The sequence below is a fragment of the Streptomyces sp. NPDC087901 genome (assembly GCF_044742205.1).
Lineage (GTDB): Bacteria > Actinomycetota > Actinomycetes > Streptomycetales > Streptomycetaceae > Streptomyces.
This window is the reverse complement of the sequence record NZ_JBIUUC010000004.1, coordinates 262664-376682: the sequence shown is the minus strand read 5'-3', so window position 1 is coordinate 376682 and position 114019 is coordinate 262664. Positions and strand designations below refer to the sequence as shown.

The following is a 114019-nucleotide window of genomic DNA, read 5'->3' as shown; positions in this document are numbered from 1 at the left end:
GTCCTGGACGCGGGCGGCCTCCACGACAGCGCCCGCCTCGCCGGCTCCTCCCGTGCGTACTCCTGGCCCGCCGACCGCACCACACCGTTGCGCGCCCAGATCGACCATGTGCTGGTCAGCGAGGAGTTCTCGGTCCGCTCGGCCCGCTTCCTGCGACTCGCCAACACCGATCACCGAGCGCTGCTCGTCGCCCTTGAACTGCACGGGGACGACTGAGATCCCGGCTCGCCCGCGCCGAGGTGCGGGCACCGGCGGGCCGGGGAAGAGTGGAGAGGGTGACTGCCGGGGCTACTGGGAGGTCTTCCGTATGCGAGCCATCGCCGTCAGCACGTTCCGGTCCGATCCCACCCTGGTCGTGGTTCCCAAGCCGGATCCGGGACCGGGCGAGGTCCGGGTCAGGGTCGAGTACGCCTCGGTCAACCCGCACGACTGGCAGCTCGCGGACAGCACCCTGGACGGCCTCGCCCCGCAGGTCTTCCCCCTGGTCGTCGGCGTGGACTACGCGGGCCGGGTGGACATGATCGGCAGCGGCGACAACCGCTTCCGGGTCGGCGACCACGTCTTCGGCCGGTCCGGCGGTCCGGTGGCCGGCGCGGGTACGTACTGCGACTACGTCTGCGTGCCGCAGGACTCCGCCATCGCCCTCGTCCCTCGCGGCCTCGACTCCCGGATCGCTGCCGCCCTGCCGTCCGCCGGGATGGCCGCCGCCCAGATCCTGGAGGCGGTGGCGCTGCGCGGCCACGAGAGCCTGCTGGTCGTCGGGGCGGCGGGCGGCGTGGGCAGCTGTCTGACCCAGCTCGCCAAGGCCCGGGACGTGCGCGTGATCGCGGCGGTGCGCGGTGACGAGCGTTCCAGGATGGGGTCGTTGGGCGCCGCCACCACGATCGACACCACGCGGAACGAAACGGCTGACGCGATACGGGCCGCCTGCCCGGACGGCGTCGACGCGCTGGCCGACCTGGCCTCCGCGACCCCCGAGGCGTTCGCCGCACACGCCGCGGTGCTCCGGCCGGGCGGCATCGCGCTCTCCACCCGCGGCGTCGCGGCCAAGGCGCCGCTCCCCGACGGGGTGCGGGGCGTCGACTTCCGCCTCGACCCGAGCCCGGTCCTGCTCGACGTGCTGGCCGCAGGCGCCGCCGAAGGCGTCCTGCGCGTCCCCATCGACATCGAACTCCCCCTGGAGAAGGCCCCGCAGGCCCTGGACCGCAACCGGACCGGCGGAGCGCGCGGCAAGACCGTCATCGTGCTGCGGGACCACGGACACCGGTGAGAGGAAGCCGCCGTGGACGACCGGGAGCGGGAGCGAGCGCCCGAGCAGGAGCGGGAGCGGGAGCGGGACATCATCGACGCACTCGACGGACTGGACGCACTCGTCGCACTCGTCGCCGAGGAACGCGCCTTGCGCGGCCGCGCCGGCCGGGAACCCGGCCTCGCCGCCGACGACGAGGCGCGACTGCGTACCGTGGAGGTCAGGACCAGTGCTGGGACCTGCCACGGCAGCACCGGGCGTTGAGCGAGTCCGGTGAGGAACCCTCACAGGCACGGGTCCGCCCGGCCGACGAGGCCGGGGGATATCGAAGCTGACCGCCGAACGGTGAGGGGGGCGCGTTGACAGGCACCGGAGCCGACGCGGGCGCGAAGGGCAACAGTGCGGGCGGCGGCGACGGCACCGAAGCCGTGGCGGCCACCGGCTCGACCGTCCGCCCCACCCCGGCCCAGCGGCGGGCCATGCCGCCCGTCTGGCTCCGCTACGGCCTGCGCCCCCAGCCCACCCCCATCCCGTGGGCCGCCGTCGCCCGCGCCTCCGTGGCGCTCGCCGCACCGCTCGCCGTCGGATTCGCCGCCGACCGGCCGGTGTACGGGGCGCTGGCCTCCATGGGCGCGCTCTCCGGCGTCATCGGCGACACCGCCGACGCCTACCGGATGCGCATCCTCAACATCGCCGTGCCGCAACTGTTCGGCGCCCTCGGCATCATGATCGGCACGTTCGTCTACGGGACCGGCTGGGCGGCCGTCGCCGTGCTCACCCTCATCGGCCTCGTCTCCGGGATGATGTCGACGATCGGCGCCGTCGCCTCCGTCTCGGGGCTGCTGCTCCTGCTCAACTCCGTGGTGGGCGCCGGGCTTCCGATGCCGGATCCGTGGTGGGTGGCGCCGCTGCTGCTGACGCTGGGCGGGCTGTTCGTCCTCGCCCTGACGCTGCTGGCCTGGCCGTTGCGGCGGAAACTGCCGGAACGGGTCGCGGTCACGGGCACCTATCTCGCGGTCGCCGACCTGCTCGCCGCTGCGGGCACCGATGCGTACGAGGAGAGGCGACAGGCCGTCACGGACTCCCTCAACACCTCCTACGACCTGATCCTCGCCCGCCGCGCCCGCTACCACGGCCGCAGCGGCGCGATGGTGCGGCTGCTGTCCCAGCTGAACGTCGTCATCCCCCTGGTCGAGGCCGCGCCCGCGGTCCACGTACGGCGGCGTCCGCTGCCCGACGCGATCCCGGCGGCGGTGCGGGACCTGGCCGCGGACGTGGCGGGGGGCCGCACCGGCGGCGCCGAACCCGCCCTGCCCGCCCCGGACTCGCCCGCCACCCGGGCGGTCGACGCCGCGCTGCGCCATGCCTTCGCGGTCGTTCACAAGGCCGAGCCCGATCCGTACAACGTCGACGACCGGCTGGGCCGGCCGGCCGCACTCGGCGTGCGCGTCCGGCGCGCCACCCGCAACGTCCTGCTGTCCGGACCCTCGTGGCGGTACGGGCTGCGCCTCGCGCTCTGCATCGGACTGGCCCAGGCGCTGACCTCGCTGGTCGACGTACCGCGCTCCTACTGGGTGGCCCTGACCGTCACGTTCGTCCTCAAGCCCGACTTCGGCTCGGTGTTCTCCCGCGCCGTGCTGCGTTCCGTGGGTACGGCCGCGGGACTCGTCATCGCGGCCCCGGTGCTGGCGGAGGTGCCGGTCGGCTGGTGGGACGTGCCGGTCATGGTGCTGCTCGCCGCCCTGATCCCGGCACTCACGGCGAAGGGCTACGCCTTCCAGACCGCGGCCGTCACCCCGGTCATCCTGCTGCTGTCCGATCTGCTGAACCACCAGGGGGTACACCTGGTCTGGCCGCGCTTCCTGGACAGCCTGATCGGCTGCGCCATCGTGCTGGTGGCCGGCTATCTGCTGTGGCCGGAGAGCTGGCACACCCGGATCGGGCACCGTCTGGCCGACGCGGTCACGGACATCGCGGACTATGTGGAGTGCGCGTTCGAGCCGGGCGGCGACGGCGACCGGGCGGAACGGGTCCGCGTCCGCCGCCGCATCTACCGGGATCTGTCGTCCGTACGCTCCGAGTTCCAGCGCGCCCTGACCGAACCGCCCCCCACCGGCACCCGTGCCGCCGCGTGGTGGCCGCTGGTCGTGGCCGTGGAACGCATCGTGGACGCCACGACGGCGGCCCGGGTCCGCGTCAACCACGGGGCCCCGGAACCGGAACCGGCGGAGGTGGCCGTGGTGCGGCGCCAGCTCGTCGAACTGGCGGAGGGGCTGCGGGCCAGCGAGGTCCTGGTGGAAGTACGCGCCGAACTCCCGGGCGACGACGAGGGCGTACTCGCCCCGCTGCGCCAGGAGGTGGCAGCGGCCAGGGCCATCGCCTCACCCACGCCGTAGAAGGGGTCCGGCCCTGCTCCGCGCGCCGCGCCCCGTCACTCCGAGGGCCCGGGACCCGCACCCCGCAGCCGGTTCATCTCCCGCCGGTCCCGCTTCGTCGGCCGGCCGGTGCCCCGGTCCCGTACCGGAACCTGGATCGCGGTCTCGCGCGGCGGCGGGGGCGGGCTGTTGTCGACGAAGCACTCCGCGGCCACCGGTGCCCCGACCCGCTTCTTCACGATCTTCGACACGACGACGACCCGGTCCCGGCCGTCGTGCCGCAGCCGCACCTCGTCGCCGACGCGCAACGCCTGGGCGGGCTTGGCGCGCTCACCGGCGACCTTCACATGACCCGCGCGGCAGGCGGCGGCCGCCTGCGCACGGGTCTTCGTGAGCCGGACCGACCAGATCCAGACATCGACCCGAACGCTGCCTGCCGCCTGCGGCGCCTCACCGGAAACCATGGGTCCGACTCTAGTGCGGTGGACGCGCGCGGGATCCGCCGAAGCCGCCGGCCGTCTCATTCCCGGGGTGGTCGTGCCCCTTCCACCTGCACGACCGGGCCGGCGTCACCCCGCTTGTCGCATCTGCCGATAACCGGCAACGGGACTCGGTCCGGGATCGGTTGCGGCTCCGGTCGGTCTCAGTTGTCCCACGGGCGGGCCGCACCGCCGAAGGGCCGGATCCGGCCGCTAACCTTACGTATCCGCCCTGGCCAGGGATCAATTCCCGCAGTACGGACATTCATCGCACCCAACTCACGCGAAAGGCCTCGCCCATGGGCATTCGGAGCTTGCTGCGCAAGGTGTTCGGCCGTGACCGCACGGAGCAGGACGAGCCGACGACGGCCACGGTCCCGCCCCAGGGCGAACGCACCCGGGCCACGGCGTCGGAGTCGGTGACGGTGGACGAGCCGGCGACCGAACCCGCCCCGGCCGTCAAGGCGTCGGTACCGGCCCCGGCCTCCTCGGAGCCGGCCCTGACCACCGCGTCCCGGTCAACGAGGGACGACGGCGGGCTGGCGGCCGACCTCGTGGCCGAGGCCTTCGACAAGGCCGCCGCGCCCGCCCCCAGGACCACGCCCACCGTTCCGTCACAGGGTTCCGGGTCCCGGACGAAGTCCGCCGAGCCCGTTTCATCGCCTGCGGCGGACACGGCAGCAGACACGGCAGCGGAAGCCGAAGCGGAGCCGGAAGCCGAGGTCACGGTCGTGGCTCCGGAGCCCGTGGAGGCGCCGGCCGAGACCCCTGCCCCTGCCGCCGTGGCCGAGCCGGAGCCGGTCGCCGCCTCGGAGCCGGAGGCCCCTGCCGCCGCGGAGCCGAAGGCTGAGCCCGAGCCCGAGCCGGTCGCCGCCGAGGCCGCCCCCGAGCTCCTCACCATCGACATGGACCCGGAGCCCGAACCGGAACCGATCGCCGCCGCCGAGTCGGAGCCCGAGCCCGCACCGGAACCGATCGCCATCGCCGTCGAGCCCGAACCGGTCGCCGTCGCGGTCGAACCCGAACCGGAACCGGTCGCCATCGCGGTCGAGCCCGAACCGGAACCTGTCGCCGTCGCCGTCGAGCCCGAACCGGCACCCGAGCCCGTGGCCGCAGCCGTCCCGGCCGGCGCAGCCACCCCGGCCGCCTCGGTCCAGGACCCGGCCGCCCCCGCCGGAAAGCCCGCGCTCACCCTGGCCAAGGTCAAGGCTCTCGCGCCCGAGCTCGTGGGGCCGTACAAGGCCGCCCAGGCCGGGCTGAAGGCGCACGGGCTCACCGGTCTGCGCGCCACCGTCTACCTGGTGCTCGACCGCTCCGGATCCATGCGGCCGTTCTACAAGGACGGCAGCGCCCAGCACCTGGGCGACCGCACGCTCGCTCTCGCCGCGCACCTCGACGAGAGCGCCACCGTCCAGGTCGTCTTCTTCTCGACCGACATCGACGGCACCGGCACGGTGGAGCTGGACGGTCACGAGGGCCGGATCGACGAGCTGAACGCGGGCCTCGGCCGGCTCGGCCGGACGAACTACCACCGCGCTGTCGAGGAGGTCGTCGCGCACTACGAGAAGTCCGATGCGACCGGACCCGCGCTGGTGGTCTTCCAGACGGACGGCCCGCCGGACGTCAAGCAGGCCGCCCGCCAGGCGCTGACGGACGCGGCACGGCTGCCGCTGTTCTTCCAGTTCGTCGCGTTCGGCGACGAGGACGCGAAGGGCTTCGACTTCCTGCGGAAGCTGGACGCCCCGAACGCCGGCTTCTTCCACGCCGGCCCCGCTCCCCGCGAGGTCGCGGACGCCGCGTTCTACCGCGAGGTCCTCGCCGCTCCGGCCGCCTGGGCCGCTGCCCGCGAAACGGCCGCCGGCGCCTGATCGGCCGGCAGGCGTACGGTCACGGCGAGCCCGCCCTCCGGGCGCGGCACCGCCGTGACCGTACCGCCGTGCGCCACCGCAATAGAACGTACGATCGAAAGCCCGAGCCCCGAGCCCCGCCCCATCCGGTCCTTGCCCTCACCGCGCCGGAACGGCTCGAACAGACCGGGAATGTCCGCCGCGTCCACCACCGGACCGGTGTTGCGCACCTCCAGCAGCACCCCGCCGCCCGCCGGCACCAGGGACACCTCCACGCTCCCGCCGGGAACGTTGTACGTCACCGCGTTGGCCAGCAGATTGGCCACCAGCTGGGCCAGCAGCAGCCGGTTCCCGCGCACCGCGCAGCGTCCGGCGTCGACCGCCACCCCCGGATACCGGCCCGCCTCCTCGGCCACCACATGGGCCAGGTCCACGGTCTCCCGCTCGCTCTTCGCCAGCCCTCGCTCGCTGCGCGCCAGCACCAGCAGCCCCTCGATGAGCCGCTCGCTGCGCCGGTTGTTGTCCAGCAGCGTCTGCCGGGTCCGTACGAGATCGTCCGGCGTCGGGTCGTCCAGGCCCACCTGGATCGCCGCCCGCTGGGTGGCCAACGGGGTGCGCAGCTCGTGCGAGGCGTTGGCGATGAACCGGCGCTGGCTGTCGAACGCCTTCTCCAGCCGGGCCAGCAGCGCGTCCAGCGTGTCGCCCAGCTCCTTGAGCTCGTCGTCGGGACCGCTGGAGGCGATCCGTTCGTGCAGGGTGTGCTCGGAGAGCCGGCGCGCCTTCGCGGTCATCGCGTGCACGGGCCGCAGGACCCGCCCCGCCGTCCACCATCCGACGCCGACCGCGCACGCCGTCATCACGAGCACGGCTGCGGCGGACCAGATGAGCAGTTGGTGCCCGGCCGCGGTGCTGACGTCGTCGGTGAGGTCGTAGACGGTCAGCGGCCCGACGCCGGCCCGGGAGACGGGCGGGCCGTTGACCGCGTAGCCCGGCTGGACGACCACGGCCGTCTGGGCGATGTCGCGGGCCTGCGAGTCCGTGCCGGCCCGGAAGGCCAGGTTGACCGTGGCGAGCAGGCCGGTGGCGAGGACCAGGAACACCCCGCCGTACACGAACGCGATCCGGGTCCTGATCGTGGAGTGAGGCACCCGGGCCGGGTGCCTCACAGGGCGTACCCCACGCCCTGCACGGTGCGGATGACGGCGGGCTCGCCGAGCTTGCCGCGCAGCTTGCTCATGCAGACGCGTACGGCACCGGTGAAGGGGTCGGCGTTGGCGTCCCAGGCCCGCTCCAGCAGCTCCTCCGCGCTGACGGTCCCGCCGTCGGCCTCCAGCAGCAACTGGAGCACGGTGAACTCCTTCGGCGAGAGGTCCAGCTCGCGGCCGTCCCGGGTCGCGGTGCGGCGCACGGTGTCGAGCCGGATGCCGTACCGCACCAGCTGCGGCGGTACGGGGCGGGCGCTGCGCCGGCGCAGGGCGCGGACCCGCGACACGAGCTCGGGAAACTCGAACGGCTTGCCCAGGTAGTCGTCGGCACCCAGGTCCAGCCCGGCGACGCGGTCCTCCATGGAGCCGGCGGCCGTCAGCATCAGGATCCTGGTCCGGGAGCCGGAGGCCACCAGTCCGCGGGCCACGTCGTCGCCGTGCACCCGGGGCAGATCGCGGTCCAGGACGACGACGTCGTAGTCGTGCAGCCCCAGGTAGGCCTGGGCGGCATCACCGCTGTACACCGTGTCGACGGCGAACCCGGCCCGTCGCAGCCCGGTGGCGACGAGCTCGGCCAGGATCTCCTCGTCCTCGGCGACCAGTACCCGCATCGTGATGTCCCCTGCCTCGTGCACGCGTGTCCACTCCCTCCCAGGATGCGTCTTTGCTACCGGAAGGGATGTTTCGCAAAGCTCTCCGCACCCGCGCCAGGATTTATGGGTGTGAGGGGATCTCCCACGGACCGTTAGGATTTCGACCATGGCGGCCACTGGATCCGAGAAGCAAGGGGGCGACGGCGTGAAGAGTTTCTACGTATCGACCCCCATTTACTACGTCAACGACGCTCCTCACCTGGGCCACGCCTACACGACCGTCGCAGGCGACGTGCTCACCCGCTGGCACCGCCAGCGCGGCGAGAAGGTGTGGTACCTCACCGGCACGGACGAGCACGGTCAGAAGATCATGCGCACGGCCGAGGCGAACAACGTCACGCCCCAGGCGTGGTGCGACAAGCTCGTCGAGGAGGCCTGGAAGCCCCTCTGGGAGCACCTCAACATCGCGAACGACGACTTCATCCGTACGACGGAGGAGCGGCACACCGACCGTGTGCAGGAGTTCGTGCAGGACCTGTACGACAAGGACGAGATCTACAAGGGCGGGTACGAGGGCCCGTACTGCGTGGGCTGCGAGGAGTACAAGCTCCCCGGCGACCTCATCGAGGACGAGGCCGGCGTCAAGCTGTGCCCGATCCACAAGAAGCCGGTGGAGATCCTCAAGGAGGAGAACTACTTCTTCAAGCTCAGCGAGTACGGCCCGAAGCTGCTGGAGTTCTACGCGGCCAACCCCGGCTTCATCCAGCCGGAGTCCGCGCGCAACGAGGTCGTGAACTTCGTCAAGCAGGGTCTCCAGGACCTGTCGATCTCGCGCTCGACCTTCGACTGGGGCGTCCCGGTCCCGTGGGACGACAAGCACGTCATCTACGTGTGGGTCGACGCCCTGCTGAACTACGCCACGGCGGTCGGCTACGGCGCCAACCAGGAGAAGTTCGACGGCACCTTCCCGGCCGACGTGCACCTGGTCGGCAAGGACATCCTGCGCTTCCACGCGGTGATCTGGCCGGCGATGCTGATGGCGCAGGGTCTGCCGCTGCCGGGCCGGGTCGCGGCCAACGGCTGGCTGATGGTCGGCGGCGAGAAGATGTCGAAGTCGAACCTGACGGGCATCAAGCCGCAGGACCTGACCTCGCACTTCGGTGTGGACGCCTACCGCTGGTACTTCCTGCGGGCCATCGCGTTCGGAAGTGACGGCTCGTTCTCCTGGGAGGACTTCACCGCCCGCTACACTTCCGAGCTCGCCAACGACTACGGCAACCTGGCCTCGCGCCTCGCGGCCATGGTCGGCAAGTACTACGGCGGCACGCTCCCCGGGGCCACGGCCGCGGGCGAGGCAGAGCAGGCGGTCCAGCAGGGCCTGGCCAAGGCCGTCGCCACAGCTGACCTGAAGATCGGCGAGGAGCTGGACTTCCAGGCCGGCATCCTGGCGATCTTCGACTTCGTGAAGCAGGTCAACGGCTACATCACGGAGCAGGAGCCGTGGAAGGTCGCCAAGGACGAGTCGCCGGAGGGCAAGGCCCGCCTCGCGACCATCCTGTACACGGCCTCCGAGGCACTGCGCGGTGTCGCGGTCCTGCTGAACTCCGTCATGCCGGAGACCTCGCAGCAGCTGTGGGAGTCGCTGGGTGCCGAGGAGTCCCTGGGCGCGCTGTCCGACCAGCGGGTGCAGGACGCGGGCACGTGGGGTCTGCTGCAGCCGGGCGCCACGGTGACGAAGGGCGCGGTGCTGTTCCCGCGCCTGGAGGAGAAGCCCGCGTAACGGGTGTACGTACGAAGGAGGGGCGGGACCGCACTGCCGGTCCCGCCCCTCCCTTGTGTCCCGGGTCAGCGGACCCGGTTCTTGAGCGGCTCGGTGTCCAGCTCCACGTAAGGGAACACCTCGACGGCCATCAGGACGCCGTCAGGGTTGGCCCGTTCACCCTGGCCGGGGAAGGTGCCACTGCGGGCGAAAGCCCCATCGGGGTCGTGCGTTTCCCTTGCGATACGTCTCGGTCCGCAGCCGGTCTGCCGCCCCGGCGCGCGGTCGCTTTCAGCGGCTCAGCGCCGCCGCGTCCCCCATCACGATGACCGGCTCCTTCACCGGGTCGAGGACGCCCAGCAGCTCCTTCATCCGCTCCTCGGTGACCGAGACGCAGCCCTGGGTGGGGCCGCCGTGGTCGACGTGGATCCAGATGCCGCCGCCGCGTTCGTCGCCCAGGGGGCGGGTCTGGTCGAGGGGCGAGGCGCCGGGGACGCGGTTGTAGTCGATGGCGATGACGTAGTCGAACGACCCCTCCAGCGGCTCCCCGTGGAAGCCCTCGCCCTCCACCTTGAAGTCCGGGTTCAGGTCGTACGGGAAGGCTGTCGCCGGAGGGTCGAGGCGGCCGCCCGCCGCGGTCAGGGTGAAGACGCCGACGGGTGAGCGCAGATCGCCCTCCCAGTGCTCCGCCGTCCAGCCGTTCAGGGCGTTGTGGGCGGGCCAGGGAGCGAGGGCCGCCCGCCAGCCCCTGGCGAGGTCGTCCCGGGTGTAGAGCACGGCCGTGGAGCGATTGGAGTCCGGTGACTCGCCGGTCACGACGAACGCCTGACGGGCACCTGCCGGAATCTGCGCCCGTGTCCGCGGCCCGAGCCCGGGGATCTCCCGTGGCGGGGCCGGCGGCAGTGACGGTGCGGGCGCTGCGGCGGCGGCCCCGGGCGGTCCCGGTACGCCGGTGGCACCCGCGGTCTTCGTGGTGGCACCACCCCCGTCCATACCGGCGAGCGAGACCGACCCGCACCCGGCCAGCAGCAGCAGGAGGGCGGCGCAGACGACGTACGGGAGGCGCAGCGGAACGCGCGAACGGGGCACGGGCACGGAGGGCTCCTCTGCGGTAAGTGGCCGGGTGCGGGCTCTGCGGACACGGGCCGGGGGTCCGCTGTGCCGAGGTCGGCCCAGGCAGTCTTTGCCGCAGCCGGAGCCCGTCAATCCGGCGCTGGGGCCATCCGGGTCTCACCGTTCGGGTGATTCATGTACTTGTATGTGCGCAGCCATGTGTCACCGGGCAGCACGAAGGGCCCGGAACCGGGTGCTTCGGTTCCGGGCCCTTCGTCTCCGCGGGGGAACGGAGGCCTCAGGAGGCTGCGGCGGTGCGTGCGGATCAGTGCGGATCAGTGCGGGGTGATCACATCCCCGTTCCGTCGTGCGTCTCGTCCTGGTCCACGCCCATGGTGATCGAGCCGACGACGCCGCGCTCGATGTTCTTCTTCCGGTACGAGAGCTTCAGCAGCCCGCCCGTGACACCGCTCTGGTCGTAGATGGTGTCCTCGGTCAGGGTCGTACGGGTGGTGGTGCTGGTGGAGTACGGTGCGGCCTTCGCCGAATCGAGGACCGCGGACTCCGCGAAGAAGAACTGGCCGGTGTGGCAGGTGTGCCCGCCCTCGTAGCCGGCGTCGGTCATCTTCCCGCCGACGTGCACCTTGGTGTGAATGTGCACGGCGCGGCCCTGGTACCAGCCCGGGAAGATCGTCTTGAACTCCACGTAGCCGTGCTTGTCGGTGAGCCGGGTGCCACGCAGGTAGCGCTCGTCGTCGGTCGGTTCGCTGTGTCCGCCACCGCCACCGCCGGGGCCGCCGGACGGGGGCGTACCGGTGGGGGTGCCCGTCGGGGTACCGGTCGGGGCGTCCGTGGGGGCGCCACTCGGCGGGGTGCCACCGCCGCCGGGGCCGCCCTGGCTCATGCTCTCGTAGCCGGAGTAGACGCCCAGGGCGTCGCAGTGCCAGATGTCAACGGCCGCCTGCCTGACGGGCTCGCAGGTGTCGGTGTCGATCACCTTGAGCCGGAGGGTCATCGGGATGCCCTCCTTGTCCTCGGTGATGTCCTTGCGGATCTTGTCGGCGTCGATGTAGTACGGGCCCTCGGTGGTCTCCGAGGTGAGCCGGTAACACGCCTCGCCCTGTCCGGCGGCCTCCTTCCCGCTGCCGCCACCGCCCTCGCCCGTCGAGGCGTTCGCGACGGCGCCGGCCCCTATCCCGGCCGCGGCGACGACCGCGCCGCCGGCGATCATCATCCGGCGCCGGGTCAAGTTCTTCTTGTGTGCGGGTCCCTGATTCTCTGTCATGACGGGGAGGCTAGGCAGCCCAGCTGGCAGGGGCGTGAGCGCGGGCTGTGCGTTCCTGTGCGTACACCGTGCACACGAGAACAGTCCCCGGCCGGGCGGCCGAGGACTGTTTCACGTGGAACCGAAGCGGAACTGCTGACGCCTACTTCGCGCCGGTGTCCCTCGCCACGGAGTCCTTGGCCTCCGCCTTCTCCTTGGCCGGTGCCACCGGCTTGCGGAGCTGGATGTTCAGCTCGCGCAGCCGGGTCTCGTCCAGCTCGCTCGGGGCGCCCATCATCAGGTCCTGGGCGTTGCCGTTGAGCGGGAAGGCGATCGTCTCCCGGATGTTGGGCTCGTCGGCCAGCAGCATCACGATGCGGTCGACGCCCGGGGCGATGCCACCGTGCGGCGGGGCGCCGAGGCGGAACGCGCGCAGCATGCCCGCGAACTCCCTCTCGACGGTCTCCGCCTCGTAACCGGCGATCGCGAAGGCCTTCAGCATGACCTCGGGCTCGTGGTTACGGATGGCGCCGGAGGACAGCTCGATGCCGTTGCAGACGATGTCGTACTGCCACGCCAGGATGTCGAGCGGGTCCTTCTCCTCCAGGTCCTTCATGCCGCCCTGAGGCATGGAGAACGGGTTGTGCGAGAAGTCGATCTTGCCGGTGTCCTCGTCCTTCTCGTACATCGGGAAGTCGACGATCCAGCAGAAGCGGAAGACGCCCTCCTCGAAGTGGCCGGCGCGCTTGGCGGCCTCGACGCGGACGACGGACATGATCTTGGAGACCTCGTCGAACTCGCCCGCGCCGAAGAAGACGGCGTGGCCGGGAACGAGGGACAGACGCTCGGTGAGGGTCTTGATGTCCGTCTCGGTGAGGAACTTGGCGATCGGGCCCGCCAGCGTGCCGTCCTCGCCGACGCGGACCCAGGCCAGGCCCTTGGCGCCGTGCTCGACCGCGTACGCACCGAGGCCGTCGAAGAACTTCCGGGACTGGCCCGCGGTGTCCGGCACCGGGAGCGCACGGACGTGCTTGCCGGCGAAGGCCTTGAACTCCGAGTCCGCGAAGATGTCGGAGATGTCGACGAGCTCCAGCTTGGCCCGCAGGTCCGGCTTGTCGTTGCCGTACTTCAGCATCGACTCGCGGAACGGGATGCGCGGGAACGGCGAGGTGACGTGGCGCCCGTTGCCGTACTCCTCGAAGAGCTCGGTCATGAGCTTCTCGATCGGCTGGAAGACGTCCTCCTGCTCGACGAACGACATCTCGACGTCGAGCTGGTAGAACTCGCCGGGCGAACGGTCGGCGCGTGCGTCCTCGTCGCGGAAGCACGGCGCGATCTGGAAGTAGCGGTCGAAGCCGGAGATCATCAGCAGCTGCTTGAACTGCTGCGGCGCCTGCGGAAGGGCGTAGAACTTGCCCGGGTTCAGGCGGGACGGGACCACGAAGTCACGTGCGCCCTCGGGGGACGTCGCGGCGAGGATCGGGGTCGCCATCTCGTTGAAGCCGAGGGCCACCATCTTGGAGCGGATGGAGGCGATGACGGACGAGCGCAGCATGATGTTGCGGTGCATGCGCTCGCGGCGCAGGTCGAGGAAGCGGTACTCCAGGCGCCGCTCCTCGTTGACCCCGTCCTCGGCGTTGATCGTGAAGGGCAGCGGGGCGGCCTCGCCCAGCACCTCGACCTCGGTGACCTCGATCTCGATCTCGCCGGTCGAGAGCTCCGGGTTGACGTTGTCGGCGCCGCGGGCGGAGACCTTGCCGTCGATCCGTACGACGGTCTCCTTGGTCAGCTTCGCCAGGGCGTCGTTGCCGGGGGTGCCGGGGCGGGCGACGAGCTGCACCAGACCGTAGTGGTCGCGCAGATCGATGAAGAGGATGCCACCCAGGTCTCGGCGATTGTGCAGCCAGCCGCTCAGCCGGACGTCGGTGCCGACGTCAGAGGCGCGGAGCTCGCCGCAGGTGTGGGACCTGTACCGATGCATCGTCGTTCATCCAGTCTTCGCGGTTGGGGGATGATTCAGCCACCCCAGGCTACCGCCCGCGACCGGACCGTTTCATTGTCATTGTCCGTATCAAGATCGCCGAAGGACCCGCGGCGCTGCCCCGAGGGCACAGGCCGGTTTAAAGTGGGGCAATGCGCACCGAGGATGTCCTGGCCGCGACCGCGACCGGACTTTGGCGCTGGGACAACGGAGCCGGGACGGTCACGCTGGACGCGGAAGCGGCCCGGATGCTCGAGCTGCCCGCCGAGGCCGGTGTCTTCCGTGAGTCGGAAGTACGCTCCCGCTTCCATCCCGTCGACTGGAACGAGATCTACGGGGTGGTGAACCTAGCGGTCGCCGAGGGCACGCTCGCCGAGGCCCGGCTGCGGATCGTGGACGAGCGCGGCCGGGTGCTGCGTACCGTACGCAGCCGCTCCAAGCCCCTGCCGTCCGAGGGCAACGAGACGGACTACGTGCTGGTCGGCACCCTCCAGGAGGTCGCCGAGCCGCAGCCCGGCACCACCGGGGCACACACCCCGATCACCGGCGACTGGCGGCGTTCGCGCGAGGCGTTCCTGCTCGACGCGGGACGGGCACTGGCCGAGGCCCGGTCGACGGCGGAGGTGCTGCGGGTGGCCTACTCGCTCTCCATGCCCGGCTTCTCACCGGACGGGCTGGCGGTCTTCGGGGTCGAGGGCGAACGGCTGACGATCGTCGGGCACCACGGGCACAACATGGGCGACGAGGGCCCGTTCAGCGACATGCCGCTGGAGACCGACTACCCGGCCGCCGAGGTCGTACGGACCGGGCGGGCGGTCTATCTGCCGACGGTCGACGACTACCGCGACCGCTATCCGGCCACGTGGCCGCTGGCCCGGCGGTTCGGACGCCGCTCCTGGGCCTTTCTGCCGCTGATCACGGCGGGGCGCACGATGGGCACCTGGATGGCCGGGTTCCGGCATCCGGTGTCGTTCTCGCCGGACGAGCGCTCGGTGCTGACGACCGTGGCCCGGATGCTCGCCCAGGCCCTCGCCAGGGCCGGGGTCGCCGAGACGGAGCGGGAGCTGTCGCTGGGGCTCCAGCGCTCGATGATGCCGTCCCTGGGGCCCGCCATCCCGGGGATGACGGTGGCCGCCCGCTACATCCCGACCGGGGGCGGCCTCCAGGTCGGCGGCGACTGGTACGACATGATCCCGCTCCCCAACGGCCGCATCGCCCTCGTCATCGGCGACGTCCAGGGGCATGACGTGCGCGCCGCGGGGCTGATGGGGCAGTTGCGGATCGCCCTGCGCGCGTACGCCTCCGAGGGGCACCGCCCGGACGCGGTGCTCTCCCGCGCCTCGCGCTTCCTGTCCGGGCTCACCGACGCGTACGAGGACGGCGAGCAGACGGGGGCCCGCTTCGCGACCTGTCTGTACGCGGAGGCGGACCCGGACACAGGCACCCTCGACATCGCGCGGGCCGGCCATCCCGACCCCGTGGTCATGACCGGCGACGGGACCGCCGTCATCCGCCAGACCGAGGGCGGGCTGCCGCTCGGCATCGAGGCCGACGCGAACTATCCCACGACCCGGATCACGCTGGAGGCCGGAGAAACGATCATGCTGTGCACGGACGGGCTGATCGAGACCGGCGGGCACGACCTGGCCACCGGCTGGGTCCGGCTCCGGCCGATCCTGGAGCGGCACAACGGCGATCTGGAGAAGCTCGCGGACGAGCTGGTGCAAGCCGTGCACGGGCCGGCCTCGCACTACACGACGGGGCCGCTCGCCGACCGGCGCGAGGACGACATAGCGGTCCTGCTGCTGCGGCGCGAGATCTCCACCGCGCACCCGACGGCGCCCCGGCGGACCGCGCTGACCATCGCCCAGGCCGAACCGGAGCGGATCGCCGCGGCCCGGCAGCTGCTGCGCGAGATGCTGCACGACTGGGCGGACCCGGAGCAGGTCGACTCGGCCGTGCTGATGGTGTCCGAGATGGCCACCAACGTGCTGGTCCACACGGACGGCGACGCGCTGATGGTCGCGCAGGCGACCGGGGAGCACGGGGAGCGGCGGCTGCGGGTCGAGATGTCCGACGGCAGTGACGAGCTGCCGCACAAGCGGCGGCCCGGCGAGATGGCGTCCAGCGGCCGGGGCCTGTTGCTGATGGAGATGCTCGCCGACGCCTGGGGGGTGGATCCGCGGGGCGCGGGGAAGTCGATCTGGTTCGAGCTGTACGAGTCGGTGGAGCCGTGGCAGGAGCCGTAGGAGCCGTGGAAGCCGCGGCGGACGGGCCTTTACGGCGATGGCTCCCCGGACGGTCCGGCGGCTGCCTCCGGGGCCTCGGTGCGGCCGTTGCGCAGTTCGCCGATGATCCCGAAGGCCGCGGCGCACACCGGAACCGCGAGCAGCATTCCCAGCAGACCCGCCACGCTCGCCCCCGCCGTCAGCGCGATCATGATCATCGCGGGGTGCATCTGAACCGTCCGGCTCTGGATCATCGGCTGCAGCACATGTCCTTCCAGCACCTGGACGGCCACGACGACCCCGAGAGCCCAGAGCGCGATCACCACCCCCCGGTCCGCCAGTGCCACCAGGACCGCGACGGCCCCGGAGATGAACGCACCGAGGTACGGGATGTAGGCCCCGACCAGGACCAGCGCACCGAGCCCCACCGCGCCGGGCACGCGCAGGATCAGCAGGCCGACCGTGATGCACAAGGCGTCGATCAGGGCGATGAGCGTCGTCCCGCGCATGAAGCCCTCGACGGCCTCGAAGGCCCGTCGGCCCATCGCCTCGACCAGGTCACCGGTGCCGCGCGGGGCGATGGTGTGCGCGAGTTTCACGGCCCGGTCGGAGTCGCGCAGGAAGAAGAAGGTCAGCAGCAGGGCAAGGACACTGGTGGCGATGAGCGAGCCGACCAGGGTGAGCCCGCTGAGGAGCCCGCCCGCGGCGCTCGCGCCGAACTTCTCGACGAGGTTCCTGGCACTGGCCGCGAGATCGGCGACGTTGACGCCGTCAGCGACCCCGAAGTGGTCGACGACCCACTGTCCGGCGTCCTTCAGCGAGTCCACGATCTGGGAGCCGGTCTCGATGAGCGCCGAGACGACGATGTACCCCGCTCCGCCGACCACGGCGACGAGCAGGGCGCAGGTGACCCCGGCGGCCACCGAGCGGTTCACCCCGTGGGTGGTCATCCGCCGGTGGACCGGGCCGAGCAGCGCCGTACCGAGCAGCGCGAGGAGGACCGGTGTGACGGCGGTCTTGAGGCTGATGCACAGGAAAATGGCGACGCCCGCGACACCGGCGACCAGCAGGACGACACCGCACCAGGCAGCCGTGCGCCGGGCCGCGTCGGGCAGGAGGGGCTTCTGGGTCTGCACCCTCTCACCCGATCACAGCAAGGGTGCGGTGTCCCGTCCGAGCCGCCGTACGAGTGATGGACCGTCATACGGCGGCTGCGGGGCTCACATTCCGTGGACTGCGGGAACCGTGCCGAGGCGGCCGGCCTGGAAGTCCTCGAAGGCCTGCTTCAGTTCGGCCTGGCTGTTCATCACGAACGGCCCGTAGTGCGCCATCGGCTCCCGGATGGGACGCCCGCCGAGCAGCACGACCTCCAGGTCCGGGGTGTGGCCGTCCTGCTGCTCGTCCGCGCGGACGGTCAGCGAGGAGCCCGTACCGAAGACCGCGGTCTGGCCCATGTGGACGGGACGGCGCTCCTCGCCGACGGTGCCGCGGCCGGCCAGCACGTACGCGAGGCCGTTGAAGTCCTCGCGCCACGGCAGCGTCACCTCGGCGCCGGGGCGCACGGTGGCGTGGATCATCGTGATGGGGGTGTGGGTGACGCCCGGGCCCTCATGGCCGTCGAGCTCGCCCGCGATCACCCGGAGCAGCGCACCGCCGTCGGGCGAGGCGAGCAGCTGGACCTGGCCGCCGCGGATGTCCTGGTAGCGCGGGGCCATCATCTTGTCGGCCTTGGGCAGGTTCACCCAGAGCTGGAGGCCGTGGAAGAGGCCGCCCGACGTGACGAGGGACTCCGGCGGCGCCTCGATGTGCAGGAGCCCGGATCCCGCCGTCATCCACTGGGTGTCGCCGTTCTGGATGGTGCCGCCGCCCCCGTTGGAGTCCTGGTGGACGAAGGTTCCGTCGATCAGGTACGTCACGGTCTCGAAGCCGCGGTGGGGGTGCCACGGGGTGCCCTTCGGCTCCCCGGCGGCGTACTCCACCTCACCCATCTGGTCCATCATGATGAACGGGTCGAGGTGCTTGTAGTTGATCCCCGCGAAGGCGCGGCGGACCGGGAAGCCCTCGCCCTCGAACCCGCTCGGGGCCGTGGTCACGGCGAGCACGGGACGGGCCACGGCGTCGCCGGCGGCGGCGACCTTGGGCAGGGTCAGCGGGTTTTCGACGGTCACTGCGGGCATGGGAGCCACCTCCGGGGGACTGTTCTGAAACCAATTTAGTTGAATGGTGAACATCCTGCAAGGTGTCATCCATTCCCGCACCCGCCGGAGCAGCAGAAAGGGGCCCGCGCCGCCGGACGGCACGGACCCCTGCTGCTCGAAAAGTCGTCGATCAGCCGTACATACGGCGCATCGCGAAGTCGACCATCTGCTCCACGGCCTTGGCGTCGAAGACCATGCGATGCTCACCCTCCATGTCCAGGACGAAGCCGTAGCCGGTGGGCAGCAGGTCGATCACCTCGGCCCCGGTGATCACGAAGTACTTGGACTCCTTGCCCGCGTACAGCCTCAGCTCCTTGAGCGTGGTGAACATCGGGATCACGGGCTGCTGGGTGTTGTGCAGCGCGAGAAAGCCCGGATTGTCGCCGCGCGGGCAGTACACCTTCGACGTCGCGAAGATCTGCTGGAAGTCCTCGGCGGACAGCGAGCCGGTCGTGAAGGCCCGTACCGCGTCGCCCAGCGAGGGCGGCGAGGGTTCGGGATACAGCGGCTGCTCGCCGTAGCCGCCACCCATCGGCTGCTGTGCGCCCTGGTTCTGGTCGTAGCCGTACATGAAGCAAAGAGTAATCGGACACATCTGCCCCTTGAGGGGTTGCGTCTTATTACTGACGGGTAGCATCATCGTAGAGGTCGGCTGATACGTCTGGGCCCAGCCAGGTCCCCGGCAGTGCGGCAGACCGGTATCCCGCCAGCCCGTCGCCCGATCCTCACCCCTCCACGGGGCGCTGCGCGCCACTGCTATTGATTACGGAGCCTTCCCATGGGGCACTACAAGTCGAATCTCCGCGACATCGAGTTCAACCTCTTCGAGGTCCTCGGGCGCGACAAGCTGTACGGCACCGGTCCGTTCGCGGAGATGGACGTCGAGACCGCGAAGAGCATCCTCGACGAGGTCGCCCGCCTCGCGGAGAACGAGCTCGCCGACTCCTACGCCGACGCCGACCGCAACCCCCCGGTCTTCGACCCGGAGACCAACACCGCTCCGGTCCCGGACACCTTCAAGAAGTCCTACCAGGCCTTCATGGACTCGGAGTACTGGCGCCTGGGCCTGCCCGAGGAGATCGGCGGCACCACCTCGCCGCGCTCCCTGATCTGGGGCTACGCGGAGCTGCTGCTCGGCGCCAACCCGGCCGTGTGGATGTACTCCTCCGGCCCGGCCTTCGCCGGCATCCTCTTCGAGGAGGGCAACGAGGCGCAGAAGAAGATCGCCGAGATCGCCGTCGAGAAGCAGTGGGGCTCGACGATGGTGCTGACCGAGCCGGACGCCGGATCCGACGTCGGCGCGGGCCGGACGAAGGCCGTCGAGCAGGAGGACGGCTCCTGGCACATCGAGGGCGTGAAGCGCTTCATCACCTCGGGCGAGCACGACATGTCCGAGAACATCATTCACTACGTGCTGGCCCGCCCCGAGGGTGCGGGACCGGGCACCAAGGGCCTTTCGCTCTTCATGGTCCCGAAGTTCCACTTCGACTGGACCACCGGCGAGCTGGCCGAGCGCAACGGCGTGTACGCGACGAACGTCGAGCACAAGATGGGCCTCAAGGCGTCCAACACCTGCGAGATGACGTTCGGCGACCGGCACCCCGCCAAGGGCTGGCTGATCGGTGACAAGCACGACGGCATCCGCCAGATGTTCCGCATCATCGAGTTCGCCCGCATGATGGTCGGCACGAAGGCCATCGCCACGCTCTCCACGGGCTACCTCAACGCGCTGGAGTACGCCAAGGAGCGCGTCCAGGGCACCGACCTGTCGCAGTTCATGGACAAGGCGGCCCCCAAGGTCACCATCACGCACCACCCCGACGTGCGCCGCTCGCTGATGACGCAGAAGGCGTACGCCGAGGGCATGCGCTCCCTCGTCCTGTACACCGCCTCCGTCCAGGACGCGATCCAGGAGAAGGAAGCCGCGGGCGAGGACGCGAAGGCGCTGCACGGTCTCAACGACCTGCTGCTCCCGATCGTGAAGGGCTACGGCTCCGAGAAGTCGTACGAGCAGCTGGCGCAGTCGCTCCAGACGTTCGGCGGCTCCGGGTACCTCCAGGAGTACCCGATCGAGCAGTACATCCGTGACGCCAAGATCGACACGCTGTACGAGGGCACGACGGCCATCCAGGGCCAGGACTTCTTCTTCCGGAAGATCGTCCGGGACCAGGGTGCCGCGCTCAACACGCTCTCCGAGGAGATCAAGAAGTTCCTCGCGGGCGCCCAGGGCAACGAGGAGCTGTCCGGCTCGCTGGACCACCTCGCGAAGGCGGCCGTGGACCTGGAGGCGATCGTCGGCACGATGATCACCGACCTCACCGCGACCGGCGAGGACGTCAAGAACATCTACAAGGTCGGCCTCAACTCGACCCGCCTGCTGCTGGCTTCCGGCGATGTCGTCGTCGGTTACCTGCTGCTCAGGAGCGCGGCCGTGGCCGCCGAGAAGCTGCCGACCGCCTCCCCGAAGGACGTCGCCTTCTACCAGGGCAAGATCGCCGCCGCGAAGTTCTTCGCCGCGAACATCCTGCCGGGCGTCGGCGCCGAGCGCGCGCTGGCCGAGGCCGTGGACAACTCCCTGATGGAGCTGGACGAGGCCGCGTTCTGAGGGTCCGTCCTTCTGCGTCACCCCAAGCACCGCCATCCGGGACCGTCCCCGGGTGGCGGTGCTGTTGTGTGCCCACCGGGCACCGGACACCGCCGGTGCGGCCTTCTCTATGATCGGACCCGGGTCCGGCAGGGCTCCGTTGCAAAGGGGAGGCTGACGCGTGAGCGGTCTGCGAAAGCGGTGGTACGTACGGGGCGCGGCGGCCGGAGCGGCCGCGCTGCTGCTGGCCGGATGCGGGGCCTCGGACACCGGTTCCGGCAGCGGCTCCGGCACCGGCACCGGTGAGGACGCCAAGGCGGCCTGGATCGACCAGAGCAGCATGCGGACGGTCCTGCCCGACGTGCGGGCGATGCCCGGCTGGAAGACGACCGAAGCGCCGTCGACCGCACCGCTGACAGAGCGGCTGCGGAAGAGCCTCATCTGCCCGAACAAGAGCAACACCGGCTGTGAACGGGCCCGGTTCCTCGGCTCCGTCTCCTTCCGGCGCGACGACGACCGGGCCGAGACCCGGTTCTGGATGGTCACCTACCAGGACGAGCGGGACGCCGACCTCGCGTACGACATCCTGTGGAAGGACACCTGGGGCAAGAACGGCACCGAGAACGTCGACATCGGCACGGTGGGCGCGGAGCGCGGTGCCACCGGGGGCACCGCCGGCCGGAACGCGGACGGGTTCACCGCCCAGATCCGCGTCGGCACCGTGATCCTCTGGGTCGGCAGCTCCGCCGCGACGGGCTCGGCCGACAAGGACTTCGCCAAGGACGTCACGGCGATGTTCGCCGAACGGGCCCAGCAGGCGCAGAACGGCGAGGAACCCTCGTCGGCACTCGACGCCGCCTAGAACACATCCCGGCGGCGCGCGCACAGGGCCGCCGGCGGCTGCCAACCGAACGGGGAGCGGATCATGACGAAGCAGCAGTGGTACATACGCGGCGCGGCCGCCGGGGCGGCGGCGCTGCTGCTCGCGGGCTGCGGCGGCGGGGACGGCGGCAGCGGCGGCGGCAGTTCGAAGGCGCTCGGCAAGGCGGAGGTCTCCTCGGTGCTGCCGGACGCGAAGGCGGTACCGGGCTGGCGGAGCGTGATGCCGCCGGAGGCCCAGGAGCCGATCCCGGAGTTCCCGCCGTCGGTATGCCTGTCGGTGAACAAGAAGAAGCGCGCGACGGCCTGCGACCACATCACCTTCTGGGGCGCCTCGGCCTACGCACGGAAGCCCGACGGCACCTCACTCAACTTCTGGACGCTCGCCTACAAGGACGAGAAGGCCGCCGACGCCGCCTATGACGCACTGGCCGAGTACTACGGCGGGGACCGGGTCGGCGTGGGCGCGGTGCCGGTCGACGTCGGTGATCCGGGCGAGGAGCACGTGGCCAACCGCGCCGGGATGGGCACGATGGGCGGGCCCGCCACCATCGCGCAGATCCGGGTCGGCACGACCGTGCTCGGCATCAGCACCGGCACCCAGGGCGAGAAGGCCGTCTCCGACCAGGAGGTGACGGACTTCGCCGCGATGTTCGCCGAGCGGGCCCAGCAGGCACAGAACGGCGAGAAGCCGTCCTCGGCACTGCCCGGACGATAGCTGCACGGGAAGCGGGGGGACGACGGTGAATCCTCCCGGCCGGGTCTGGTTACAGTGAAGAACATGAGTTCCTCCCCCCGGTTCGACCGCGGCCACACCGACGATCTGATGGCCTTCCTGATGTCCGCCCCCTCCCCGTACCACGCCGTGGCGAGCGCCGCGGCGAGGCTGGAGAAGGCCGGTTTCCGACAGGTCGAGGAGACCGCGGCCTGGGACGGAACCACCGGCGGGAAGTACGTCCTGCGCGGCGGCGCGATCGTGGCCTGGTACGTGCCGGAGGGCGCCGGGGCGCACACCCCGTTCCGGATCGTCGGCGCGCACACCGATTCGCCGAACCTGCGGGTGAAGCCGCTGCCCGACACCGGCGCGTACGGCTGGCGGCAGATCGCCGTGGAGATCTACGGGGGCACGCTCCTCAACACCTGGCTGGACCGCGACCTCGGTCTCGCCGGGCGGATCTCGCTGCGCGACGGCACGCACCGGCTGGTCGACATCGACCGGCCGCTGCTGCGCGTACCGCAGCTGGCCGTGCACCTGGACCGGTCGGCCAACACCGACGGACTCAAGCTGGACCGCCAGAAGCACATGCAGCCCATCTGGGGACTCGGCGACGTCGAGGAGGGTGACCTCATCCGCTTCGTCGCCGAGGAGGCGGGCGTCGACGCCGAGGACATCACCGGCTGGGACCTGATGCCGCACCCCGTCGAGGCACCGTCCTACCTGGGCCGTGACCGCGAGCTGGTGGCCGGTCCGCGCATGGACAACCTGCTCTCCGTACACGCGGCGACCGCGGCGCTCGCCGCCGTCGCCGGGCAGCCCGACTCCGAGATCCCGTACATCCCGGTGCTGGCCGCCTTCGACCACGAGGAGAACGGCTCGCAGTCCGACACCGGCGCGGACGGACCGCTGCTCGGGACGGTCCTGGAGCGCTCGGTGTTCGCCCGCGGCGGTACGTACGAGGACCGTGCGCGCGCCTTCGCCGGCACGGTCTGCCTCTCCTCGGACACCGGCCACGCGATCCACCCCAACTACGCGGAGCGCCACGACCCGACGCACCACCCGGTCGTCAACGGCGGACCGATCCTCAAGGTCAACGTCAACATGCGGTACGCGACCGACGGCAGCGGCCGGGCCGTGTTCGCCGAGGCGTGCGAGAAGGCGGGCGTGCCGTGGCAGACGTTCGTCTCCAACAACGCGATGCCGTGCGGCACGACGATCGGCCCGATCACCGCCGCCCGGCACGGCATTCAGACGGTCGACATCGGCGTGGCCATCCTGTCCATGCACAGCGCCCGTGAACTGTGCGGCGCCGACGACCCGTACCACCTGGCGAACGCGCTGGTTTCGTTCCTGGCCGGCTGACGACACACATCCGGTGGCTCCCCTGTCGACGTGCGGCAGGGGAGCCACTGTCATTCCGGGCCGGTCCGGAACCGCCGCCGGTACTCGGTCGGTGTGGTGTCGAGCCGGCGGCGGAACGCCCTGACCAGAGTGTCGACGGTGCCGAACCCGCAGGCGGACGCGATCCGTTCAAGGGTGGCGTCGGTGCATTCGAGCTGGTTGCGTGCCCTCTCGACGCGGACCGACTCGATGTAGGCGTGGGGAGTCGTGCCGAGTTCGGTCTTGAAGATCCGGGTGAGCTGACGGTCGCCGATCCGGCCGTACGCAGCGAGGGCCGCGACGGTGAGCGGTTCGCCGATGTTGCGCATGATGTAGTGCCGCAGATCCTCGATGCGCCGGGTCGTGGAGACTTGTTCCAGCGGAACGCTGAACTGGCTCTGCCCGCCGGGCCGCTTCAGGTACATCACGAGCTGCCTGGCGACCCGCAGCGCGACGGCCTCGCCCAGGTCCTCGGCGATCAGGGCGAGCGACAGATCGAGGCAGGCGCTGATCCCCGCACCGGTCCACACGTCCCCCGCGCGGATGAAGATCGGATCGGCGTCGACCTCGACCAGCGGGTGGTCGGCGGCGAGCCGCTGCGCGGTCGACCAGTGCGTGGTGGCCCGCTTGCCGTCCAGGAGGCCGGCGGCGGCGAGAATATGCGCGCCGACGCAGACGGACGTCACCCTGCGCGTGCGCCCGGCCAGCTGTTCCACCCGGCGCACCACGGCCGGGTCGGTGAGCGGGTGCACGCGCCCCCGGCCGTCGACCTCCACCGCTCCGGGCACGAGGAGGGTGTCGATGCTCCTCGCCGCCAGGTCGTCGAACGTGAGGTCGGGGAGGATCCGGACCCCGGCGGCGGTGGTGACCGGGTCCATCGTCTCGGCGGCGAGGACCACCTCGTAGCCCGCCGCTTCGTCCGTCTCGCGGCGCGCGAGGGAGAACACCTCGGGCGGTCCGGTGACGTCGAGCAGGTCGACGCCTCCGAAGAGGACGATGACGACCAGTCGTTCGACGGTGCTCACGAGGCCCCCTCTGTCTTGGCGCAGCTGCGGTCAGCCGACCCAACACGGTGTCGGTTTCTGCATGTTAGACGACATTGCCGACACGCCGAGGTGGGTCATAACGTCGTAGGCGCAGCTCACCGGACCGGTGGGCCCGCGCTCCCCGACCCGGAACCCAGGTGCCACAGCCATGCCTCGAACGACTCTCCGCCGGCTCAACGGCTTCGACGACACCCCCGCGAAGCTCGCCGACTCGACCCTCGTCCTCGTCGACTACCAGAACACCTACACGACCGGCGTGATGGAGCTGGACGGCTGGCAGTCCGCACTCGACGCCGCCGCCCGGCTCCTGGCAGATGCCCGCCGTGCGGGCGCCACAGTCATCCACGTCATCAACGACGGCGGTGAAGGCACCCCGTACGACATCCGGGCCGAGATCGGCCGGATCCACCCGAGCGTCGCACCGGCCGACGGCGAGACCGTCGTCGTCAAACGGGCACCGGACGCGTTCTTCGGCACCGACCTCGGCGAGCACGTCGAAGCCGCGGGCAGGAACGACCTCGTCATCGCCGGCTTCATGACCCACATGTGCGTCGCGTTCACCGCTCAGGGCGCGTTCCTGCGCGGCAACCGGCCCACCGTCGTGGCCGATGCCTGCGCCACCCGTTCCCTGCCGGTCGCCGGCACCGAACTGGACGCCGGCCAGGTGCACTACAGCGCCCTCGCCACGATCGCCGACCTGTACGGGGTCGTCGTCCCCACGCGGAAGTCCCTCGCCTGAGACGTGTCGCGGAAGGCCGTGGGGCGAGCACCGGCACACGACGGCAGCGCCCGCGCCTCCGGGCCGAGGAGCATGGGCGCGGGCGGACCGGGTACCCGCTGCGTACAGGGCCCGGATCTTCCGGCCGTCGAGGAGGCAGAACTCATGGGACTCGGAGGATGCATCATCCTCATCGGTGCAGGGGCGATACTCGCCTTCGCGACCGACTGGGAACTGGACACCGTCAACGTCGACATGGTCGGCTGGATCATGATGATCGTCGGCATCATCGGCGTCTTCGTCTACGCGAGCGTCATGCGCCGGCGCCGCATGGTCGTGCCGCCCACCACCACGGTCGTGTCCGAGGACGAACGCCGCCTGTGACCTGGAAGGGGTGCGCCCCGCCGCCGGGCGCACCCCTGAACCACAGCCCCACGATCCCCGATATTCTGGGCGCTTGTCCGTGACCCGGAACCGGGCGCGTCACACCCGGAAGGGAAGCCGCTCGTGGAGTTCCGGTTGCTCGGCACGGTCTGCGTCGAAACGCTGACCGGGCCGCTGCCACTCGGCCCCGCCAAGCGCCGCAGCCTGCTCGCCGCACTGCTGCTGCGCGCCAACACACCCGTGTCGATGGCGTGGCTGACGGACTGCCTTTGGGACGACGACCCACCGATGCACGCCCGCACCGTCATCCAGGGCCATGTCTCGCGGCTGCGCGCCCTGCTGATGGGAGCGGACGCGGAGGCGTACGGCGTCGAACTGGCCACGCTCGGGGACGCGTACGTGCTGCGGGCGCCGGAGACCCTGCTGGACTCCCAGCGGTTCGAGGAACTGCTGATGCTGGCCCGGGAACAGCGCAGCCCTGCCGACACCGTGCTCATGCTGAAGGAGGCCCTGTCGCTGTGGCAGGGGCCCGCACTGACCGGTACGTACGCGAGCGGGCCGCTCCAGGCTGCCGCGCACGCGCTGGAGGAGTCACGGCTGGCGACGGTCGAGCAACTGGCGCGGTCCTACGCCGTGCTGGGGGAGCACCACCGGGCGGCGGCGGTGCTGCGGGCCGAGGCCGTCGCCCATCCGATGCGGGAGTCCCTCGCCGCGGCCCTGATGACGGCGCTGTACCGGTCGGGGCGGCAGTCGGAGGCGCTGGACCGGTTCCACCGCACCCGACGGCTGCTCGCCGACGAGCTGGGCATCGACCCGGGGCGCGAGCTTGCCGACGCGTACGCGCAGATCCTGCGCGGCGATCCGGACCCGGCGGACGACCGGTCCCCCGGTGGGCCGGGCCCGACGGGCACCGGGAACGGTGGGCAGTCCCGGGTCGAGCGGCGGCCGGGCCCCGGGCCGGTGTCCGTGGACCGCCGCGAACCCGGGACGCACGAGGGTGCCGTAACCACCCGGGCACTCGCCGAGGCGGCCGTCACCGCCGCGCCGTCCCGCGCCCCGCGCGTCCCGGTGGCGCTCCCCGGCAGCCCGCCGCACCCCACCGATCTGCTGCCCCGCGCTCCCCGCGGTTTCCACGGGCGCGGCGCCGAACTCACCGCGATCTCCCGGGCCGCGGCGGGCGAGGCACCCGTCTGTCTGGTCACCGGGCCCGCCGGGGTGGGCAAGACCGCGCTGGCCCTGCACTGGGCGCGCCGGTCCCCCGCGGCCTTCCCGGACGGACGGCTCTACGCCGACCTGCGCGGGTTCAGCGACACCGGTGAGCCGACGCCCCTCGAAGTCCTGCGCGAGTTCCTGCTCGCGCTCGGCGTCGCGCCCCGCCGGGTCCCGGAGTCAGTCTCCGGCTCCGCGGCGCTGTTCCGCTCGCTGACGGACCGGCTCGGCCTGCTCGTCGTCCTCGACAACGTCCGCGACTCCGCCCAGGTCAGGCAGTTGCTGCCGGGCGGCGCCGACTGCGTCACGCTGATCACCAGCAGGCACCGGCTGGAGGGGCTCATCGCCTCGGACGCCGCCGTCCCGGTGCCGCTGGACGTGCTCGAACCCCCGGACGGCACCGCGCTCCTGGCCGGGGTGCTGGGCGAGGAGCGAGTCGCCGCCGAACCGGTGGCGGCCCAACGGCTCGCCGAGCTCTGCGGCGGACTGCCCCTCGCCCTGCGGGTCACGGCGGCCCGGCTGGCGGGCCGCCCGCAGTGGACGCTCGCCGACATGGCCGATGAACTGGCCGACGAACGCAGCCGGCTGACGTATCTCGCGGTGGAGGACACCGGGGTCTCCGCCGCACTGCGGCTGACCGTGCAGCAGCTGCCGCCGGACGCCGTTCACCACTTCACCCGGCTCGGTCACCATCCGGGCAGCCACTTCGGCCCGTACACGGCCGCCGCCCTCGCCGGCAGCGACCCGGTCGTCGCCGCGGCCGCGCTGGAGCGGCTCGCCGCCGCCCATCTGGTCACCGAGGCCGGACCCGGGCGCTGGATACTGCACGATCTGGTGCGGCTCTACGCCCGCGGGCTCGACCCCGCGGCCGGGCCCGACGCACTGGCCGGTGTGCTCGACCACTACATCGCCACCGCGCTCGCCGCCGCGGACACGGCCGAACCCGGCGGTGAGCCGTGCTTCGTGCTGCCGGACGGATTCCACCGGCCCGCTGCCGTACGGGACTTCACCGACCGGGCCGCGGCCATGGACTGGCTCACGGCCGAGCGCGAGGACCTTGCTCTGGCCGCCGCCGCCGCCCGCGCCGCCGGGCTGGAGGACCGGGCCTGGCGGATCATCCTGCTCCAGTGGCCGCACGTGGTGTGGCGGGCACGGGACGGCTGGGCCCCGATTCTGGAACTGGCCCTGGCCGCGGCTGCCGCGCGCAGCGATCCGTACGCCGAGTCCCGGGTGCGCAATCTGCTGGGCTGGGTGCTGTCGGAAGAGGGCAGGACCGCCGAGGCCGTGGCCCTGCTGGAGCCCTCGCCCGGACTCGCCCGGCAGGCCGGTGACCGGCTCGGCGAGGCGACGGCCCTGATCAACCTGGCCATCGTCCAGGCCGAACAGGGTGGCCTCGACGTGGCACTGGAGGGTTGCGAACGGGCCCTGGAACTGGCCAGGAAGGAACCCGACGCGCACACCGAGATGCTCGCCCTCCAGCACCTCGCACGCATGCAGCTCACCGCGGGACGCCCGCAGGACGCCCTGGACTCCGCCCGCGCCGCCTTCGCGCTCGGACCCGAGCACGAGGAGGTGGCCCGCCGGGTGCTGCTGACGACCGTCAGCGGCGAGGCGCAGCTCGCCCTCGGCGCGGAGGACGAGGGGGTCCTGCTGCTGGACGCGGCGGCCGCGGAGGCCGAACGCGCCGGGTACGACGAGGGCGCGGTGCGGGCCCTGGAGGCGCTGCTGCGCGTGGCAGCGGCGCCGGAGTACGTGCGGCGGCACGAGGAAGCGGTCCGCCGCCTCGCCGACGACAGGTGAGGGCGGCCGGGACGGGCGGTGACGCTCACCGCCCGTCCCGGCCGGCGTTCAGCCCTGCTCGTCCATGCCCGCGAGCACCAGCGGCAGCCGCGAGGTCCCCTCGGCGGTCACGCTGACGGGGACGCCCCAGTCCTGCTGGTGGACGTGGCAGGCCGGGTACTCGTTCGCCGGGTCGTCGTCGCAGGACGCGGCCATCGCCGAGACGTGCAGGACGCCCTCGGTGACGCCGTCGGCGAGGACGAGGTCGCGGAAGAGATCGGTGCCCGCCCCTTCGCCCCCGGCCAGCAGTTCCGGCGGGGTCGAGGAGACCAGCAGCCGGGTCGAGGGCCCGTAGCGGGTGTCCAGCTTCTGACCGGCCGGCGCCTGGAAGACGACGTCGAGCCGGAGGGTGCCCGGGGCGATCGCGGTCGCCGCGCGCTGGGTGCGGTGCGCCTGGTCCGCGACGCGTACCGCTTCCTCGGGCAGCCGCAGTCGGGTCAGCCGGTGCCGGGCGGACTCGACGACCACGAGATCGCCGTCGGCCAGCACGGCGTCGCTGGGCTCGCGCAGGTCCGTGGCCAGCGTGGTGACCTCACCGCTCGCCGGGTCGTAGCGGCGCAGAGCGTGGTTGTACGTGTCGCAGACGGCGACGGATCCGTCCGGCAGCGCGGTGACGCCCAGCGGGTGCTGGAGCAGGGCCTGCGCGGCGGCCCCGTCGCGGTGGCCGAAGTCGAAGAGCCCGGTGCCGACGGCGGTGTGCACGGCGCCCTCCCGGTCGACGTAGCGCAGTGCGGACGTCTCCGAGTCGGCGACCCACAGCCGGTCCTCCGTCGCCGCGAGCCCGGACGGCTGGGCGAACCAGGCCTCCGCACCCGGACCGTCGACCAGGCCTTCGTTCGTGGTGCCGGCCGCGACCCGTACGGTGCCGCCCTCGGGGTCGTACGTCCACAGCTGGTGCACGCCCGCCATGGCGATCCACAGCCGGCCGTCGAACCAGGCGACGTCCCACGGCGAGGAGAGGTCGACCTCATGGCCCGCACCGCTGGTGGGCGCCCCCTGCCACCACTGGCGGCCGGTACCGGCGAGGGTGGTCGTCAGTCCGGTCGTGAGGTCGAGGGCACGGATCGCGTGGTTGACCGTGTCGGCGACGGCGATCCGCCCGTCGGGCAGCAGCGCCAGCCCCTGCGGCTCGCTGAACCTGACGTCGTCGGGCCCGCCGTCCACGAGCCCCCGCTCACCGGACCCGAAGTGGCGGCGGACGGTCTCGCCGTCCGCGTCCAGCTCGACCAGGCGGTGGCGGGTGGTGTCGGAGACCAGGAAGCCGCCGTCGGCGAGCAGCAGGGCCTTTCCGGGGAACCGCAGATGCGTGGCCACCGGCTCGGGCGCCACATAGGGCCCGTCGCCGCGGCGCAGGGTGCCCTTCGCCGCGTGCTCGGCCTCCAGCTCCTCGACCAGCTTCTCGATGGCGTGGGCGTGCCCCTCGCCCGCGTGCTGGGCGACGATGTATCCCTCGGGGTCGACGACGACGAGCGTCGGCCAGGCGCGCACGGCGTACTGCTTCCAGGTGGCGAGCTCCGGGTCGTCGAGCACCGGGTGGTGGACCTCGTACCGCTCGACGGCGTCGACGACGGCCTGGTGCTCCGCCTCGTGGACGAACTTCGGCGAGTGCACGCCGATGATCACCACGGTGTCCCGGTGCTTCTCCTCCAGCTCGCGCAGCTCATCGAGGACATGCAGACAGTTCACACAGCAGAACGTCCAAAAGTCCAAGATCACAATTCGTCCTCGCAGGTCAGCGAGGGTGTACTGCCGGTCGCCTGTATTGAGCCAGCCGCCCTTGCCGATCAGTTCGGGGGCCCTGACGCGCGCTCGTGTTGCCATGAGAACAGTCAACATCACCGTGGCGTCCACGCATTCCGCGGAGGGCGGGGGGAACCTGTGAGTCATGAGACTTCTCGTACGTGAGCGACTGTTCGGCATCGGCGACGACTACTGGATCGAGGACGCGGACGGCCGCAAGGCCTTCCTCGTCGACGGCAAGGCCATGCGGGTGCGCGACACCTTCGAGCTGAAGGACGCGCAGGGCCGGATCATCGTCGAGATCAAGCAGAAGCTGCTCAGCCTGCGCGACACGATGCTCATCGAGCGGGACGGCGAGCAGCTCGCCAAGGTCAAGCGGAAACGGCTGTCACTGCTGCGCAACCACTACCGGGTGACGCTGGCGGACGGGACCGAGCTCGATGTCAGCGGCAAGATCCTGGACCGCGAGTTCGCGGTGGACTACGACGGGGAGCTGCTGGCCCAGATCTCGCGCCGCTGGCTCACCGTCCGGGACACGTACGGGATCGACATCGTGCGCGAGGACGCCGACGCGGGGCTGCTGATCGCGGTGGCGGTGTGCGTGATCGTGCTCGCGGAGAAGGAGCACGAGGACTGAGGGGGCGGCCCCTGTTTCACGTGAAACAGGGGCCGGTGCGACGCGCGGCCTGGCCTGCGCAGCTCGCGCTCGGACCGGACGGACGCGGCCTACACCAGGCCCGTCGGCGGGGCGAGCCCCAGCCGGCGGTCCTTGAGCACGGGGAACTGCTCCCGGGTGGTGGCGACCTTGGCCGGATCGAACTCCACGGTCAGCACCTCCTCGTCCGCGCCCGCCTCGGCGAGCACCTCACCCCAGGGATCGATGACGATGCTGTGCCCGGCCTGCTGGATCCCCGCGTGGGTGCCGACGGAGCCGACGGCCAGGACGTAGGCCTGGTTCTCGACGGCCCGGGCCTGGGTGAGCAGCGTCCAGTGGGCGCGGCGGCGCTCGGGCCAGCCGGCCACGACGACGAGGGTCTCGGCGCCGGCGTCGACGAGACCGCGGAACATCTCGGGGAAGCGCAGGTCGTAGCAGGTGGCGAGGCCGAGCGTGGTCTGCGGCAGGGCGAGCGTCACCAGCTCGTCGCCGGCGCCCATCATGACCGCCTCGCCCTTGTCGAAGCCGAAACGGTGGACCTTGCGGTAGGCGGCCGCCCGCTCGCCCTCGGGCGTGAAGACGAGCGTGGTGTTGTAGAGCGTGCCGTCGTCGGCCCGTTCGACGAAGGAGCCCGCGTGCAGCCAGACCCCGGCGTCGGCGGCGGCCTTGGCCATCACCTCGTGCGTGGGGCCGCGCAGCGGTTCGGCCTCGTCCTCGAACGCCGTGTAGGCGAAGGCCCCGACCGGCCAGAGCTCGGGCAGCACCACCAGATCCGCGCCCTGCTGGGCCGCGACGAGTGAAGCCGCGCGTTCCCTGCGGGAATTGACGGATTCGTCCGGGTCTACTGAGATCTGGATGAGGGAGGCGCGCACACTACCACCGTCCTGGCATTCGAGCCGTCAACACGGGCCTACGATCGTCACACGAAAGCACTGCCGGGGTGCCTGCTCGCAGCGTAGCTTGGACCGACCGGGAATCGGGGCGCGGGAGAAGGAGCGAGGCTGGGTGCGTGCAGCTGCAAGGCGGAGGATTGAGGCATGGCGGAGCCATGGTGATTGACGACACCGCCGCAGATGCGCGCACCCAGCCCCGCGACGCCGCCCCCCGATTTCCGGTCGGTCCAAACGACCGAACCTCACCGCCCGGCAGCCCGCAGCCCGCCTTCCGAGCCCAGTTCTCCAGCCCATGCACCGCAGAACCGCACGAGGGGTCCCGTGACCGTCCATCCCAGCCTCCAGACCTACGCCGACGCCTGGACCCACTCCATCGAGTCGATAGCCGAGCTGGTGAGCCCGCTCACCGAGGGGGAGTGGAACGGCCGTACGCCATGCCCCAACTGGTCGGTGCGCGACATCGTCTCCCACATCATCGGCATGGAGTCCGAGCAGCTCGGCGATCCGCGCCCCATCCACACACTTCCGCGTGATCTCTTCCATGTGCAGAGCGACTTCGCCCGCTACATGGAGATGCAGGTCGACGTGCGGCGCCACCACACCGCACCGGAGATGACCTCCGAGCTGGAGTACACCATCATCCGCCGGTCCCGTCAGCTGCGCAACGAGACGCGTGACCCGGAGACCATGACACGGGCGCCCCTCGGCACCGAGCAGACCCTCGAACTGGCGCTGCGGATGCGCGCCTTCGACGTCTGGGTGCACGAGCAGGACCTGCGCACGACGCTGGGCAAGCCCGGCAACCTGGATTCCCCCGGCGCCGCGATCGTCCGGGACACGCTGCTCCTGGCGCTGCCGAAGGTCGTGGCCAAGGACGCGGGCGCACCGCCCAATTCCGCGATCGTGCTGGACGTGCACGGGCCGGTGGAGTTCCTGCGCACGGTCAGGGTCGACGCGGAGGGCCGCGGTTCGGTGGACGGCGCACCGTCGCTGGGCCCCGCGGTGACGCTGGCGATGGACTGGGAGACGTACGTCCGGCTGGCCTGCGGGCGGGTGCGGGCGAGCGCGGTGGCGGACCGGATCAAGGCCGAGGGCGATCAGGACCTGGCTGCCGCCATCCTGCAGAACTTCGCCGTCACCCCGTAGCCACGGCAGTCGGTGCGCCCGCCCCGCTGGGGGGACGGGCGCACCGCCGTTTCCGGAGTCACACGGGCACGTGCACGGCCTCCACGCGGCTGATCACATGGTGTTCCCGCTCCCGGTGCGCGGCCTTCAGCCGCAGCCGCAGGATCTGCACGACACCGAGCGTCTCCAGGACGAAGACCGAGGCGAACGCGATGCGGTAGTTGTCACCGGTCGCGTCGAGCAGCACACCGACGGCGAACAGCGTGGTCATGGAGGCGACGAAGCCGCCCATGTTGACGATGCCGGACGCGGTGCCCTGGCGCTCCGGCGGGTTGGCCGGGCGGGCGAAGTCGAAGCCGATCATCGAGGCGGGCCCGCAGGCGCCGAGCACCACGCACAGGGTAATCAGCAGCCACATCGGCGCGTGGTCCCCGGGGTGGAGGATGGCCGACGCCCACAGCAGGGCCGTCATCGCGACCGTCCCCAGTGCGAGCGGAATCCGGGCCGCGTGGTGGCGGGCGATGACCTGCCCGTAGACGAGGCCGACGGCCATGTTGGAGAGCACCACCAGGGTGAGCAGCTCCCCCGCGGTCCCCCGGCTCAGCCCCTGGTCCTCCACCAGGAACGGCATGCCCCACAGCAGCAGGAACACCATGGCCGGGAACTGCGTCGTGAAGTGCACCCACATCCCGAGCCGGGTGCCGGGCTCCCGCCAGGCGGCGGCGATCTGCTTGCGCACGTACGTCGCGCCGGCGTGTTCCGTGGGCGGCGGCTCGAAGCCCTCGGGGTGGTCCTTGAGGAAGAGCAGAAGCAGCACCAGCACCACGACTCCGGCCAGCGAGCTGCCGACGAACGTGGTGGTCCAGCCCAGACCGTGCAGGGACCGGGCGATGACCAGCGTGGAGACGAGGTTGCCCGCCATGCCGAAGAGGGCTGCGACCTGCCCGATCAGCGGACCGCGCCGGGCCGGGAACCAGCGCGCCCCCAGCCGCAGCACGCTGATGAACGTCATCGCGTCGCCGCAGCCGAGCAGGGCGCGGGAGGCCAGCGCGGTGCCGTACGAGGGGGAGAGCGCGAAGCCGAGCTGCCCGAGGGTGAACAGGACGGCCCCGAGGGCGAGGACCTTCTTGGTGCCGAGCCGGTCGACCATCAGGCCGACGGGTATCTGCATGCCCGCGTAGACGAGCAGCTGGAGGATGGAGAAGGTGGAGAGCGCCGAGGCGTTGACGTCGAAGCGGTCGGCGGCGTCGAGGCCGGCGACGCCCAGGCTGGTGCGGAAGATGATCGCGACGAAGTAGACGGCGACACCGATGCCCCAGACCCGGGCGGCACGCCGGCCGCCGGGCGGGTCACCGGGCAGGGACAGGGTGGGGGCGGCGGCGGAGCTCACCGGTCCTCACCCCGGACCAGCACCTTGACCCGGCTGACATGGCGGCGGACGACCTGCGCGGCACCGTCCGCGTCACCGGCTCTGATCGCCTCAAGCAGCTCACCGTGCTCGGCGATGTTGGCGGCGATCCTGCCCGGGTGGGCCTCCATGACGGCGACGCCCATCCGCAGCTGACGGTCCCGCAGCTGGTCGTAGAGGCGGGACAGGATCTCGTTGCCCGCGTGGCGGACGATCTCGGCGTGGAAGCAGCGGTCCTTCACGGAGACGGCGGCCAGATCGCCGGCATCGGACATCTGCCGCTGCTCCTCCAGGAGCTCCTCCAGGCGGGCGATCAGCTTCGCCGACGCGGGCACGGCCCTGCGCACGGCGAACTCCTCCACCAGCAGCCGGGTCTCCACGACGTCGGCGATCTCCTGGGCGGAGACGGCGAGCACCAGGGCGCCCTTCTTCGGGTAGAGCTTGATGAGCCCCTCGACCTCCAGCCGCAGCAGCGCCTCGCGCACGGGCGTACGGGAAACCCCCACGGCCTCAGCGAGATCACCCTCGGTCAGCAGCGTCCCGCCCTCGTAACGGCGGTCCAGAACCGCGTCCTTGATGTGGGTGTAGACGCGCTCGGCGGCGGGGGGCTGCTTCACGGGCGGGCGGACGGGGGACGGGGCTGGGGCAGGCATGGACACAGCATAGATACAACATGCACGCATCGAGGGACTCATTCCACGATGCGGACGCTCGCACCCCTGTGCGCATCCGGAATTCGAGCCCCCGGAAGTCGTAAGAAATCACCCCTCAGGCGCCACAACCATTTATCGGCCCCATAAGTCTCATCAGCGCGCGGCACCTCTATGTGGCCGCATTCCAGGGGCATTTGGAGCATTTAACTTGAAACTCGGCATTCAGCGCATAAGGCACGCATCCGCCACCGCGACGGTGGCCCTCACCGCAGGTGCCGTCATCGCGGGCGGCGCGTTCGCCTCCACGGCACAGGCCGCCACTCCGCCGACTCCCACGCTCGTCGCCAAGGGCGGCTACGTGATGAACAACGGCACCGGGAAGTCCCTGTTCAGCAAGGCCGCGGACACCCGTCGCTCCACCGGCTCCACCACGAAGATCATGACCGCCCGGGTGGTGCTGGCCACGAAGGGCCTCAACCTGGACTCCAAGGTCACGATCCAGAAGGCGTACAGCGACTACATCGTCTCGAAGGGCGCGTCCTCGGCCCGCCTCATCGTGGGCGACAAGGTCACGGTCCGTCAGCTGCTGTACGGCCTGATGCTGCCGTCCGGCTGCGACGCCGCGTACGCCCTGGCCGACAAGTTCGGCTCGGGCACCACGCGCGCGGCCCGGGTGAAGTCGTTCATCGGCAAGATGAACAGCACGGCCAAGACCCTCGGCCTGAAGAACACGCACTTCGACTCCTTCGACGGCATAGGGAACGGGTCCAACTACTCGACCCCGAAGGACCTGACGAAGATCGCAAGCAGCGCGATGAAGTACTCCACGTTCCGCACGGTCGTGAAGACGAAGTCGACGAAGCAGAAGGTCACGACGAAGACCGGCGGCTACCGCTACATGTCGTGGACCAACACGAACAAGCTGCTGGGCACCTACAGCGGCGCGATCGGCGTGAAGACCGGCTCGGGCGCCGTGGCCAAGTACTGCCTGGTCTTCGCCGCGACCCGTAACGGCAAGACCGTCATCGGTACGGTCCTGACCTCCACCTCGGAGGCGACCCGCACGTCGGACGCGAAGAAGCTCATGGACTACGGCTTCAAGAAGTAGCCCTACGGTACGAAGGTGCCCGGCGCGTGCGGCCTCGCATGCGCCGGGCACTTCGCGTTCACCCGCCGCCGGGCCGTCCCGCGAAGACCCCCGGCCGCCCACCTCGCTTGCCCGGCTCCGGCCGGTGAACACCGGGTTCAGGCGCGCGGCCCCGCACCGTGCAGCAAGGTGTCGATGATGCGGGCGGCGAGCACGTCCGGGTCCGCGCCATCCGCGTCCGAGCCGTCCGCTTTGCCGTGCAGGGACTCCCCGATGAGCGCGTAGTAGACCCGGCGCACCCACTCCAGGTCGGCCGCCGCGTCGATGACCTTCTCCGCCTGGGCCCGCCGCAGCACCGCGACGCAGCGGCGGTCGATCTCCTGCTGGAGGACGGCGGCCTCGCTGTCCGGATCCGCCGGCAGCCCCAGGGCGAACGCCCAAGCGCCCTTGACCTGAAGCACATTGGCCGTGATCCGGTGCATCGCCACCAGTGGCGGCGCGGTGTCCGGCCTGCCGTCGTCCACCGCCTGGGCGAGCTGGCGGGCCGCGGACAACGCCAGCGCCTCGATCAGCGACTGCCGATTGGCGAACCGCCGGTGGATCGTCGTCCGGGCCACTCCCGCGGCCGCGGCGATCTGCTCCATGGACGCGCCCGGGTCTTCTGCGAGCACCCGCTCCGCCGCCTCCAGGACCGCGCGCACACTGCGCTCCGCGTCCGCCCGCAACGGTCGTGCCGGCATCTCGCCCATTACGCCTCCCACTCGGCCACTTGTCCTGAAACACAGTACAGCGTGGATGCAATCACGATCTTATTTGCATCATCACTGTTGCAGTTCTGCGGATTGCTAGTACTGTCACGTCCCAGTTGCCATCGATCGAAGGAGGAACTCATGCACAGCACCGCCCTCATCACCGGAGCATCGTCCGGACTCGGCGCGGAGTTCGCCGAGCAGCTCGCCGCCCAGGGGCGCGACGTGATCCTGGTGGCGCGGTCCGGCGACCGGCTCGCCGCGCTCGCCGAGCGGCTCACCGCCGAGCACGGCATCCGCGCCCATGTACTGGTCCGGGACCTCGCCGAGCCGGACGCGGCCCATCGCATCGCCGACGAGCTGACGGAACGCGGCCTGAGCGTCGATCTGCTGGTCAACAACGCCGGCTTCGGCACCTGCGGCCACTTCGAGGACATCGCCTGGACCCGCGACCACGACCAGCTCATGGTCAACGTCGTCGCCCTCGTCGACCTCACCCACCTGCTGCTGCCCGGCATGCTGGAGCGCGGCAGCGGCGCGGTCGTCAACGTCGCGTCCAACGCCGCCTTCCAGCCGTCCCCGTACTTCGCCGTCTACGGCGCGTCCAAGGCCTTCGTCCTCAACTTCGGCCTCGCCCTGCGTCAGGAGTACCGCCGGCGCGGCATCCGCGTGCTGACCTTGTGCCCCGGTCCCGTCGAGACCGCCTTCTTCGAGACCATCGGCACCCGCAAGGCGGCCGTCACCGGCTCCATGACCACCCCGGAGCCTGTCGTACGCGCCGCCCTGCGCGCGCTGGACCGCGACCGCGGTTATGTCGCCCCCGGATTCGGCAACGCCCTCGGAGCCCATCTGACGCCCCGCCGCCCTCGGACCCTGGTCGCCGCCATCGCCGAACGCGTCACCCGCAAGGTCCTTGCCGCCCCGCCGGCCGCCGCCCCGGCGCAGCGGAAGCACGCCGCATGAGATCCGCCTCCGCCGGCGCTGCCTCGGCCATGCTGCTCGTCGGTACCTCGACAGCCGTCTCCGCCACCATCGCCGGATATCCGGTCTTAGCAGGACAGGCCCTGCGCTACGCGCTCGCCGCGACGATCCTGCTCGCCGTCGTACGCCACCAGCGCCTGCCCCGCGTCCGTCTGACGGCACGTGACCTCGTACTCCTGGCCGCACTGGCCGCCACCGGCCTGGCCGGGTTCAATCTCTTCCTCGTCGCAGCCACCCGGCATGCCGGCCCCGCGATGATCGGCACCGTGGTCGGAGCCGTGCCCCTCGTCCTCGCCCTCGTCGGACCCTTGACGGAACGCCGCCGCCCGGCCCCGCGCACCGTCGGCGCCGCGCTCGTGGTCGCGTTCGGCGCGGCCGTCGCCGCCGGACTCGGCTCGGGCAGCCCGCAGGGTCTCCTGCTGTCCCTGGGCGCGCTCGTCTGCGAGGTGGCCTTCTCCCTGCTCGCCATCCCGCTGCTGCCCAGAATCGGCCCCCTGCGGGTCGCCGCCTACCCCGCCGCTCTGTCCGTGCCCCTGCTGTCGGCCGCAAGCCTCGCCCTGGAAGGGACGGACGCCCTGCGGCTGCCCGCGCTCGGTGAGGCCGCCGCCTTCACCTACCTCGGCGCGATCGTCACCGCGGCCGCGTTCTTCCTCTGGTACGACGCGCTGCGCCGCCTCGGTGCCGACCGTGCGGGCCTCTTCGCCGGCCTCGTACCCGTGGGCGCCCTGCTCACCACCGTCGCGCTCGGCCTCGGCGGGGTGGGCCCCGCCGACGTCATCGGGGCGCTGCTCGTCACCGCGGGCGTCGTCATCGGCCTCCGGCAGCCCGGACGCGACAGCCGGGAACCGCGCCGTTCCGAAGGGGCGCTCGGTGAACCGGCGGCCGAAGGGTCCACGCGGACGCCGCAGAATGCCTGACGCGCGATCCGCGGAGGCGCCGAAGTCGCCACCGGCCGCACCGGCTCACCTCTGCGGATCACCCGGCGGGCCGGGACCGGGACCCGCCGCCCCCGGTCCCGGCCCGCCGGGCCGTGCACCTTGCGCGGAGACCGGCTCAGACGACCAGGACCCTGCGCCCGCGGGTGTGGCCGGCCTGACTGTCCACATGGGCGGCCGCCGCGTCGGCGAGCGGATAGGCCCTCTCGACCGGGATGTGGAGCTTCCCCCGCGCGATGAGGCCGGCCGCCTCCGCGAGCGCGTCCGGCACGCTCCCGGCCACGCCGGAGAACCGGACGCCGAGTTCCGGGGCGGCGAGATCGGCGATGGAGATCACCTTGTGCGGGTCCCCGGTCAGGTCCACGAGCTCCCGGATCACGCCCGAGCCGGCCACGTCGAGCGCCGCGTGGACCGGGCCGAGCCGGCGCACCCGCTCGACCCAGCCCTCGCCGTACGTCGTGGCGAGGGCACCCAGGCCACGCAGGTAGTCCTGGTTCGCGGCCCCGCCCGTACCGATCACCGTGATGCCGCGGTCTCGGGCGATCTGCACCACCGCCGATCCGACCCCTCCGGACGCACCGCTGACCAGCAGCGTCTGCCCCGGCCCCACACCGACCTCGCGGATGATGCGCAACGCGGTCTCCACCACGGAGGGATACCCGGCGGCCTCCTCGAACGTCAGCCCCCCGGGCATGGCCGCCCACGCCGTCAGCACGGCGAACTCGGCATAGGTGCAGGAGCCTTCGCCGAACACGGGGTCACCGATCTCCACCCCTTCGACCCCCTCACCGACCTCGTCCACCACCCCGGCGGCGTCCAGCCCGACCCCTGCGGGCAGCTCGATCGGATGCGCCCCCAGGACCTGGCCCTCACGGACCCTCCAGTCGACGGGGTTCACCCCTGCCGCCCTCACGGCGATGCGTATCCGGCCGGGGCCCGCATGGGGCTCCTCGGCGTCGAGGAGTTGCAGCACTTCGGGACCGCCGAACTCGGCGAAGCTCACTCTCTTCATACCGGCGACCGTAACACTAACGGTTAGCTTTTCGTATCGGTTACTTTTTTGTCGCTGATAGCGTGAGCTCATGACCGACCCGTCCGGACGCCGTGAGCGCAAGAAGGCCGCGACCCGCCAGAAGATCGCCGAAACCGCCCAGCGGCTCTTCCTGGAACGCGGGTACGACGCCGTGGGCATCCGTGACGTGGCCGCCGAGGCGGACGTGGCCGTCACCACGCTCTTCTCCCACTTCGCCTCCAAAGAGGCCCTGGTGTTCGAGCAGGACGAAGACTTCGAGCAACGCCTCACACAGGCGGTCACCGGCCGGGCGCCGGACGAGCCGCTCATCCCCGCGCTGCGCCACGAGATCCGCGCCCTGGTGCGCCATTGCACGGCCAACGGCGGCACCCCGATCTGGCGCATGATCGACGCCTCGCCCGCCCTGCGGGAGTTCGAGGAGTCGATGAGGCTGCGCCACGCGGAGACCCTGGCCATGGCCATCGCCGCCGATCCCGGCCTGTCACAGAGCACGACGGCCTGCCGGACGATCGCCAGGTTCGCGATCGACGCCCACTCGCTGGCCCGCGCGGCGCCCGATCCGGACGCCGCGGTGGACGAGATCTTCGAGATGATCGAGGCGGCGTGGGACGTCACTGCCCCTTAGCCGGCCCCTTTCCAGGGGCGGCCCCGCACAGTTCCTGCTCCACGAGAGTCCTCATCGCCTGCTGCGTGTCCGGGCCGCCGTCGCTCGTGGCGTACACCACGGCTGTCCTGGACCCGTCCCGGGTGATGCCGGCCCAGGTGCGATAGCCGAGCAGTTCGCCCGGGTGACCGAAGTAGCTGCCGCCGCAGGGCAACGGGATCTCGCCCAGCCCGAGTCCGTACCTGACACCCATCTCGGGTGCGGGCACCGTGGCCGTCATCTCGTCCAGCTCCGCCGGTTCCAGCAGACGCCCGCCGATCAGTGCGGTGTAGAACCGGCTCAGATCGTGCGTGGTGCTGATCACCGCGCCGGATCCGACGGCCATGCTCGTGTTGAGCGCCGTGACGTCGATGCCGGCACCGGTGCCGGTGCCGAACGCGGTGTAGGCCCGGGCGTAGGGGCCGGGAATGAAGGGCGAGGTGCCGGGCGTACTGGTACCGCTCAGTCCCAGCGGTCGGATGATCCGGTCCTCCACCTCCCGGTCCCAGCTCCGGCCGGTCACCTCGCGGATGATCATCGCGGCGAGAATGTAGTTGGTGTTGGAGTACGACCATGCGGCTTCGGTCGGCACATCCTCCGAGCGCCGCATCGCCAACTCCTCCGGGGTGTAGGTGCGGAACCGCTCGGCCCGATACCCGTCGGCGCTGTTCAACGCGGCGATCTCCGGCAGGACTTCGGGGATCCCACTGGTGTGCTGCAACAGCTGCCGCACGGTGACGGAACTGCCGTCGGGGCCGCCGCCCCCGACCACTCCCGGCAGCCAGCGCTCGACGGTGTCCTCCAGGGACATGCGCCCCTCGCCTACGAGTTGCAGCACGACAGTGGCGGTGAACGTCTTGGTGGCGCTGCCGATCCGGAACCTTCCGCCCGGAGGCATCGGCCTCCTGGTGCCGCTCTCGGCCACTCCGGCCCGCGCGACCGCCCGCGTGCCCGGCGATGTCACCTCGGCGGACACACCGACCACCCCGGTGTCATGGACCGCGTCCACCCGCCGCTGGAGCGGATCGGCGTGGTGCGGGTCTGCCACCGCTGTCGGCCCGCCCGATGCGGCGAAAAGGAGAGCGGTCAGGACGAGCAGTCGTCGCCGACGCGTTCGTAACACCTGCATGAGGGACCCCGTTTCCGCCCTCGGCCCGCGGCCCTTCTGCGCCCGGATCCGAGGGACGCGCCCATCCCACCAGGCCAGAGGCGGCCGGCCCATCCTGCCCGCCCCCGTCGCAGGGAGGCGCTGTCGTCAGGGCGGCCCCGGGGGCTACCCCGGCGGAGCGGCCTGGGGCTTGCCTCCCGACCGCGCCCGAACCGCCGGGTCAGCCGCCCTGCCCGGCACTTCCGATCGGACCCACCAGCACCTGGGAGCCGGAACCGTCCGTGACGGGCAGCGAGCTGTTGCCCGGCCAGTCGAGGGTGACCGACTTCGTCTCGTTCGGCGGGGTCACCACCAGCCCCGTGATGCGGACGCCGGAGCCACCCGATTCATTGAGCGGGTAGCTGACGTAGAAGTCGATCTCCTTCCCGTTCTTGAGGATGTACGGGTCACCGGGCTCGCCCTTGCGCGTGGCGGAGATGTCCCCCGCGTTGGTCTTCAGGTCGACGCCCGCGAACCCGGAGATCACGCAGTCGGCGCCGCTGCCGTTCGTCAGCGCCACCACGACGCTGCCATCGGGGTCGCCGTCGATGAAGCCGTCCTGCGCCGTGATCTCCAGCCCGTCAGTGGTGCACTTGGGGGCCGTGCCGCTGTCACCGGAGCCGGAGTCGGCGGGGGCTGCCGTGCCCTTGCCGTCGGAGCCGGTGCCGGCGGATTCCTTCCCGCCGTCCTGATCCGAACCGCCCGAGCCCGAACCGCCTCCCGAGGAGGATGCGGCGGAGGCCGAGGAGGCGGACGAAGGGTCACTCGCCGCCGCACCGTCGTCGTCGTTCTGGCAGGCGGTGAGCGAGAGGCCGGCGGCAACGACCAGGGCGGCGAAGGTGAGCTTGTGAGCGCGCATCGTTTTCTTCCTCAGCATCGGTGACAGGCCGGCCGCTCGGTACGGGTCGAGTACAAGCGAGCGTTTCTGATCACCAAGAGCTGCCCGGCCCTGCGGTGCGTTCCTCCCAACCTCCGGCTAATACATCCCTGTTACATACACAGCCCGCCAAAATGCCCACCCCCATCGGACACACAGCGCCGGAGCCCGCCTCCGGCTTGCCGGGACGGCGGCTCCCCTCACCGTTCCGCACCTGTTCGCGGCCACCGCCCTCTGGGACACACCCGTAACCCTGGGCAGCTTGACCGCCACCGGTGGGCCCACCGGCGCGGAAATCCGGTGGAACAGCGCCCCTGCACGCCGCTGGCGCGCCGCCCCGTCCGGCCGTTGCGCCTGATCGCTGACGGGTGCGGTCTGTCGCGGGCCGAGGCCGAGAGGCTCCTCACGGAGGGGAACCTCATATCGGCAGCCCGGCTGAGCGGCAAGCTCTCCGGCGACGTCACCTTCATGCTGAAGCGCTGAGCGCTCCTCCGGAGCGGGGCCTGTCCGGTGAGATCGCCGGACAGGCCTCCGGCCTCGACCTGCCTCAGAGCTTGCACAGAAGCTGCGTTACACCGACGGCGATCGCTGGTGCGACGCCGACGCAGTCCGCCGGTTCGGGGATACAGTCAAGCACCATGGGTGCCGACTCCGCCGCGCAGATCCCCCTGGGACCGGGACCGGTACCGCTGGGGTCGTTGTCCGGCGTCGGTCTCACGGAGGCCATGGAGTCTGTGTACCGGTCGATTGTCGCTCAGCCGGCGATCCGGCCGGATGGGCTCGTCCTGGCGACCGGAATGACCATGGACGGTGTTGCGGCCTCTGTCGAGGCACTCGTCGCCCGTGGCCTGGTCGGCAAGAGCGGCGGCACGTTGACCGCTGTCTCCCCGTTGTTCGCACTCGGCGACCTGGTCGCCCACAGCGAACGTGAGGCCAGGATGGCTCGCTCGGCGCTGGACGAACTCGCCGATCTGCATCGGTCGATCCGCAGCCAGGACGAGTTCCGCGGTCTTGAGGTGGTCCGCGGGCGGCCGAACATCGGCGGCTGGGTCAATCACCTGATGCGTTCCACGGAGCAGCAGCTGCGGATGTTCGCCAAGCCGCCGTTCGCGGTGGTCGGTGTCGCCGAGACGGAGCAGGAGAAGGAGCTGGCGGACCGCGGGCTGGTCGAACGGGTGATCATCGAGCGGTCGTTGCTCGACGAACCGGAGACCGAGAAGGACTTGCTGGCGTCCCTGGACCGCGGCCAGCAAATCCGGCTGGCCGAGATGCTGCCGAGCAAACTGCTGATCGCCGACGACTCCTTGGCCCTGGTGCAACTCGACGACGGCGGCCCGGCCCACGACGTGGTGGCGGTGGTGCGGCCCGGCGGTCTGCTCACATCCCTGACGACACTGTTCGAGTCGTTGTGGGAGCGCTCGGTCCAGCTGCGCGAGGCACCGGGCCGGCGGGTCGAGCCGTATCCGGCGTCGGCGGACGACCTGGGCGATCCGATGGACCGGGAGGTGCTGACCTTGTTGCTCGCCGGATACACCGACACGGCGGTGGCGGCCCGGCTCGGCGTCAGCCTGCGGACCGTACAGCGCCGGGTGCGGCATCTGATGGATCTGGCGGGCACCGACTCGCGGATCCTGCTCGGCTGGTACGCACGCGACCGCGGCTGGCTCTGAGTCGCCTCAGGCCGGCCACGGTCGCGGTCGGTACGCAGGAGCTGCTAGGAGATCTGCTCCGGGATGTGCAGCAGGACAGTGCTCGACGAGGATCCGGCGGGCCCGCCTTCGCCGTAGAGCATCAGATCGTGCTTCTCGTTGATGCCGAAGCTGTAGGTCGGCAGGAACCAGTCGTCCCCGGGGATCATCGCCGACAGGTCCCAGAGCCGGCCCTGCGGATCCCACATCGCCGAAACCTCGTAGTCGGGCTGCAGTTCCACGGTGCCGAGGATCCAGCCGTCGGTGGTGATCTTCTCCGCCTCGGCGTTGAACCCGTAGTCCGGCAGGCGCTTCATTCCGGCTTCCGGCGTCCAGACGAACGCGTCGTCCCCGCTGGCGCCGACCACCGAGCCGGTCGCGTTGACGCCCAGGGCGACCGAGTTGGACTGCCCGGGAAGGGTGCCGAGATCGGTGATCTTCCCGGTTGAGGTCTTCCAGGTGACGGCCCGCGACTGCCACTCAGTGGTGAGCGACGACCCGACCGCGGTGCCTTGGGCGTTGATCGCTCTCGGCTGGGTCTCCGCGGTGTTGTCCGACAGATGGGCCAGCTTCGTGTATCCGCCGCTTCTGGTCCAGCTGAACGGGTCCACGTAGGTGTGTCCCTGGTTGTTCTCCCGGTACTGAAGGCTCGCGAACCCTACGACGGTCCCGTTGTCGCTGACGCCGGTGGCGTACCCGCCGTCGTAGGCCTTTTCCCGCCCGTCCGGCAGCCCGAGATCCGTCACACTCCCGTCGGCCGCCCACGCGGCCGGCCGGGTGCCTCCCTCGCTGTAACTGAGCACCCCGGCCGATTCCCGGAGCTCGTTCATGTCCAGTGCCGAGCCGTACTTCGCGCTCCCCAGGGCCAGGTCGGTGAACCCCGTCTCCTTGGTCCAGGTTGTCGGCGTCATGTTGGCGTTGAACTGCCGATCACCTGCGACGACGCCGCTGTTGGTGAGCTTGGCGCCGACGAAGGGCTTCTCCCACTTCACCGCCGCCAGCTTCGGCGCGACAACGTTGTTGATCCTGACCTTCGCCGCGCCGACGACGGTGCCGTCCGCGTTGGCCACCCGGACCCGGCCGATCACCGGCTCGCTCGTCTGGGTGACCGCGCTCAGGTCGATGTCGGCTGCCACCGGCATCGACTGTCCCGGCTCGAGCCGCGACGCCTTGTCCGAGCGTGCCGTGATGGTCCCGATGCCGCGGGAGAACATCTCCTCGTGATAGTCGAAGGTCACCGGGCCGGACACGACGTGGGCGCCGGTCACCACCACGTAGTAGGTGCCGGGTGCCGGATCGTCCATGACGAGGCGCTCCACGCCCGGGCCGATGTTCATGCTGGTGGCTGCGATGCCGCGGGCACCGACGATGTACATGTCGAGATCGGCGTCGTCGGCACGTGGGGTCAACGTCACGTCCAGTCGCGTCGACTGCCGCGGCACGTCGACCCGGTTCGCCGTGACCTGTCCGTTGTCGACGGTGGAGAACAGGTTCCGGACGAACCCGAGCTCACCGTCGGTGGCCTTGAGCTTCGCCGCACCCCAGGTGTTCGTCCCGGTGAACTCGACCGATTCCTTCTGATGCACCGTGGCCGACGGCAAGGTCGTCACGTCCGGGGCGAACGACATTCCCTGCAACGAAACCGATGCGGTGAAAGGGTTCTTGGCGGCCTGGGAGGTCCGTCGGGCTTCCACGACGAACTCCCAGACGCCCACCTTGGGCCGCAGCACGGCCCTGGATCGCGGATCGCATCCGGACGGATCGTCGTATCCGGTGTAGCAGTGATTGCTGGCGTTGGAGTCCGCCGGCACCCCATCGGGACCGATGGGCAGGACTCGCAGCTGGCTGCCCTTGGCCAGTCCTCCAAGGTTCAGCTGCAGGGCTTCGACGCCCTCCGGCACCGCAACCAGGAACGACGTCGCCTGGGCGCGGTCGACGTTTCCTGCCTTGCTGACCTGATAGGCCGGGCCGCGCAGCTGGCCCGCCGCCAGCACGGTGACCGCCACGAACCGGTCGATGCCCGCCGTCGCCGGATCGTCGATCGTCATGATCGCGCTGTGCACCCCGGTGGTCGCCGGAATGGCGGTCACCGTCACGGTGTTCGAGGTGTCGCGCGGCGTCGAGAGGGTCTTCGGCGCCCGGAACGTGCCGTCATTGCCGATCCAGCCGATCCGGCTGCTGGTGTTCCCGGCCTTCCCGCCGGTCCTGGTCACCGTCACCGGGTAGGTCTTGCCGGTCGCGACCTGCTGCCCACCCTTCCAGGGCAGGCACCGGTTGTAGATCCCGGCGCCGGTGTCCGGGGTGGCCAGATTGCCTGACAACGCCGAGCACACCGGGGCGGAGACGTCATAGTTGTCGACGTTCACGCCCTTCGAGAGCTGCTTCCAGGCGGCCGGGATGTCGACCAGTCCGGTGCCCTGGGCGGTGGTCGGCACTCCGTCGATGTGGGTCGCCGTTCCGGTCAGCACCGCGCGCAGCGCCGTGGGACCGGATTCGACGTTCCGGGACTTCGCCGCCGACAGCAACAGGGCAGCGGCTCCGGCCACCTGGGGTGCCGCCATCGAGGTTCCGTTCGCCATGCCGTAGCCGGCCGGCAGCGAGTAGCCCGCTTCCGGCACGGCCTCACCTTCCAGCCAGCCGGGGATCGAGGAGATCGCCGATCCCGGGGCGCTGACCGCGGGTGCGAGCGCACCGTCCTCGGACGGGCCGTGGGAGGAGAACCCGAACAGTCCCTGCCGTGCATGGACCGCGGAACCGTAGTTGGCCCACCAGGTTTCCTTGCTCACCGACGCTGCGACGGCCAGCACCGACGACGAGACCGCCGGGGCACCGACGGTGTTGGTACCCGCGCCCTCGTTACCGGCCGCCACCACGATCTGCACGCCATAGCGGCTGGTCAGCGTGTTGTACAGCTGGGAGATCACGTCGGAGCCGTCGTTGAGCGCCGGCAGTCCGCCGATCGACAGGTTGACCACATCGACGCCGCGATTGACGACCAGGTCGATCATGCCTTCGGTGAGCGCCGCCTCTGTGCAACCGCCGCCCCAGGTGCAGGCCCGGGACGAGACGATCTGCGCGCCGGGAGCCACACCGTGCATCGCGCCGCCGAGCAACGACGTGCCGGCGGTGATTCCCGCGACATGGGTGGCGTGCGACCCCGACGGCAGCCCGATGTTCACGTAGTTGGCCACCTTGCCGACGTTACTGCCGCCCAGCGGCGACAGGTCGACGTTGTCCCGGTAGTCCACGACGTAGGGAATCCGCTCGGTGACAGCGGTTTGCGGATCTTCGGCGCCGAAGTGGCCGATCTGCCGCTGCCGGCCGTACGGCAGCATCGCCGGCGCATCGGTGAAGTCGTGGTCGCCGTCGGCATCCACCCACACGCGGTGGGTCTGCGGGTCGTACAGCGCACCGAAGTTGTCGTCGGTGGACCCGTTGTTGTTGAGATCGCCACCGAAATCGCTCTGGGTGGTGGTCATCTCGTAGAAGAGCCCGAGTTGGAACGAACCCTCCGGGGCCGTCCAGTCGGCTCCGGCGTAACTGAACCGGGGACCGGTCACCGCCTTGCTCATCCGGACCCAGGTTCCGTCGTCGTCCGACACCGGATCGGTGGCCGTCACCCAGTCGACCACCTTCGGCCGCCCGTCGCTGGTCTTCTGCAGGGCCGGATGATCAAGGTCGACGCCGGTGTCGAGCACCCCGACGGTGATCCCGCGCCCGTCCCACTTCTGATGCTCCGCAACGAAGTCGACGGCACCGATGTCGTTGACCGGCATATACGGATTGTCGGCCGGCGTGGTCGCGTTCGGCGCCGCCGGATGAGCAGCCCTCGCCCCGGCTCCGGCCGGACTGACCGCATTGCCGAGTTCCGGGCTCGGCACACGGAACGTCTTGTCCAGATCGACGGCCTTCACCACAGGGAGCGCGGCCAGGCTCTGGACCTTGCCCGTCGGGACGGTGGCCCGCACATAGCCGATCTCGGGCAGGACCTTGCCCACGGTGCCGCCGGCCTTGGCGACGGCCGCCGCCACCTCCTTGGCGTTGCCTGACGTGGCGAGCAGCATCACCGTGACGGTCTTGGTCTCGGTGGCCTGCGCCTGCTGCAGCACCTGGGTGTCGTGGGCGCCGAGCTTCTCCGAACTCCTGCCGGCCGGCGCCGTGGCGTCCAGCGGCTGGAATCCCTTGTCGTCCGTGGGCGGCTCATACGGATCGTCGGCCGCCTGCGACGGATCCGCAACCGGCACCCGCGGGCCGCTCGTCCCCGGACCGTCCGTCGCTGCCGCGGCGACCGTCGGCTGGCCGGTGATCAGGATCGCAGCGGCCAGGACCGCTGCGCCGATCGTAGTGAGTGGTTGGAGTCGCTTACGTCTCACGCTGCTCCTTCTGATGACATGTCCCGGCTCAGTGGCGAGCCCGTTCCGGAATCTCGCAGTCACAACCAGCGAGCAGCAATGGGCCGGGCACGGCGGATGTGCGACATGGCGGCATCCCGCCCGCGCCAGCGCAGCTGCTGTCGGCACCACAGCGGCATGACCTGACCGCAGCTCGCAGCGACAGACCCCGGACAAACTGCGTTCCGGGGCCTGCCCCCTGCTGGACCTCCGGTTGCCGCGGAGGCGCAGACGGGCCGTCCCGGGAGCCACCACCCACTTCTCCGACCCGGCGACGCGGCGGAAGCTCGTCGCCGAACAGCCGAGGCTGCCGCTCTCGTACTACGAGCAGGACATCCCGGTTCCGGCGGGCTGGGACGACCACCCGTGTTCGTACCTGCTCTTCGGCCCCCCGTACGAGGAAGTGGCGGCCGACGCACGCGCACGCGGCTGGCGGGTCGCGCACCTGCCCGGAGAGCACCTGCACCAGACCATCGACCCGGTCGGAACGACCCGGCTGCTGCTCGAACTCACCGTGGGGGCGGACCGGCCCCCGGGTGGCCTCACTTCCGCGGATCGGTGAACGACCGGCCACCCGCAACCCCGCGAGCCCGGCGCTATCCGAACGAGAGGCCCTGGGCGCGCAGCGCCTCGACCGCCGCGTCGAAGGCCGAGTCGCGGTCCGTCGCGAACTCCTCCTCGGTGAAGACCGGTGTACGGATGTGGGGCGGGATGCCCGCGCCGTCGAAGGTCTGTCCCCGGCGGGTGAGGAACTCCTCGTTCGGGAGCCAGACCGCCATGCCGTTGGGCAGCTTGCGGTCCAGGGTGTCGGAGAAGACGCCCTGCGTGTTCTCCCCGATGCGGACGGTCCTGCCGGGCCGGTCGATGAGGGCCTGGGTGAACGTCTCACCCGCGCTGAACGTGGTCGCGGCCGTCAGCACGGCGACCGGACCGCCGTAACGGGGGACGCCGCGCGCGGGCTCCACGAGGACGGCCTGCGGCCGGGTGTACCGGGTGCGCTTGCGGTAGGCCACGTACGCGGAGTCGGTCAGCCGCTCGGCGAGGTGCAGGCCGAGGGCGTCCGCGCCGCCTCCGTTGATCCGCAGGTCGATGACGAGGCCGGTGAGCCCGGCCGTGCGCTCGGCGGTGAACACGGCGTCCAGCGCGTTGTCGAGCTCGGCCAGCTCTGCGGCGTACGTGTGCCCGTCCTCGCTGCTGTACCCGGCGAACCCGGAGAGCCGCAGATAACCCTGCCCGCCGGGCAGATCCGCGTAGCTGATCCGCCCGTTCGCGAACTCCCGCAGCGGCTCGCCGTCGAGATCACTCCGCACGATGTAGTCCTTGACCTTGGTGTCCAGATCCCCACCGATCACGGCTGTACCCGGACGGACCTGCGAGAAGCGCCGCTCGCCGTCGAAGACGGTGACATGTGCGTCGTACAGCGGCGTCACCATCTCGCTGAAGACGGCGAAGAGTTCGTCCCTGGTCGTGTCGGCGTGCACCTTCGGCCGGTACGTGTCGCGTACGGCATGCCAGTCGATGCCCTTGGCGGCAAAGAACGGGTAGTTCTCCTCGAAGGACTGCCAGAAGACGTCGAACGTCGTCACCGGGTCGTCCGTGGACGTTGGCTGCTTGCACGCCGCCGGAAGCCTGCCGAGCCGCTGCAGTTCCCGGTACCCGGCCGAACCGGACAGCTGCAACGACCCGGACGCCCGTACGATGAGGAGCGTCCCGTCGCCGGACCTGTACACGCCCGGTGCCGTCTGCTGCGCGGACTCGCCTTCGATGCAGCCCAGCGCGGTGGTCTGGTACTCCTGAAGCCGCCCGTGCGCGATCGACAGGACGGTGCCGTAGCCGTTCACGCGCCAGACACCGTCGACGGCGGGCCGTGGTGCCGCGACGGCGGGGACCACCGCCCCACCGGCAAGGGCCAGTGTCACGAGTGCCGTTGCCGCCTTGGAAATCCCGTGTCGCAAGATCTTCCTCTCCCCGTACGCGATCTGCGTCAGGGAATCGACGATCGCCGACCGCGCGCCAGGGGAACATCCGGCGGGCTGGTGGATCGACCGGGGGACATCCCCCCGAATTTTTCGATCTGCCGTCCAGGGTCCACGCCGGCCAAGTGGCCTCGCCCTTACGTGCAGGAGGGCCCGTGGAGGCAACGGAAGACCCATTCGCCTCGGGGGCAAGCAACCATGATCCACCACTCAGGTGTGATCACGGCTTCGGAACCGTCCTGGACAGCCTCAGGCGAGGCAGAACTCGTTGCCCTCGATGTCCTGCATCGTGATGCACGACTCGTTGACGCCGTCGGCGCGCTGCGTCAGCACGTGTTTCGCGCCGAGCGCCATCAGCCGTGCGCATTCGGCCTCAAGCGTGGCAAGGCGCTCGTCACCCACGAGCCCGGCGCCGGCCCGCACACAGAGATGCACCCGGTTCTTGACGACCTTGCCTTCGGGAACCAGCTGGAAGAGCACGCGCGGCCCCGCACCCGAGGGATCAGTGCACGCGAAGTAGATCTCCTGCTCATCGGGCGGCAGCGAGTGGTGGTACTCCTCCCACGTGGCAAAGCCCTCCGGGACCGGCGGTACGACGTACCCCAGCACCTCGCACCAGAAGGCGGCGAGACGCGCAGGTTCCGCGCAGTCGAAAGTCACTTGGAACTGCTTGATCGTTGACATCGGCGCACGATAACAGGGGTCCTGCTCATCTCCCGGGGCGGGTTGATCGACACATTGTCGGGAGGACGGCCCCTGCCATCCGCTGCTGCGTCGTGCGGTCACAGGGGTGAACCGAGGTCCGTGCCTCTGGGACCCAGAATCCGATCTCAGACGACCGCTCTCGTGCCAAAGACGAGTTGGGGGACAGCCCTTATGGTGTGCGGATGCCTGGGACTTTCGATCTCCGCGTAGAGCTTCCCGCGGCCCTCACGGGTCCCACAGCGGCCTGGCGGTTCGTCGAGCGGTTCGCCGCGCGTCTCGGCGCGCCGGCCGGACCGGATGACGGATTCCCGGAGGCTGAGCTCGCCGCTGCGGAGCTGCGGCTCGGGCTGCGACTGCCGCAGGCGATGCGGGAGTTGTACGGCAGGTTCGGACGCCGTCACGATCTCCTGGGCGGATCGAGGTCGCTCCTGCCACCCGAGGAGCTGGAGGCGGACGGCACCGCTCTGATCTGGCAGGCGGAGAAGTTCTGGCTGTACCGGATCGCCGTGCCGCTCGACCGGATCGCGGAGACCGACCCGCCCGTGCTGATCGACGGGAGTTCGCAGGCGTACGACGACTGGGAGCCGTTCGCCGACCGCTTCTCCGCCGCGTGCGTGGAGACGGTGATGTCGGAGAACTCGCTGTGTGGCGACTGGGGCGGGTGGCGCCGCGAGTGCCTGGCCCCCGACGCCGCGCGCCTTGAGCAGTCCCTCACCCTCGTACCGCCGCTGCTGTCCACCGGCGGCCGGGACAACGCGGACCGCTGGTACGCGGGCGCGGATGTCCTGGTGCACGAGGACCGCTCGGACGAGGAGTCGGAGTTGGGGTGGTTGTACGTCCGCGCGCTGACCCGGGAGGCGTTGGACGGCGTACGGGCGACCTTGCCGGGGCCGTGGACCGAGACCGTGGACTATTGAGGGGCCGATCGGCTACGCGGGAGTTCCGGGGTCGGTGGCCCCGTGCCGGCCGGCGCCTATGCCCGGCGCAGTCCCGCCTGGAAGGCGTCCCACGCGGCGGGGGCTAGGAGGAGGACGGGGCCGGCGACTCGTTTGGAGTCGCGCACGGCTATGACGTCAGGGACATTGCAAGCTACTTCGACACACTCGCCATTGCCACTGCTGTAGCTGGACTTGACGAACTCGAAGTGTGGCACGGCTACAACTCCTTGCGAATACGCCCGATAAGAGCGATGGAATCGCGGGGAGCGAGTCCGTTTCTGGCGATGCGACCGAACGTGACGTTGTGGCGCGCGGCGTCCGTCTCACTCTCCAGCCACAGCGTAGACGACGTGGTGTCCATGTAGACCACGTCCATCGCACCGGGTTCGCCAAACGATACGACGCTAAAAGCGCTGGTCATACCTGGGTGGGAGCCAGCGAGGAAAGGGACAACCTGCACCGTGACATTTGGCTCGGCAGCCACCTCCGACAGACGCGCCAACTGCGTACGCATCACATCGCGCCCACCGACCAATTGCCGCAGGGCACCTTCGGCGACGATCGCCCACAGCATGAGCGGGCTTCCATCCGTGAGGCGCGCCTGTCGGGCGATCTTCGCTTCGACGAACCGCTCGATCTCGTCCGGGTCGTCCCAGTCCGCATTGCCGACCGCAAGCGCCCGAGCGTAGTCCGGCGTCTGAAGCAGTCCCGGCACGAAGGCCCCTTGCCAGGTCCTGACCGTCGTCGCGATGTCTTCGAGCGCAACGTACTCAACCAGCGAACGCAGCTCCGGGTACTGATTCCACCAGCCCTTCGCCTTGCGGCGTTCCCGGTCCAGCCGGGCCACCTCCAGCAGACGACCGACGAGCTTCGCATCCTCGAGACCGTAGAACTCGCAGAGGGTTCGAACGTCCGGATCCCTCATGGGAACCCATCCACGCTCCATCTTCACGATCTTCGAGTTGGTCGCGCTGATGACCTGGGCAGCCTGCTGCTGCGTTTTCCCGGACGCGTCTCGCAGGCGCAGCAGCTCACTACCGAGCCTGCGTCCCAGAACAGTTGACGACCTATTGCCTTGCGGAGTCGCTCGATTCACGGCACCAGTGTCGCCTCCCGCACGGCGAGGCGTCGACCACCATCGCCCGTTAGGGACAAGTGTCCCCGTTTCACTTGCACCCATCTGGGCCATGTCGCTACGTTCGGTGTCACGCCAATCACAAAGCGAAGCAGACCGGCGGAAGTGCACCGCCCTGCCCACACAGGCGCGGCATTGCCACCGCCCGCACCTCAGCAGAGAGGCACGCGACCATGACCGCAGCCCAAGAAGCCCTCGCCCCCGAGCCCGAACCGCAACCCCCACTCCACGAGGACCGCCTCGACTACACCCCCACCGCCCGCAGCGTCACCCTCTGCCGCCGCCGCGCCGCACGACTGGTCACCGAGTGGGGCCACCCCCACCAGGCGGGCGAAGCCGCGCTCCTCGTCAGTGAGTTGGCGACCAATGCCTTACTGCACGGCTGCATGCGGGGCCGGCTCTTCCGGGTTCACCTCAGCCTCACCGCGTCCACCCTCCGCATCGAGGTCAGCGACCCCCGAGGCGAGCGGCTCCCCGGACTGCGTGAGGCGGGCGCCGACGACTGTTACGGGCGCGGGCTCCTCATCGTCGCCCAGCTCGCCGACCACTGGGGCGTCGAGCCACGCACCGTCGGCAAGACCGTGTACGCCGAACTCGCGGTGCGGAAACAGTCGGAGGCATCGGGGGGAGTCGCCGCGAACTCGGAAGGGAAGTAGGCGCGACGCATAGGAGCGGCCGGGCAGCCGATGCCGATCAGCGGGTCCTGCCGGGCACACAGGAGATCATGGTCGCGGGCCCGCCAGGGAAGACCTGGGGGCGGGGGAATGGGGAATCATGGTGGCGTTTCACGCATCCGCGCTGGACGGAGTCGCACGCAATCCGGCGCTGCCAACACCGCTGCTGCTGCGCTTGCTGGGCTTCGACGGTGGTGGTGACGGTCCGCCCCGGGACGCTCTCCAGCGAGCCGGACTCCCCGAACCGGCCATCGCGGCGATCCTGGCCCACCCGAACCCGCGCGCCCGGATCGGCTACGCGATGAGCAGCGGGGCCGAGCCATCACAGCGGGCCCGGCTCGCGGACGACCTCTCACCCGAGGTGCGGACCGCGCTCGCGTACGGACCCGAGTGGAGCGTGCCGCGTACGACGGTCGCCCCGCTGCCGGACGCCGTGTGTGCCCGCTTGCTCGACGACCCTGATGCCTCCGTGCGAGCGGCCCTGCTGGACTCGCCCCTCCTGGCGCCGTCGTTCGTGGCCTCGCTGGCCACGCACCACGATCCGGCTGCGCGCAGGGGCGCGGTGCGTGCATGGGAGATCCTGGCGCCGGGCGAACGGTCGGCACTGCTGGCCGACCCGGACCTCGAGGTACGGCGGGCCGCCGCGCTGTGGGAGTGCCGAGGGGACGCCCACGTCACCGCCGGACTCCTCCACGATCCGAAGGCCGCCGCCGAGGCGCTGCGCCACGGGCTCCTCGTCCGCGCCGACGCCGAACGGTGCGTCGCCGAGCGGACGCACCTGGCTGCCCTCGCCGAGAATCCTTCGCTGCCCGCCGATCTTGTCGAGCGGCTCGCCGACGACCCCGACGAGGCCGTACGGCTCGCGGTCTCCCTCAGGCCCGAACTGGACGAGAGACGGCGCATGACGATCGACTTCACGATCGGGGACCTCGACAGGGGCGACGACGTGCAGTGGGTACGGGACGGGCTCGCCGACCCCGAGGTGCTGCGTCGGGCCGCGACCTCCGCTCACCCGCTGCTCCGGCGCGCCGCCGCCCGGAGCCCCCATCTGCCGCCCGACCTGCTGCGCCTACTCGCACGCGTCGAGGACCCGGTGGTGGAGAACCGCCTGGGCATTCACCACCCCGACACCCCGGAGGAGACCCTGATGCGGGTGTACGCGCGGCTCGGCGGGACGTTCTCTGCCTGGATGGCGGAGACGCACCCCCGCTTTCCCCGTGAAGGTCTCGCCGCGCGCTACGCGGGCCACCCGGACGGGAACTACCGCCGGCTGGCGGTCCGGGACCCGGCCGCCACGCCCGCACTGATCGAACGGCTCAGCCATGACCCCGCGGTCTGGACGCGTCAGGCGGCGGCCCGTGATCCGCGCCTGCCGGTCCACCGGCTCCGTGAGGCACTTCTTGTCCCTGAACTGGCCTCCAGCGCGGGTGCCAACCCCGCGCTCCCCGAGAGCGAGATGGCCGCCGTCCTGAACCGGGCCGGCGTCCCCGCCTGACCTCCGAGCAGAACCACCTCACCGGAGGCCGCGGTGCAGGTGAGTTGGCGTACTGCGGATACGTCCGCGCCGCGCCACGTGGCTGGTTTCGTCGTCCCTCCGCGGCGATCCGGCCGAGGGCGGTTGGCTGGGACTCGACACGCAAGCGGGCCCGCGCAAACTTCGCACGGGCCCACCTCACACACGTACCACCGGGGTAACTACCCCCAGGTGATCAGCCGCTTCGGCTGTTCCAGGATCGCGGCGACGTCCGCCAGGACCTTGGAGCCGAGCTCGCCGTCGACCAGGCGGTGGTCGAACGAGAGCGCCAGCGTGGTGACCTGGCGGGGCTTCACCTTGCCCTTGTGGACCCATGGCTGGAGCTTGATCGCGCCCACCGCGAGGATCGCGGACTCGCCCGGGTTCAGGATCGGCGTGCCCGTGTCGACGCCGAAGACGCCGACGTTGGTGATGGTCACCGTGCCGCCCGCCATCGCGGCGGGGGACGTCTTGCCCTCGCGGGCCGTGGAGACCAGCTCGCCCAGGGACGCGGCCAGCTGCGGCAGCGTCTGGTCGTGGGCGTCCTTGATGTTCGGCACGATCAGTCCGCGCGGGGTGGCGGCGGCGATGCCCAGGTTGACGTAGTGCTTCTGCACGATCTCCTGGTTCGCCTCGTCCCAGGCGGCGTTGACCTCGGGGTTCCGCTTGATCGCGACCAGGAGGGCCTTGGCGATGATCAGGAGCGGGTTGACCCGCACCCCCGCCATGTCCTTGTCCTCCTTGAGCTCCGCCACGAGCTTCATCGTGCGCGTCACGTCGACGGTCACGAACTCGGTGACGTGCGGCGCCGTGAACGCGCTGCCGACCATCGCCTGCGCGATGGCCTTACGCACGCCCTTGACGGGGATACGCGTCTCGCGGGCGGTCACGGACGGGGCCGGAGCCACGACCGGGGCCGGGGCCGTCGCCTCGGCCTGCACCGGCGCGGGGGCGGGCGCCGGTGTCGCCGCCGCGTGCACGTCCTCGCGGGTGATGACGCCACCCTCCCCTGTCGGGGTGACCGTCGCCAGGTCGATGCCCAGGTCCTTGGCGAGCTTGCGCACCGGCGGCTTGGCCAGCGGACGGCTCTCCGCGACAGCGGCGGTGCCGTGGCCGGTGCCCTGGCCGTTCATCTCGCCCTGGATCGCGGCGGACGCGGCGGCGGGAGCCGTCTCGGTGCCCTTGCGGGCGCGCCGCTTGGTGGAGGACTCGGCCACGCCGTAGCCCACCAGTACGGGCTTGCGGGCCTTCGGCGCCTCGGCCTCCGGCTCCGGTGCGGGAGCGGGAGCCGGAGCGGGCTCGGCCGCCGCGGGGACGTCGTCGCCGGAACCCGGCGCCACGTCCACCGCGATGATCACCTGGCCGACGTCGACGGTCGTGCCCTCGGGAAAGCGCAGCTCGTGCACCACGCCGTCGAACGGAATGGGCAGCTCCACGGCCGCCTTCGCCGTCTCGACCTCGCAGACGACCTGGCCGTCGGTGACGGTGTCGCCGGGCTGGACGAACCACTTGAGGATCTCGGCCTCGGTCAGTCCCTCGCCCACGTCGGGCATCTTGAACTCACGGAAGCGAGCAGCGTTGGAAGTCTCGGTCATCGTTGTCACGTCCCCGTCCTCAGTACGCCAGCGAGCGGTCGACGGCGTCGAGCACGCGGTCGAGACCCGGGAGGTACTCGTCCTCCAGCCGGGCCGGCGGGTACGGGACGTGGTAGCCGCCGACCCTCAGCACGGGTGCCTCCAGGTGGTAGAAGCAGCGCTCCGTGATGCGAGCGGCGATCTCCGCGCCGGAGCCGTAGAACACCGGCGCCTCGTGGACCACGACCAGCCGGCGGGTCTTCTCGACCGAGGCCTGGATGGCGTCGAAGTCGATCGGGGACATCGACCGCAGGTCCACGACCTCGATCGACTTGCCCTCCTCCTGGGCGGCCGCGGCGGCCTCCAGGCAGACCTTCACCATCGGGCCGTAGGCGACGAGCGTGAGGTCCGTGCCGGTACGGGCGACGGAGGCCTGGTGGAGCCGGCCCGGGATGGACTCGGTGTCGAGTTCACCCTTGTCCCAGTAGCGGCGCTTCGGCTCGAAGAAGATGATCGGGTCGTCGCTCTGCACGGCCTGCTGCATCATCCAGTACGCGTCCGACGCGTTGGAGGGCGAGACGACCTTCAGGCCCGCGACGTGCGCGAACAGCGCCTCGGGCGACTCGCTGTGGTGCTCCACGGCGCCGATGCCGCCGCCGTAGGGAATCCGTACGACGACCGGCAGCTTGATCTTGCCGAGCGAGCGGGCGTGCATCTTCGCGAGCTGCGTGACGATCTGGTCGTACGCGGGGAAGACGAAGCCGTCGAACTGGATCTCCACGATCGGCCGGTAGCCGCGCAGGGCCAGGCCGATCGCCGTACCGACGATGCCGGACTCGGCGAGCGGGGTGTCGATCACCCGGTCCTCGCCGAAGTCCTTCTGGAGCCCGTCGGTGATCCGGAAGACCCCGCCCAGCTTGCCGACGTCCTCACCCATGATGAGGACCTTGGGGTCGGTGTCGAGGGCCTTGCGCAGCGACTCGTTGAGCGCCTTCGCAATGGACATCTTTTCCATGGCCATGGCTACTTGCCCTCCTCGGCGAACGATGCCTGGTAGGCGGCGAACTGGGCGCGCTCCTCGTCGACGAGCGCGTTCCCGTCGGCGTAGGCGTGGTCGAAGATGGCCAGCCTGTCCGGCTGGGGCATGGACCGTACGGCTTCGCGGACCCGCTTGCCGAGGGTCTCGCTCTCCTCGTCGAGAGCGGTGAAGAACGCCTCGTCGGCGGCGCCCTCGTTCTCCATGTAGGTGCGCAGGCGCAGGATCGGGTCCTTGGCCTCCCAGGCGACGCGCTCCTCGTCGGCCCGGTACTTCGTCGGGTCGTCGGAGGTGGTGTGCGCGCCCATCCGGTAGGTGAACGCCTCGACGAGGGTGGGCCCCTCGCCCTGGCGGGCCCGCTCCAGAGCCGACTTGGTGACGGCCAGGCAGGCGAGTACGTCGTTGCCGTCGACCCGGACACCGGGGAAGCCGAAGCCCTGGGCGCGCTGGTAGAGCGGCACCCGGGTCTGCCTCTCGGTCGGCTCGGAGATCGCCCACTGGTTGTTCTGGCAGAAGAACACGACCGGGGCGTTGTAGACCGCGGAGAAGGTGAACGCCTCGGCGACATCGCCCTGGCTGGAGGCGCCGTCACCGAAGTACGCGATCACGGCCGAGTCCGCGCCGTCCTTGGCCACGCCCATGGCGTAGCCGGTGGCGTGCAGGGTCTGCGAGCCGATGACGATCGTGTACAGGTGGAAGTTGTTGGTGTTCGGGTCCCAGCCGCCGTGGTTCACACCGCGGAACATCCCGAGCAGATTGGTCGGGTCGACACCGCGGCACCAGGCGACGCCGTGCTCGCGGTAGGTCGGGAAGACGTAGTCGTCGTCGCGCAGCGCCCGGCCGGAGCCGATCTGAGCGGCCTCCTGGCCCAGCAGCGAGGCCCACAGGCCCAGCTCGCCCTGGCGCTGGAGCGCGGTGGCCTCGGCGTCGAAGCGGCGGGTCAGGACCATGTCCCGGTACAGACCGCGCAGCTCGTCCGCGGTCAGGTCGATCGAGTAGTCCGGGTGCTCGACGCGAACGCCCTCGGGCGTCAGCAGCTGTACGAGTTCGGGTCCGGAACTCTGTGGCGTCTTCGCGGCGCTGGTCCGCTTGCTGCTGCGTCGCGGTTTACGCGCGGCAGCAGTGCTCTCCACGGTCACGTGCGTGCTCCTCCGTCGGTCCGGCCCCCGGGGTCTGCCGGGAGACCAGTGCGGCTCGCCTGTGTCCGTACCCGTGCACGGGGTGGGTGCCGCTCGGTCCGGGAACAGGCGTGACAGGTGCCCCGGCGAGCGCCCTGTTAAAAGGCACGTTACCCAGTGCTTCGCGCAACTGCGAAACCCTTCCTGACCTGCGATTTTGCTTGGATATCCAAGTAAATCGAAGAATTCGGGAACTCTCGCTGGTCACAGCACTGGTAACAGCCTTACAGGCTGCCGGAACAACGGCACGTTATCCCGCCCGACACCGGCAGGGAAGAGGGGAGTGTGTGAGACTGCGTTTGTGCGCAAAGAAGGAAAAATCACTGTTTTTCTGCTGGACGACCATGAAGTCGTCCGCCGCGGAGTCCATGAGCTGCTCTCGGGCGAGGACGACATCGAAGTGGTCGGCGAGGCCGGTACGGCCGCGGACGCGCTGGTACGGATCCCCGCGACCCGGCCCGATGTCGCCGTCCTCGACGTACGGCTGCCGGACGGCAGCGGAGTGGAGGTCTGTCGCGAGATCCGTTCCAAGGACGAGTCCATCAACTGCCTGATGCTGACTTCGTACGCCGACGACGAAGCACTTTTCGACGCCATCATGGCGGGCGCCTCCGGATATGTGCTCAAGGCCATCCGCGGCAATGAACTGCTGAATGCCGTACGGGACGTGGCGGCCGGAAAGTCGCTGCTCGACCCGGTGGCCACCGCGCGCGTGCTGGAACGGCTGCGCGACGGAAAGAAGGGCCGCGGCGACGACAAACTCGCGGGCCTCACCGACCAGGAGCGCAAGATCCTGGATCTGATCGGCGAGGGGCTGACGAACCGGGTGATCGGTGAGCGGCTCCACCTCGCCGAGAAGACGATCAAGAACTACGTCTCCAGCCTGCTGTCCAAGCTGGGCATGGAACGGCGTTCGCAGGCCGCCGCCTATGTGGCGCGGCTCCAGGCCGAGAAGCGCTGACCCGTACAGATGTACGGAAGGGGCCGCGGCCCCCGGTGATCTTCGGGACTTTGGTCCCGTGCCACCCGGGGCCGCGGCCTCTTCTGCGCACCCCCGTGGTGACGGACAGTGGAAGGCATGTCCTCCGAGGAACTCCACGCGATCCAACTGCTCGGCCGGGTCCCCTACGGCCGTCTGGCGACGAGTATGCGAGCCCTCCCGATCCTGACGGTGGCCCGGCACATCGTCACCGACGGCCGCGTCGTCCTGCGCATGCACAGCGGTCTCGGCTACCACGACGCCTGCGACGGCGCGGTCGTGGCGTACGGCGCGGACAACTACAACGCCGCCACCTCGGCCGGCAGCCGCGACCTGTGGTCCGTGCAGTTCACCGGGCCCGCACAGATCGTCGAGCCGACCTGCGCCCAGCGCGAGCTCTTCGGCCCCGCACCGATCGAGGTCAACGGGGAGCCCTTCGCACCGGCCTACATCCGGCTCGACCCGCACTTCGTCACTGTGCACACTCTGGACTTCCACGCAACTCCGCAGATCCGCAACGCAGCGTGATCTAACATCTGGCGAGTGCCGCGCTCATCTGTAACATTCCCGCCTGTTCCCCCGGTCGGCGAGGTGCTGCGCCGCTACCCGGACGCAGGCGAGCCGCTCACCTGCAAGCCGCTCGCCCAGGGCCTGCTCAACCACGGTTACCGGGTATCCACCACCCGCGGCTCGTACTTCCTCAAGCATCACCTGGACGACTCCACCGGCGACCGCGCCACGATCGTCCGCCAGCACCGGGCCACCCAGCGGCTCCAGTCACTCGGAGTGCCCGTCGCGCCGCCCATCGTGGACAGCGACGGGGACACCGTCACCGAGATCGGCGGACGCTGCTACGCCCTGCACCCCTGGGTCGACGGACTGCACCGGGCAGGCGCCCAGCTCACCCTCGCCCAGTCGCTGCGTCTCGGGGCGCTGCTCGGAGCCGTACACACAGGTCTTGAGCAGGTCATGGACGCGGGGTCGGGGGCCGGGGGGCGGTCCTGCCATGCGAGCCCCGACGCCTCCGACACGTTCGCGCTGATCGACGAGTTACTGGCCGCTGCGCGCGGCCGCCGGCCCCGGGACTCCTTCGACGAACTGGCCGAGCACCGGCTGCTGGAGCGGCGCACCCTGCTGGAACAGCACGCGGACCACCGGCCACCCGCCCCGGACGGCCCGGCGACCGGTTGGGTGCACGGTGACTTCCACCCGCTGAACGTGCTCTACCGGGGCGCCGAACCGGTGGCGATCCTGGACTGGGACCGGCTGGGAGTGCAGCCGCGCGCGGAAGAGGCGGTACGGGCCGCGGCGATCTTCTTCGTGAAGCCGGCCGGGGAGCTGGAGCTGGGGAAGGTGCGGGCCTACGCGCGCGCCTACCGGCGGGCAGCCGGTGCGGGCGCGGACGAGCTGGCCGCGGCGGTGCACCGGGTGTGGTGGGAGCGGCTCAACGACTTCTGGATACTGCACTGGCGCTACTGCCTGAACGACCGCAGGGCCGACCCGCAGTTCCCTGCGGTGTCGGCCCTGGCGGTCTGGTGGACCCGTGAGTACGAGGCGGTACGCGACGCGTTCACGGGGTGAGGGTTACGGAGTGGTGCCACCACCGGCGCCCGCGGCGGCTCCGGCACTGGTTCCGGAGGTGACTCCCGCGTCCGTACCCGTGCCCGCGTCCGTGCCCGCGTCCGTGCCTGCGTCCGTGCCTGCGTCAGTGCCCGCGTCCGTACCCGCGTCAGTGCCTGCGTCCGTACCGGCGTCCGTGCCCGTGCTGGTGCCCGCGTCCGTGCTGCCCTCGCTCGTACCCGCCGTGTCCGTCTTCGTCGGCGTGGCCGAAGGCGTCGGATCGGTCGTCTCGCTCGGGGTGTACGACGGGGTGTACGAGGGCTGTTCAGGCGTCTCCTGCTGATCGCCCGTGGAGTTCCCCGGCTGCTCGGTGTCCTGCGTCGTCTCCTCGTCGGTCGGCGAGGCCGACGTCTCCGTCGGGGACGGCGAGCTGGAAGTCGAGGTGACCGGCGCCTTGGGCTTCTCGCCGCTGCCCTTGGCCGCGTTGACCGCGATGGCCACACCCACTCCGATGGCGATCAGCGCGAGCACGATGAACAGCCACAGCTTCCCGCGGCCGCCACCGCCCTGCCGGCTGCTGCCGCCGTCGTAGCCACCGTCGTCCGGGTTCATCGGCGGCAGGATCGGGCCCTGCGACGTGTCCCCGTGGTATCCACCCTGGCTCATCGCACGGGTGGAGCCGGTCATGCCCCGGGGCGGGGTGTTCTGGCCGTCGTTCATCACGACCGGGCCGGTGTTCCACGTACCGGTGTGACCACCCTGCACCTGGAGCATCTGCAGGCTGTACTGGACCAGTCCGCGCATCTCCTCCGCGCTCTGGAACCGGTCGTCCGGGTCCTTCGCGAGCGAGCGCATGACGAGCCCGTCGAGCTCCGGCGGCACCCCGTGCGAGATCTCCGACGGCGGGACCGGAATGTCCTGAACGTGCTGATACACCACGGAAAGCGGCGTTTCGCCCGTGAACGGGGGCCGCAGTGCGAGGAGTTCGTAGAGCAGGCACCCGGTGGCGTACAGGTCGGAGCGGTGGTCGACGGCCTTGCCCAGCGCCTGCTCGGGGGAGAGGTACTGCGGCGTCCCCATGACCATGCCGGTCTGGGTCATCGTCGACTGCGCGCCGTGCAGCGCACGGGCGATGCCGAAGTCCATCACCTTGACCGCACCGGAGTGCGTGATGATCACGTTGGCCGGCTTGATGTCCCGGTGCACGATCCCGTGCTGGTGCGAGTAGGCCAGCGCCTCCAGCACTCCGGAGACGATGATCAACGCCTGCTCCGGAGGCGGGGCCTCCGCATTGAGCAGCAGGTCACGGATGGTGCGGCCCTCGACGAGCTCCATGACGATGTACGGAACCGTCTGGCCGGCCACGGTGTCCTCGCCGGAGTCGTACACCGCCACCACCGCATGGTGGTTGAGGCCGGCGACCGACTGCGCCTCACGCGTGAACCGGGCCTTGGAGACCGGGTCCTCGGCAAGATCGGAGCGCAGCAGTTTCACCGCGACCGTACGTCCGAGCCGGACATCCTCGGCTGCGAAGACCTCGGCCATGCCGCCCCGGCCCAGTCGGCCGGTCAGCCGGTAACGTCCGTCGCCGACGACACCGCCGATGCCCCAGGCGTCGGTGCCATCCGGAACTCCCCCGCCGTTTGCTCCGGGTTCGGGTGCCATCAGTCCTCGCCGTCGTTTCTGTCCGCGCGTCCGCGGGTTCTCACGGTGCCTAGCTGCATTGCCACGTCACGCTACAGCCTCCGTCGGACACACCGATTTCGAGAGGGACGGGTCATCCAACCGGCTGGCGCGCCAACCGCGCAAATTCCATGCGGTTCCTGTAACGCTTCCGAGACGCTTCTTGTGCGTAGGGTCACGGAACGGGCACCTGGCTTGACGTGTCGTACCCCTCGGGCAGACTTGGCCAGTAATACGGATCTTCGCGCGCTCGCGCGGCCCTAGGGGGAAGCAAGTCATGAGCCAGGACGGCGCACACGGTGCCCAGGGTCGCTACGCGGGCGGTTCGGTCGCCGGCGGCCGCTACCAGCTTCGTGATCTGCTGGGCGAAGGCGGGATGGCATCCGTATATCTGGCCTACGACTCCGCGCTCGACCGGCAGGTAGCGATCAAGACGCTCCACACGGAGCTCGGTCGCGAGCAGTCGTTCCGTGAGCGGTTCCGGCGCGAGGCGCAGGCGGTCGCCAAGCTTCAGCACACCAACATCGTCTCCGTCTTCGACACCGGCGAGGACGAACTCGGCGGCGCGCTGATGCCGTACATCGTCATGGAGTACGTCGAGGGGCAACCGCTCGGCTCCGTCCTCCAGGCGGACATCCGCAACTACGGCGCGATGCCCGCCGACAAGGCGCTCAAGGTGACGGCCGACGTGCTGGCCGCCCTGGACACCAGCCACGAGATGGGTCTTGTCCACCGCGACATCAAGCCCGGCAACGTGATGGTGACCAAGCGCGGCATCGTGAAGGTCATGGACTTCGGCATCGCCCGCGCCATGCAGTCGGGCGTCACGTCGATGACGCAGACCGGCATGGTCGTCGGCACCCCGCAATACCTCTCCCCCGAGCAGGCCCTGGGCCGTGGCGTGGACGCCCGCTCCGACCTGTATTCCGTCGGCATCATGCTGTTCCAGCTGCTGACCGGCCGCATCCCCTTCGACGCGGACTCCCCGCTCGCCATCGCGTACGCGCATGTGCAGGAGGAGCCGGTCGCCCCGTCCACCATCAACCGGTCGCTCACCCCGGCGATGGACGCCCTCGTCGCCCGCGCCCTGAAGAAGAACCCGAACGAGCGCTTCCCGAGCGCCGCCGCGATGCAGGACGAGATCGCGCGCGTGCTGAACGCGAGCGGGCAGACGGGCGCCCCCGCGATCGTCAGCGGCGCGGGCGCTCCGGCGAACAGCGGCTCGGGGGTCGGCTCGGCCGTCTTCCCGCCGGTCGACCAGTCCACCCCCGCACCGCCGAACGTCCAGACGCCGTACCAGCCGGGGCCCTATCAGTCGCAGCAGCAGCCCGGCCCCTACGGCGTGCCGACCCCGGCGCCCACTCCGGCGCCGTCGTACGGCTATCCGCAGTCGGCTCCGGCGTACCAGACACCGGCGGCGATGTCGCCGATGCAGCAGCAGCCCCCGACGCCGTACTCGGTCTCGCCGCAGACGCATGCCCCGTCCTCGGGCGGCGGCTCCAAGCGGAACATGCCGGTGATCGTCGGCTCGATCGTGGTCGCCCTGATCGCGGTCGGCGGCCTGATCACGGCGCTCGCGCTGAAGGACGACGACCCGGGCAAGGGCGGCACCGAGGCCTCGTCGAGCGAGTCCCCCTCCGGTGACCACAAGGATCCGGAGCGGAACCGGACGATAGACACCGACAAGTGCACGGAGGCGTACGAGGACGACGACGACCCGAACAAGGTCGACGCCCCGAGCTTCCTCTACAAGGACATCCTCTCGGCACGCGCCTGCGCGGACGCGGCCGGCTGGACCATCAAGCAGATCAAGGTCCCCGGGAACGCCTACGCGGAGGACCAGGTCATCGACCAGTTCCCCACGTCCGGAACCGCGGTGCCCAAGGTGGGCGCCCACTTCGAGCTCCGCATCGCGACGGGCGACCCGGCGTAGGGCGTGGGGCGTGGGGTCTGGGGTGTTGAGTGCGGGGTTTCGCCGGGGGCGCGTGGGTTGCAGGGCGTGCGGGGCGTAGGGGCGCGGTTGTACGGCCTCTGCTGATGGTGTTGCAGGTGCCGCTGGTGCTGCCTCTGCTCCTGGTGTTGCTGCGAGGCGCTGCCTTGGCGTCGCGCCGCCATCCGTCCGCATCACCGGAGATGCCGGACATACCGTCACATGTGACGCTGACCTCATGGCTTCAGGACACCTCGCCTCGCGGCACTCGCGGTGTGTGGCCTGCCTGGCATTGACGGCAGCCGCGACACTGGGGGCCATGACGGGCGGGGAGGCGCAGGCCGGCCAGCGCGCTTCCGTCCGGGGCGAGGCGACGGCCGGCGCGTCCGAGTCGCCGAGAGTGCCTCTCGCGCCTCTCCTGCCTCTCTCACCTCTCTCGTCCCCCTCACCCCTTTCGCCTTTCGCGCCTCTCCTGCCCGGGGCGTCGCCGGGGCTCTCGGCTGCGCTGTCGTCCGCTTCACCGCCCGCTTCACCGCCCGTTCCGCCGCCCGTTCCGCCGTCCGCGCTGCCGTCCGTATCGCCGTCGGCTCCCTCGTTCGTTTCCTCGTCCGTTCCGTCGCCGGTTCCGTCGCCGGTTCTCTCGTCGGCAACCCCTTCCGTCTCGCGCTCCGGCGCCCCCGTCACCTCATCGAACGCGCCTGCGCACCCCGCGCCTCTGCCGTCGTCCGCCGCCTCCCGTGCGGCCTCCGCATCCTCGTCCGCCGCCTCCGTTCCGCCTTCGCCCGGCGCCGGATCACCGCGCCCGGACGACATCGGGGCGCTGTTGGCCGGGCGGCCCGCCGGGGAGGGGCGGCAGCGGCCCGGGAGGCCGATGACGCCCAAGGAGCTCGCCCGGGCCGACGCCCTCGACGAGGCCGAGAAGGAACCACCGGCGACGCAGCCCGCCGCCGTGCCGTCCCTCACTCCGGAGCCGAGCACGTCCCCCGGAGCCGGCCGGATGTCACAGCAGGCCCTGGAGGGACCGGCCGCCCAGCAGGTCAAGCAGGTGTCGCTCGGGACGGGAATCGCCCTGATCGGCTTGGGACTCGGTTTCTTCGCCTACCGCATGCGCCGCTCCGGCTGAGCACCGTACCGACGGCGGTCAGTCACCTCGGCGGCGGCGAGGACTTGCATCCATCGACATACTCGGTATACATACTCAGTATGTCGATCCGCCATGGGCTACTGGCCCTACTGGAGCGGGGGCCCCGCTACGGCTCCCAGCTCCGCACCGAATTCGAGTCGCGCACCGGCTCCACCTGGCCGCTCAACGTCGGACAGGTGTACACGACGCTGAGCAGACTGGAGCGCGACGGCCTGGTCGTCCAGGACGGCGAGGACGAGCAGGGGCACGCCCTCTACTCGATCAGCGACGACGGACACACCGAACTGCGCACCTGGTTCGAGACGCCGGTCGACCGCAGCAGCCCGCCCCGAGACGAGCTGGCCATCAAGCTCGCCATGGCCGTCGGCGCCCCCGGCGTCGACATCCGGGCCATCATCCAGTCCCAGCGCCACCACACGGTGAAGGCGATGCAGGACTACACCCGCCTCAAGGCGCAGGCCCTCAGCGACGTCCCCGCCAACCGCGACGAAGTCGCCTGGCTGCTCGTACTGGAACAGCTGATCTTCCAGGCCGAGGCCGAGGCCCGCTGGCTGGACCACTGCGAGTCCCGGCTGGTCCGTCTCGCCGAGGCCGCCGCCACGGAGCCGGAGGCGCCCACGTCCCCGCGCAGCGGGGCACGCGCCGCCTCCCGGCTCCGCGCACGCCGCTGAACCCACCACGGCAGCCGCGGGCCGTACGCGCCTCTGGGCGACCGCTCAGACCGCGCACCGCGCACTGCTGAGCCCATGGCCGCGACGACCACCGGGCCACGCGCACAGACCGACCACAGACCCGTTCCAGGGGGGAACCCACCGTCATGTCCCCGCACATCCCGTCCCCGTCCCCGGCCGCTCCGCACCTGCCGGTGGACGCACCGGTGCTCGAACTCCGCGACCTCACCCGCACCCATGGCACCGGCATCGCCGAGGTGCACGCCCTGCGCGGGATCAACCTGTCCGTGCACCCCGGTGAGCTCGTCGCCGTGATGGGCCCCTCCGGCTCGGGCAAGTCCACCCTGCTGACCCTGGCCGGCGGTCTCGACACCGCGACACGCGGCCAGATCATCATCGAGGGCCAGGACATCTCCGTACTCGGCCGCAAAGGCATCGCGGCTCTGCGCCGCCGCAGCGTCGGCTACGTCTTCCAGGACTACAACCTGATCCCCGCCCTGACCGCCGCCGAGAACATCGCCCTGCCGCGCGAGCTCGACGGGATCTCGGTCCGCAAGGCGCGCAAGGAGGCCCTGGCCGCCCTGGAGGAGATGAACCTCCTGGAGGTCGCCGACCGCTTCCCGGACGAGATGTCCGGCGGCCAGCAGCAACGCGTCGCGATCGCCCGCGCACTCGTGGGGGACCGGCGCCTGGTGCTCGCCGACGAACCGACCGGGGCCCTCGACTCCGAGACCGGCGAGGCCGTCCTCGCGCTGCTGCGCAACCGCTGCGACCAGGGCGCCGCCGGGGTGATGGTGACGCACGAGCCCCGTTACGCGGCCTGGGCGGACCGGGTGGTCTTCCTGCGGGACGGCTCCATCGTCGACCAGACGCTGACCGTCGGAGCCGATTCGCTGCTGGCCGCCGGGAGTGCCGAGTGAGCCTCTTCACGGGGTGGCGCGCCGCCCTCCGGATTGCCCGCCGCGACGCCATGCGGGCGAAGGGCCGCAGCGCCCTGGTGGTCGCCATGATCGCGCTGCCGGTGCTCGGGGTGACCGCGGCCGACGTCACGTACCGCAGTGTCGACTCCACCGAGGCCGAGCAGCTGACGGCCCAAATGGGCTCGGCCGACGCGCTGTTCAGCGACCCCGGCATGGGGCCGCTGCAGCAGATGCCCGCCGGGGACTCGTACGACATCGCCGGTGACGAAGCACCCGAGGGGGACGTCCCGCCGGTCGACATGCGCACGGCCTTCCCCGAGGGGGCGCGGGCGATCAGCATGCGGTCCGTGCCCGCGAGCGTCACGACCGCGTACGGGCTCACCGGCACCGAAATCGTGGAGTTCCGGACCTCGGACCCGATGGCCCGGGGCAAGGTCGACCTGATCGAGGGCGAGTTCCCGCACGGCACCGGTGAGATGGCGGCCACGAAGCCGTTCCTGGAGTCGTCCGGGCTGCACATCGGATCCCGCACCACCGTGAACAACACCGGGCGGACATACACGATCACCGGTGTGGTCGAGCAGCCCACCGACCTGAAGGCGCAGCAGCTGTACGCCGATCCGGGTGCCGTCATCGCCCCGTGGCAGGCAGCGTCCGACCGCGACAAGAAGGTGCTGCCGCCCAACACCGGATCGGCCGAGTGGCTGGTCAAGGGGTCCAGGGGGGCCGGAATCGGCTGGGGCGACGTACTCACGGCCAACAAGGCCGGCGCCCTCGTCGTGTCCCGCCAGGTGGTCCTGGACCCGCCGCCGGACTCCGAAGTCCCGATGGCACAGTCGGATACCAGCTACTACTCGAACGACTCCGGCGAGGAGAGCGCGGCCCTCGTCACCGTGGTCGCCATGGCCCTCCTGGAGATCGTCCTGCTCGCCGGACCGGCCTTCGCCGTCGGTGCGCGCCGCTCACGCCGTCAGCTCGGACTCCTCGGCACCTGCGGCGGCGACCGCCGCCATGTGCGTGCCGTGGTGCTCTCCGGCGGGCTGGTGCTGGGCGCAGTCGGGGCGGTGACCGGTGTCGCGGCCGGGCTGCTGCTCACGATGGTGTTCCGGCCGCTGATCGAGGACTGGGCCGGGCAGCGCTTCGGCTCCCTGCTCCTGAAGCCGACGGAACTCCTCGTCATCGCCGCGCTCGGCCTGGTCACCGGGCTCCTTGCGGCGTTCGCCCCGGCGATCGTGGCCGCTCGGCAGTCCGTGCTGGAATCGCTCACCGGGCGGCGCGGTGTGCGCCGCAGCTCCCGGGTGCTGCCCACCGTGGGCGCCTGTGTGCTGGCCCTCGGCATCGCCGTCGCCGTCTTCGGCGGTACCCGCGGCGAGTCCACGCTGGTCGCCGGCGGCTCGGTCGTCGCCGAGCTCGGGCTGCTCGCCTGCATTCCGGTGATCGTCGGCCTGCTGGGCCGGCTCGGCCGCAGACTGCCCCTCTCGCCGCGGATGGCCCTGCGCGACGCCGCCCGCAACCGCGGCCGCACCGCTCCGGCGGTCGCCGCCGTGATGGCGGCCGTCGCGGGCTCGGTGGCCATCGCGACGTACATGTCCAGCAGTCTGGCCGAGTCCGACCAGGACTACACGCCCATGCTGGCCCAGGGGACGATGGTCCTCTCGTCCACCGACGCCAAGGCGGCCGAGCGGCTCCCACTGGTCCGCGCGTCCGTCGAGCGGAACATGGCGGTGACCGGCGGTCACGCCGACTTCTCCCGGGTCTGGGCGGGCAGCGACTGCGGCGTCTACTACGAGGACGAGAACAGCTGCGGCAGCATGGAGCTGGTCAAGCCCACCGGCAAGGGCCACACATGCCCGCTCAACACGAAGGGCGCCAAGGAGCTCGCCGCACGGCTCTCCGCGGAGGAGCACCGGCAGATGATGCGGTCCCCCGCCTGCATGGACGAGTACATCTCCTCGGGCAGTTTCAGCTCGGAGTCGAACAACATCGTGGTGGGCGGCCCCGAACTGCTCCGCACCTACGCGAAGCTCGACGACCCCGCGGCCGCCGCGGCTCTGAAGGCCGGCACCCCCGTCCTGCTGAACCAGGCGTACGCGAAGGACGGCGAGGTCACACTCAAGGCCGTCCACATGTACAACGCCAAGGACGAGAAGAACCGCAAGCTGCACCCTGGTCCGGCGCGCACGTCCACGGACCGGATGAAGGTGTACGTCGCGGACGCCGAGTACGCCGCCACCCCCGGCATCCGCATGATCCTTCCCCAGCGGACCGCCGAGCGGCTCGGCCTGCACACGGAGCCGTCCGGCAGTGTGTACGCCGTCCCCCACCCGCCCTCGGAGGCCGAGGAGCAGCGCGTCTCGGCCGCCATCGACCAGGCCGGCGGCGGGCTCTGGCTCCAGACCGAACGCGGTCCGGGCGACCGGGAGAACATCATTCTGCTGATCCTCACCCTGTTCGCCGGTGTGGTGACCCTGGGTGCGGCAGCCATCACCACCGGCCTCGCCAAGGCCGACGCGGAGGCCGACCTCACCACACTGAGCGCGGTAGGCGCGCCCCCGCGGGTAAGGCGGACGCTGTCGGGCTTCCAGTGCCTGGTGGTGGCACTCACCGGGGTACTGCTCGGCACGGCGGCGGGCCTGGTGCCCGCGGTGGCGCTGCGCATGGTCGACCTGCGCAACTCGATGGACGCGATGCGGGAGGAGCCCATGGAGTCCGCCTTCACGCCGATCGTGCTGCCCTGGGCGACCATCGGGCTGCTGGCTGTGGTCGTCCCGCTGCTGGCCGGGCTGCTGGCGGCGGCGCTCACCCGCTCCCGGCTGACGCTGGCCCGGCGCGCCGGGTGAACCCCCACAAGGTCGCGGCGGCCGCCTGACCGGCTGCTCCTGCGCACATCCGGTGCCCTCGGAAACGGTGGATCATCCGTTCCCGGGGGCACCACCATGTTGTACGGCGCGTGTGCGAGACAATGGGCGGCATGGAGATGCCGAGGAATGAACGGTCGCAGGAGCACCCCCAAGTCCTCGTAGTGGGACAGGACGGAATGGCGATCGGCGGCGGTGGCGGTGGCACTGACGACGAGTCGCGGGAGGTCCCGGTGACGGAGATGGTCGAGCAGCCCGCGAAGGTCATGCGCATCGGCAGCATGATCAAGCAACTCCTGGAGGAGGTCAGGGCGGCTCCCCTGGACGAGGCGAGCCGAGTGCGCCTGAAGGAGATCCACGCCAGCTCGGTCAAGGAGCTGGAGGACGGCCTCGCGCCGGAGCTGGTGGAGGAGCTGGAGCGGCTCTCCCTGCCGTTCACCGAGGAGTCGGTCCCCTCCGAGGCGGAACTCCGGATCGCACAGGCTCAGCTGGTCGGCTGGCTGGAGGGCCTTTTCCACGGCATCCAGACGGCGTTGTTCGCCCAGCAGATGGCGGCCCGGGCGCAGCTGGAGCAGATGCGCCGCGCGCTGCCTCCCGGCAGCGGTCACGAGGAGGAGGACGGCGGCGCGGACCCGCACGGAGCGCTCCGCTCCGGCCCGTACCTGTAGTACCGGCCCGGTTCCGTACCCCTGGACCCACCGATCCACCGATCCACCGATCCACTGCTCCACTGCTCCACTGATCCCGCGCGAAGGGCCCGGCACACGAAGCTTGAGTTCGTGTACCGGGCCCTTCGCGCGTTCTTGGCTCTGCGGGGCTGGTCTGCGGGGCTCTGCGAGAGGCCGTTGGGCGCTCTGGAGCGGGATCAGGCCGTTGCGGGTGCCTGCAAGAGGACCTTGCCGACGTGGGTGCTGGACTCCATCACCCGATGGGCCTCTGCCGCGTCCTGCATCGGCAGTGTGCGGTCCACGACTGGCCGGACGACGCCGTCGGCGATCAACGGCCAGACGTGTTCGCGTACGGCGGCCACGATCGCGGCCTTCTCGGCGAGCGGGCGCCCGCGCAGTGAGGTCGCCGTGACGGCAGCCCGCTTGCTCAGCAGCGCGCCGAGGTTCAGCTCGCCCTTTGCCCCGCCCTGGAGGCCGATGATCGCGAGCCGCCCGTTGACGGCGAGCGCCTGCACGTTCCGGTCCAGGTACTTCGCACCGACGATGTCGAGGATGACGTCCGCACCCGCTCCGTCCGTCGCCTTGCGGAGCTCCTCGACGAAGTCCTGTTCCCGGTAGTCGATGAGGATGTCCGCGCCGAGTTCCGCACAGCGGGCCAGCTTCTCCGGCCCTCCGGCGGTCACGGCGACCCGGGCGCCGACGGCCTTGGCGAGCTGGATCGCCATCGTGCCGATACCACTCGACCCGCCGTGCACCAGCAGTGTCTCGGCGGGGCGCAGGTGGGCCACCATGAACACGTTGGACCAGACGGTGGCCGTCACTTCGGGCAGCGCCGCAGCAAGTGTGAGGTCCAGCCCGCCCGGTACGGGGAGCAACTGCCCGACGGGGACGGCGACCTTCTCCGCATAGCCGCCGCCCGCGAGGAGCGCGCACACCTCGTCGCCGACCGACCAGCCGATGACTCCGGGACCGAGGGCCGAGATGCGGCCCGCGCACTCCAGACCCGGGTAGGGGGACGCGCCGGGCGGCGGGTTGTAGAAGCCCTGCCGCTGGAGCACATCGGCCCGGTTGACCGCGCTGGACACGACATCGACGAGGACCTCGCCCTCGCCGGGTACGGGATCGGGCACCTCGGCCCACACGAGCGCCTCTGGGCCACCGGGTTCGGGGATCGTGATCGCATGCATGGCCGCGAGGCTACTCCGTGGCGGGTGGACGGCCACGATGCGCGGTGGTGCGGCGCGGGACAGCCGGCGGATCCGCGCCGCACCCGGGCGAGGGCAGTCTGCGGCCCGCGTCGCACCCGGGCGAGGACAGCCAACGTATCCGCGCCGCACCCGGGCGGGGGCAGTCGGCGGCCCGCGTCGCTCAGACGCGCGGGGCCGCCTGCGGAGGGTGGTTCAGGGGCGGCTCGTTGGAGGCACGCACGATGGTGATCAGCCGGTCCGTCAGCTGCAGCGGACTGGCGGCCGGATCGTCATACCCCAGCAGCCGGTGGCCACGCAGGACGCTGACGACCAGGTCATCGGTCTCCCGGACGCTCTTGCCCACCTCGGCCTTTATGACCGGCCGTTCGACGAGATCGAGTCCGCTGCCCTGCTGGATCAGGTCCTCCATCACCGTTCCCGCACTGGGGCTGAGCACGGAGAGACCGAGCAGCCGTCCCGCCGCGCTGGCGCTGGTGATGACGGCGTCGGCGCCGGACTGCCGCAGCAGGGGAGCGTTCTCCTCCTCGCGGACCGCGGCCACGATCTTCGCGCCGCGGTTGAGCTGACGTGCGGTCAGTGCGACCAGCACCGCCGTGTCGTCGCGCTGGGTGGCGATGATGATCTGCCGCGCCTTCTGCAGCTCGGCCCGCAGCAGCACGTCGCTACGTGTCGCGTCCCCGAGCACGCCGGTGAAGCCCTCGGCGTTGGCGATCTCTATCACCTTGGACGCCGGGTCGACGACGACGATCTGGTCCTTCCGCAGCCCGGTGGCGCAGAGGGTCTGGATAGCCGAACGGCCCTTCGTGCCGAAGCCGACGACAACGGTGTGGTCACGCAAGTTGGTTCTCCAACGCTTCAGCCGGAAGTCCTCGCGGGTCCGTTCCGTAAGGACCTCAAGGGTGGTGCCGACCAGGATGATGAGGAAGAGGACGCGCAGTGGTGTCACGAGCACCACATTGGTGAGCCGGGCGCCGTCGCCGTACGGAGTGATGTCGCCGTATCCGGTGGTGGAGAGCGTGACCGTCGCGTAGTACACCGCGTCCAGAAGGTCGACCTTGCCGTCGGCGGCGTCGTGGTAGCCGCCACGGTCGACCCAGACGATCAGCACCGTGGCAGCCAGCACCATCAGAGCCATCATCAGCCGCTTGGCGACCTGACGAGCCGGTCCGTCGACGACCCTGCGCGGGAGCATCACCCGGGTGGGGACGACATGCTCGTCGGCGCGCCTGGCCATCGCGTCATGGCCGGGAAGTTTCACGTGAAACACCCTTCAGTCCACGGCGTCGCCGGGGCCCACGGTAGATCGAGGATCTCCACCTCGGTGCCGGACCGTACCCCGCCCGGCTCCACAACGGCCAGCCCGTCCGCCGCGGCGACGCCGCGCAGCATGGCAGGTCCGTTGTAATGCAGGGGTACGACGTAATCTGCACCGCCTCCGGTTCCCTTGCTGTCGCGGCGAGTTGCCGAACCGGGGGCAGAAGTGGGGCCGGTGACGGGGCCGGTGGCCGGGCCGCGAGTGTCGTCTGTGCGATGGACCACGGGTACCAGACGCGTGTCGTGCGGATGGCCGTGCACGTCGCCGCGTATGGCCACTCGGTAGGCGTCCTCGGGGGTCCGGCCTGCCAGCCCGTTGAGCAGCGGCTCGGCCAGGGTGAGCAACCCGGACACCGCGGCCAGCGGGTTGCCGGGCAGCCCGACCAGATACGGGCCTCCGGCCGCCAGCCGGGCCAGCAGCATCGGGTGGCCTGGGCGCACGGCCACCCCGTCGACGAGCAGCTCGGCACCGATCCGGGCCAGGACGGGGTGCACATGGTCGACAGGTCCGGCGGCGGTACCGCCGGTGGTGACGATCAGGTCGGCGTCGGAGCCGGTGACGGCCTGCTGGAGGGCTTCCGCGTCGTCGCCGAGGCGGCGCGGCGCGGAGACTTCGGCACCCAGCGCGCGCAGCCAGGGGCCGATCATCGGGCCGAGCGCATCCCGGATCAGGCCGTCGTGCGGCAGCCCGGCGGTGAGGAGTTCGTCGCCCAGGACGAGGACGTCGACGCGCGGCCGGGGCCGAGTCGGCAGTTCGTCGTAGCCGGCGGCTGCGGCCAGTCCGAGGACGGCGGGCGTCACCAGCGTTCCGGCAGGGAGGAGTTGGTCGCCCGAGCGGCACTCCTGTCCGCGCGGCCTGATGTCCTGCCCGGGATTCACCTGGCGCCGGGCGTGCAGCGACCCCTTGGCCCTGTCGGCGTGGGCGTGTTCGCTTCGGATGACGGCGGTGACGTCCGCCGGGATCCGGGCCCCTGTGGCGATGCGGATGGCATCGCCGTCGGGGATCGGGGTGGGTGTGGCGTGACCGGCGAGGATCCCCTCGTCGTCCCGGATGGCCCACGGTCCCGGCCCTGCGACGGCCCAGCCGTCCATGGCGGAGGTGTCGAAGGGCGGCAGGTCGGTGAGAGCGGCGAGCGGCTCGGCGAGCACGTGCCCGAGCGTCCGGTCGAGAGGAAGCCGCACGGTACGCGGAGGAACCGTCCGCCCGGCCCTGGCGGCAACGGCACGGGCCTCGCCCCACGAGGTGGCGCGGGTATGCGGCCGGTCGCGGGGGGTGGGCCGGTCCCGGTCGGGCGCGGGGGAGGGCCCGACGCGGTCAGGGGAGCCCGAGTCCGGGCCGACGCGGTGGGCGGAAGCGGTGGGGCTCGCGTGGCGGGGCGAGGCGATGGGGCCCGCGTGTCGCGGAGTGGCGGCCGGATCGGTCCGGGCCGGCTGCGGGGGCCGGTCGCGGTCCTGGGACGGCTCCGAGGCCCGGGGCTCCGGCCCTCCCCATGGGTCCGCACTCGGGTCTGCCCCCGGGTTTGACCTCGGATTTACTCCCGGGTCTGACCCCGGGTCTGACCCCGGATTTGTTCCCGGGTCCTGCCCCGGGTCCTGCCCCGGGTCCTGCCACGGGTCCGATCCTGGAGGCGCCTGTCGGCCGACCAGGGCGAGGGCCTGCGCCATGGCCCGCTCCTCGTCGTCGGCCTCGGCCTCGGCAGCGCTGTTCCGTTCGGCGCCCCGGCCGGACTCCGGAGCTGGGCGCCCGGCACCCGGCGCCGCCACGGTCGGCGTGCCCGGCACATCCGCCCCGTCCGTCGCGGCCGTCGCGCCCGACCTGCCCACCGCGCCCGACCTGCCCGCCACGCCCGTCGTGGGAGGGAGCCTGCCCATGGCCGGAGGGAGCCGGTCCGTAGCGGGCGACCGTTCGGCTCCATCGCTCTGGCCCGTCATGGCGTCTCGGTTTCGTCCGCCCACCGGAGGGCGAGAGCGGCCGCCTTCCGGGCAGCCTCGGCCACTGCCTCCACGCCGCCGCCGCCACCGCTCGCCTTCGCCGCCGCGTAACCGACCAGGAACGTCGTCAGGGGCGCGGCAGGGCGAGCGACACCGTGGGCGGCATCACGGGCGAGGTCGAGCAGGACATCGGTGTCGACGTCGAGTTCGATGCCCAGTTCGTTCTTGACTGCGGTGATCCATTCGTCCAGCACGGTCCCATGCTCCCTGATCCGGGCCCGGGCCGAAGCGATGTCCTCCCAGGTGTCGCAGTCGAACGAGGCGAGCGGGTCCGCCGCCACTCTGGACAGCTTCAGTTCGTGGGTGAGCAACCGCAGCGGCAGACCCGCCAGACCGCCGTGCTCGGTGGCGACGAGCGCCAGTTCGCGGCGCAACGGCTCCGCCCGGTAGACGGCGACCAGCGGCTGGTCCCGGCCGTCCTGATCGGTGCAGACGGCACCCTCCACATCCCCCTGGCCGGCCGCTTCCAGCAACGAGCCGATCGTGTCCGCCCCGAGGAACGGCAGATCGGCGGAGAGCACGAGTACGCGCTCCGCCGCCGTGTGCCGCACCCCCGCACCGAGCGCGGCCAACGGGCCACCACCCTGAGGCTCTTCGCGCGTCCAGGTCACCGCGCGCGCGGTGGGCCGCCTTCCCCCCACCACCACGGTGGTCCCGGCACCGGCGCAGGCACTGAGCACCCGGTCGAGCAGCGGACGGCCGCCGACGCGGACCCCGGGCTTGTCGGCGCCGCCGAGCCGCTTGGCGGCCCCTCCGGCGAGAACGATGGCGTCATACGCGGTCATGCCCCGAGTATGCGTGCCACACCATCCGGTGGATCCTCCCCGTCCACGGTCCCGTGGATCAACACGGAACAGACCGGAACGGGGAGTATCGGGGAGTACCGGGTCACCGGGTCACCGGGTCAGCGAATCTCCTGAGCGCCGGAAGAACCGCGAACGGGCCCCGGCCGCCCAGCACACAGCCGAACGACGCCCGGCCCCGCACCCCACACCCGAACGACGCCCGGCCGCGCGCCCTACAGCGTCCGTAGCAGCACCGCCGGCTGTTCCACGCAGTCGGCCACGTAGCGCAGGAAGCCTCCCGCCGTGCCGCCGTCGCAGACCCGGTGGTCGAAGGTCAGCGAGAGCTGGACGACTCGTCGCACGGCCAGCTCGCCCTCGTACACCCACGGCTTGGGGACGATCCGGCCGACCCCGAGCATCGCCGCCTCCGGGTGGTTGATGATCGGTGTCGAGCCGTCGACCCCGAACACCCCGTAGTTGTTGAGCGTGAACGTGCCGCCGGTCAGCTCCGCCGGCTTCAGCGTTCCCGTCCTCGCCGCCTCCGTAAGCCGGGCGATCTCCGCCCCGATCGACTCCGCGTTGCGCCCCTGCGCGTCCCGGACGACCGGAACGACCAGCCCGCGTTCGGTCTGGGCCGCGAACCCGAGGTGGACCTCCGGCAGCCGGACGATCTCACGCGCTTCCATGTCCACCGTGGAGTTGAGCTCGGGATACCGGGCCAGGGCGGCCGTGCAGATACGGGCGAGGAGGGCGAGCACCGACACCTTCGGACCCGCGCCGAGACCGACGATGCCGTTCATCGCTGCCCGGGCTGCCATCAGCTCGGTGGCATCGGCGTCCACCCAGCACGTGGCGTCGGGGATCTCGCGCCGGCTGCGCGCCAGCTTGTCGGCGACCGCACCCCGTACACCGCGCAACGGAATCCGTTCGCCGACGGAGCGTGCCGACGGCCCGGCAGCCACCGCGGTCCGAACCGCGGGCGTCGCGGGCTGTGCCGCAGGCGTCCCGGCCGACATCCTGGCCGATTCAGTGGCCGACGGGGTGGCCGATTCAGTGGCCGGGGCCGCAGCCGCCGACCGGATGGCGGACTCGACATCGGCCCGCAGGATCAGCCCGTCGGGCCCGGATCCCGCGAGCTGCCGCAGATCGAGGTCATGCTGCCGCGCGAGCTTGCGCACCAGCGGGGAGACGACCGCGACCGGCCCTCGTACACCCTCCGCACCCCGGACGGAGACGACAGCGTCACCAGGAGCCACAGCGGCGGAGGATGCGGAGGAGGCGGAGGCGGAGGCAACAGTGGCCACAGCAGGAACCGAAAGGCTCTCCGGCCTGACCCGCCGACGCCGCACCGGCGGCGCCCCGGTCCCGTACCCCACCAGCACATTCCCGGACCCGGACGGCTCCGCACCAGCGGCCGCCGCACCGGAGCCGGCGCCGGTCACCGGCGGTTCCACGCTCCCGACGGCGACCGTCAGCAGCGGCGCGCCAACAGGCAGTTCCGTGCCTTCGTCGCCGAAGCGTGCGGTCACCACGCCCCCGTACGGGCACGGCACCTCCACCATCGCCTTGGCCGTCTCGACCTCGACGACCGGCTGGTCGATGGCGACGACGTCGCCGACCTCCACCAGCCAGCGCACGATCTCCGCCTCGGTCAGCCCCTCACCGAGATCCGGAAGCTTGAACTCAAGCACCTGAGGCATCAGTTGTCCGCCTCCCACTGCAGTCGTGCGACGGCATCGAGCACCCGGTCCACACCCGGCAGATGATGGCGCTCCTGCATCGGCGGCGGATACGGGATGTCGAACCCGGCGACGCGCAGCACCGGCGCCTCCAGATGGTGGAAGCAGCGCTCGGTGATCCGGGCGGCGATCTCGCCACCCGGACCGCCGAAGCCGGTGGACTCATGGACGACGACGGCGCGCCCTGTGCGCCGCACGGATGCGGCGACGGTCTCGTCGTCGAACGGCACCAGCGACCGCAGGTCGACGACCTCGAGGTCCCAGCCCTCCTCGACAGCGGCCTGCGCCGCCTCCATGCAGACCGGCAGCGACGGTCCGTACGTGATCAGCGTCGCGCTGCGCCCGGGGCGGCGCACGACCGCCCGCCCGATGGGCTCGACCGCAGGGGGCGCCTGCGGCGACCAGTCCGCCTTGGACCAGTAGAGCCGCTTGGGCTCAAGGAAGACCACCGGGTCGTCGGACGCGATCGAGGCCCTCAGCAGCCCGTACGCGTCCTCGACCGTGGCGGGCGTGACGACATGGAGACCCGGGGTCGCCATGTAGTACGCCTCCGAGGAGTCGCTGTGGTGCTCGACGCCACCGATTCCGCCGCCGTAGGGGACCCGGACCGTGATGGGCAGCGGCATCGCGCCCCCGGTCCGGTTCCGCATCTTGGCGACATGGCTGATGAGCTGCTCGAACGCCGGATAGGCGAAGGCGTCGAACTGCATCTCCACGACGGGCCTGAGCCCGTACATCGCCATGCCGACGGCCGCCCCGAGGATGCCGGCCTCGGCCAGCGGGGTGTCGGTGCACCGCTCGTCACCGAACTCCTTCGCCAGGCCGTCGGTGATCCGGAAGACCCCGCCGAGCGTCCCGACATCCTCGCCGAGGACGTGCACGGAGGGGTCCTCGGCCATCGAGTCGCGCAGCGCGCGCCCGAGTGCCTGTGCCATGGTCGCGGGCTTGGCCTTCGCCGTCCGCTCCCGGGCCGTGGCCGCTGCGGTGGTCATCGCCCTGCACCCCTGTCGTCCGTGCTGTGCTCGTCGTTCTGGTCGTGCTCCGCGTCCAGCTCGACCCGCAGGCGGGCCGCCTGCTCGCGCAGTTGCGTGGTCTGCTCCGCGTACACATGGGCGAAGAGGTCCATCGGGTCGAGCACCGGGTCCGCGTTCATCCGCTCCCTCAGCTGCGCCGCCATCAGCTCCGCGGCCACGCGCGCCTCCTCGATGCCGTCGTCGCCGAGCAGTCCGCGCCCGGTCAGCTCGCGCTCCATGAGCTGGACCGGATCGTGCGCCCGCCAGGCCTCGACCTCACTGTCGCCGCGGTAGCGCGTCGCGTCGTCGGCGTTCGTGTGCGCGTCCATGCGGTAGGTGACAGCCTCCACGAGCGTCGGCCCACCGCCACTCCTGGCGCGTGCCACAGCCTCGGCGAGCACCTGGTGCACGGCGGCCGCGTCATTGCCGTCGACCAGCCGGCCGGGCATCCCGTACCCCACGGCCTTGTGGGCCAGGGACGGTGCCGCAGTCTGCTTGGCCAGGGGTACGGAGATGGCGAAGCCGTTGTTCTGCACGAGGAAGACGACCGGGGCCCGCCAGACGGCCGCGAAGTTCAGCGCCTCGTGGAAGTCGCCCTCGCTGGTGCCTCCGTCACCGACCATGGCGAGCGCCACCACATCGTCCCCCTTGAGCCGCGCCGCGTGGGCCAGACCCACGGCATGCGGCAATTGGGTGGCGAGCGGGGTGCACAGGGGGGCGATGCGGTGCTCGCGGGGGTCGTACCCGGTGTGCCGGTCGCCTCGCAGCAGGGTCAGGGCCTCGACCGGGTCCAGTCCCCGCGCCACGGCCGCGAGCGTGTCGCGGTAGCTGGGAAAGAGCCAGTCCCGCTCCTCCAGCACCAGGGCGGCCGCGATCTCGCAGGCCTCCTGCCCGGTGCTCGACGGGTAGACGGCGAGCCGGCCCTGCTTGGTGAGGGCGGTCGCCTGTGCGTTGTACCGCCGGCCGCGCACGAGCTCCGCGTAGAGCCGCAGCAGCAGCTCGGGGTCTGCGTCGGCCGCGGCGTCCGTACCGAGCACGCGGTACGGCTCGGGGTCCGGGAGCAGAGGCGCGGGATCGGTGAGCGGCTTCCAGGCCGGGGGCGGCGTGGGCCGGTAGGCGGCCGCGCCGGGCAGCTCTTGGACCGTCATGACAAGCACCTCCTGGCGTCGAGGGGTATCGGACGACATCCGCGGCATCGGGGGTGCCCGGTGCCGAGGGGTGTTGATATATGTCGAAATAACGAAAGCCGTGCAAGGCACGAATGTGGTGCGCCTCACCTACCGATTGTTCGGTCGCGAGCGCAATTTGGCTACAGGCACCGTCAGCCTGTGGACAAACGGTTCTCCACAGCCTGGGATGGGCACAGGTCGTCCAGGACGGGGAGGCACGCGAACATGGCAGCTGAACAAATGGCCGACGGGGGCGAGGAGCCCGGCCGGATTCCCCCGGCGCGCCCGCTCGACGCCGTCGACGAAGCCATCCTCCGACTGCTCCAGACGGACGGCCGCGCCTCGATACGGTCGGTGGCCGACCGCGTCCATGTATCGCGGGCCAACGCGTACGCCCGGATCAACCGGCTCATCGACGACGGTGTGATCCGCGGCTTCAGCGCGCGGGTGAACCATGAGCGGGCCGGGCAGGGAGCCTCCGCGTACATCACGCTCAAGATCGTCCAGAATTCCTGGCGCACCGTGCGGGAGCAGCTCCAGGCCTTGCCCGGGGCCACGCACATCGCGCTGGTCAGCGGCGACTTCGACGTCCTGCTGCTCGTGCACACCCCCGACAACCGGTCGCTGCGCGAGCTGGTCCTGACGAGAATCCAGGCCATTCCGGAAGTGCTCTCCACCCGCACACTGCTGGTGTTCGAGGAGACGGATCTGGCCCCGGGCTCCGACCGGCCGACGGAACTCACCTGAGTCGGGACACCGGCCGGGACACCCGGCACCGGGGGCGACGGGTCAGCGGCTGGACTTCATGCCTTCGAAAGCGAGCTGTACGACGGTGTCGGCGAGCCGCTCCCCCTCCGCGCCGCCGTCCGACAGCGGCCGGAACCACTCCACCAGCGAGTTGACCATCCCGAACAGCAGCCGCGTCGCCAGCCGTATGTCCACGTCGGAGCGGAGATCACCGTCCGCGACCGCCGCCTTGAGCAGATCGGCGACGCGCTGGTCGAACTCACGCCGCCGCTCGAGCGCCCAGCGCTCGGTCTTCGTGTTGCCCCGCACCCGCAGCAGCAGCGTGACGTAGGGAAGTTCGGATATCAGCACCTCGACGGTGCGCCGCGTGACGTACTCGACGCGCTCGATCGCACGGCCCCGCGTCGCGCCGGACTCGTCGAGGATGCCGAAAAGCCCGTCCAGCGCCCGGCTGACCGCGCGCCGCAGCAGCTCTTCCTTGCCGGCGACATGGTGGTAGATGGACGACTTGGAGATGCCCGCCGCCTTCGACAGGTGCTCCATCGACGTGCCGTCGTAACCGCGCTCATTGAAGACACGGACGGCGACGGTGAGCAGAGTCTCCGGGGTGTACGTGTCCCGCTTGGCCGTGGTCATGCCCGCGATCCTCCCCTACGAGTTGTCCACAGGTTTCGTGGGCCCCCTTGTCCCGACCGATCGTTCGGTTACTCTAACTCTGTCCGCCCGCCCCTGCCCAGCTCGATGAGGAGTTGGTCCGTCATGGCCGCCGAGCTCTCCCCGCACCTGCTGTCCGAGAAGCACCGTCCCACGCTCGACCAGGCCCTCGACGCGATCCGCTCGCGTGCCTACTGGTCGCCGCATCCCGAGCACCCGAAGGCCTACGGCGAGGGCGGCGCGCCCGGCAGCCTGGGCGCCGCCGAGGGCAAGGCCGCCTTCGACGCGGTGCTGCACACCCGTCTCGACCTGGGCCAGCCCGGGACCGACGGGTGGACGGGCGGAGAGATCTCTCCGTACGGTCCGGAGCTGGCCGTCGAGTATCCGCACGCCGACCTCGACGTGCTGCTCCCCGCGATGCGCGCGGGCATCCCCGCCTGGCGCGAGGCCGGCCCGGAGACCAGGGCTCTGGTCTGCCTGGAGATCCTGGCGCGGATCAGCGCCCGCACCCATGAATTCGGCCACGCGGTGATGCACACCAGCGGACAGGCCTTCATGATGGCGTTCCAGGCCGGCGGCCCGCACGCCCAGGACCGCGGCCTGGAGGCGGTGGCGTATGCGTACGAGGAGCAGATGCGCGCCCCCCGGAGCGCCGACTGGTCGAAGCCGCAGGGCAAGCGCGACCCGATCGACCTGCACAAGACGTTCACCGCGGCCGGACGCGGCATCTCACTGCTGATCGGCTGCAACACCTTCCCCACGTGGAACGGCTACCCGGGCCTCTTCGCCTCCCTCGCCACCGGCAATCCGGTCCTGGTCAAGCCGCACCCCCGCGCGGTGCTCCCACTGGCCCTCACCGTCCAGCTGGCACGCGAGGTGCTCACCGAGACGGGCTTCGACCCCAACCTGGTCGCGCTGGCCGCCGAGCGCCCGGGCGAGGGCATCGCCAAAACCCTGGCGGTCCGTCCGGAGATCAGGATCATCGACTACACCGGCTCCACCGAGTTCGGTGACTGGCTGGAGGCCAACGCCCGCCAGGCACAGGTGTACACGGAGAAGGCCGGGGTCAACACGATCGTCCTCGACGCCACGGACGACTACCGCGGCATGCTGGCCAACCTGGCGTTCTCACTCTCCCTGTACAGCGGCCAGATGTGCACCACCCCGCAGAACCTTCTGATCCCGCGGGACGGCATCACCACGGACGTCGGCGACAAGTCGTACGACGACGTGGTCACCGATATCGCCGCGGCCGTCACCGGACTCCTGGGTGACGACGCCCGGGCGAACGGCCTGCTGGGCGCCCTGGTCAACCCGGCGGTGAAGGCCCGCCTGGAGGCGGCCGCACAGCTGGGCGAAGTGGCTCTGCCCTCGCGGGAAGTGGCCAACCCGGACTTCCCCGAAGCAGTCGTCCGTACACCGCTGATCGTCAAGCTCGACGGCAGCAAGCCGGACGACGATTCGCCCTACCTGTCGGAGTGCTTCGGCCCGGTCTCGTTCGCGGTCGCGGTCGATTCGACGGCGGATGCGGTGGAACTGCTGCGCCGCACCATCCGCGACAAGGGGGCGATGACGGTCGGCGCCTACACCACCTCACCGGAGGTGGAGCGCGCGGTGGAGGACGTCTGCCTGGACGAGTCGGCCCAGCTCTCCCTGAATCTGACCGGCGGGGTCTACGTCAACCAGACGGCGGCGTTCTCCGATTTCCACGGCTCAGGAGGAAACCCCGCGGCAAACGCGGCGCTGTGCGACGGCGCCTTCGTCTCCAACCGCTTCCGCACACTGGAAGTCCGCCGCCAACGCTGAGCCCCACTCCAACCCACCGGGCCCTCACCAGCGCGACGGCCCCTTTCCGGCCCCTCCGGACCCCTCCCAGCCCCTCCGGCGTTTGAGGAGCGGGGTCCGGGGCGGAGCCCCGGTTACGGAAAGGGGCGGGTAGGAAACAGAGCCCGCAGCAGGCGCACCCCGCCCTCCCCGTTGCCCCTACGCCCCGGGCCCCGCACCCGGACCCGGACCCGGACCCGCACCCGGAATATCCGCGTACCGCTGCACCCACGCATGCATCGCAATCGCCGCCGCAGCCCCCGCATTGATCGACCGCGTCGACCCGAACTGCGCAATCGAGCACACCATCGAGGCGTGCTTGCGAGCCTCCTCGGTCAGCCCGGGCCCCTCCTGCCCGAACAGCAGCACACACCGCCGCGGCAGCTCGGTCCGCTCCAGCGGCACCGCGCCCGGCAGATTGTCGATGCCGATGATCGGCAGTCCTTCGGCCGCCGCCCAGGCGGTCAGATCGGCGGTGTCCGGGTGGTGACGGACGTGCTGGTAGCGGTCGGTGACCATCGCTCCGCGACGGTTCCAGCGCCGACGCCCCACGATGTGCACCTCCTTGGCGAGGAAGGCGTTCGCGGTGCGCACGACGGAGCCGATGTTGAAGTCGTGGCCCCAGTTCTCCACCGCCACGTGAAAGTCGTGCCGCCGCAGATCGAGATCGGCGACGATCGCTTCCCGCGTCCAATAGCGGTATGCATCGCCCACGTTGCGCCGGTCGCCGTGGGCGAGCAGCTCGGGGTCGTACCGCTCGCCGACGGGCCAGGGCAGGGGATGCGGCCCGACGCCGATCTCCGTCCCGAACCCCTCGTCGTACTGTGCCGGCTCACCCGTCGCCGACTCCACGGACGGGTCGGCAGCCCCGCCCGCACCACCGGTGCTGCCTGTGTTGTCTGTACTGCCTGTACTGCCTGTCTCGCTGCTCACCCGACGAGCGTATGGCCCCCGCCTTCGCGGTGCTGCCACGCCTCCCGGTCCTCGGCACCGGCACCGGCACCGGCACCGGCATCCTCACGCGCACCGTCCCGCGGCCCCGGCACCTTGCCGCGCCGCCGGAACAACAGATCCCGCCCGAGGGTCGCCCTCCCTCCGAGCCACACCAGAAAGACGGTCGGCAGGAAGACGGAGTCCGCGGCGATCATGGCCATCGAGAAGAAGGGGAGCCCCAGAAGCAGGGCGATACCGAGGTGCTCGCAGATCATCGCCACGAGCAGCACGTTCTTGACGCGCCGGTTGAACAGGGTGAAGGGGAAGGCGACCTGCACGGCGACCGTGGCGTACGTCAGCACCATCACCATCAATCCGCTCGTCGCGAGAAGCTCCGAGAGACCGGGCCACGGCGTGAAGTAGTCAAGATTGAGCGGGTAGTACAGCGCAGTGCCGTCCTGCCAGCGCGAACCCTGGATCTTGTACCAGCCCGCAGTCGCGTAGATCAGGCAGACCTCGGCCATGATCACGACGAGTGTGGCGTTGTGAGCGAGGTTGGCGATGACGTCGAGCAGAGTGCGCGGCTCGCTGTGCGGTGCGTACCGGTTCACGGCCCACCAGACGCCGTGGCCGATCCACAGGATCCAGAAGAAGACCGGCAGCCAGGCGGTCCCGCCCAGGTTCCCCGTCACCGCGGCCCCGCAGAGGACCGCGCCGAAGGTCACCCACAGCAGCGGACCGGCCACATCACCACCAGGACGAGGCTCTTCGCCGGACGTGCGACGCGCACGGCGGGCGTCCAGGGACCAGACCTGTCCGCACCGGGTCAGCACCAGATAGATCGCCATGAGGTGGATGACGTTGTCGCCGCCGTCGCCCATGAAGATGCTGCGGTTCTGCAGGGAGAGCACACCGACCATGAACAGCACGGACATGGCCCGGGTATGCCAGCCCACCATCAGCAGTGCGGAGGCGACCAGTGCCAGCGCGTACACGACCTCGAACCAGACGGCGCTGTCCGACCACATCAGCGTGGTGAAGGCCTGATTGCCGGAGATGAGCTGCTGCCCCATGTCCCAGCGCCACGGGGCGTCGGGGCCGTACATCTCGCGGCGGTGCGGAATTTCGCGCAGCAGGAACAGGAGGTACGTGGCGGAGAAACCGATCCGGATGACAGCGCTCTGGTGCCGCCCCAGGGATGCGGCGGTGATGCGCTGGATGCCGCGGGCGAGCGTGCGGTCGAAGCCAGGTGTGCTCACTGGTCCGCCTCCTCGGAGTCGGCCGAGCCCTTGGGAAGGTCGGCCTCGGTGACGGTCCACCAGGGCAGCACCCGGTAGGACGGTTTGGTGCTGATCTTCTCCCCGCTCCACGCGGGGGCCGCGACCGACCGGGCCTCGGACCGGACCTGGATCCTCAGAACGTCGCCGCCGTAGTCGTGCCCACTGAGGCGCAGCATCACGATGCGCCGAATGTACTGCTCGGAAAGCTTGCCGCGCAGGCCGTTGGCCCGGTTCTGGCTGTTATGCGAGCCGAGGTAGAAGTCCCAGCCCCGGCGGAGTTCGTTCTGCTGGACGTGGCTGGGCAGCAGATTGCCGCGTATCGCCTTGCCGTCCTCGCCGGAGAGATTCATCCAGGGGGTGGTCCGTCGCTTGTCGGGGCCGGATATCTCAGCGCGCACGTGCACGGCGATGTTCTGCTGCAGAGGGTTCGGGGCGAAGAGCTTCCAGTTCTGCTCGAACTCGGGGTAGATCCATTCGTCGATCGCCTCACCGTGCTGCTTGGTCAGCGTGTTCGACGGCGCGACGTGCAGGAACACCATGGCCAGCTGTGTGCAGGCGATCAGCCCGATCACCGACAGCGCGACAGCGGCGACGACCTGGTACGGGAACGAGAGCCCGGCCATGCCGACGCGCGGCTCGGCATCGGTGGGGCGGTGGTCCGCATCGGCGTGCAGGACCGGATCGGCAGGGGGCCCGAGAACGGCCTGGGGCTGGGGCTGGGGCTGGGGCTGGGGCTGGGGCTGGGGCTGGGGCTGGGGCTCGAAAACGGTACGGGGCTCGGGAACGGTACGCGCATCGGGGTCGCCCACGGCCTCGCCCCCGCCGCCGACCTTCCCACCGGCACCCCCGCCGACACCCCCGCCGACGCCCTTGTCGTCGTACGAATCCATCCCGCCCCGATCCCCGTCGATCCCGGTCAGTTATCCACAGGGTTGACACCCTACGGGCCGCAGACTCACCATTGAAGACATTGAACCGAACGATCGGTCGGTAGGGAGTCCGGGATGGCGGCAGTGACTGCGGGCCAGACAGCGCAGGCGACAGCAGGCAGCAGCGATGGGGCGGACGGAGCCCTGGAGGCGGGCTTCGATGCCGCGGTGGCGGCCGACGAGCGCATCGAGCCACGCGACTGGATGCCCGACGCCTACCGCGCCTCGCTGGTCAGGCAAATGGCCCAGCACGCCCATTCCGAGATCATCGGAATGCAGCCGGAGGCCAACTGGATCACCCGCGCCCCCTCGCTGCGCCGCAAGGCCATCCTGATGGCCAAGGTGCAGGACGAGGCGGGACACGGGCTGTATCTGTACAGCGCGGCGGAGACCCTCGGCACGAGCCGCGAGGAGCTGCTCGACAAGCTGCACGCGGGGCGCCAGCGGTATTCATCGATCTTCAACTACCCGACCCTGACCTGGGCGGACGTCGGCGCCGTCGGCTGGCTCGTGGACGGCGCCGCGATCACCAACCAGGTCCCTCTCTGCCGCTGCTCCTACGGCCCCTACGCCCGGGCAATGGTCCGCATCTGCAAGGAGGAGTCGTTCCACCAGCGCCAGGGTTACGAGCTGCTGCTCGCCCTCGGCCACGGGACACCCGCGCAGCACGAGATGGCCCAGGACGCCGTGAACCGGTGGTGGTGGCCGTCCCTGATGATGTTCGGCCCGCCGGACGACGCCTCGTCGCATTCGGCGCAGTCGATGACCTGGAAGATCAAGCGGCATTCCAACGACGAGTTGCGACAGCGCTTCGTGGACATCTGTGTGCCGCAGGCCGAGGTCCTGGGCCTCACCCTCCCCGACCCGGACCTCCGATGGAACGAGGAGCGCGGTCAGCACGATTTCGGGGCGATCGACTGGACGGAGTTCCAGGAGGTCCTGAAGGGCAACGGGCCGTGCAACGAGCAGCGCCTCACCCAGCGCCGCCGGGCTCACGAGGAAGGCGCCTGGGTCCGGGACGCAGCCGCCGCGTACGCACAGAAGCACACGGATGTACCGAACGGGGAGGCGACAGCATGAGCAGCTCGACCGACTGGCCGCTGTGGGAGGTGTTCGTGCGCTCGCGGCGCGGGCTCTCCCACACCCACGCCGGCAGCCTGCACGCCCCGGACGCCGAGATGGCCCTGCGCAACGCGCGCGATCTGTACACGCGCCGCTCCGAAGGCGTCTCCCTCTGGGTGGTGCCGTCCAGCCAGATCACGGCGTCCTCGCCGGACGAGAAGGACACGTTCTTCGAACCGGCGGGTGACAAGCCCTACCGGCACCCGACGTTCTACGCGATCCCGGACGGGGTGAAGCACCTGTGACCGCGGCCCTCGCACTCGGCGACGACGCACTGGTGCTGTCGCACCGGCTGGGGGAGTGGGCGGGTCATGCCCCCGTGCTGGAGGAGGAGCTGGCCCTCGCCAACATCGCCCTGGACCTGCTGGGCCAGGCCCGGGTCCTGCTCTCCCTGACCGGCAACGAGGACGAGCTGGCGTACCTGCGCGAGGAGCGCGCCTTTCGCAACGTCCAGCTGGTCGAGCAGCCGAACGGCGACTTCGCCCACACCATCGCCCGTCAGCTGTACTTCTCCGTCCACCAGCACGGGCTGTACGAGCAGCTGGCGGCCGGCGAAGGCGAGTTCGCCGGACTGGCGGCCAAGGCCGTCAAGGAGGTCGCCTACCACCGGGACCACGCCGAGCAGTGGACCCTGCGCCTCGGTGACGGCACGGACGAGAGTCACGAGCGCATGCAGCGCGGGGTGGACGCCCTGTGGCGCTACACCGGCGAGCTGTTCCAGCCCGTCGAAGGCGTGGACGTGGACTGGCAGGCACTGCACAGTCGCTGGCTGGACTCCATCACCGCCGTGCTGGACCGGGCCACGCTGACCGTGCCGGCTGGGCCACAGTCCGGCGCCTGGACGGCCGGCGCGGGCCGGCAGGGCATCCACACGGAGCCCTTCGGCCGGATGATCGCCGAGATGCAGCACCTGCACCGCAGCCACCCGGGGGCGTCATGGTGACCTGGACGGCCCTGGAGGAGGAGCTGCGCAGCCTGGCGGGCGCCGTCCCCGATCCGGAGCTGCCCGTACTGACCCTGGAGGAGCTGGGCGTGCTCCGGGGCGTGGAGGTGCTCGCACCGGGCCGCGTCACGGTACGGCTCACCCCGACCTACACCGGCTGCCCCGCGATAGAGGCCATGTCCACGGACATCGAGCGGGTGCTGCACGACCACGGCATGATCGAGGTCTCCGTGGTCACCGTCCTCTCCCCTGCCTGGTCCACGGACGACATAAGCGCGGAAGGACGGCGCAAGCTCGCCGAGTTCGGCATCGCGCCCCCGCGGCCGCACGACGCCGCGTCCCCCTCCGCCGGGCCCGTACCCCTCACCCTGTCGGTGCGCTGTCCGCACTGCGGCTCGACCGACACGGAGCTTCTGAGCCGGTTCTCGTCGACCGCCTGCAAGGCGCTGCGCCGCTGCGTGTCGTGCCGTGAACCGTTCGACCACTTCAAGGAGTTGTAGATGTTCCATCCGCTCCGGGTCAGCGCGATCGAGCGGCTCACGGACGATTCGGTGGCCGTCACCTTCGCCGTGCCGCCCCAGCTTCGCGAGACCTTCCGCCACAAGCCCGGCCAGCATCTCAATGTCCGCTACACCGTCGGTGGCGAGGAGATCCGGCGCTCGTACTCGATCTGCGCGCCGGCCACCGAGCAGCCTGCCGAGCCGGCACTGCGGGTGGGTATCAGGCTCGTCGACGGCGGCGCGTTCTCCACGTACGCGCTCAAGGAGCTGGCGGTCGGCGACCAGGTCGAGGCGATGCCCCCGATGGGGCGTTTCGTGCTCGCTCCGCGGGCCGGGCAGTTCGCGGCGATCGTCGGCGGCAGCGGCATCACCCCGGTGCTGTCCATCGCGGCGACCCTGCTGGCCCGGGAGACCGATGCCTCGTTCTGCCTGATCCGGAGCGACCGGACCGCCGCGTCGACGATGTTCCTGGACGAGGTCGCCGATCTCAAGGACCGCTATCCGGACCGATTCCAGTTGGTCACCGCGCTCTCCCGGGAGGAACAGCAGGCGGGTCTCCCTTCCGGAAGGCTCGATCGCGAAAGGCTCACCGGTCTGCTGCCGGCACTGCTTCCGCTGACTGAGGTCGAGGGCTGGTACCTGTGCGGCCCGCTCGGCCTGGTCCGGGCCGCGGAGGGCGCGCTGCACGGTCTGGGCGTCGACCGGGCCCGCATCCACCAGGAGATCTTCCACGTCGAGGACAACCCCGACGCATCCACCCGGCCACGGGTCGAGGCCCCCGCCCACAGCACGCTCACGGCAACCCTGGACGGCCGCTCGGGCACGTGGCCGGTACAGGAGGGCGAGTCGCTGCTGGAAACGGTGCTCCGCAGCCGTTCCGACGCGCCGTACGCCTGCAAGGGCGGGGTGTGCGGGACCTGCCGGGCCTTCCTGGTCTCGGGCGAGGTGCGGATGGACCGCAACTTCGCGCTGGAGCCGGAGGAGACGGACGCGGGGTATGTGCTGGCCTGCCAGTCCCATCCGGTGACCGGGGAGGTGAAGCTCGACTTCGACCGCTGACCCGTGGCGGCCGGAGCCACTGCAGCGCGGCGGGCGGCAGTGCGGCGCAGCCGGCGGCACTGCGGGGCAGCCACCGCCCTGTTCCCTTCTTGTAGAACCTGTTCTATCTTGACGATCCGTCAGGTTCGGGTACGGGCGCAGCGGTTCGCGGGAGGCCAGGACAGTGGACTTCACCTTCACCGAGGAACAGCAGGCAGCCATCGAGGCGGCACGTGCCGTTTTCTCGGGCGTCGCCGTCGATGCGGTGCCCAGCCCCGCGCTCGTACCGGGGGCGGTGGCCGAGGACTTCGACCGGCCGCTGTGGGCCGGACTCGCCGCCGGCGACCTGCTGAGTCTGACGCTGGCTCCGGAGCACGGCGGGGCGGGCCTCGATCTGGTCGCGCTCTGCCTGGTGCTGCGCGAGTCCGCGAAGGTTCTCGCCCGGGTCCCGTTGCTGGAGACGTGCGCGGTCGCGATGGCGCTCCAGCGTTACGGCGACCGGGGTCTGGCGGCAGAGCTCCTGCCGGGCATCGGCCGGGGGGACCTGGTGCTGACAGTCGGCGCAAACGGCCGCACCGGCCACGACCCGGCCGAACTCGCCGTCACCGCACGTCTGGACGCCGACGACAGCGGCACCGGCGTCGGGGCGCACTGGATACTCGACGGGGTGCAGTCGGCGGTGCCGTGGGCCCAGGCCGCGGACTGGATCGCGGTGCCCGCCCACACCGGGGACGGCCGGGCCGTCCTGGCCCTGGTCCGCCGCGGCCACGAAGGTCTCACCATCGCCGAGCAGGTCTCCACCAACGGTGAGCTGTTCGGCGAGGTGGGGCTGGAGGCGGTACGGATCGAGTCCCGCCAGCTGATCGACGCCGCCGATGCCTGGGAGTGGCTTCGCTCCCTGCTCACCACCGGTACGTGTGCACTCGCGCTGGGTCTCGGCGAGGCCGTCCTGGCCATGACGAGCGAGTACACGGGCAAGCGCGAGCAGTTCGGCTTCCCCGTGGCGACCTTCCAATCCGTCGCCGTACAGGCTGCGGACCGCTATATCGACCTGCGGGCCATGGAGGTGACCCTCTGGCAGGCGGCCTGGCGGATCGACGTCGGCGGGACCGGCGCGCTGCCACCCGCAGGCGATGTCGCGGTGGCGAAGATCTGGGCGTCCGACGGGGTCCGCCGGGTCGTGCAGACGGCGCAGCACCTGCACGGCGGTTTCGGCGCGGACACCGACTACCCCTTGCACCGCTTCCACGCCTGGGCGAAGCAGATCGAGCTCTCCCTCGGGCCGGCAGCGGCCCACGAAGAGGCCCTGGGCGACCTGCTGGCCGCACACCCCCTCGACTGACACCGCCGGCCCAGCCACGAACGAGCATGGCCCGGAACGTCCACAGCCCTGCCGGGCGACGCGACATAACCCTGGCCCGGCCCGACGACAGAGCCTGGGACCTCTCGACGAGGACCCGGGCCCGCCGGACAGATGAAGAGCGAGGTCAGACGACGAAGGCGGGGGTGCCGTTGTCGGTGACCATCGGGCGGCCCGCAGCGTCCCAGGCGAGCATGCCGCCGTCGATGTTCACGGCATCGATGCCCTGCTGCACCAGGTACTGGGTGACCTGGGCGGACCGGCCGCCGACCCGGCACATCACGTGCACGGGCCGGCCGTCCTCCGCCGCTTCGGTCAGCTCACCGAACCGGCCCACGAAGTCACTCATCGGAATGTGCAGGGCGCCGTCTACATGCCCGGCCGCCCATTCGTCGTCCTCCCGGACGTCCAGCACGAAGCCGTCCGCCGGCACCGCCGTGACGTCGACCGCGGGAAGCGGGGCGAAATTCATGGGTCATGCCTTCTCTCGTTCAAATGCGCACTGAAGTCACCGGAAACGCTACCGGAACCAGCCGCAGCGCATCGGGCTTCGGCCCGGCGGTGAAGCGATTCCGAGCACTGCGCCGAGCGACAGGCGGGAGCGGTCCGTCCTGCTGCTCGATGTACGGGCGGACGACGGGCAGTGGCGTCCGCCCGCCGGCCCGACGAAGGAGAGCCACGCCGTAGGCGCTGTGCCCGCCAGTAGTGCCGGGCCCAGCGCGCATGAAGCAGAAACCCACCGAAACGGTCAGCCGACCGTGGCAGGAATCCCCGCCCCAAGGGCGAGGGCGAAACTCAGTGCGCCAGGCCTGCCAGCTCGGTCTCACGCTGCGACACCTCGCCGAGCAGCTGCTCGGCGATCTCTTCCAGCAGGTGATCCGGATCATCCGGCGCCATCCTCAGCATGGCGCCGATCGCGCTCTGCTCCAGCTCCTGGGCGAGCACCGTCAGCAGTTCCTTGCGCTGGGTCAGCCAGTCCAGCCGGGCGTAGAGCTCATCGGCCTCGCTGAGCTCCGCCTCGGGCAGGACCGGCCCGGCCGCCCACTCCTGGGCCAGCTCCTTGAGCAGCGCCTCGTCCCCACGCCCGTATGCGGCATTGACGCGGGTGATGAACTCGTCCCGGCGAGCCCGCTCGTTCTCGTCCTGGGCGAGGTCCGGGTGGGCCTTGCGCGCCAGCTCGCGGTACAGCTTGCGTGCCTCGTCGGTAGGCCGGACCCGCTTCGGCGGCCGGACCGGCTGCTCGGTCAGCATGGCCGACGCCTCGGGGGACAGCCCGTCGGAATCGATCCAGTCGTGGAACAGCTCGTCGACGCCCGGCATGGGCATCACGAGCGAGCGTGCGTCCTGTGCCTTGCGCAGATCCTCAGGATCGCCCGTTCTCGCGGCCCGCGCCTCGGCGATCTGCGCGTCGAGCTCGTCGAGCCGCGCGTACATCGGGCCCAGCCGCTGGTGATGCAGCCGGGAGAAGTTCTCGACCTCGACCCGGAACGTCTCGACCGCGATCTCGAACTCGATCAGAGCCTGCTCGGCCACCCGCACGGCATGCGCCAGCCGTGCCTCGGGACGCGCCTGCTCCGTGGTCTCACCTGTTGCGGCCGTATCGGCGGCAGCACCGGACGTCTCACCGGCTGCGGCATCTCCCGCGGCGCTGTCGCCGTCGGAGGACACAGCGGCAGGGGAGCCGGGCTGCTCGTCCTGCTGGGCGTCGTCCTGCCTGGCATCGTCGTTCCGGGTGGTCGGTACCCCGGGGGCTTCGTGGGTCACCCGTCCAGCGTATGGCCACCGCCCGCGTGCCGAGGACACGCGGTCACCACAGCAGACCTCACGCCCTCACGCAGCGGGCCTCGCACCTCCGCCACAGCGAGGGTCAACACCCCTCACAGGGCAGGCCTCACACCCCCCACACCGGGCCTCACCCCCACACACACAGCGGGCGTCACACCATCCGCACGGCAGGCCTCACACCCCCTGCTCAGCGGCTATCCGCCCTGCGCCGATGGCCTGCACCAGCTCCGCGTGGTCCGCCTCGGTACGGTCCGCATACGTCACCGCGAAGGCCGCCACCGCCTCGTCCAGCTCGTCATTCTTCCCGCAGTACCCCGCGATCAGCCGCGGATCGGCGCTGTGCGCATGTGCCCGCGCCAGCAGCGCACCGGTCATCCGGCCGTAGTCGTCGACCTGGTCGGACTCCAGCGCTGCCGGGTCGACGCTGCCCTTCCGGTTCCTGAACTGCCGCACCTGGAAGGGCCGGCCCTCCACGGTCGCCCAGCCCAGCAGGATGTCGCTGACGACCTGCATCCGCTTCTGTCCGAGCACCACCCGTCGCCCTTCGTGCCCCACCTCGGGCACATCGAAGCCCACGGCGGGCAGATAGGGCGCCAGCACCGACGGCCTGGCCTCCTTCACCTGCAGGACCAGCGGCTCACCCCGGTGATCCAGCAGCAGCACCACGTACGACCGAGTGCCCACGCTCCCCGTGCCGACCACCCGGAACGCCACATCGTGGATCGCGTACCGGGCCAGCAGCGGCACCCGGTCCTCCGAGACGGTGCCCAGATAGTCGCCCAGCCCCGCCGCCACGGCCGCGGCCTCCGCGTCCGGCACCCGACGCAGCACAGGGGGCGCGTCGACGAACCGGCGCCCGCCGTCCCCGGAGTCCTCCGTGGACTTCGCGGCGAAGCGGGCGCTGGTGTTGTTGCGCGCCTTCTCCGACACCCGCTCCAGGGTGCCCAGAAGATCCCGCGCGTCCGTGTGCGAGACCAGTTCCTCGTCGGCGATGGCATTCCACGCGTCGAGCGCGGGCAGCCGTGCCAGCAGCCGCATGGTCCGCCGGTACGCGCCCACCGTGTCGTACGCGCCCCTGCGGCAGGTTTCCTCGTCCGCACCGGCCTCGCGCCCCGCGAGCACCAGCGAGGTGGCGAGACGCTTGAGGTCCCACTCCCAGGGGCCGGCCACGGTCTCGTCGAAGTCGTTCAGGTCGATGACCAGGCTGCCCCGGGCATCGCCGTACAGCCCGAAATTCGCCGCGTGCGCGTCACCGCACAGCTGAGCGGCCACTCCGGTGACGGGTGTACCCACCAGGTCATGGGCCATCAGTCCCGCCGAACCCCGCAGGAACGCGAACGGGGTGGCGGCCATCCGCCCCACCCGTATCGGTGTGAGACCCGGCACCCGGCCCTGATTCGACTCCTCGACCGCCCGCACCGCATCGGGCCGCTCCACGGACAGCGCCAGGGAACTGTGCGAGGAGCGGGGCACGTGCCGGCGCAGTGCCTTGCCCGCGTCCCTCGGCGACAGCGGTGCGCTCCGGTCCCCCGGGTCCGTTCGGCGGGCGAACCCGGGCACGACCGGAATCCGCGCACCGTCTTTCACGGCCCGCTGTACCGGCACCGTCGCTTCGATCTCGCTCATGGCGTGCAGCCTCCCCCGACCGCACCCGGCGCCGCGGTCAGCGTCCGGAGTCCCGGTCCAACATCAACTGCCGAAGACGGTACCGCTGTCCGCCGATGACCGTCTGCCCCTGTGGACAACTGACCGAAGCACCTGTGGACAACATCAACCCCCGCCCTCGCCCCGGGCGAAGAACCGGCCGGAACGACGGTCCGAGAGCCCCGCTCAGACGCCCACGGCCTCCTCCATCTCCTCTTCCGTCCGCTGTTCCGCCCGCTCATCGGCCTCCGCCGCACCCTGGGCCGCACCCCGACCCGGCACCGGCGCTGCGGCGGCCGTATCGGCCGGCACATCGTGCGGTTCCGGCACCGACGTCGCGGCGGGCGGCACGGCGTCCACGCGCCGCTTCCGCTCGGCCAGACCGGCCAGCGCCATCGCCGCGACACCCACCACGAACCAGAGACCGAGTACCAGCAGATGTCCGCCGAGCGCGTGCCCGCCGAAGTACACATGGCTGCGGACGCCTTCGATGAACCCCGCCCCGTTCCAGAACGAGTGCAGCGCGCCGAAGAACCCGGGCTGCAGTTCAGGCCGGAAGATGCCTCCGGAGCTGGTGAAGTTCAGCATCACGAACAGCACCATGACGCCGAGCGTGGTCCACCGCTTGAGGAAGGTGTGCAGCCCGACACCGATCAGCAGAATGCCCGCCGAGTAGAGCCACGCCATCGCCCACACGCCTCCCAGCCCGTGGTCCACGATCCCGAAGAGCGGCCCGGCGAACACCGCCCCGATAACACTCACCACGAGCGACGCGGCGCCGGCCAGCGCGGCCCTAATCCGCAGCGCCAGCACCGCGCCGGCCCCGCCGATCACGGCGACGGACGCGTACGAGCCGATGCTCACCGCGACCAGCAGGAAGAAGATTCCCTGCCCGGTCGGATCGCCGTCCGCGGTGGGAGCCGTGTTCGTCACCTTCAGCGGAGCACCCTGTCCGGCCGCCACCTCGGTGAATACCTTCTCCACCACGGTCGCGCTGGTGTCGGAGGATGCCGTGGCCACCAGCAGCTCCGGGCTCCCGCCGGGCACATAGGCGCCGTAGCTGTCCTGCGTCCTCAGGTGGTCGACGGCCGTGGCACGGTCGGCGACCGTATGGACGCTCAGCGCCCCGTCCCCCTTGTCCTGAAGCGTCTGGGCCAGCACCTGCGCACTCGGCCCCGACCCGACCACGTCCACCCGCAGATCGTGCGGCTCCGGGGCGTGGAACGCCCCGAGGTAGGCCAGCCCCATGCCCACGCACATCAGCAGCGGCGTGACGAGATGGCTCAGCACATGACGCAGTGCGGCAGCTTGGGAGCCGGCGGCGGCACTCGGGCCTGTGGACATCGGAACGCTCCAGACAATCGAGAGATAGTTGGCTTTTACAACTCTCATGTCGTTGTACTATACAACTTAAATTTCGAGGAAGGCCAGCCCGTGCCAGGCACACCCGGAGAACGTGAAGAATCGCTGGACGTCATCCAGCGCGAACTGACCGCCTTCGCCCGTCGGGCGCGCGCCGCCGCAGCGCGCCTCCACCCCGACCTGCCTCTGGTCTCGTACACACTGCTGGCACACATCCACGACCGGCACGGTTGCCGTGCCACGGATCTGGCGGCGCACTACATGCTCGACAAGTCCACGGTCAGCCGCCAGATCGGCACCCTGGAGAAACTGGGCCTGGTCGAACGCCACCCGGATCCGGATGATCACCGCATCCAGGTGCTGCACCCCACCGAGGCCGGCGCACGGGCCCTCACCTCGACTCAGGCCAGCCGTCGCGCCGCCTACAAGGAACGGCTCGCGGAATGGACGGCGGACGACCTCGCCCGGTTCGCCGCGTACCTGCTCCGCTACAACTCGACGAGCAGCTCCAGCAGCCCGGAAACACCGAACGACTGAGTCACGGACTCACGCCCCGGGCTCCCGGCCGCGGGGCACCCGGGCAAGGCCTAGCAACCGCCGAGGTCGTCCTTCAGGTGAGTCTCGGCCCAGCTCCCCAGCTCCTTGAGCGCGGGCTCCATCGCGGCACCGGCCTGCGTCAGGCGGTACGACACCCGCAGCGGCGGCCCCTCGTCGACCTCGCGGACCACCAGGCCCGCCGCCCCCAGTTCGGTCAGCCGGTCCGAGAGCATGCGCTCACTGATGCCCGGAATGGCCCGCCTCAAGTCGGCGAAGTGCACGGGCTGTTGCATCAGCACGGAGACGATCGGCCCCGTCCAGCGCTTACCGAACAGCTCGAAGACGCGACTGATCCCCACGTCCACCCGCCTGCACGCCTGCTCGCTGTGATCCGCCATCTGCCCAGAGTACTGCGTGCGCGTGAGGTGCTTACTATTCGTAAGCCACTATGTTATTACTAGGTACGTACGAAATATCGGGCGCTGCACCGCGCCGCTCCTCACCGAACCGTGGAGACCCTCATGGCCACCCTCCTGCACCTCGATTCCGCCGTCTTCCCCCAGGGCTCCGCGTCGCGCGAGGTCACCGCCGCGTTCGTGCAGACCTGGCGCGAGCAGCACCCCGACGGGACCGTCGTCTACCGCGACCTCGCCGCCGAGCCCCTTCCGCACCTGAATGCCGAGGCCGCCGCAGCCGGTGCCGAGCACCCGCTGCGCGGCGAGCTCGCCGCGGAACTCGCCGCCGCGGACGCGGTTCTGATCGGCGCCCCTATGTACAACTTCACGATTCCGTCGACGCTCAAGGCATGGCTCGACCACGTGATCATCGTCGGCCACAACGTCGGCCCGGACAGCCCGGTGGCCGGCACCCCGATCACCGTCGTCGCCAGCCGCGGCGGCTCGTACGCGGCGGGCACCCCGCGCGAGGACTCCGAGTTCGTCCAGAACTATCTGGAGACGCTGCTGACGTCGATGTTCGCCGCCGAGGTCGACTTCATCGTCCCGGAGCTCACCCTGGCCCACACCAATCCGCAGATGGCCGAGCTCATCCCGCTCGCCGACTCCTCCCGCGCCAAGGCGTTCACCGACGCCTCGGAGAAGGCCAAGGCCCTCGCCTCCCGCCTCGCCGCCTGAGACCCAGAGACGGCCCGAGGGTGGCCCGAGGACCGCTAGAGACGATCCGAGACGACCCGAGACCGGCCGAGGCAACCCGGGACGCAGGGCAGCGAAGACAGGAAGGGCCGGAGTCCGTGGACTCCGGCCCTTCCTGTCTTCGGTAAGCCCGTTTCGCCGACCTCGCCCGAGGGATCGAATCGGGCGTTTCACGTGAAACCAAACCCCCAGGCACCCACCCGGCCCCGAACTGAAGAAGCCCCACAGGCCATTGGCCTGTGGGGCTTCCTTCTTGTGCGCGAGGGGGGATTTGAACCCCCACGTCCCGAAGGACACTGGCACCTGAAGCCAGCGCGTCTGCCGTTCCGCCACTCGCGCATGAGTGGTGTTTCCAGACTCTCACTTGTGTGGTGAGCGCCTGGCGACAAACGGAAGATTAGCACGCTGGACAGGGTGGATTCACATCCGTTTGTTTCGCCGAACGCCCGAAGGGAACCGGGAACCCGGAGCCGCCTCCCCCCACTCCTCCTGAGTGCACCCAAGGTGCGGGACACTGTCAGGAGGCCGCCTCTACGATCCGTGTGAGGGGGGACACTCATCCACAGTGCAGACAAGGGGAACCAGCCGATTTCCCGACGCGTGGATACGATCAGTAAGCAGTACAGGGACGACGACACCGGAGGAGGTGCCCCATGGGAGTCATGAAGCGTTTCGAGCAGCGTCTCGAAGGTCTGGTCAACGGCACCTTCGCCAAGGTGTTCAAGTCCGAGGTCCAGCCGGTCGAGATCGCCGGTGCCCTCCAGCGGGAGTGCGACAACAACGCCACCATCTGGAACCGCGAGCGGACCGTCGTCCCCAACGACTTCATCGTCGAGCTCAGCGCCCCTGACTACGAGCGTCTCAGCCCGTACTCCGGCCAGCTGGGCGACGAGCTCTCCGGGCTGGTCAGGGACTACGCCAAGCAGCAGCGGTACACCTTCATGGGACCCATCAAGGTCCACCTGGAAAAGGCGGACGATCTCGACACCGGCCTCTACCGGGTGCGCAGCCGCACCCTGGCGTCGAGTTCGTCACAGCACGACCAGCCCGGCCAGGGTGGCCAGCAGGGATTCCAGAACCACCCGGGACAGCAGGCAGCACCGCCCGCCCGCCCCGGGCCCGGGCGCCCCCAGGCTCCCGGCGGCTACGGCTACCCGCCCAGCTCCCCCCCGCCCATGCCCGCGGCCCCGCCGCCGGGCGCCAGGCACGGTGGAGCCCCGGGACCCGACCGGCGTCCGCCGGCCACCCCCAGCCCCCTGCCGAACGCGCAGGTGCGACGCTGGATCGAGATCAACGGCACCCGCCATCAGATCTCTCGGCCGACGCTGGTGATGGGACGCAGTACCGACGCCGACGTACGGATCGACGACCCCGGCGTCTCCCGCCGGCACTGTGAGATCAGGACCGGAACTCCCTCGACGATCCAGGATCTGGGGTCCACCAACGGCATCGTCGTAGACGGGCAGCACACAACCCGCGCTACGCTCCGCGACGGCTCGCGGATCGTCGTGGGCAGCACCACCATCGTTTACCGGCAAGCCGAAGGGTGAAGCGGGGGCAATGTCAGAGCTGACCCTTACGGTCATGCGGCTAGGATTCCTGGCTGTTCTGTGGCTGTTCGTGATCGTGGCCGTCCAGGTCATTCGAAGTGACCTGTTCGGAACGCGCGTCACGCAGCGCGGCTCACGCCGCACTGCTGCTGACGCACGGCCTCCACAGGCACGCCAGACCGCTGCGGCACCGCCGCAGCAACGCCAGCAGCCCGGCCGCCAGCGCCGGGGAGCACCGACCAAACTGGTCGTGTCCGAAGGGACGCTCACCGGCACCACGGTGGCTCTCCAGGGGCAGACCATCACGCTGGGCCGGGCCCATGATTCAACGATCGTGCTGGACGACGACTATGCGTCCAGCAGGCATGCCAGGATCTACCCCGACCGTGACGGCCAGTGGATCGTCGAGGATCTCGGGTCCACCAACGGCACGTATCTGGACCGGACCCGTCTCACCACCCCGACGCCTGTTCCGCTGGGCGCGCCGATCCGGATCGGCAAGACCGTCATCGAGCTGCGGAAGTAGTACGACAATGAGCGAGCGGAGCGAGCGAGCCGCGGTGGCCCGGGCATCGGACCCGGCCGGGCTCCCGACCGGAGGGTGGGCAGTGTGGCTCGAGACCGGCTGTACCCCGAACCGACGGGCGAGGTGCGCATGAGTCTTTCCCTGCGCTTCGCCGCCGGATCGCACAAGGGCATGATCCGCGAGGGCAACGAGGACTCCGGCTATGCCGGACCGCGTCTGCTCGCCATCGCCGACGGCATGGGCGGCCAGGCAGCCGGTGAGGTCGCCAGCTCCGAGGTGATCTCCGCGCTCGTCCAGCTCGACGACGACGTGCCCGGCTCCGACATCCTCACCTCGCTCGGTACGGCGGTCCAGCGGGCCAACGACCAGCTGCGCATGATGGTCGAGGAGGACCCCCAGCTGGAGGGCATGGGCACCACGCTCACCGCACTCCTGTGGACGGGCCAGCGCCTCGGCCTCGTACACGTCGGCGACTCGCGCGCCTATCTGCTGCGGGACGGCGTCCTGACGCAGATCACGCAGGACCACACCTGGGTCCAGCGGCTGGTCGACGAGGGCCGGATCACCGAGGAGGAGGCCACCACCCACCCGCAGCGCTCCCTGCTGATGCGCGCGCTGGGCAGTGGCGACCACGTCGAGCCCGATCTCTCCATCCGTGAGGTCCGGGCCGGCGACCGCTATCTGATCTGCTCCGACGGGCTCTCCGGCGTCGTCTCCCACCAGACGATGGAGGAGACGCTCGCCAGCTACCAGGGCCCGCAGGAGACCATCCAGGACCTCATCCAGCTCGCACTGCGCGGCGGCGGTCCGGACAACATCACCTGCATCGTCGCCGACGTCCTCGACGTGGACAGCAACGACAGCCTGGCCGGTCAGATCAACGACACCCCGGTCATCGTCGGAGCCGTCGCGGAGAACCAGGCCGCCCAGCTGAACGACGGCGGCGCCATGGAGACCCCAGCCGGTCGCGCGGCCGGCCTCGGCCGCCCCGTCCCGCCGCCCGCGGGCGGCTTCGGCCCTCCCGGCAGCGGTGACGACGTCGGCTACGACGGGATGCCGGACGGGTCCTTCGGGTCCTACTCCGACGACGACTTCGTCAAGCCCGGCGGCCGCAAGTGGCTCAAGCGGTCCCTGTACATCGTGCTCGCCCTGGCGGTCATCGGCGGCGGTCTGTACGGCGGCTACCGCTGGACCCAGACCCAGTACTTCGTCGGCGCGAAGAACGACAACGTCGCGCTGTACCGCGGCATCAGCCAGGACCTCGCATGGGTCTCGCTCTCGAAGGTCGAGACGGACCACCCCGAGATCGAACTCAAGTACCTCCCGCCCTACCAGCGCAAGCGGGTCGAGGCGACGATCGCAGAGGGCAACCTGGCCGACGCCCGCCGGAAGATCACCGAGCTCGCCACCCAGGCCACGGCCTGCAAGAAGGACGCACAGCGCCGCGCAGCCGAGAAGAACGCGCCCAGTGACGAGGGCCAGGCAGGCGGTACGGACACGGACGCCACCAAGACGTCCACGCCGTCCGGCACCACCAAGACCAAGCAGACTTCAACGACTCCCACTCCGGGTCCCAGCCTCTCGGAGGAAGAGAAGAAGCTGGTCCCGCAGTGCGGTAAGCAGTAAAGCCGTAGGGGGCCTTCAGCACCATGAGCGTTGTCACCAACACGACCACGATCGGCGCGATCGACGCACCGAGCCGGCGCAACACCGAACTGATGATGATGATCTTCGCCATCGCCATCTCGGTGTTCGCCTACGCCAACGTGGGGCTTGCCATCGATGGATCGCTGCCCTCCGGCATGTTCGGATACGGGCTCGGCCTGGTCCTGCTCGGCGGCGTGGCCCACCTCGTGGTGCGCAAGTTCGCCCCGTACGCGGACCCGCTGCTGCTGCCCCTGGCCACGCTGCTCAACGGGCTGGGCCTGGTGCTGATCTGGCGGCTGGACCAGTCGCAGCGGCTGATCGACCGGGCCGAGTCCGCATGGGGAAAGTTCACTCCAGACGCCCCCAAGCAGCTGATGTACTCGGCGATCGGCGTAGCACTGCTGGTCGCGGTACTGATGATCCTCAAGGACCATCGCATCCTGCAGAGGTACACCTACATCTCGATGGTGGGGGCCCTGGTTCTGCTGATCATGCCGATGTTCTTCCCCGCGGTGAACGGCGCGAAGATCTGGGTCAGCCTGGGCCCCTTCTCCATCCAGCCCGGCGAGTTCGCGAAGATCATCATCGCGATCTTCTTCTCCGGGTACCTCATGGTCAAACGTGATGCCCTGGCCCTGGCCAGCCGTCGCTTCATGGGCTTGTACCTGCCGCGCGGACGAGACCTCGGCCCGATCCTCGTCATCTGGGCGCTGTCGATCCTGATCCTGGTCTTCGAGACCGACCTCGGTACGTCCCTGCTGTTCTTCGGCCTCTTCGTCATCATGCTGTACGTCGCGACGGAGCGGACCAGCTGGATCGTCTTCGGCCTGTTGATGTCCGCGGCCGGGGCCGTGGGCGTCGCCACCTTCGAACCTCACGTGCAGTCGCGTGTGACCGCCTGGCAGGACCCCTTCGCCTGCTACTCCACCGACGTGAGCGGCGCCTGCGAGCAGATCTCGAACGCCATCATGTCGTTCGGATCCGGCGGCACCCTGGGCACCGGCTGGGGCCAGGGACACTCCGACCTGATCGGCTTCGCCGCCAACGCCGACTTCATCCTCTCCACGGTCGGCGAAGAACTCGGTCTCGCTGGAATGATGGCTGTTTTGCTGGTCTACGGCCTCATCGTCGAGCGCGGCGTCCGTACGGCACTCGCCGCGCGCGACCCCTTCGGCAAGCTCCTCGCGATCGGCCTCTCCGGCGCCTTCGCCATCCAGGTCTTCGTCGTCGCCGGCGGTGTCATGGGCCTCATCCCGCTGACCGGTATGACGATGCCGTTCCTCGCCGCCGGTGGTTCGTCGGTGATCGCCAACTGGGCGCTGATCGGGATTCTGATCCGGATCAGTGACACGGCACGCCGCCCCGCTCCCGCCCCCGCCCCGTCCTCCGACGCCGAGATGACCCAGGTGGTCCGCCCGTGAACAAGCCCCTGCGCCGGATCGCGATCTTCTGCGGAATCCTCATCCTCGCCCTGCTCGTCCGCACCAACTACCTCCAGTACGTGCGGGCCGACGAGCTCAACACCCGCGACGAGAACCGCCGCGTCCGCATCGAGCGGTACGCGAACGAACGCGGCAACATCATCGTGGACGGCGGCAAGTCCGTCACCGGGTCCGTCGAGACCAAGAGCGGCGACTTCAAGTACAAGCGGGTCTGGCAGAACGGCCCCATGTGGGCCCCCGTCACCGGCTACTCCTCGCAGGCCTTCGGCGCCACACAGCTCGAAAGCATCGAGGACGGCATCCTCACCGGCAACGACGACCAGCTCTTCTTCGACCGCACCATGTCGATGTTCACCGGTGACAAGAAGCAGGGTGGCAACGTCGTCACCACGCTCAACGGCGCCGCCCAGAAGGCGGCCTTCGAGGGACTCGGCAGCAAGAAGGGCGCCGTCGCCGCCCTGGACCCGCAGACCGGTGCCATCCTGGCGCTCGCCAGCACCCCCTCGTACGACCCCTCGACCTTCGCGGGCAACTCGGACAAGGACTCCAAGGCCTGGCAGAAGCTCCAGAAGGACAAGGACAAGCCGATGCTCAACCGGGCATTGCGCGAGACCTACCCGCCCGGCTCGACCTTCAAGGTCGTCACCGCGGCCGCCGCTCTGGAGAACGGGCTCTACACCGACATCGACGCGGCCACGAAGTCGCCGCTGCCCTGGCGCCTTCCGCTGACCACCGGAAAGCCCCTGGCCAACGAGGGCAACATTCCGTGCGAGAACGCCTCGCTCCGGGAAGCCCTGCGGATGTCCTGCAACACCGTCTTCGGCAAGATCAGCGATGACCTGGGCAACCAGAAGATGATCGACGAGGCCGACAAGTTCGGCTTCAACAAGGAGATCTTCACCCCGGTCCGCTCCGCCGCGAGCATCTACCCCAAGGACAACCGCCCGCAGAACGCCATGGCCGGCATCGGGCAGGCATCCAACCGAGCCACCCCGCTCCAGATGGCCATGGTGGCCGCCGCAGTCGCCAACGACGGCAAGCTGATGCAGCCGTACATGGTCGCCAAGCGTCAGTCTCCCGGCCTGGACGACATCTACACCCACGAGAAGGAGCAGCTCAGCCAGCCGCTCTCGGGTGAGAACGCCCAGAAACTCCAGCAGATGATGGAGACCGTCGTCGAGTCCGGCACGGGTACGAACGCCAAGATCCCGGGTGCCACCGTCGGCGGCAAGACGGGTACCGCACAGCACGGCCTCAACAACAGCGAGAAGCCGTACGCCTGGTTCATCTCGTACGCGAAGACCGACAGCGGCTCCCCCGTCGCCGTGGCCGTGGTCGTCGAGGACGGCAGCGCCGTCCGCGACAACATCTCCGGTGGCGGCCTGGCCGCCCCCATCGCAAGGGCCGTCATGAAGGCGGTCGTCGACGGCGAGAAGTGACGCCGTTCACACCGGGCACCGTATCTGCACATTGGGATACCGGTCAGGTATCAGGTATTGCCTGCGGGCTGATCACGTAGTGCGCGGCCGGTAGCGTATGCGCGAACAGCACACCGCCGGACCGCACACCGGTGCGGTCAGGACTGACGGAGAGGGCTGGAACAGTTATGGAAGAGCCGCGTCGCCTCGGCGGCCGGTACGAGCTGGGCTCGGTGCTCGGCCGTGGTGGCATGGCCGAGGTCTACCTCGCTCACGACACCCGGCTCGGCCGCACCGTAGCTGTGAAGACGCTCCGGGCGGACCTCGCCCGCGACCCGTCCTTCCAGGCCCGGTTCCGCCGTGAGGCCCAGTCCGCCGCCTCGCTCAACCATCCGGCGATCGTCGCGGTCTACGACACCGGTGAGGACTACGTCGACGGGGTCTCGATCCCGTACATCGTCATGGAGTACGTCGACGGGTCGACACTGAGGGAACTCCTGCACTCCGGTCGCAGACTGCTGCCCGAGCGCACCCTCGAAATGACCGTCGGGATCCTCCAGGCGCTGGAGTACTCGCACCGCGCCCAGATCGTCCACCGGGACATCAAGCCGGCGAACGTCATGCTGACGCGCACCGGCCAGGTCAAGGTCATGGACTTCGGCATCGCCCGCGCCATGGGCGACTCCGGCATGACGATGACCCAGACCGCGGCCGTCATCGGAACCGCCCAGTACCTCTCCCCGGAGCAGGCCAAGGGCGAGCAGGTCGACGCCCGCTCCGACCTGTACTCCACCGGTTGTCTGCTCTACGAGCTGCTGGCCGTCAGGCCGCCGTTCGTCGGGGACTCACCCGTCGCGGTGGCCTACCAGCACGTACGGGAAGAGCCTCAGCCGCCCAGCAACTTCGACCCCGAGATCACGCCCGAGATGGACGCGATCGTGTTGAAGGCCCTCACCAAGGACCCCGACTACCGCTACCAGTCGGCCGACGAGATGCGCGCCGACATCGAGGCCTGCCTCGACGGTCAGCCGGTCGCGGCGACCGCGGCGATGGGAGCGGCCGGTTACGGCGGCTACGGCGGTTACGACAACGACCAGCCCACCACCGCCCTGCGGGCCGCGGACCAGCACGGCGACCGGACGTCGATGCTGCCGCCGGTCAACCCGGACGACGGCGGCTACGGCTACGACGACCGCCCCGACCGCCGCCGGCAGAAGAAGGGCAACACCTCGACGATCCTGCTGGTCATCGCGGGCATCCTGGTGCTGATCGGCGCGATCCTCATCGGCAAGGCGGTCTTCGGCGGCGACGGCGACAGCGGCGACGGCACGTTCAAGGCGCCGAACATGGTCGGCTCGACCGTCAAGGAAGCGAAGCTGCTCGCGGACAACACCAGCACCATCCTCAAGCAGGGCCCGAAGGAGGAGTGCGAGGAGCAGCCCGCGGGCAAGATCTGCCGGCAGACGCCGACGAAGGACCAGACGGTCTCGGAAGGCGACACCATCACGGTCTTCGTCTCCAGCGGTGCTCCGAAGGTCAGCGTCCCGGACGTCACTGAGAAGTCCGAGGAGAACGCGCGCAAGGTCCTTGAGGACCAGGGGTTCACGGTCACCGTTAATTCGGTCGAGACCGCCGACGCGGATCCGGGGACCGTCCTGGATCAGACGCCGAAGGGCAACGCGAAGGCAGAGAAGAACTCCGAGGTGAAGCTCTCGGTCGCCACGGAGAAGCTGCTCACGGTGCCTCCCGTGACTGACCGTCAGTACGACGCCGCGCTGGCCCAGCTCACGCAACTCGGCTTCACGAATGTCGGCAAGTCCGAGGTCGACAACGCCGAGAAGGAAGCGGGCATCGTGGTCGGCCAGACCCCGGGGCCCAACGAGAAGGTGGGCAAGGACACCGCGATCCTCCTCAAGGTGTCCAAGGGCCCGACGCAGCCCGCGACGGTTCCCGTGCCGGACGTCAGGATGAAGCCGGTGTCCCAGGCCAAGCAGGAACTGGCCCAGGCCGGCTTCACCAACATCCAGTTCGCGGAAGGCAACTCGGGTGACGACAAAGCCATCGTGACCGGCAGCGACCCACAGCCGGGCACCCAGGCCGACCCGGCCGCCACCACCATCACGCTCACCACCATGGGCGGGAACGGGAACGGCAACCTCCTCGGCGGGAACAACGGCCGCTAGCCGGCATTCATGGCACAACGCAGGGCCCCGGTCACCTCAACGGTGACCGGGGCCCTGCGTTTGTCGGTACCCGGATCAGAGCAGCTCCGCCGGCTTCGTACGGTCGCGGTCGACCTTCTCCGTACGCACCAGCTCGCCCCAGACGATGTAGCGGTACTTCGACGTGAAGACGGGGGTGCACGTCGTCAGAGTGATGTAGCGGCCGGCCTTCTTCGCGCCCGAGCCCTTCGGGACCGACTGGAGCACGTCGACGTTGTACTTCGACGTCTCGGGCAGTTCGTTGAAGACCTTGTAGACGTACCAGGTGTCCTTGGTCTCGAAGACGATCGTGTCCCCGGTCCGCACCTTGTCGATGTTGTGGAACTTCGCCCCGTGGCCGTCACGATGGGCGGCCAGGGTGAAGTTCCCCTTCTTGTCCGAGGGGAGCGCAGACTTCACCGGATCGGTGTAGTAGCCGGCGATGCCGTCGTTGAGGTTCTCGGTGTCGGTGCCCTTCTTGACGAGCACCTCACCGTTCTTCATCGAGGGGACGTGCAGGAAGCCGATGCCGTCCTTGGTGTCCAGCGCGCCCGGACCGCCGGCCCAGCGGTCGCGGACGGTGTGGCTCTGCTTGGTGGCCTCGCGGTCGGCGAGCACGTTCGTCCACCAGAGGGAGTAGACGACGAAGAGCCCCAGCACCAGGCCCGAGGTGATCAGGAGTTCACCGAAGACACTGACGGCGGTCGCGACAGGATGACGGCGCCTGGGCCGCACCGGCGGCGCCGACTCACCGATCTGCTCTTCGTCCTCGGTCCTCGCTGCCACCGCACCGCCCCTGTCGTGATGTCGTTCGGCCCGCTCAGTCCAGAAGCGCGTCGGGCTTTCCCTTGCTGCGCGGCCGTTCGTCGACCATCTTGCCCCAGACGATCAAACGGTACGTACTCGTGAATTCGGGCGTACAGGTCGTCAGGGTGATGTAGCGGCCGGGCTTCTTGAACCCCGACTGCGGCGGTACCGCCCCGATGACCGACACGTTGGACGGTGAGGTCTGGGGAAGGACGCTCGTCATCTCGTACGTGTAGTAGGCATCCTGCGTCTCCACCACGATCTTGTCGCCGGGGGTCAGCCGGTTGACGTAGCGGAAGGGCTCGCCGTGCGTGTTGCGGTGGCCGGCCAGGGCGAAGTTGCCCTGCTTGTCCGAGGGCATCGCCGTGCGCAGCGGTTCCTCGCCGTAGTGCCCGACCATCCCCCGGTCGAGGACCTTCTCCTTGCTGATGCCCTCGGCGATCGGCGTGACCACGTCGAGTTTCGGGATGTGGATGATGGCGAAGCCCTCACCCGGCGCGAACGCTCCGGGGCTGCGTTTGCCGTGGGCCCAGTCGTCCTGGATCTTGTGCGTCTCCTTGCCGGCGATCTGTTCGGCGCGCACGTTCGTCCACCACAGCTGGTAGGTGACGAACAGCAGCATCAGAACGCCCAGCGAGATGAACAGCTCGCCGACCACCCGGCTGACGACGACCGCGGGGCTGTCCTTGGCCGCCTTGGCGGCCCGTCGCGCCTCGACGCGTGACATCGGCTTCGGGGGTGTGCCGGCCGTGCCTTCGGCCCCCGCCGTCGCGGGCTCCGGCTGCCCGTCGCCGCGCCTGCGGCCCCGGCCCTTCGCCGCGCGGCGCCGCTCCGCCCGCCCCCCGGTGGCCGGAGTGGAGGTGTCCGGCGCGTCGGCTTCACCGGATCCGTCGGCTCCTGAATCGCGCTCCGGTTCGGGGCGGGGAGCCACCACCGGCAGGACCGCGGTCGCCGCCCCGTCGGCGACGGCTGCGCGCCGGGTGTCCGCCGTCCGCAGCGCGACGGTCTCGTCGGTGAGCCGGAGCGGCTCCGCGGACGGGGCCGTGGGCACTGCGGCGGGCGGAGCCTGCGCGGGCTCCTGGTGGCCGTACCAGTCCCGTTCGTAGCCCTCGGGGTCGTACCACTCCCGCGGAGGGTCCTGGGCCGCCTGCGGCCCGTGTGGCGCCTGCGTCGATGCCGTCCCGGTGCCGGGTTCTGCCGCCGCTGCGCCGTCCGTGGCCGCCGGTGCAGCGGGAACGCTTTCCGCCTGGAACCACGGCGATGCGTGCTGCCCCGGCAACGGATCGTTCAGCGGATCCGCCAAGTGGTCCACCGCGGCCTCGAACGCACCCGCGGCATCGAACCCACCCGCCGCCTCGAACCCACCCGGTTCGTACGGGCCGTCCCGTCCGGCGTCGGAACCGTGGCGGGGTGGCGTCACGCGACGGCCTTGCCCACCACCGGCGCGAGTCCCGCCGACCTCTCGACGGCTCCGGCGTCACCGCACTGCGCCAGCCAGTTCGCCAGCATCAGGTGGCCGTACTCGGTGAGCACCGACTCCGGATGGAACTGCACTCCCTCGACCGCCAGCTCCCGGTGGCGCAGCCCCATGATGATGCCGTCGGCCGTCCTGGCGGTGACCTCCAGCTCCTCGGGAACCGTGTCCGGCTCGGCGGCGAGCGAATGGTAGCGGGTCGCCGTGAACGGTGAGGGCAGTCCGGCGAAGACGCCCCTGCCCTCGTGGAGCACCGGGGACGTCTTGCCGTGCAACAGCTCGGGGGCGCGGTCGACCACGCCGCCGTAGGCCACTGCCATCGACTGCATGCCCAGACAGACACCGAAGACCGGGACACCGGTCGCCGCGCAGTGCCGCACCATGTCGATGCAGACGCCCGCGTGCTCGGGGGTGCCGGGTCCGGGCGAGAGCAGGACGCCGTCGAATCCGTCCTGGGCGTGGGCCGTGGTCACCTCGTCGTTGCGGAGCACCTCGCACTCGGCGCCCAGCTGGTAGAGGTACTGGACGAGGTTGAAGACGAAGCTGTCGTAGTTGTCCACGACCAGGATGCGGGCGCTCATCGAAGGGCCCCCATCGCGCTCGCGCCGTCGCCGTCCACCGTCACATCGCCGAACGGAAGCAGCGGCTCCGCCCACGGGAAGACGTACTGGAACAGGACATAGACGACCGCCAGGGCGAGCACGAGCGAAATGAACCCTCGCACCCACGCGTTGCCCGGCAGATGCCGCCAGATCCAGCCGTACATGCTGACCCCTCCATTAGGTACGGGACCCAGACTAGAGCCTGCCCCGAGAGCCGTGGGTCAGCTGTGGAAAGCCGCCGGTCTGCCGGCGGTCACGGGCTGCGTCGCATCCAGGTGTGCCCAGGCGATCAGCCGGTGGCTGCTGCCCCACTCGGGCTCGCAGGTGGTCAGTGTCAGATAGCGGCCGGGCCCGTCGAAGCCGGACTTTCGGGGGACCGGGTCGATGACGCCGACATCACTCGGGACGGTGCGGTACGGCTTCCTGTCGATGCGGTACGTGAACCATGTCGTCCCGTCCGTCACCAGCACCGCGTCGCCGGGGCGCAGCTTCGGGAAGTCCTTGAACGGATCGCCGTACGTACGCCGGTGGCCGGCCACCGCGAAGTTCCCGGTCTCACCGGGTCCGGCGGTGCCACGGTAGTGGCCGAGACCCTTCTGCAAGGTCTTGACCTCGGTGTTCTCCAGGACAGGCCGCTCCCAGCTCTTGCCGAAGCGGGGTATGTAGAGCATCGCGAACGGTTTGCCGTCACGGAGCGCCTTGGCGGCCGGGGCCTTCGGAGCGGGCGATTTCGGTGACTCCGACGCCGACGGTGCGGGGGCGGGAGCGGGAGCGGGAGCGGGTACGGCCACCGCCTCCTGCGCCCACTGTTTCTGCAGGTCGTCGATCTGTCCCTCGGTCGCGCCCGCGGCCTTCACACCGGTCCAGAACAGGATGTAGACCACAAAGAGGATGATCAGGGCGCCTGCGGTGATGCACAGTTCGCTGAACGTCCTGACGATCAGTCGCACCGACACCGGTCGGCCTCCCCGCAGCTGCTCGCTACTTCACCGGCTCCGCATAGTGGAGATCCACTGTGCCCGAGTAGCCGGGAAGAGTCACCGCCCCGTACTCATCGACTTTCCAGCCGAGCCCGTACGCCTTCACGTACAGCAGGTAGTTCTGGATCGCCGGGGAGGCGTCGAGGGCCCCCTTCAGCTTTCCGGGATCACCGACGGCGGTGATCTTGTACGGCGGTGAGTAGACCCGCCCCTGGAGGATCAGGGTGTTGCCGACGCAGCGCACCGCGCTGGTGGAGATCAGCCGCTGGTCCATGACCTTGATGCCGCGGGCACCGCCCTGCCACAGGGCGTTGACGACCGCCTGCAGGTCCTGCTGGTGAATGACCAGGTCATTGGGTTGCGGATCGGGGTAGCCGGGACTCGCGGTGGCGTTCGGCGGGGCGTCGTCGAGGGTGACGGAGACCGCACGGCCGGAGAGCTTCGCGGTCCCTGCGGCGCGCTCCAGCGCCTTGAGCCTGGCGTCCTCCGCCTTGGTGCTGCCGTCGTCACGCTGGGCGAGGGTGTCGATCTCCTCGCGCACGGAGGCGGCGGACTCGTCCAGGGCGGCATTCTTCTGGCTGCGTTCCTGAATGAGATCGGAGAGTTTCAGCAACGAGGAGTCCGTACGGATATTGGTGCCCTTGGCGGTATTGGCGCTGGTGACGAAGATGAGGCCCGCCAGGGCGAAAACGGCAGCGGTGAGCACTTTGGCCGGATGCCGGAAGGTGCGCCGGACCGGCCCTGGGGGAGAGTCGGCAGAATTGCTCAACGTACCCTTATCTCCTTCGGTGCCACGGAAGCACTACGCTAACGGACGCCCGGGGGAGGCAGCATTCCCCCTCGCGCCCAGCCCCGGCGCCAGCCACAGTTCCCTGCGCGGTCACGCAGCGCATCGACAGGAGAGTTCCTCGTGCCGAAGTCACGTATCCGCAAGAAGGCCGACTTCACGCCCCCTACGGCGAAGCAGGCAACCAACATAAAGCTGACCAACCACAGTTGGGTGGCGCCGGTGATGCTGGCGCTGTTCCTGATCGGTCTGGCCTGGATCGTCGTTTTCTACGTGACCGACGGCGACCTGCCGATCACGTCGCTGGGGAACTGGAACATCGTCGTCGGCTTCGGCTTCATCGCCGGCGGCTTCGGCGTCTCGACCCAGTGGAAGTAGCTCCGAAGACCGCGTAGGACCACAGCGGGCACCCGTCCCGCAACCCCTGCCCTGAGTTACCCACAGCGTTATCCACAGGCGGGGGAAAAGGTCAGACGATCTGTGGATAACTCCTCGGCCGTTGACGCCGGTGTGACTGCAGCCGGCCCCGATGTGGGCGGCACGCCCCTTGTCCTTGCTGGATAAATCCAGCTCAGCGACAAGGGGCGCAGTTATATCCGCAGGATGCACAAGATCGCGTGCACGCTGTGGACAACTTCGATCACAAACGGTCCAAATCGGGCTTAGTGGCGTCGCCACTTATGTCAACGCGGCCGTTCTGACGACCACGATCAGGATCACCACGGCCAGGGCCACGGCACAGGTGCCGTACTGCACGAGATTCCGCCGCTCGCGTGGGGCGTGCACCATGCCGATCGCGATCAGCGCGCCGGCGACCAGCCCCCCGACATGCGCCTGCCAGGCGATTCCGCCCCAGGGGTTGAACGTGATGACCAGGTTGATCGCCAGGAGCGTGAAGACCGGGCGCATGTCGTAGTTCAGCCGGCGCATCAGCACCACGGTGGCACCCAGCAGACCGAAGATGGCTCCCGAGGCACCCAGGGAGGGCTGGTTCGGCGCGGCAAGCCAGTAGGTCAGGGCGCTGCCGGCCAGCCCGGAGAGCAGATAGAGCGCGAGATAGCGGGCACGGCCGAGCGCCGCTTCCAGCGGACCGCCGAGCCACCACAGACCCAGCATGTTGAAGGCGATGTGCCACACCTCCTGGTGCAGGAACATCGACGTCACCAGCCGGTACCACTGGCCCTCCGCGACGCCTTCGGGCGGGCCTCCGTAGTAGAAATTGGCCCGGCCCAGCAGCACCAGGTCGTCGACCAGCGCCTTGTCGGCCAGCACCGCGACGAACACGGCGAGGTTGATCCCCAGCAGGATCTTGGTGACCAGCCGGGGGTCGGCCGCGACCGTGCCGCCGGCGATCGTACGCGGCCGGCTCGCGGCCGGGTGGTGTCCCGTGCCGGACCCCTGGCGCACACAGTCCGGGCACT

General features: G+C 70.4%; 103 protein-coding genes and 1 tRNA gene (2 of these 104 cut by a window edge). 53 read left to right on the top strand and 51 right to left on the bottom strand.

Annotated elements, in window-relative coordinates:
- The 5 genes from ACIOEW_RS15420 to ACIOEW_RS15400 all read left to right on the top strand — a co-directional run.
- Positions 1 to 216, top strand: the end of a protein-coding gene (locus ACIOEW_RS15420) for an endonuclease/exonuclease/phosphatase family protein (protein ID WP_401964213.1). Its footprint begins 762 nt before the window's first position; only the last 216 of its 978 coding nucleotides appear in the window; its start codon lies off the left edge, out of view; the stop codon is at positions 214 to 216.
- 91 nt (positions 217 to 307) lie between these two features.
- Positions 308 to 1270: an NADP-dependent oxidoreductase gene (locus ACIOEW_RS15415; protein ID WP_401964211.1), complete on the top strand. Its 963-nt coding sequence runs from the start codon at positions 308 to 310 to the stop codon at positions 1268 to 1270.
- Between the two features lie 12 nt (positions 1271 to 1282).
- Positions 1283 to 1513: a hypothetical protein gene (locus ACIOEW_RS15410; RefSeq protein ID WP_401964473.1), complete on the top strand. Its 231-nt coding sequence runs from the start codon at positions 1283 to 1285 to the stop codon at positions 1511 to 1513.
- Positions 1510 to 1584, top strand: coding sequence for a hypothetical protein (locus ACIOEW_RS15405; RefSeq protein WP_401964454.1), 75 nt, complete (start codon positions 1510 to 1512; stop codon positions 1582 to 1584). The genes ACIOEW_RS15410 and ACIOEW_RS15405 overlap by 4 nt, the downstream gene beginning before the upstream one ends.
- A gap of 144 nt (positions 1585 to 1728) precedes the next feature.
- The gene (locus tag ACIOEW_RS15400; protein WP_401964453.1) at positions 1729 to 3645 is read left to right on the top strand and encodes an FUSC family protein; all 1917 of its coding nucleotides are present in this window, start codon (positions 1729 to 1731) and stop codon (positions 3643 to 3645) included.
- Between the two features lie 35 nt (positions 3646 to 3680).
- Here the strand turns inward: ACIOEW_RS15400 and ACIOEW_RS15395 are convergent, their stop codons facing one another.
- Positions 3681 to 4088: a S4 domain-containing protein gene (locus ACIOEW_RS15395; RefSeq protein WP_362539710.1), complete on the bottom strand. Its 408-nt coding sequence runs from the start codon at positions 4086 to 4088 to the stop codon at positions 3681 to 3683.
- 314 nt (positions 4089 to 4402) lie between these two features.
- Here ACIOEW_RS15395 and ACIOEW_RS15390 point away from each other — a divergent pair, with 314 nt between their 5' ends.
- Positions 4403 to 5971, top strand: a complete 1569-nt coding sequence (locus tag ACIOEW_RS15390) for a VWA domain-containing protein (RefSeq protein WP_401964210.1) — start codon at positions 4403 to 4405, stop codon at positions 5969 to 5971.
- Here ACIOEW_RS15390 and ACIOEW_RS15385 read toward each other — a convergent pair.
- Both ACIOEW_RS15385 and ACIOEW_RS15380 read right to left on the bottom strand, forming a co-directional pair.
- On the bottom strand, positions 5905 to 7098 hold the full coding sequence (locus ACIOEW_RS15385) for a sensor histidine kinase (RefSeq protein WP_401964209.1): 1194 nt from the start codon (positions 7096 to 7098) through the stop codon (positions 5905 to 5907). The two genes, ACIOEW_RS15390 and ACIOEW_RS15385, sit on opposite strands and share 67 nt — an antisense overlap.
- Positions 7099 to 7112: 14 nt before the next feature.
- Complete coding sequence (locus ACIOEW_RS15380) at positions 7113 to 7766, bottom strand: response regulator transcription factor (protein ID WP_362540567.1); 654 nt, start codon at positions 7764 to 7766, stop codon at positions 7113 to 7115.
- Positions 7767 to 7914: 148 nt separating this feature from the next.
- Here ACIOEW_RS15380 and metG point away from each other — a divergent pair, with 148 nt between their 5' ends.
- Positions 7915 to 9528 (top strand): methionine--tRNA ligase, encoded by a 1614-nt coding sequence (metG, locus tag ACIOEW_RS15375; RefSeq protein WP_362539719.1) that lies wholly within the window; start codon positions 7915 to 7917, stop codon positions 9526 to 9528.
- Positions 9529 to 9798: 270 nt separating this feature from the next.
- On the opposite strand, the gene ACIOEW_RS15370 is transcribed toward metG, so the two are convergent.
- The 3 genes from ACIOEW_RS15370 to aspS form a co-directional block, all read right to left on the bottom strand.
- A complete protein-coding gene (locus tag ACIOEW_RS15370; RefSeq protein WP_401964208.1) occupies positions 9799 to 10602 on the bottom strand; it encodes a L,D-transpeptidase family protein in 804 nt (267 codons plus the stop codon).
- Positions 10603 to 10909: 307 nt separating this feature from the next.
- Positions 10910 to 11845 carry an intradiol ring-cleavage dioxygenase gene (locus ACIOEW_RS15365; RefSeq protein WP_401964207.1) on the bottom strand — a complete coding sequence of 312 codons (936 nt, stop codon included), beginning with the start codon at positions 11843 to 11845 and terminating at the stop codon, positions 10910 to 10912.
- A gap of 142 nt (positions 11846 to 11987) precedes the next feature.
- Positions 11988 to 13805 (bottom strand): aspartate--tRNA ligase, encoded by a 1818-nt coding sequence (gene aspS / locus ACIOEW_RS15360; protein WP_350990420.1) that lies wholly within the window; start codon positions 13803 to 13805, stop codon positions 11988 to 11990.
- A 152-nt stretch (positions 13806 to 13957) separates the two neighbouring features.
- Here aspS and ACIOEW_RS15355 point away from each other — a divergent pair, with 152 nt between their 5' ends.
- A complete protein-coding gene (locus tag ACIOEW_RS15355) occupies positions 13958 to 16054 on the top strand; it encodes a SpoIIE family protein phosphatase (protein ID WP_362539728.1) in 2097 nt (698 codons plus the stop codon).
- A 29-nt stretch (positions 16055 to 16083) separates the two neighbouring features.
- On the opposite strand, the gene ACIOEW_RS15350 is transcribed toward ACIOEW_RS15355, so the two are convergent.
- From ACIOEW_RS15350 to ACIOEW_RS15340, 3 genes are all read right to left on the bottom strand, one after another.
- A complete protein-coding gene (locus ACIOEW_RS15350; protein WP_401964205.1) occupies positions 16084 to 17169 on the bottom strand; it encodes an AI-2E family transporter in 1086 nt (361 codons plus the stop codon).
- Between the two features lie 84 nt (positions 17170 to 17253).
- Positions 17254 to 18210: a pirin family protein gene (locus tag ACIOEW_RS15345; RefSeq protein WP_362539734.1), complete on the bottom strand. Its 957-nt coding sequence runs from the start codon at positions 18208 to 18210 to the stop codon at positions 17254 to 17256.
- 151 nt (positions 18211 to 18361) lie between these two features.
- Positions 18362 to 18802, bottom strand: a complete 441-nt coding sequence (locus tag ACIOEW_RS15340) for an SseB family protein (RefSeq protein WP_136207169.1) — start codon at positions 18800 to 18802, stop codon at positions 18362 to 18364.
- A 207-nt stretch (positions 18803 to 19009) separates the two neighbouring features.
- Between ACIOEW_RS15340 and ACIOEW_RS15335 the strand changes: the two genes are divergently transcribed.
- From ACIOEW_RS15335 to ACIOEW_RS15320, 4 genes are all read left to right on the top strand, one after another.
- Complete coding sequence (locus ACIOEW_RS15335) at positions 19010 to 20836, top strand: acyl-CoA dehydrogenase (protein WP_362539737.1); 1827 nt, start codon at positions 19010 to 19012, stop codon at positions 20834 to 20836.
- Positions 20837 to 20996: 160 nt separating this feature from the next.
- On the top strand, positions 20997 to 21677 hold the full coding sequence (locus ACIOEW_RS15330) for a hypothetical protein (RefSeq protein ID WP_401964203.1): 681 nt from the start codon (positions 20997 to 20999) through the stop codon (positions 21675 to 21677).
- 63 nt (positions 21678 to 21740) lie between these two features.
- Complete coding sequence (locus ACIOEW_RS15325; RefSeq protein ID WP_401964201.1) at positions 21741 to 22412, top strand: hypothetical protein; 672 nt, start codon at positions 21741 to 21743, stop codon at positions 22410 to 22412.
- 63 nt (positions 22413 to 22475) lie between these two features.
- A complete protein-coding gene (locus ACIOEW_RS15320) occupies positions 22476 to 23774 on the top strand; it encodes a M18 family aminopeptidase (RefSeq protein ID WP_362539746.1) in 1299 nt (432 codons plus the stop codon).
- 50 nt (positions 23775 to 23824) lie between these two features.
- Here the strand turns inward: ACIOEW_RS15320 and ACIOEW_RS15315 are convergent, their stop codons facing one another.
- Positions 23825 to 24817, bottom strand: a complete 993-nt coding sequence (locus ACIOEW_RS15315; RefSeq protein ID WP_401964199.1) for a GlxA family transcriptional regulator — start codon at positions 24815 to 24817, stop codon at positions 23825 to 23827.
- 169 nt (positions 24818 to 24986) lie between these two features.
- Between ACIOEW_RS15315 and ACIOEW_RS15310 the strand changes: the two genes are divergently transcribed.
- From ACIOEW_RS15310 to ACIOEW_RS15300, 3 genes are all read left to right on the top strand, one after another.
- Positions 24987 to 25577, top strand: a complete 591-nt coding sequence (locus ACIOEW_RS15310; RefSeq protein WP_401964197.1) for a cysteine hydrolase family protein — start codon at positions 24987 to 24989, stop codon at positions 25575 to 25577.
- Between the two features lie 144 nt (positions 25578 to 25721).
- Complete coding sequence (locus ACIOEW_RS15305) at positions 25722 to 25940, top strand: DUF6458 family protein (protein WP_350990434.1); 219 nt, start codon at positions 25722 to 25724, stop codon at positions 25938 to 25940.
- Between the two features lie 123 nt (positions 25941 to 26063).
- Positions 26064 to 28949, top strand: coding sequence for a BTAD domain-containing putative transcriptional regulator (locus ACIOEW_RS15300; protein ID WP_401964195.1), 2886 nt, complete (start codon positions 26064 to 26066; stop codon positions 28947 to 28949).
- A gap of 48 nt (positions 28950 to 28997) precedes the next feature.
- Here ACIOEW_RS15300 and ACIOEW_RS15295 read toward each other — a convergent pair whose 3' ends face one another.
- Positions 28998 to 30809, bottom strand: a complete 1812-nt coding sequence (locus tag ACIOEW_RS15295) for an NHL domain-containing thioredoxin family protein (protein ID WP_401964193.1) — start codon at positions 30807 to 30809, stop codon at positions 28998 to 29000.
- Between the two features lie 64 nt (positions 30810 to 30873).
- Here ACIOEW_RS15295 and ACIOEW_RS15290 point away from each other — a divergent pair, with 64 nt between their 5' ends.
- Positions 30874 to 31365 (top strand): LURP-one-related/scramblase family protein, encoded by a 492-nt coding sequence (locus ACIOEW_RS15290; RefSeq protein ID WP_401964191.1) that lies wholly within the window; start codon positions 30874 to 30876, stop codon positions 31363 to 31365.
- Positions 31366 to 31454: 89 nt separating this feature from the next.
- Here the strand turns inward: ACIOEW_RS15290 and ACIOEW_RS15285 are convergent, their stop codons facing one another.
- Complete coding sequence (locus tag ACIOEW_RS15285; RefSeq protein WP_362539764.1) at positions 31455 to 32255, bottom strand: carbon-nitrogen family hydrolase; 801 nt, start codon at positions 32253 to 32255, stop codon at positions 31455 to 31457.
- Between the two features lie 342 nt (positions 32256 to 32597).
- Here ACIOEW_RS15285 and ACIOEW_RS15280 point away from each other — a divergent pair, with 342 nt between their 5' ends.
- Positions 32598 to 33422 (top strand): maleylpyruvate isomerase family mycothiol-dependent enzyme, encoded by an 825-nt coding sequence (locus ACIOEW_RS15280; RefSeq protein WP_362539767.1) that lies wholly within the window; start codon positions 32598 to 32600, stop codon positions 33420 to 33422.
- A gap of 58 nt (positions 33423 to 33480) precedes the next feature.
- Here the strand turns inward: ACIOEW_RS15280 and ACIOEW_RS15275 are convergent, their stop codons facing one another.
- Entirely contained in the window at positions 33481 to 34791 is a 1311-nt protein-coding gene (locus ACIOEW_RS15275) for an MFS transporter (protein ID WP_362539770.1), read from the bottom strand.
- The gene (locus tag ACIOEW_RS15270) at positions 34788 to 35462 is read right to left on the bottom strand and encodes a GntR family transcriptional regulator (RefSeq protein ID WP_362539773.1); all 675 of its coding nucleotides are present in this window, start codon (positions 35460 to 35462) and stop codon (positions 34788 to 34790) included. Before ACIOEW_RS15270 ends, ACIOEW_RS15275 begins: the two co-directional genes overlap by 4 nt.
- Before the next feature lie 208 nt (positions 35463 to 35670).
- Here ACIOEW_RS15270 and ACIOEW_RS15265 point away from each other — a divergent pair, with 208 nt between their 5' ends.
- Positions 35671 to 36570: a D-alanyl-D-alanine carboxypeptidase gene (locus ACIOEW_RS15265; protein ID WP_362539776.1), complete on the top strand. Its 900-nt coding sequence runs from the start codon at positions 35671 to 35673 to the stop codon at positions 36568 to 36570.
- A 137-nt stretch (positions 36571 to 36707) separates the two neighbouring features.
- Here the strand turns inward: ACIOEW_RS15265 and ACIOEW_RS15260 are convergent, their stop codons facing one another.
- Positions 36708 to 37298: a TetR/AcrR family transcriptional regulator gene (locus ACIOEW_RS15260; protein WP_401964190.1), complete on the bottom strand. Its 591-nt coding sequence runs from the start codon at positions 37296 to 37298 to the stop codon at positions 36708 to 36710.
- 141 nt (positions 37299 to 37439) lie between these two features.
- Between ACIOEW_RS15260 and ACIOEW_RS15255 the strand changes: the two genes are divergently transcribed.
- Together ACIOEW_RS15255 and ACIOEW_RS15250 are read left to right on the top strand one after the other, a co-directional pair.
- The gene (locus ACIOEW_RS15255; protein ID WP_401964188.1) at positions 37440 to 38261 is read left to right on the top strand and encodes an SDR family NAD(P)-dependent oxidoreductase; all 822 of its coding nucleotides are present in this window, start codon (positions 37440 to 37442) and stop codon (positions 38259 to 38261) included.
- Positions 38258 to 39196 carry a DMT family transporter gene (locus ACIOEW_RS15250; protein WP_401964187.1) on the top strand — a complete coding sequence of 313 codons (939 nt, stop codon included), beginning with the start codon at positions 38258 to 38260 and terminating at the stop codon, positions 39194 to 39196. Before ACIOEW_RS15255 ends, ACIOEW_RS15250 begins: the two co-directional genes overlap by 4 nt.
- A gap of 136 nt (positions 39197 to 39332) precedes the next feature.
- Here ACIOEW_RS15250 and ACIOEW_RS15245 read toward each other — a convergent pair whose 3' ends face one another.
- A complete protein-coding gene (locus ACIOEW_RS15245; RefSeq protein ID WP_401964186.1) occupies positions 39333 to 40226 on the bottom strand; it encodes an NADP-dependent oxidoreductase in 894 nt (297 codons plus the stop codon).
- Positions 40227 to 40296: 70 nt separating this feature from the next.
- Here ACIOEW_RS15245 and ACIOEW_RS15240 point away from each other — a divergent pair, with 70 nt between their 5' ends.
- On the top strand, positions 40297 to 40872 hold the full coding sequence (locus ACIOEW_RS15240; protein WP_362539790.1) for a helix-turn-helix domain-containing protein: 576 nt from the start codon (positions 40297 to 40299) through the stop codon (positions 40870 to 40872).
- On the opposite strand, the gene ACIOEW_RS15235 is transcribed toward ACIOEW_RS15240, so the two are convergent.
- Entirely contained in the window at positions 40859 to 42019 is a 1161-nt protein-coding gene (locus tag ACIOEW_RS15235; protein WP_401964185.1) for a serine hydrolase domain-containing protein, read from the bottom strand. The genes ACIOEW_RS15240 and ACIOEW_RS15235 overlap by 14 nt on opposite strands.
- Positions 42020 to 42218: 199 nt before the next feature.
- Positions 42219 to 42896, bottom strand: a complete 678-nt coding sequence (locus ACIOEW_RS15230; protein ID WP_401964184.1) for a DUF4232 domain-containing protein — start codon at positions 42894 to 42896, stop codon at positions 42219 to 42221.
- A gap of 318 nt (positions 42897 to 43214) precedes the next feature.
- On the opposite strand from ACIOEW_RS15230, the gene ACIOEW_RS15225 reads away from it, so the two are divergent.
- Positions 43215 to 43397, top strand: a complete 183-nt coding sequence (locus ACIOEW_RS15225) for a hypothetical protein (RefSeq protein ID WP_401964472.1) — start codon at positions 43215 to 43217, stop codon at positions 43395 to 43397.
- Positions 43398 to 43552: 155 nt separating this feature from the next.
- Positions 43553 to 44584: a helix-turn-helix domain-containing protein gene (locus ACIOEW_RS15220; RefSeq protein ID WP_401964182.1), complete on the top strand. Its 1032-nt coding sequence runs from the start codon at positions 43553 to 43555 to the stop codon at positions 44582 to 44584.
- A 44-nt stretch (positions 44585 to 44628) separates the two neighbouring features.
- Here ACIOEW_RS15220 and ACIOEW_RS15215 read toward each other — a convergent pair whose 3' ends face one another.
- Entirely contained in the window at positions 44629 to 48975 is a 4347-nt protein-coding gene (locus tag ACIOEW_RS15215) for a S8 family serine peptidase (protein ID WP_401964181.1), read from the bottom strand.
- A gap of 232 nt (positions 48976 to 49207) precedes the next feature.
- Between ACIOEW_RS15215 and ACIOEW_RS15210 the strand changes: the two genes are divergently transcribed.
- The gene (locus ACIOEW_RS15210) at positions 49208 to 49555 is read left to right on the top strand and encodes a hypothetical protein (protein ID WP_401964180.1); all 348 of its coding nucleotides are present in this window, start codon (positions 49208 to 49210) and stop codon (positions 49553 to 49555) included.
- Between the two features lie 34 nt (positions 49556 to 49589).
- On the opposite strand, the gene ACIOEW_RS15205 is transcribed toward ACIOEW_RS15210, so the two are convergent.
- A complete protein-coding gene (locus ACIOEW_RS15205) occupies positions 49590 to 50948 on the bottom strand; it encodes a S41 family peptidase (RefSeq protein WP_401964178.1) in 1359 nt (452 codons plus the stop codon).
- Between the two features lie 270 nt (positions 50949 to 51218).
- Complete coding sequence (locus tag ACIOEW_RS15200) at positions 51219 to 51653, bottom strand: VOC family protein (protein WP_362539808.1); 435 nt, start codon at positions 51651 to 51653, stop codon at positions 51219 to 51221.
- A gap of 203 nt (positions 51654 to 51856) precedes the next feature.
- Between ACIOEW_RS15200 and ACIOEW_RS15195 the strand changes: the two genes are divergently transcribed.
- On the top strand, positions 51857 to 52591 hold the full coding sequence (locus ACIOEW_RS15195) for a hypothetical protein (protein ID WP_401964176.1): 735 nt from the start codon (positions 51857 to 51859) through the stop codon (positions 52589 to 52591).
- 56 nt (positions 52592 to 52647) lie between these two features.
- On the opposite strand, the gene ACIOEW_RS15190 is transcribed toward ACIOEW_RS15195, so the two are convergent.
- On the bottom strand, positions 52648 to 52827 hold the full coding sequence (locus ACIOEW_RS15190; protein WP_362539812.1) for a DUF397 domain-containing protein: 180 nt from the start codon (positions 52825 to 52827) through the stop codon (positions 52648 to 52650).
- A 2-nt stretch (positions 52828 to 52829) separates the two neighbouring features.
- Positions 52830 to 53708 carry a helix-turn-helix transcriptional regulator gene (locus tag ACIOEW_RS15185; protein ID WP_362539815.1) on the bottom strand — a complete coding sequence of 293 codons (879 nt, stop codon included), beginning with the start codon at positions 53706 to 53708 and terminating at the stop codon, positions 52830 to 52832.
- A 212-nt stretch (positions 53709 to 53920) separates the two neighbouring features.
- Between ACIOEW_RS15185 and ACIOEW_RS15180 the strand changes: the two genes are divergently transcribed.
- Together ACIOEW_RS15180 and ACIOEW_RS15175 are read left to right on the top strand one after the other, a co-directional pair.
- Entirely contained in the window at positions 53921 to 54403 is a 483-nt protein-coding gene (locus ACIOEW_RS15180; RefSeq protein WP_401964175.1) for an ATP-binding protein, read from the top strand.
- 118 nt (positions 54404 to 54521) lie between these two features.
- Positions 54522 to 55916 (top strand): Mucin-2, encoded by a 1395-nt coding sequence (locus tag ACIOEW_RS15175; protein ID WP_401964174.1) that lies wholly within the window; start codon positions 54522 to 54524, stop codon positions 55914 to 55916.
- 200 nt (positions 55917 to 56116) lie between these two features.
- Here the strand turns inward: ACIOEW_RS15175 and ACIOEW_RS15170 are convergent, their stop codons facing one another.
- From ACIOEW_RS15170 to pdhA (ACIOEW_RS15160), 3 genes are read right to left on the bottom strand one after another with little or no spacing between them, the layout of a single operon-like run.
- On the bottom strand, positions 56117 to 57538 hold the full coding sequence (locus tag ACIOEW_RS15170) for a dihydrolipoamide acetyltransferase family protein (protein ID WP_401964172.1): 1422 nt from the start codon (positions 57536 to 57538) through the stop codon (positions 56117 to 56119).
- Between the two features lie 10 nt (positions 57539 to 57548).
- Positions 57549 to 58529 carry an alpha-ketoacid dehydrogenase subunit beta gene (locus tag ACIOEW_RS15165; protein WP_362539824.1) on the bottom strand — a complete coding sequence of 327 codons (981 nt, stop codon included), beginning with the start codon at positions 58527 to 58529 and terminating at the stop codon, positions 57549 to 57551.
- 2 nt (positions 58530 to 58531) lie between these two features.
- A complete protein-coding gene (gene pdhA, locus ACIOEW_RS15160; protein ID WP_401964171.1) occupies positions 58532 to 59683 on the bottom strand; it encodes a pyruvate dehydrogenase (acetyl-transferring) E1 component subunit alpha in 1152 nt (383 codons plus the stop codon).
- 340 nt (positions 59684 to 60023) lie between these two features.
- Between pdhA (ACIOEW_RS15160) and ACIOEW_RS15155 the strand changes: the two genes are divergently transcribed.
- The 3 genes from ACIOEW_RS15155 to ACIOEW_RS15145 all read left to right on the top strand — a co-directional run bounded on the left by ACIOEW_RS15155 (position 60024) and on the right by ACIOEW_RS15145 (position 62282).
- On the top strand, positions 60024 to 60683 hold the full coding sequence (locus ACIOEW_RS15155) for a response regulator (RefSeq protein WP_401964170.1): 660 nt from the start codon (positions 60024 to 60026) through the stop codon (positions 60681 to 60683).
- 117 nt (positions 60684 to 60800) lie between these two features.
- On the top strand, positions 60801 to 61229 hold the full coding sequence (locus tag ACIOEW_RS15150) for a pyridoxamine 5'-phosphate oxidase family protein (RefSeq protein WP_362539830.1): 429 nt from the start codon (positions 60801 to 60803) through the stop codon (positions 61227 to 61229).
- Between the two features lie 63 nt (positions 61230 to 61292).
- Positions 61293 to 62282 (top strand): phosphotransferase enzyme family protein, encoded by a 990-nt coding sequence (locus ACIOEW_RS15145; RefSeq protein WP_401964452.1) that lies wholly within the window; start codon positions 61293 to 61295, stop codon positions 62280 to 62282.
- Positions 62283 to 62285: 3 nt separating this feature from the next.
- Here the strand turns inward: ACIOEW_RS15145 and ACIOEW_RS15140 are convergent, their stop codons facing one another.
- A complete protein-coding gene (locus ACIOEW_RS15140) occupies positions 62286 to 63926 on the bottom strand; it encodes a protein kinase (protein ID WP_401964169.1) in 1641 nt (546 codons plus the stop codon).
- A gap of 295 nt (positions 63927 to 64221) precedes the next feature.
- Between ACIOEW_RS15140 and ACIOEW_RS15135 the strand changes: the two genes are divergently transcribed.
- From ACIOEW_RS15135 to ACIOEW_RS15110, 6 genes are all read left to right on the top strand, one after another.
- On the top strand, positions 64222 to 65877 hold the full coding sequence (locus tag ACIOEW_RS15135; RefSeq protein ID WP_362539839.1) for a protein kinase domain-containing protein: 1656 nt from the start codon (positions 64222 to 64224) through the stop codon (positions 65875 to 65877).
- 868 nt (positions 65878 to 66745) lie between these two features.
- Positions 66746 to 66997, top strand: coding sequence for a hypothetical protein (locus tag ACIOEW_RS15130; RefSeq protein WP_362539842.1), 252 nt, complete (start codon positions 66746 to 66748; stop codon positions 66995 to 66997).
- A gap of 80 nt (positions 66998 to 67077) precedes the next feature.
- The gene (locus tag ACIOEW_RS15125) at positions 67078 to 67689 is read left to right on the top strand and encodes a PadR family transcriptional regulator (protein ID WP_401964167.1); all 612 of its coding nucleotides are present in this window, start codon (positions 67078 to 67080) and stop codon (positions 67687 to 67689) included.
- A 146-nt stretch (positions 67690 to 67835) separates the two neighbouring features.
- A complete protein-coding gene (locus tag ACIOEW_RS15120) occupies positions 67836 to 68609 on the top strand; it encodes an ABC transporter ATP-binding protein (protein ID WP_401964165.1) in 774 nt (257 codons plus the stop codon).
- Positions 68606 to 71449 carry an FtsX-like permease family protein gene (locus ACIOEW_RS15115; protein WP_401964163.1) on the top strand — a complete coding sequence of 948 codons (2844 nt, stop codon included), beginning with the start codon at positions 68606 to 68608 and terminating at the stop codon, positions 71447 to 71449. The genes ACIOEW_RS15120 and ACIOEW_RS15115 overlap by 4 nt, the downstream gene beginning before the upstream one ends.
- Before the next feature lie 131 nt (positions 71450 to 71580).
- Positions 71581 to 72135 carry a bacterial proteasome activator family protein gene (locus ACIOEW_RS15110; RefSeq protein WP_401964161.1) on the top strand — a complete coding sequence of 185 codons (555 nt, stop codon included), beginning with the start codon at positions 71581 to 71583 and terminating at the stop codon, positions 72133 to 72135.
- Between the two features lie 197 nt (positions 72136 to 72332).
- Here the strand turns inward: ACIOEW_RS15110 and ACIOEW_RS15105 are convergent, their stop codons facing one another.
- The 7 genes from ACIOEW_RS15105 to pdhA (ACIOEW_RS15075) form a co-directional block, all read right to left on the bottom strand.
- Positions 72333 to 73322, bottom strand: a complete 990-nt coding sequence (locus ACIOEW_RS15105; protein WP_401964160.1) for an NAD(P)H-quinone oxidoreductase — start codon at positions 73320 to 73322, stop codon at positions 72333 to 72335.
- A gap of 181 nt (positions 73323 to 73503) precedes the next feature.
- Positions 73504 to 74577 carry a potassium channel family protein gene (locus ACIOEW_RS15100; protein ID WP_362540573.1) on the bottom strand — a complete coding sequence of 358 codons (1074 nt, stop codon included), beginning with the start codon at positions 74575 to 74577 and terminating at the stop codon, positions 73504 to 73506.
- 20 nt (positions 74578 to 74597) lie between these two features.
- A complete protein-coding gene (locus tag ACIOEW_RS15095) occupies positions 74598 to 76322 on the bottom strand; it encodes a molybdopterin-binding protein (protein ID WP_401964451.1) in 1725 nt (574 codons plus the stop codon).
- Positions 76323 to 76585: 263 nt separating this feature from the next.
- On the bottom strand, positions 76586 to 77434 hold the full coding sequence (locus tag ACIOEW_RS15090) for an NTP transferase domain-containing protein (RefSeq protein WP_401964159.1): 849 nt from the start codon (positions 77432 to 77434) through the stop codon (positions 76586 to 76588).
- Between the two features lie 233 nt (positions 77435 to 77667).
- Positions 77668 to 79134, bottom strand: coding sequence for a dihydrolipoamide acetyltransferase family protein (locus ACIOEW_RS15085; RefSeq protein WP_401964157.1), 1467 nt, complete (start codon positions 79132 to 79134; stop codon positions 77668 to 77670).
- Positions 79134 to 80165: an alpha-ketoacid dehydrogenase subunit beta gene (locus ACIOEW_RS15080; RefSeq protein WP_362539864.1), complete on the bottom strand. Its 1032-nt coding sequence runs from the start codon at positions 80163 to 80165 to the stop codon at positions 79134 to 79136. Before ACIOEW_RS15080 ends, ACIOEW_RS15085 begins: the two co-directional genes overlap by 1 nt.
- The gene (pdhA, locus tag ACIOEW_RS15075; protein ID WP_401964155.1) at positions 80162 to 81334 is read right to left on the bottom strand and encodes a pyruvate dehydrogenase (acetyl-transferring) E1 component subunit alpha; all 1173 of its coding nucleotides are present in this window, start codon (positions 81332 to 81334) and stop codon (positions 80162 to 80164) included. Before pdhA (ACIOEW_RS15075) ends, ACIOEW_RS15080 begins: the two co-directional genes overlap by 4 nt.
- A gap of 261 nt (positions 81335 to 81595) precedes the next feature.
- Here pdhA (ACIOEW_RS15075) and ACIOEW_RS15070 point away from each other — a divergent pair, with 261 nt between their 5' ends.
- Positions 81596 to 82102, top strand: coding sequence for an Lrp/AsnC family transcriptional regulator (locus ACIOEW_RS15070; RefSeq protein ID WP_401964450.1), 507 nt, complete (start codon positions 81596 to 81598; stop codon positions 82100 to 82102).
- A gap of 42 nt (positions 82103 to 82144) precedes the next feature.
- Here ACIOEW_RS15070 and ACIOEW_RS15065 read toward each other — a convergent pair whose 3' ends face one another.
- The gene (locus ACIOEW_RS15065) at positions 82145 to 82738 is read right to left on the bottom strand and encodes a TetR/AcrR family transcriptional regulator (protein ID WP_362539873.1); all 594 of its coding nucleotides are present in this window, start codon (positions 82736 to 82738) and stop codon (positions 82145 to 82147) included.
- A gap of 123 nt (positions 82739 to 82861) precedes the next feature.
- Here ACIOEW_RS15065 and paaN point away from each other — a divergent pair, with 123 nt between their 5' ends.
- On the top strand, positions 82862 to 84562 hold the full coding sequence (paaN, locus tag ACIOEW_RS15060) for a phenylacetic acid degradation protein PaaN (protein WP_401964154.1): 1701 nt from the start codon (positions 82862 to 82864) through the stop codon (positions 84560 to 84562).
- 177 nt (positions 84563 to 84739) lie between these two features.
- Here the strand turns inward: paaN and ACIOEW_RS15055 are convergent, their stop codons facing one another.
- From ACIOEW_RS15055 to ACIOEW_RS15045, 3 genes are read right to left on the bottom strand one after another with little or no spacing between them, the layout of a single operon-like run.
- Positions 84740 to 85513 (bottom strand): TrmH family RNA methyltransferase, encoded by a 774-nt coding sequence (locus ACIOEW_RS15055; RefSeq protein ID WP_401964152.1) that lies wholly within the window; start codon positions 85511 to 85513, stop codon positions 84740 to 84742.
- On the bottom strand, positions 85510 to 86772 hold the full coding sequence (locus ACIOEW_RS15050; protein ID WP_401964151.1) for an HTTM domain-containing protein: 1263 nt from the start codon (positions 86770 to 86772) through the stop codon (positions 85510 to 85512). The genes ACIOEW_RS15055 and ACIOEW_RS15050 overlap by 4 nt, the downstream gene beginning before the upstream one ends.
- On the bottom strand, positions 86769 to 87683 hold the full coding sequence (locus ACIOEW_RS15045; RefSeq protein WP_401964149.1) for a DUF5819 family protein: 915 nt from the start codon (positions 87681 to 87683) through the stop codon (positions 86769 to 86771). Before ACIOEW_RS15045 ends, ACIOEW_RS15050 begins: the two co-directional genes overlap by 4 nt.
- Before the next feature lie 114 nt (positions 87684 to 87797).
- Between ACIOEW_RS15045 and paaA the strand changes: the two genes are divergently transcribed.
- The 6 genes from paaA (at position 87798) to ACIOEW_RS15015 (ending at position 92667) form a co-directional block, all read left to right on the top strand.
- Positions 87798 to 88802 carry a 1,2-phenylacetyl-CoA epoxidase subunit PaaA gene (gene paaA / locus ACIOEW_RS15040; protein ID WP_401964148.1) on the top strand — a complete coding sequence of 335 codons (1005 nt, stop codon included), beginning with the start codon at positions 87798 to 87800 and terminating at the stop codon, positions 88800 to 88802.
- A complete protein-coding gene (gene paaB / locus ACIOEW_RS15035) occupies positions 88799 to 89089 on the top strand; it encodes a 1,2-phenylacetyl-CoA epoxidase subunit PaaB (protein WP_219572877.1) in 291 nt (96 codons plus the stop codon). The genes paaA and paaB overlap by 4 nt, the downstream gene beginning before the upstream one ends.
- A complete protein-coding gene (paaC, locus tag ACIOEW_RS15030; RefSeq protein ID WP_401964146.1) occupies positions 89086 to 89787 on the top strand; it encodes a 1,2-phenylacetyl-CoA epoxidase subunit PaaC in 702 nt (233 codons plus the stop codon). The genes paaB and paaC overlap by 4 nt, the downstream gene beginning before the upstream one ends.
- Positions 89781 to 90287 (top strand): 1,2-phenylacetyl-CoA epoxidase subunit PaaD, encoded by a 507-nt coding sequence (paaD, locus tag ACIOEW_RS15025; protein WP_401964145.1) that lies wholly within the window; start codon positions 89781 to 89783, stop codon positions 90285 to 90287. Before paaC ends, paaD begins: the two co-directional genes overlap by 7 nt.
- Positions 90288 to 91346 (top strand): 2Fe-2S iron-sulfur cluster-binding protein, encoded by a 1059-nt coding sequence (locus tag ACIOEW_RS15020; RefSeq protein WP_401964143.1) that lies wholly within the window; start codon positions 90288 to 90290, stop codon positions 91344 to 91346.
- A 163-nt stretch (positions 91347 to 91509) separates the two neighbouring features.
- On the top strand, positions 91510 to 92667 hold the full coding sequence (locus ACIOEW_RS15015) for an acyl-CoA dehydrogenase family protein (protein WP_401964141.1): 1158 nt from the start codon (positions 91510 to 91512) through the stop codon (positions 92665 to 92667).
- A gap of 145 nt (positions 92668 to 92812) precedes the next feature.
- Here ACIOEW_RS15015 and ACIOEW_RS15010 read toward each other — a convergent pair whose 3' ends face one another.
- The 4 genes from ACIOEW_RS15010 to ACIOEW_RS14995 all read right to left on the bottom strand — a co-directional run bounded on the left by ACIOEW_RS15010 (position 92813) and on the right by ACIOEW_RS14995 (position 97458).
- The gene (locus tag ACIOEW_RS15010) at positions 92813 to 93157 is read right to left on the bottom strand and encodes a rhodanese-like domain-containing protein (RefSeq protein WP_401964140.1); all 345 of its coding nucleotides are present in this window, start codon (positions 93155 to 93157) and stop codon (positions 92813 to 92815) included.
- A gap of 323 nt (positions 93158 to 93480) precedes the next feature.
- Positions 93481 to 94449, bottom strand: coding sequence for a J domain-containing protein (locus tag ACIOEW_RS15005; protein ID WP_362539906.1), 969 nt, complete (start codon positions 94447 to 94449; stop codon positions 93481 to 93483).
- Positions 94450 to 94644: 195 nt separating this feature from the next.
- The gene (locus ACIOEW_RS15000; protein ID WP_401964138.1) at positions 94645 to 96096 is read right to left on the bottom strand and encodes a DUF2252 domain-containing protein; all 1452 of its coding nucleotides are present in this window, start codon (positions 96094 to 96096) and stop codon (positions 94645 to 94647) included.
- Positions 96097 to 96300: 204 nt separating this feature from the next.
- Entirely contained in the window at positions 96301 to 97458 is a 1158-nt protein-coding gene (locus ACIOEW_RS14995; RefSeq protein ID WP_401964136.1) for a hypothetical protein, read from the bottom strand.
- Positions 97459 to 97548: 90 nt separating this feature from the next.
- On the opposite strand from ACIOEW_RS14995, the gene ACIOEW_RS14990 reads away from it, so the two are divergent.
- Entirely contained in the window at positions 97549 to 98013 is a 465-nt protein-coding gene (locus ACIOEW_RS14990) for a MarR family winged helix-turn-helix transcriptional regulator (protein WP_362539915.1), read from the top strand.
- 50 nt (positions 98014 to 98063) lie between these two features.
- Here the strand turns inward: ACIOEW_RS14990 and ACIOEW_RS14985 are convergent, their stop codons facing one another.
- Positions 98064 to 98411: a helix-turn-helix domain-containing protein gene (locus ACIOEW_RS14985; RefSeq protein ID WP_326660046.1), complete on the bottom strand. Its 348-nt coding sequence runs from the start codon at positions 98409 to 98411 to the stop codon at positions 98064 to 98066.
- Between the two features lie 123 nt (positions 98412 to 98534).
- Between ACIOEW_RS14985 and ACIOEW_RS14980 the strand changes: the two genes are divergently transcribed.
- Positions 98535 to 99146 (top strand): NAD(P)H-dependent oxidoreductase, encoded by a 612-nt coding sequence (locus ACIOEW_RS14980; RefSeq protein ID WP_362539918.1) that lies wholly within the window; start codon positions 98535 to 98537, stop codon positions 99144 to 99146.
- Between the two features lie 274 nt (positions 99147 to 99420).
- Here the strand turns inward: ACIOEW_RS14980 and ACIOEW_RS14975 are convergent.
- Positions 99421 to 99503: transfer RNA gene (locus ACIOEW_RS14975), tRNA-Leu, on the bottom strand.
- Between the two features lie 314 nt (positions 99504 to 99817).
- Between ACIOEW_RS14975 and ACIOEW_RS14970 the strand changes: the two genes are divergently transcribed.
- From ACIOEW_RS14970 to pknB, 6 genes are all read left to right on the top strand, one after another.
- Positions 99818 to 100714 (top strand): FhaA domain-containing protein, encoded by an 897-nt coding sequence (locus ACIOEW_RS14970; RefSeq protein ID WP_401964133.1) that lies wholly within the window; start codon positions 99818 to 99820, stop codon positions 100712 to 100714.
- A gap of 10 nt (positions 100715 to 100724) precedes the next feature.
- Positions 100725 to 101240 (top strand): FHA domain-containing protein, encoded by a 516-nt coding sequence (locus ACIOEW_RS14965; protein WP_266780367.1) that lies wholly within the window; start codon positions 100725 to 100727, stop codon positions 101238 to 101240.
- 129 nt (positions 101241 to 101369) lie between these two features.
- Positions 101370 to 102866: a Stp1/IreP family PP2C-type Ser/Thr phosphatase gene (locus ACIOEW_RS14960; RefSeq protein ID WP_401964130.1), complete on the top strand. Its 1497-nt coding sequence runs from the start codon at positions 101370 to 101372 to the stop codon at positions 102864 to 102866.
- Between the two features lie 23 nt (positions 102867 to 102889).
- Positions 102890 to 104308 (top strand): FtsW/RodA/SpoVE family cell cycle protein, encoded by a 1419-nt coding sequence (locus ACIOEW_RS14955; protein WP_401964128.1) that lies wholly within the window; start codon positions 102890 to 102892, stop codon positions 104306 to 104308.
- A complete protein-coding gene (locus tag ACIOEW_RS14950; RefSeq protein WP_401964126.1) occupies positions 104305 to 105768 on the top strand; it encodes a penicillin-binding transpeptidase domain-containing protein in 1464 nt (487 codons plus the stop codon). Before ACIOEW_RS14955 ends, ACIOEW_RS14950 begins: the two co-directional genes overlap by 4 nt.
- A 167-nt stretch (positions 105769 to 105935) precedes the next feature.
- The gene (pknB, locus tag ACIOEW_RS14945; RefSeq protein WP_401964124.1) at positions 105936 to 107930 is read left to right on the top strand and encodes a Stk1 family PASTA domain-containing Ser/Thr kinase; all 1995 of its coding nucleotides are present in this window, start codon (positions 105936 to 105938) and stop codon (positions 107928 to 107930) included.
- Between the two features lie 75 nt (positions 107931 to 108005).
- Here pknB and ACIOEW_RS14940 read toward each other — a convergent pair whose 3' ends face one another.
- From ACIOEW_RS14940 to ACIOEW_RS14915, 6 genes are read right to left on the bottom strand one after another with little or no spacing between them, the layout of a single operon-like run.
- Entirely contained in the window at positions 108006 to 108734 is a 729-nt protein-coding gene (locus ACIOEW_RS14940) for a class E sortase (protein ID WP_362539933.1), read from the bottom strand.
- Positions 108735 to 108768: 34 nt separating this feature from the next.
- Positions 108769 to 110175, bottom strand: a complete 1407-nt coding sequence (locus tag ACIOEW_RS14935) for a class E sortase (protein ID WP_401964122.1) — start codon at positions 110173 to 110175, stop codon at positions 108769 to 108771.
- Positions 110172 to 110810, bottom strand: a complete 639-nt coding sequence (locus tag ACIOEW_RS14930; protein WP_362539938.1) for an aminodeoxychorismate/anthranilate synthase component II — start codon at positions 110808 to 110810, stop codon at positions 110172 to 110174. The genes ACIOEW_RS14935 and ACIOEW_RS14930 overlap by 4 nt, the downstream gene beginning before the upstream one ends.
- Positions 110807 to 110995: a hypothetical protein gene (locus ACIOEW_RS14925; protein WP_326737391.1), complete on the bottom strand. Its 189-nt coding sequence runs from the start codon at positions 110993 to 110995 to the stop codon at positions 110807 to 110809. The genes ACIOEW_RS14930 and ACIOEW_RS14925 overlap by 4 nt, the downstream gene beginning before the upstream one ends.
- A gap of 57 nt (positions 110996 to 111052) precedes the next feature.
- Positions 111053 to 111787, bottom strand: a complete 735-nt coding sequence (locus tag ACIOEW_RS14920) for a class E sortase (protein ID WP_401964120.1) — start codon at positions 111785 to 111787, stop codon at positions 111053 to 111055.
- 25 nt (positions 111788 to 111812) lie between these two features.
- Complete coding sequence (locus tag ACIOEW_RS14915; protein WP_401964119.1) at positions 111813 to 112580, bottom strand: DUF881 domain-containing protein; 768 nt, start codon at positions 112578 to 112580, stop codon at positions 111813 to 111815.
- A gap of 141 nt (positions 112581 to 112721) precedes the next feature.
- Here ACIOEW_RS14915 and crgA point away from each other — a divergent pair, with 141 nt between their 5' ends.
- Positions 112722 to 112976: a cell division protein CrgA gene (gene crgA, locus ACIOEW_RS14910; RefSeq protein ID WP_362539946.1), complete on the top strand. Its 255-nt coding sequence runs from the start codon at positions 112722 to 112724 to the stop codon at positions 112974 to 112976.
- A 300-nt stretch (positions 112977 to 113276) separates the two neighbouring features.
- On the opposite strand, the gene ACIOEW_RS14905 is transcribed toward crgA, so the two are convergent.
- Positions 113277 to 114019, bottom strand: partial view of a rhomboid family intramembrane serine protease gene (locus ACIOEW_RS14905; protein WP_401964117.1) — the 3' portion only. 157 nt of this gene lie beyond the right edge of the window; only the last 743 of its 900 coding nucleotides appear in the window; its start codon lies beyond the right edge, outside the window; it ends in the stop codon at positions 113277 to 113279.

Bases quoted from the DNA above. Each gene is read 5' to 3' on its own strand.
- ACIOEW_RS14995 (WP_401964136.1), bottom strand. From the start codon at position 97,458: ATGTCCACAGGCCCGAGTGCCGCCGCCGGCTCCCAAGCTGCCGCACTG.
- ACIOEW_RS15250 (WP_401964187.1), top strand. From the start codon at position 38,258: ATGAGATCCGCCTCCGCCGGCGCTGCCTCGGCCATGCTGCTCGTCGGT.
- ACIOEW_RS15045 (WP_401964149.1), bottom strand. From the start codon at position 87,683: ATGGATTCGTACGACGACAAGGGCGTCGGCGGGGGTGTCGGCGGGGGT.
- ACIOEW_RS15295 (WP_401964193.1), bottom strand. From the start codon at position 30,809: ATGGCAACACGAGCGCGCGTCAGGGCCCCCGAACTGATCGGCAAGGGC.
- ACIOEW_RS15070 (WP_401964450.1), top strand. From the start codon at position 81,596: ATGGCCGACGGGGGCGAGGAGCCCGGCCGGATTCCCCCGGCGCGCCCG.
- ACIOEW_RS15095 (WP_401964451.1), bottom strand. From the start codon at position 76,322: ATGGCGCAGGCCCTCGCCCTGGTCGGCCGACAGGCGCCTCCAGGATCG.
- ACIOEW_RS14930 (WP_362539938.1), bottom strand. From the start codon at position 110,810: ATGAGCGCCCGCATCCTGGTCGTGGACAACTACGACAGCTTCGTCTTC.
- ACIOEW_RS15310 (WP_401964197.1), top strand. From the start codon at position 24,987: ATGCCTCGAACGACTCTCCGCCGGCTCAACGGCTTCGACGACACCCCC.
- ACIOEW_RS15180 (WP_401964175.1), top strand. From the start codon at position 53,921: ATGACCGCAGCCCAAGAAGCCCTCGCCCCCGAGCCCGAACCGCAACCC.
- ACIOEW_RS15000 (WP_401964138.1), bottom strand. From the start codon at position 96,096: ATGAGCGAGATCGAAGCGACGGTGCCGGTACAGCGGGCCGTGAAAGAC.
- paaB (WP_219572877.1), top strand. From the start codon at position 88,799: ATGAGCAGCTCGACCGACTGGCCGCTGTGGGAGGTGTTCGTGCGCTCG.
- paaA (WP_401964148.1), top strand. From the start codon at position 87,798: ATGGCGGCAGTGACTGCGGGCCAGACAGCGCAGGCGACAGCAGGCAGC.
- ACIOEW_RS15175 (WP_401964174.1), top strand. From the start codon at position 54,522: ATGGTGGCGTTTCACGCATCCGCGCTGGACGGAGTCGCACGCAATCCG.
- ACIOEW_RS15270 (WP_362539773.1), bottom strand. From the start codon at position 35,462: ATGCCTGCCCCAGCCCCGTCCCCCGTCCGCCCGCCCGTGAAGCAGCCC.
- ACIOEW_RS15245 (WP_401964186.1), bottom strand. From the start codon at position 40,226: ATGAAGAGAGTGAGCTTCGCCGAGTTCGGCGGTCCCGAAGTGCTGCAA.
- ACIOEW_RS15130 (WP_362539842.1), top strand. From the start codon at position 66,746: ATGACGCCCAAGGAGCTCGCCCGGGCCGACGCCCTCGACGAGGCCGAG.
- ACIOEW_RS15100 (WP_362540573.1), bottom strand. From the start codon at position 74,577: ATGGCCAGGCGCGCCGACGAGCATGTCGTCCCCACCCGGGTGATGCTC.
- ACIOEW_RS15235 (WP_401964185.1), bottom strand. From the start codon at position 42,019: ATGCAGGTGTTACGAACGCGTCGGCGACGACTGCTCGTCCTGACCGCT.
- ACIOEW_RS15345 (WP_362539734.1), bottom strand. From the start codon at position 18,210: ATGCCCGCAGTGACCGTCGAAAACCCGCTGACCCTGCCCAAGGTCGCC.
- ACIOEW_RS15400 (WP_401964453.1), top strand. From the start codon at position 1,729: ATGCCGCCCGTCTGGCTCCGCTACGGCCTGCGCCCCCAGCCCACCCCC.
- ACIOEW_RS15140 (WP_401964169.1), bottom strand. From the start codon at position 63,926: ATGGCACCCGAACCCGGAGCAAACGGCGGGGGAGTTCCGGATGGCACC.
- ACIOEW_RS15090 (WP_401964159.1), bottom strand. From the start codon at position 77,434: ATGACCGCGTATGACGCCATCGTTCTCGCCGGAGGGGCCGCCAAGCGG.
- ACIOEW_RS14955 (WP_401964128.1), top strand. From the start codon at position 102,890: ATGAGCGTTGTCACCAACACGACCACGATCGGCGCGATCGACGCACCG.
- ACIOEW_RS14980 (WP_362539918.1), top strand. From the start codon at position 98,535: ATGGCCACCCTCCTGCACCTCGATTCCGCCGTCTTCCCCCAGGGCTCC.
- ACIOEW_RS14925 (WP_326737391.1), bottom strand. From the start codon at position 110,995: ATGTACGGCTGGATCTGGCGGCATCTGCCGGGCAACGCGTGGGTGCGA.
- ACIOEW_RS15340 (WP_136207169.1), bottom strand. From the start codon at position 18,802: ATGTACGGCTACGACCAGAACCAGGGCGCACAGCAGCCGATGGGTGGC.
- ACIOEW_RS15150 (WP_362539830.1), top strand. From the start codon at position 60,801: ATGTCCTCCGAGGAACTCCACGCGATCCAACTGCTCGGCCGGGTCCCC.
- ACIOEW_RS15325 (WP_401964201.1), top strand. From the start codon at position 21,741: ATGACGAAGCAGCAGTGGTACATACGCGGCGCGGCCGCCGGGGCGGCG.
- ACIOEW_RS15255 (WP_401964188.1), top strand. From the start codon at position 37,440: ATGCACAGCACCGCCCTCATCACCGGAGCATCGTCCGGACTCGGCGCG.
- ACIOEW_RS15195 (WP_401964176.1), top strand. From the start codon at position 51,857: ATGCCTGGGACTTTCGATCTCCGCGTAGAGCTTCCCGCGGCCCTCACG.
- ACIOEW_RS14985 (WP_326660046.1), bottom strand. From the start codon at position 98,411: ATGGCGGATCACAGCGAGCAGGCGTGCAGGCGGGTGGACGTGGGGATC.
- ACIOEW_RS15335 (WP_362539737.1), top strand. From the start codon at position 19,010: ATGGGGCACTACAAGTCGAATCTCCGCGACATCGAGTTCAACCTCTTC.
- ACIOEW_RS15395 (WP_362539710.1), bottom strand. From the start codon at position 4,088: ATGGTTTCCGGTGAGGCGCCGCAGGCGGCAGGCAGCGTTCGGGTCGAT.
- pdhA (WP_401964155.1), bottom strand. From the start codon at position 81,334: ATGACGGTCCAAGAGCTGCCCGGCGCGGCCGCCTACCGGCCCACGCCG.
- aspS (WP_350990420.1), bottom strand. From the start codon at position 13,805: ATGCATCGGTACAGGTCCCACACCTGCGGCGAGCTCCGCGCCTCTGAC.
- ACIOEW_RS15380 (WP_362540567.1), bottom strand. From the start codon at position 7,766: ATGCGGGTACTGGTCGCCGAGGACGAGGAGATCCTGGCCGAGCTCGTC.
- ACIOEW_RS15415 (WP_401964211.1), top strand. From the start codon at position 308: ATGCGAGCCATCGCCGTCAGCACGTTCCGGTCCGATCCCACCCTGGTC.
- ACIOEW_RS15085 (WP_401964157.1), bottom strand. From the start codon at position 79,134: ATGCCTCAGGTGCTTGAGTTCAAGCTTCCGGATCTCGGTGAGGGGCTG.
- ACIOEW_RS15020 (WP_401964143.1), top strand. From the start codon at position 90,288: ATGTTCCATCCGCTCCGGGTCAGCGCGATCGAGCGGCTCACGGACGAT.
- ACIOEW_RS15220 (WP_401964182.1), top strand. From the start codon at position 43,553: ATGGGTGCCGACTCCGCCGCGCAGATCCCCCTGGGACCGGGACCGGTA.
- ACIOEW_RS15010 (WP_401964140.1), bottom strand. From the start codon at position 93,157: ATGAATTTCGCCCCGCTTCCCGCGGTCGACGTCACGGCGGTGCCGGCG.
- ACIOEW_RS14970 (WP_401964133.1), top strand. From the start codon at position 99,818: ATGGGAGTCATGAAGCGTTTCGAGCAGCGTCTCGAAGGTCTGGTCAAC.
- ACIOEW_RS15080 (WP_362539864.1), bottom strand. From the start codon at position 80,165: ATGACCACCGCAGCGGCCACGGCCCGGGAGCGGACGGCGAAGGCCAAG.
- pknB (WP_401964124.1), top strand. From the start codon at position 105,936: ATGGAAGAGCCGCGTCGCCTCGGCGGCCGGTACGAGCTGGGCTCGGTG.
- ACIOEW_RS15135 (WP_362539839.1), top strand. From the start codon at position 64,222: ATGAGCCAGGACGGCGCACACGGTGCCCAGGGTCGCTACGCGGGCGGT.
- paaD (WP_401964145.1), top strand. From the start codon at position 89,781: ATGGTGACCTGGACGGCCCTGGAGGAGGAGCTGCGCAGCCTGGCGGGC.
- ACIOEW_RS15230 (WP_401964184.1), bottom strand. From the start codon at position 42,896: ATGCGCGCTCACAAGCTCACCTTCGCCGCCCTGGTCGTTGCCGCCGGC.
- ACIOEW_RS15065 (WP_362539873.1), bottom strand. From the start codon at position 82,738: ATGACCACGGCCAAGCGGGACACGTACACCCCGGAGACTCTGCTCACC.
- ACIOEW_RS15165 (WP_362539824.1), bottom strand. From the start codon at position 58,529: ATGGCCATGGAAAAGATGTCCATTGCGAAGGCGCTCAACGAGTCGCTG.
- ACIOEW_RS15355 (WP_362539728.1), top strand. From the start codon at position 13,958: ATGCGCACCGAGGATGTCCTGGCCGCGACCGCGACCGGACTTTGGCGC.
- metG (WP_362539719.1), top strand. From the start codon at position 7,915: ATGGCGGCCACTGGATCCGAGAAGCAAGGGGGCGACGGCGTGAAGAGT.
- ACIOEW_RS15120 (WP_401964165.1), top strand. From the start codon at position 67,836: ATGTCCCCGCACATCCCGTCCCCGTCCCCGGCCGCTCCGCACCTGCCG.
- ACIOEW_RS15320 (WP_362539746.1), top strand. From the start codon at position 22,476: ATGAGTTCCTCCCCCCGGTTCGACCGCGGCCACACCGACGATCTGATG.
- ACIOEW_RS14960 (WP_401964130.1), top strand. From the start codon at position 101,370: ATGAGTCTTTCCCTGCGCTTCGCCGCCGGATCGCACAAGGGCATGATC.
- ACIOEW_RS14965 (WP_266780367.1), top strand. From the start codon at position 100,725: ATGTCAGAGCTGACCCTTACGGTCATGCGGCTAGGATTCCTGGCTGTT.
- ACIOEW_RS15260 (WP_401964190.1), bottom strand. From the start codon at position 37,298: ATGGGCGAGATGCCGGCACGACCGTTGCGGGCGGACGCGGAGCGCAGT.
- ACIOEW_RS15305 (WP_350990434.1), top strand. From the start codon at position 25,722: ATGGGACTCGGAGGATGCATCATCCTCATCGGTGCAGGGGCGATACTC.
- ACIOEW_RS15290 (WP_401964191.1), top strand. From the start codon at position 30,874: ATGAGACTTCTCGTACGTGAGCGACTGTTCGGCATCGGCGACGACTAC.
- ACIOEW_RS15200 (WP_362539808.1), bottom strand. From the start codon at position 51,653: ATGTCAACGATCAAGCAGTTCCAAGTGACTTTCGACTGCGCGGAACCT.
- ACIOEW_RS15240 (WP_362539790.1), top strand. From the start codon at position 40,297: ATGACCGACCCGTCCGGACGCCGTGAGCGCAAGAAGGCCGCGACCCGC.
- ACIOEW_RS15365 (WP_401964207.1), bottom strand. From the start codon at position 11,845: ATGACAGAGAATCAGGGACCCGCACACAAGAAGAACTTGACCCGGCGC.
- ACIOEW_RS15105 (WP_401964160.1), bottom strand. From the start codon at position 73,322: ATGCATGCGATCACGATCCCCGAACCCGGTGGCCCAGAGGCGCTCGTG.
- ACIOEW_RS15125 (WP_401964167.1), top strand. From the start codon at position 67,078: ATGTCGATCCGCCATGGGCTACTGGCCCTACTGGAGCGGGGGCCCCGC.
- paaN (WP_401964154.1), top strand. From the start codon at position 82,862: ATGGCCGCCGAGCTCTCCCCGCACCTGCTGTCCGAGAAGCACCGTCCC.
- ACIOEW_RS15390 (WP_401964210.1), top strand. From the start codon at position 4,403: ATGGGCATTCGGAGCTTGCTGCGCAAGGTGTTCGGCCGTGACCGCACG.
- ACIOEW_RS15110 (WP_401964161.1), top strand. From the start codon at position 71,581: ATGGAGATGCCGAGGAATGAACGGTCGCAGGAGCACCCCCAAGTCCTC.